Here is a 111034-nt window from a genome sequence, read left to right as displayed (position 1 = left end):
GCACATGGCCCGCGACACCCGCCGCGACGGAGAGATACGGCAGGTGGAGCTGGATCTGCCCCGGCGCGGCACCGGCCGCGGCGAGGCGCTCGCCGTCTCCGCCCGAGTCGCCCCCCTCGGCTCCCGCCTCGTCCTGCTGCTGGTCGAGGACCTCACCGAGGCCCGCCGCATAGAAGCGGTGCGACGCGACTTCGTGGCGAACGTCAGCCATGAGCTGAAGACCCCCGTGGGTGCGCTCTCCCTGCTCTCCGAGGCCGTCATGGACGCCGCGGACGACCCCGCGGCGGTCACCCGCTTCGCCGGCCGGATGCAGATCGAGGCGACCCGCCTCACCAACCTCGTACAGGAGCTCATCGACCTGTCCCGGGTGCAGAACGACGACCCGCTGCAGGACGCGGAGCCGGTACGGGTGGACGAGCTGGTCGCCGAGGCGATCGACCGCTCCCGCCACGCCGCCTCCACCAAGCAGATCACCATGGCCGCCGGGGGAGCCGCGGATCTGTATCTCTGGGGCAACCGGGGGCAGCTCGCCGCCGCGCTGGGCAATCTCGTCGAGAACGCCGTCAACTACTCCCCGGCCCGCACGCGCGTCGGCATCGCCGCTCGCCGCGTCGCCGCGCCCGGGGGAGACCTCATCGAGATCGCGGTCACCGACCAGGGCATCGGCATCTCCGAGAAGGACCGGGAGCGGATCTTCGAGCGGTTCTACCGCGTCGACCCCGCCCGCTCCCGCGCCACCGGAGGCACCGGCCTGGGACTGGCCATCGTCAAGCACGTGGCCGCCTCGCACGGCGGGGAGGTCACGGTGTGGAGCTCCGAGGGACAGGGCTCCACCTTCACCCTGCGGCTTCCCGAAGCCGGGGCCGTACGGGACCGTCCCGCCGGCGGGACGGGCGGACGCGGGCACTCCCGCACCGGCGACGATCACCGGACCGCCGGCGCCGCCATGGCCGCCGGCTTCGCCGGCGCCGCCACGACCACCACCGATCCGAACACTGAGATTCCTGCCCCGGAGGTCCTTCCGTGACCCGAGTGCTCGTCGTCGAGGATGAGGAATCCTTCAGCGACGCCCTTTCCTACATGCTCCGCAAGGAGGGCTTCGAGGTCGCGGTGGCGACCACGGGGCCCGAGGGACTCGACGAGTTCGAGCGCAATGGCGCCGACCTCGTCCTCCTCGACCTGATGCTGCCCGGGCTGCCCGGCACGGAGGTGTGCCGCCAGCTGCGCGGCCGCTCGAACGTCCCCGTCATCATGGTGACCGCCAAGGACAGCGAGATCGACAAGGTCGTCGGGCTGGAGATAGGAGCCGACGACTATGTCACCAAGCCCTTCTCCTCGCGGGAGCTGGTCGCCCGCATCCGGGCGGTGCTGCGCCGCCGCGGCGAGCCGGAGGAGGTCGCCCCGGCGGCCCTGGAGGCCGGCCCCGTCCGCATGGATGTGGACCGCCATGTCGTCACGGTCGCGGGCGGCAAGGTCGACCTCCCGCTGAAGGAGTTCGACCTGCTGGAGATGCTGCTCCGCAACGCGGGCCGGGTGCTGACCCGGATGCAGCTGATCGACCGTGTCTGGGGCGCGGACTACGTGGGCGACACCAAGACGCTCGACGTCCACGTCAAGCGGCTGCGCGCCAAGATCGAGCCGGATCCGGGCGCGCCGCGCTATCTGGTGACGGTGCGCGGCCTGGGCTACAAGTTCGAGCCGTAGGCCGGTCGACCGCCTCTGTGCGTGGGCGAGGGGCCGTCCGCCGGTGGTCCGGCAGGCGGCCCCTCGTCCGTACGCGCAGGCCTGACGTACGTCCGGCTCAGTGGCCCGCGTCCTGGGACGCCGAGGAGGCGTCCGACGGCGTCGCCTCGCCGCCCGCCGCGCCTGCGGGAGTGCCGGTCGGCGTGTTCGTCGGCGTCCCGGTCGGGCTGCCGGTCGGCGACTGCTCGGGTGACTCCTCCGGCGACTCTTCCGGCGACTCCTCCGGGGCCGACGGCAGCGAGCTGGGGCCGAACTTCTTGTAGTAGTTCTCGGCCGGGACGACGAACGCCCGCAGCGTCACATCGCCGGTCTCGCTGAAGCGGAAGACGACGTCCAGCACATCGCCGTCACTGGCGGCCTTCAGGCCCTCGTCGATGACCGCGGAGGCGTTGCCCTCGCCCCCGAGGACGATGGAGCCGCCCGCCGGGACGGTCAGCGGACCCGAGCCGCCCGCCGGGCTCAGCTCGGCCTCGACGCCGGGCCCCGGCACAGTGATCGACTCGAGGGTCTCGTCCTCCCGGCCGTCGTTGAAGATCGTCGCCGAGACGACGGCCGGACCCTCCGCGCCCTCGGTCGGCTGGGTGATCACCACCCCGTTCTGGATCTTCAGGTTGTCCACCGCGGTCGCGGCGTTGTCGGGCCTGATGCCGAGGGTCTGCGCGTCTTTCCCCGCCCCGCATGCGGCAAGCGAGGCGATCGAGAACACGAGGGCAGTGGCGGCGAGGGCGCCGCGTCGAAGGCTGCTGCTCACGGCGGCGGCATCTCCTTGGCGTACGGACTGGCTACGGTTCGGGTAAATCGGCTGAAAACAACTAAGGGTGCGTCAGCCCGGCTTAGGTTACCGAGCCTGCCTCCCCGCCCGGCACCCGACCCGCCTCTACGTCGGCGGGGGCGGACCCGCGGGGCGCCGGCCGCCCTGTCCGGGGCCTTCGGGTTCTGTGTGCACCGCTCCGGAGGCGGTCGGCGATCACGCGGTCAGGCAGTTCGTTCACATAACCGCGGTGATCTTGAAGTGATCAATTCTCCGGACCGTCATATATTCCTCGCCGAATATCCGCCGGCAAACTCCCCTCCGCCGTCGTTGATCAATTCCGGCGTCGGGGCGGAGGGGGTCCGGACGGGTGGCCGAGGGCCGAACGGAGTACGGGAAGTTCACCGCGTAGAACCCGGCAAATCGGGACGTTCGGCCTCTCCGGAGGGCGCTGTGGCCGCTGTAACCGGTGCGTTTCCGTGCGCTCGCACAGCCGCTCCCACCTGCGAATACCCCCCTCCGGAAGCCCTCCGCAGCACGTTCCTGTCGCTGTTGTCAAGCCCCGAGATATGCCCTGACCTGCGAAAACGCCATTCAGAAGAAGCCGTTCTCGTGTTACTCTGGATAGCCACGGAAGGGGTACCTGTCACATGACGTTCAAGGTTGGCGACACCGTGGTCTATCCCCATCACGGGGCCGCGCTGATCGAGGCCATCGAAACTCGTCAGATCAAAGGCGTGGACAAGACCTACTTGGTGCTCAAGGTCGCCCAGGGCGACTTGACGGTTCGCGTGCCAGCGGACAATGCGGAGTTCGTCGGCGTACGCGATGTGGTCGGTCAGGACGGACTGGACCGGGTCTTCGAGGTGCTGCGCGCGCCGTACGCGGAAGAGCCCACGAACTGGTCCCGCCGCTACAAGGCAAATCTCGAGAAGCTCGCCTCCGGCGACGTCATCAAGGTCGCCGAAGTGGTGCGCGATCTCTGGCGTCGTGAGCGCGAGCGCGGGCTCTCCGCAGGTGAGAAGCGGATGCTCGCCAAGGCGCGACAGATTCTCGTCAGCGAGCTCGCCCTCGCGGAGAACACCAACGAAGACAAGGCCGAGGCTCTCCTCGACGAGGTACTCGCATCCTGACCACGCCGCTGACGCACCTGATGCACGCTGCACCGGACGTGTGAATGAAACTGCCGCGGTGCCCGCTGACGCTCTGCCCGACCACCGTGCCCGGCCCGGCATTCCGTGCCTGACATCGTGTGGCGGCAGTCCCCGTCGCCGGGCGCTGCGGCATGTTCGGCGGCATATGCGCCACTGCGTCGCCGCTGCGGCGTGCTCCCGCGCCCCTACACGCCCGTCGTGCTCCACCCCACTGGACCCCACTGGTGTGCCGGGCCCGGGCGGCTGGCGGAGACCAGTGGTCACGGAAGGGTCCGGTCACGGCGTCAGCGCCCGGCACTCCCCGGGTCCCTCGACCCGAGGCGTCCCCAGTGGCCATACCCATATCGGCCAAGGAAACAAACCTGCCGGAGTGCAACCGATGCCTGACGAGTCTGACGAATCGCGCCCTCGGCGCACCGCCGCGGTCATCCCCGCGGCAGGTCGCGGCGTACGCCTCGGCCCCGGCGCGCCGAAGGCCCTGCGCACCCTCAACGGCACCCCGATGCTGATCCACGCCGTGCGCGCCATGGCGGCCTCCCGGGCCGTCTCGCTCGTCGTCGTGGTCGCTCCGCCCGAGGGCGCGGGCGAGGTGAAGAACCTCCTCGACGCCCACGCCCTCCCCGAGCGCACGGACTATCTGGTCGTGCCGGGCGGCGACACCCGCCAGGAGTCGGTGCGGGCCGGTCTCGGCGCCCTTCCCGAAGGCATCGGCATCGTCCTCGTCCATGACGCCGCCCGCCCGCTGGTGCCCGTCGACACCGTCGACGCGGTCGTCGAGGCGGTGCGGGGCGGGGCCCCGGCCGTCGTCCCGGCGCTGCCCCTGGCCGACACCGTCAAGGAGGTCGAGCCCGGCGCCAAGGGTGAGCCGGAGCCGGTTCTGGCCACCCCGGAGCGCTCCCGGCTCCGCGCCGTGCAGACGCCGCAGGGGTTCGATCGAGCCACTCTCGTACGCGCGCACGAGGCCGTCGAGGTGAGCGGCGAGGGCGCCACCGACGACGCCGGCATGGTCGAGCGGCTCGGCGCACCGGTCGTGGTCGTGCCCGGCCATGAGGAGGCTTTCAAGGTGACCCGTCCCCTCGACCTCGTACTCGCCGAAGCGGTGCTCGCACGCAGGAGGGCCACCGATGGCTTCTGACGCTCCCCTGACGACTCCTGCCACCCCCACACCTGCGCCCGCGCCCCTGCCCATGCCGCTGCCCCGCATCGGCGTCGGCACCGATGTGCACGCCTTCGAGCAGGGCCGCGAACTGTGGTGCGCGGGCCTGCTGTGGGAGGACTCCGACGGCTACGGCCTCGCCGGGCACTCCGACGGCGACGTCGCCGCCCACGCCGCCTGCGACGCGCTGTTCTCCGCCGCCGGCGTCGGCGACCTGGGCGCCCACTTCGGCACCGGACGCCCCGAGTGGTCCGGCGCGTCGGGCGTCACCCTCCTGGCGGAGGCGGCGCGGATCGTGCGCGCCGAGGGCTTCAGGATCGGCAATGTCGCCATCCAGGTGATCGGCGTACGCCCGAAGATCGGCAAGCGCCGCGACGAGGCGCAGAAGGCCCTCTCGGCGGCGGCGGGCGCGCCCGTGTCCGTCTCGGGCACCACGACGGACGGGCTCGGCCTCACCGGGCGCGGCGAGGGCCTGGCGGCGATCGCGACGGCCCTGCTCGTACGGGCCGACGCGCCCGCGTAGCCGGGGTCCCGCCCGCAGCTCAAAAGCGACACTCTGCGACACCGAGTGAAATAACCCCCTGAAGGGGAGCGTTGGGCGAGGATCTGACTACCAGCCGTCGTACGAAAGGCCGCCATGTCTGCCCAGCTCTCCGACCAGGTCAAGGCGCTGCTCGACACCCCCGTCTTCGTCAACATCGCCACCATCCAGCCCGACGGCAGCCCCCAGGTATCCCCGGTGTGGGTGAAGCGGGACGGCGACGACGTGCTGTTCTCCACCACCGTCGGCCGCCGCAAGGAGAAGAACCTGCGCCGCGACCCGCGGGTGACGGTGCTGCTCCAGCCCTTCGATTCCCCTTACACATACGCCGAGATCCGCGGCACGGCCACGCTCACCACCGAGGGCGGGCCGGAGCTGATCGACGAGCTGTCTCTCAAGTACGCGGGGAAGAAGTACGGGGAGTTCAACCCGGACTCCGTCCACGACGCCCAGCGCGTCGTCGTCCGCATCACCCCGCGCAAGGTCGTCGGCAGTCTCTGAGCCGGTCTCCGCCGGGTCGGGGCGGGAGCGGGTCGGGGCGGGAGCGGGCGGCGCAGGGCACTCGTCCGCGCCCACTACCCTTGATGCGTGACCATTCGCCTGTACGACACCAGCGCCCGGCAGATCCGCGACTTCACCCCGCTCGTGCCGGGCTGTGTCTCGATCTACCTGTGCGGCGCCACCGTGCAGGCCGCCCCGCACATCGGCCACATCCGCTCCGGTCTGAACTTCGACATCATGCGCCGCTGGTTCGCCTACCGCGGCTACGACGTGACGTTCATCCGCAATGTGACCGACATCGACGACAAGATCATCGCCAAGTCCGCCGACCAGGGCCGTCCCTGGTGGGCGATCGGATACGACAACGAGCGCGCGTTCAACGACGGCTACGAGGCGCTGGGCTGCCTGCCGCCCAGTTACGAGCCCCGCGCGACCGGCCACATCACCGAGATGGTCGAGATGATGCGCGGGCTCATCGAGCGCGGCCACGCGTACGAGGCCCACGGCAACGTCTACTTCGACGTCCGCTCCTTCCCGGGCTACCTCCAGCTCTCCAACCAGGAGCTGGAGAACCTCCAGCAGCCGTCCGGGGCCGGCGAGACCGGCAAGCGTGACCCGCGCGACTTCGCCATGTGGAAGGCCGCCAAACCCGGCGAGCCGAGCTGGGAGACCCCCTGGGGCCGCGGCCGCCCCGGCTGGCACCTGGAGTGCTCGGCGATGGCCCACAAGTACCTGGGCTCCGCCTTCGACATCCACGGCGGCGGCCTCGACCTCGTCTTCCCGCACCACGAGAACGAGATCGCGCAGGCCAAGGCGTACGGCGACGACTTCGCCTCGTACTGGGTGCACAACGCCTGGGTGACGATGAGCGGCGAGAAGATGTCCAAGTCGCTGGGCAACTCGGTGCTCGTCTCCGAGATGACCAAGCGCTGGCGGCCCATCGTGCTGCGCTACTACCTGGGCACCCCGCACTACCGGTCGATGATCGAGTACAGCGAGGAGGCGCTGCGCGAGGCGGAGTCCGCGTTCGCGCGGATCGAGGGCTTCATCCAGCGCGTGATCGAGAAGGCGGGGAAGGCCGGACCGGTCGAGCCGGCCGCCGAGGTGCCGGCCGCCTTCGCCGAGGCGATGGACGACGACCTGGGCGTCCCGCAGGCGCTCGCCGTCATCCACACCACCGTCCGCCAGGGCAACAGCGCACTGGCCGCCGACGACAAGGAATCCGCGGTCGCCCGGCTGGCGGAGCTGCGCGCGATGCTCGGCGTCCTCGGGCTCGACCCGCTCGGGACGCATTGGGCGGGCGAGGCGGAGCGCGGCGAAGATCTCCACGGCGTCGTCGACACCCTCGTACGGATGGTGCTCCAGCAGCGGGAGGCCGCCCGTCTCCGCAAGGACTGGGCGACGGCCGATGCGATCCGCGACCAGCTGAACCAGTCCGGACTGGTCATCGAGGACAGCCCGGAGGGCCCGCGCTGGACGCTGGGCCCACGCTGAGGCGGCGCTGACCTGCGAGAGTGTGCCGCCCGTGGATTTGGGCGGCACACTTTCACTGACGTCCGCGCAAGCGGGGTCCCGCACCGCGGGTCTTCACGACTCTTCACGAGCTTCGAGGAACAAGGAATCAGGTAGGTCATGGCCGGGAACAGCCAGCGCAGGAACCGCCGCACGTCCAACAAGAAGGGCGCGCAGGTCGGCAGCGGTGGCAAGCGACGCCGCAGCCTCGAGGGCAAGGGGCCGACGCCGCCCGCGTCCATGCGCAAGGGGCACGTGAAGAACCGCGTCGCCAACGCCAAGGCCAAGCACGCCGCCCGCAAGCCCGTCGCCCGGCGCGGCGGCAAGGGCGCTGCCGAGATGGTCGTCGGCCGCAACCCCGTCTTCGAGGCGCTGCGCGACGGCGTGCCCGCCTCCACGCTCTACGTCCAGCAGTTCATCGACAACGACGAGCGGGTGCGCGAGGCGCTGCAGCTCGCCACCGGGCGCGGCAACGTCAACATCATGGAAGCCCCGCGGCCCGAGCTGGACCGGATGACGAACGGGCTCAACCACCAGGGCCTGGTCCTCCAGGTGCCGCCGTACGAGTACGCGCATCCCGAGGACCTGGCCGCGGCCGCCTACGACGACGGCGACGACCCGCTGATCGTGGCGCTCGACGGGGTCACCGACCCGCGGAACCTGGGCGCGGTCGTCCGCTCCGTCTCCGCCTTCGGCGGCCACGGCGTGGTCGTCCCCGAGCGCCGGGCCGCGGGCATGACGGCCGGCGCCTGGAAGACCTCGGCGGGCACGGCCGCCCGTACGCCGGTCGCACGCGCCACCAATCTCACCCGAGCCCTGGAGTCCTACAAGAAGGCGGGCCTGACGGTCGTCGGTCTGGCGGCGGACGGGGAGAGCGAGATCGGGGAGCTCGACTCGCTGGGCGGCCCGGTCGTGATCGTCGTCGGCAGTGAGGGCAAGGGCCTGTCCCGCCTGGTCGGCGAGACCTGCGACTTCCGCGTCCGCATCCCGATGCCGGGTGGCGCGGAGTCCCTGAACGCCGGGGTCGCGGCAGGAGTGGTGCTGTACGAGGCGGCCCGCCGCCGGATGGCCTGACGGCCGCGGGGCGGGCCGGCCGCCGGATGGCCCTACGGTCGTCATGAGGCGGCCGGCCGCCGGATGGCCCTATGGCCCGGTCCCGTGCCCTGACACCCCGGGGCGTCCCGGGGTGCCACGGGCCTGTGGGGCATCGGGGCGCGTCAGGAGCGCGATGCGCATCTGGAGTGCGATGCGCATCGGAAGTGAGATGCACATCAGGAGTGCGATCCGCATCAGGAGCGCGGCCCGCATCAGGAGTGCGGCCCGCATCAGGAGTGCGATCCGGCCAATCCGTTGCACTTTGGCCAATATGGGGTCCTTGACGGGCCTCCGACAGATCCGCCCCGTCACGGCAGTGTCCTAAACACAAGTCACTCGGTTAGATGAGTGTGGACACCAGAACGCCCCGGCCCGGGTTCGATGATCAGCCTGCGCTGAGCATGCTCAAGGTCGACGCCGACCCCGCGCAGGTCATCGTGAACCACGCCAGCTTCCGAGTGCAGCTCGCGCAGAGCCCGCGCCCCGCACGCGCGCTGGCGGACACCGCACGCATCCCCGCCGTCGGCGGTACGGGCACGGCGGTGCGGCGGCGGGCTCCTGTCGTATGGAGCGGCAAGTCCGCGCCTGGAGACACCGGTGCGACCGGGCTGCTGCAGGCCGTGCGCGCCGGGGGCGGAGGGGCGACCGCCGGGGCCGACCCGTACGACACGGGTGCCACACAGGTCATTCCGCGCCTCGACCTGCTGGAGGACACCGCGCCGACCCCGGCCGTGCCGGCCGGCCGGCCGCTGCTGCCGCCGATGCGAAAGGCNAGGACACCGCGCCGACCCCGGCCGTGCCGGCCGGCCGGCCGCTGCTGCCGCCGATGCGAAAGGCGGTCGGCGCCTACGACGCGTACGACACGCGCCAGCAGGAGCGGTACTCGGGCGGCGGCCTCGACGACGCCGCCGTCGGCCCCCCCGCCGACGGCCCGGCTGGCGGCGGCCCCGACGGCGGCGAGGACGCCGACAGCGCCGAGAACGACGCCCGCGCCCAGCGGCACGCCTACTACCCCGGGCGGCGGATGAACCTGGGCGTGGTGCTGCTGCCGCTGCGCGTGTTCCTCGGCTTCATCTCCATCTACGCGGGCATGGGCAAGCTCTGCGACCCCGTCTACTTCGACGGCGGTGAGCGTGGCTCCATGGTCAAGTGGCTCAACTCGCTGCACCCCTGGTCCGCCGCGGAACCGCTGCGCGACTTCGCGCTGGCGCACCCGGTGGGGGCGGGCCTGACCATCGCCTTCCTCCAGGTGATCGTCGGCGTGCTGACGGTGCTGGGGCTCTGGCAGCGGGTGGCGGCGGTCTTCGGCGCACTGCTGTCCGCCGCACTGATCCTCACCGTGAGCTGGAAGAACGTCCCCGTCTACGACGCGCCGGACATCATCTACCTCGCCGCCTGGTCACCGCTGATCATCGCCGGTGCGCCGGTCTACTCGATCGACGGCAGGCTCGCCGGCGAGGCCTGGCGCACGCTCGGTCCGCGGGCGGAGCTGTGGCAGCTGCGCCGTCGCGTGCTGCGCCGCGGCGGCCTGATCACCGCGATCGTGATCGGCCTGACGCTGCTGATCGGCTCGATGCTCGGCGCGGCGGTCCGCTCCTCGGACATGGTGACCGTGCCGGGGCCGCACCAGGACCCGAGCAACCACCTGCCCGGCTCCCCGCTGCCGCAGGAGCCCAGCGGTTCGGCCAGCTCCGAGGGCAGGACCGGCGGACGGCAGGAGTCGCCGACGCCGTCCGCGAGCCGCTCGGGCAGCCCCACGCCGGAGGCGTCCACCCCGGCGGCCACCAGCGGCACGGGCATGGTCAGGGAGACCGGCAGGGCGAGCACCGGGGCCGGGACGCCCAGCCAGACGCAGGGCAGCATGGGCCAGCAGCCGCCGGCGCAGTCGGAGCCCGTCCAGCCGCCGACCACCAGCGCGGGGCCGACGTCGAGCGGCAGCACCGGAAGCGGCAGCGGAGGTTCCGGCAGCGGCGGAACCAGCAGCGGTGGAAGCGGCGGAAGCGACGGAGGCTCGGACGGCAGCACGGGCGGTTCCAGCAGCGGAGGCTCCAGCGGGGGCAGCGGCCGGGTGATCGGCGGACTGCTCGGCTGAGTCCCGTACGGGTACGGGTGGGGCGGGCACCCGGTTCGGGTGCCCGCCCCACTGGTGTGGCCCCCCGCGCTCAGCGGCTTTCGGTGAGCTCCTTGGCGGCCTCGGTGAGGTCCTTGGCGGTGTCGATGGCCCGCCAGTAGGCCCCCTGGGGCAGCGGGAATCCGGCGAGGCTGCGCTCCCGGGCGAGCCGGGGGAAAGTGGTCCGCTCATGGTCGCCGCGGTCCGGCAGCAGCTTGGTGAAAGCCGGGGAGAAGACGTACACGCCCGCGTTGATGAGATACGGCGACGGCGGGGCCTCGATGAAGTCCGTGATGTGCCCGAAGGCGTCGGTCTCCACGGCGCCCCAGGGGATGCGGGGCCGCGCGAGGGCGAGGGTGGCGGTGGCGTCGCGTTCGGCGTGGAAGTCGGCCATGTCGCGGAGCGAGAAGCGGGTCCAGATGTCGCCGTTGGTGGCGTACCAGGGCTGGTCCGGCTCCGGAAGACGGGCGGCGGCGTACTTGAGGCCGCCGCCGCGGCCGAGCGGCTCCGGCTCGACGACGGTGGTGACGCGGAGGGGGAGGTCGGCGCTCGCCAGCCAGTCCTGGAGGACCTCGGCGAGATGGCCGCAGGAGACGACGGCGTCGGTCACGCCCTCGGCGGCCAGCCAGGCAAGCTGATGGCCGATGATCGGGGTCCCGGTCCCCGGGATCTCGACCATCGGCTTGGGGCGGTCGTCGGTGTACGGGCGCAGCCGGGAGCCCTGGCCGCCCGCCAGAACCACGGCCTGCGTCGGATGCGTAGACGTCTGCATGCCGTGAACGATATGCGGATGTGACCGGCGGGCGTCCCGCCGGTCCGGGCGTCAGGGCTGCCTACGGCTCAGCTCTGGGCCTGCTGTGCGACTCCGGAGGCGTAGGAGGTGTCGCAGACGGGGCGTGCGAAGGACTGGGCACGGGCGGGCCCGTACAGACTGACCGCTGCACGGCCGAGGGCACGGGCGATCTCCATGCAGTGCTCTGCGAGCGACGGACGCTGGTCGACGGCCTGCTGCAGGCTGGTGAGGACCGCGCCTGGGTCCTTCTGCCTGCCCTGGAGCTCGGTGAGGAGCCTCTCGCGCAGGACGTCCTGTGCCGCGCGCGGCTTGGCGCGCACGGAGACGTCCGTCGACGAGGCGAGCATCTGGGTCTGCGAACTGGTCCCGGCCCACGGCACGCTGGTGACCGCGAGGGTTCCGGAGAGCACCAGGACTACGGGTAGTACGAGGGCGAGGGTACGGCCGATACGGCGGGCTGTGTGGGTCACGGAGCGAGCGTAGCGGCCGGTAGTGATTTGGCGACATTTAGTCACACGGTTGAGGGAAGGTTTGCCGGCGAATTTCGTCCGGTGGGTTGACGGCCGGGGGTGAAATGCCCGACCTGTACAGGTATTTATCGACATAAGCGAAACGACCCCGCACTGAAGTGCGGGGCCGCTCAGCGGAACACAGCCGTCCGGCGTTCTCTAGCCGTAGCCGTAGCCGTAGCCGTAGCCGTAGCCGTCCGGCGTTCCGTAGCCGTCAGTCGGCGAGGCGCTCGCCGGTCGACGTCGAGAAGACATGGAGCTCGCCCGGGCGCGGCACGACGTGCAGCTCGCTGCCCTTCTCCGGGACGGAGCGGCCGCCGACGCGGACGACGAGGTCCTTGTGCCCGCCCGCGACCTCGGCGGAACCGTACACAAAGCCGTCGGCGCCGAGCTCCTCGACGACGTTGACGGAGACGGGAAGGCCGGCCGGGGCGTCGGCGGCGCCCTTGGCCAGCGAGGCGGCGGTGTCGCCGTTCAGCTCGACCACGTCGAGGTGCTCGGGCCGGACGCCGACCGTGACGGTGGTGTCGCCCTTGTCCGCGGCCTGGCTGAGGGCCTCGCGGGAGACGGGCAGCACGCTGTTGCCGAACCTCACGCCGCCGTCGGTGATGGGCACCTCGATCAGGTTCATGGCGGGGGAGCCGATGAAGCCGGCGACGAAGAGGTTCGCGGGGCGGTCGTACATATGGCGCGGCGAGTCGACCTGCTGCAGCAGCCCGTCCTTCAGGACGGCGACGCGGTCGCCCATCGTCATGGCCTCGACCTGGTCGTGGGTCACATACACGGTGGTGATGCCGAGCCGCCGCTGCAGGCTCGCGATCTGCGTACGCGTGGACACCCGGAGCTTGGCGTCCAGGTTCGACAGCGGCTCGTCCATCAGGAACACCTGCGGCTCCCGCACGATGGCCCGACCCATCGCGACTCGCTGCCGCTGACCGCCGGAGAGCGCCTTCGGCTTGCGGTCGAGGTACTCCGTGAGATCGAGGATCTTCGCGGCCTCCTCGACCTTCTTGCGGATCTCGCTCTTGTTGACCCCCGCGATCTTGAGCGCGAAGCCCATGTTGTCGGCGACGGTCATGTGCGGGTACAGCGCGTAGTTCTGGAACACCATGGCGATGTCCCGGTCCTTGGGAGGCAGATGCGTGACATCCCGCTCCCCGATGCGGATCGCTCCGCCGTTGACGTCCTCGAGCCCCGCGAGCATCCGCAGCGAGGTGGACTTCCCGCAGCCGGACGGGCCGACGAGGACGAGGAACTCGCCATCTTCGATCTCGATTTCCAGCTGGTCTACGGCGGGCTTCTCGGCGCCCGGGTAGACCCGGGTCGCCTTGTCGAACGTGACAGTGGCCATGGTGATGGTCCCTTCACCGGCAGGAACGTGCCGGACGATCCGAGTAAAGGAAGCTGATGGGTCTAGTCCACCAGAGTGAACTCCAGGTGACGCTACCTGGCCGGGTCCGTCCTGTCAGCATTTTCCGGCATCGGAATTTCCGACCGGGCCGGTCCGGCGGTTGGATACACTCTTACGGCTGCCTCCTTAGCTCAGCTGGCCAGAGCACCGCTCTTGTAAAGCGGGGGTCGTCGGTTCGAACCCGACAGGGGGCTCTGCCTGACCAGCCATCTGGTCGACGAAGACCCAGGTCAGCCGAGTGGCTGCCTGGGTCTTTCGTCGTTCGGAGCGGTCTGCCTACATCACGCATATGTTCTGGCTACGCTCCGGAGTCACGTTTCCTGAAGATCCCCTAAACGATCACACTGTTTGCGCAGGTCACGGCCCGCCCGGACGCGGAGGTGGGGGCCGGCGCGCCACGGCCGGATGGGGAGTGCCCCGGGCGCCTGTCCGCCATTCGCTACGTTCGGTGCCGACTTCAGCGCGATGGGTGACCGGCGGGTTACTGTGGCGGCCGGTGTTGTTGTGATCACGGGCTGCCTCGTCCGCTTGCGGCACGCTGGGCGCCCCTCCACGATCGGACAGGTCCCTCCATGCGCCACGCTTCCCCTCGTCCTCGCCGCCTCGTCAGGGCTGCTGCAGCGGCGTGCGTGCTGTCGGCGCCGCTCGCCCCGGCCGCCACCGCGGTAACACCCGCCGACGGCAGCGACCCCCACCGGTCCGGCGAAGTCATCACCGTGACCACCGCCAGGGTCGGTGACACCGGCAACCCGTCGGTGGGTGTGGTCCCCTTCGCGGACGCCGTCTATCCGAACTGCGCCGAGGCTCCCGAGACATCGAGCGGCTGTCTGACGGTCGGCAGGGTCGACTACCCGTACGAGATCGGCAAGCTCGAGATCACCGTTGCGCAGTGGGTGGCGTTTCTGAACACCGTCGACCCCGGCGGACGCGACCGCTTCGACCTCTACGAGGAGAGCGAAAGCGGCTCTGCCTGGCCCAAGTACGGCCAGGTCGACTACTCGGAGGACGCCCGCAGGGGCCGTCACTATTCGGTGGCCTACCCGGAGTGGGCGGACAAGCCGTACGGCTTCGCGGACTTCCTCGACGCGGCCCGGTTCGTCAACTCGCTCGTCAACGGCCGCGTCCTCGCCAAGGAGACGCGCACCGAGGGCGCCTTCACCTATGTCACCTACAAGGTCCGCCTCTCGCCGCGGACCGAGCGCGGGATGTACGACCTCGACCGCCCGGACACGACGCGGACCGAGGACCGCGGCTTCGTCGTACCGAGCCAGAACGAGTGGATCAAGGCGGCCTACTACGACCCGAGCGGCGGCGGTACGTACTCGTACTGGAAGTACCCCACCAACGCCGGGGTCTTCGGCGACGGCGACGCGACCGCTCCCAGCCCCACCGTGCTCAACCCCACCACCGGGGACGTCACCAACGCTTCGACACAGCCGCTCGCCTCGTACCACGCCTCCGGACAGCCGGCGCCCACCTGGTGCCCCTCGCAGGTGCCGCCCGAAGTCTGCTCCTCCGTCAATCCGATCGGACTGGACCCCGTCACCTACGCGGACCTCTACCAGGGCAGCCTCGAGACGACCGGACAGGCCCGCACCACCTCGCCGTGGGGCACCCTCGACCAAGGCGGCAACGCGGTCGAATGGACCGACACGATCACCCCGCCCCCGACCGGCCAGGACTTCGGCCGGGTCTGGCGCCGGCTCCACGGCGGGGTGTCCAACGCACCGGCCTTCCAGATGTGGCCCTCCGCGGTCGGACTTCAGCCCCAGGACAACCTCTTCTACCGCCACACCTATCCATGGCTGGGAATCCGGATCGGAGTGATCGGGGAACTCGAGCCGGAGGAGCACTGAAGCGAGCGGTCTTCGACCACCGGGCGCCATCAGCGGATGGCGGCCAGGCTCGCGTAGACGACGACATTGCCCAGGTAGCCGCTCTTCTTGCTGTAGCCGCCGCCGCACGTGATGATCCGCAGCTGGGGCGCGGCGGTACTGCCGTAGACCTTCCGGCTCGGGAAGGTCTTCTTCGGGTACACCTCGACGGCATCGACCTTGAACACCGCGGTGCGCCGGTCCTGACGCGCCACTTCGACGAGACTCCCTTTGCCGAGGGCTCCGAGCGAGTAGAAGACTGCGCGGCCGGAAGGGGTGTCGACGTGCCCCGCCACGACGGCCGTACCCGCCTCTCCGGGCGCAGGCCCCTTGGCGTACCAGCCGGCGAATCCGGCCTTCTCGACAGGTGGGACCTGGAGTGTGCCCGCCGCGTCCAGAGCCAGCTTCATGACCGGCGCGTCGACGCCGATGGCGGGGATGCGCAGTCGGACCGGTTCGGAGCGGGACCGGTCCCCGTTCCGGTCGCTTGTGCGCAGCGACGGCGGGTGGGGGGCGGGCTTCCCGGGCGCGTCCGGGCGTGCGGCGGTGGATGCGGGGTGCGCGGTCTGCGCGGCGGGCGGTGTGTGCGCCTGGTTGGCCGACGGCTGGGGGGCCGTTTCACCGCGCAGCCCATGTACCAGCAGGTAGATGCCGACGCACATGGCGACGACGAGAGTTCTGGTCGACAGGACAGGGGCGGAAGGCGTGCGTCCCATGAGGTCACGGTCCCGGCTTCGGACTGGGGGCATACGGAGGCGGTGCGGGCGCCGGCCTATGTCGCGAGCCGGAGCCGGACTCGGCGCAGGCCCGCGCCCGTAGGATCAGCCGGCGGCGTCTGAGCGCCGGCGCCGCAGGACGATCCCGCCGGCCGCCGCGCCGACGATCAGCGCCGAACCGGCGGCGATCTCGGTGCCGCTCATCGCGCCGGCGCCGCCGAAGCCGCCGCGCACCGCCCCGTCCGGCTGACGGGCGACTTCGAACTCGGTCACGACACGGGTCGATGGCGGGCACTTGACCGTGATGCTGTAGACGCCTTCCTCGGTGTCCTGGGGAACGGTGAACTCACCTGACAGCTCACCCTTGGTACCGCCCTCGAGCAGGTTGATCTGGCCTCCGGCCTCTGCTTGTCCCTTGGCGTAGGCGACGTCCGACTCACAGGCCGACGTGCTGACCGCGACGGTGGAGCCCGGGTACGCCACGCCGGGGCTGACATGGACTTCGGACTCGTCGGCGGCCGCCGACGCGGCCGGGAAACCAAGAGCGAGCATGGTCAGTGCCCCTACGGCACGTACGCGTGCGGTACGCATGTCACCAGCCTCCGACAAGCGCGGGGCAGGACTTGTTGTCCCGGCGAGGGCGCCGCGCTCCCGGTCACAAGACAACCAGCTGCCGGGATCTGACCGACGTTCCGGAACGAACCCATGCCATCATGTCGTATATATATTTATACAGGTCATACCGGTTGTGATACGCCTAATGACGGAATGTCGGAGACACGTGGCGAACGGGTGGCGGCCTGAGCCGGACAGGTGGCCCGCGGGGGCGGCGGAAATGCCCGGCGTCCGCCGGGTCCTCCCGGTCGGCTCACGACAATCGGCAGCCGTGCATGGCACCGGTGCGCGGCGGTGGCCGCAACCACGTCGAGGGAAGATCGAACGTGGAAAGCGGGGGTCGTCGGTTCGAACCCGGCAGGGGCTCAGGGCACCTGGCAGATCAGGCGCCGGAGGGGGCTACCGTTCAGCCGGACGGGAGGCCTCGGTCATGGTCAGTCGGCCACGCCCAGGTCCTCGCGCATGATCCGGCGCATGGCGGTGAGTGCGGGCTCCGCGGCCTTCAGATCGATGAGCGCCCGGTCCGCGGTCTCTCCCTCTCTGGAAAGGCCGCGATCAATGCGCTTGGCGGCGGCGTCAGTCGAGGCCAGGACGACGTTCACCTCGCGAGACGCCCGGAGCACCACTTCGGGGACGATCATCTGAGCCTCGGCGTACCGATCCCGGTAGTCCCGCCGTGCCTGTTCGACCTGGGCTCGGTCGTCGTCGGTGTAGACCCCGTCGCGCAGGCGATGAAGAGCGTCCTTCAACATGGTGTGGAAGTGACGGGAGGCGCGATTCATCGCCGTGTAGGCGGTACGCCGTTCCTCGAAGAGCCGTCTCCTCTCCTCGGCGCGGCTCTCCTCTGCCCGCTGGCGCTTGGTCGCCCACGTCGTGACCACCGGCGCCAGCAGAGTGCCCAGCACTCCGACGATGGCAGCGACCATGGCAGCTGTCGTGGCACCCATGCACGCGACACTATCGGCCGGCTGCCGGCCGACTGCTGTCGCATCCATCGGTCCTCGGCGCTTCGTCGCCCCGGGTGTCAGTGGCGCTGCCTGATGTTCCCGGTCGCGGCGGGATCGGTCAGATGCCGAACGGCGCGGCGTAGTGGACGGTTCCGCTGGGCAGCGGGGCGTCCGCTTCGAGGGTGAGGGCCATCAGGGCCTCGTCCGGGACGTCGACGGTCAGGGTGATCCCGTCGGCGGAGGCGGGGGTGAAGCCGAAGCGGGGGTAGTAGGCCGGGTGGCCCAGCACGACGACGTAGCGCTCGCCCATGTCCTTGGCCGCGGTGAGGGCGGCGCGGATGGCCGCGGAGCCCGCGCCGGTGTTCTGCCGTTCGGGGCGGACGGCGCACGGGGCCAGGCACAGGGCGGGGGTGTCGTCGATGTGGCAGCGGGTCAGCAGGGCGTGGCCGACGAGGTGCCCGGTCTCGTCGGCGGCGACGAGTGACAGGCCGTCGATCCATGCGTCCGGGTCGGCGCGCAGGGCGTCGACGAGGTCGGCCTCCTCGGCGGTGGGGAAGGCGGCGAGGTTGATCTCGCGGACTGCGGGGATGTCGGCGCGGGTCTCGGCGCGAGTGATCCAGGTGGTGCGCATGATGGATGAACGTACCCGTACGGTGTGCGTGCCGGGGGCGTGCCGGGGGCGCGGCGGGGCATGCCGCCGTACCGGTCAGGACCGGTCAGGTCAGGAGAGCGTCCCGATCACCTTGCGGACCTGGGCGGCGACACTCTCCGGCAGCGGTGCGTAGTGGATCCCGGGGAGGATCTTCTGGCCCTCCTCGCTCGCGGTGTAGGCGAGGAAGGACTTGAGCGCGGGGAGCATCTTCTTGTCGTTGCCCTTGTCGCACACGACCTCGTAGGTGACGAGGACGATCGGGTAGGCGCCGGGGGCCGAGGTCCCGTAGTCGAACTTCAGGGACAGATCCTTGTCCTCGCCGACGACCCTGGCCGATGCGATGCCCGCCGACGCGGTCTCCGGGGACGCCTCGACGGGTTCCGCGGCCCCCGTGTCGATCCGCACGGTGTCGATGTGCCGCTTGGAGGCGAAGGACAGCTCGAAGTAGCCGATGGCGCCGCCGGTGGACATCACCTCGGAGGCGACGCCGACCGACCCGTCCGCGGAGTCGCCGCCCCTGCCGTGCCAGCTCTTCTCGGCCGGGTACGGCCACTGGTCCGGCGCCGCGCCGGCGAGGTAGGCGTTGAGATTCTGTGTGGTGCCGGAGCTGTCCGAGCGGTGCACCGGCCGGATGGCCAGGTCGGGCAGGGCGGCGCGGGGGTTGAGCCGGCGGATGGCCGGGTCGTTCCACCGCGTGATGCGGGAGTCGAAGATCCGGGCGAGGGTCGGGGCGTCCAGTACGAGATCGTGCACGTCAGGGAGGTGGTAGCCGATGGCTATCGGCCCGCCCACCATGGGCAGGTCGATGGCGTGGCCCCCGGGGCACACGTCCCGTGAGGACGCTACGTCGTCGGTGTCGAGCGCCCCGTCGGTGCCGCCGAACGCCGTGATGCCCTGCAGGAACTGGGCGACTCCCGCGCCCGAGCCGATCGGGTTGTAGGCGATGCGCACGCCGGGGCAGGCCCGCTCGTACTCCTCGATCCATCGCTTCATCGCGTTCGACTGGGCGGTGGACCCGGAACCGGGCACTTTGCCCTGCCGCGCGCAGTCGATCCGGGCGGCCGGCGGTTCCGCGGGCCCGTCGTCGCGAGCCGCCGCCCTGTCGGAACCGCCGTCCCCCTTCGTCAAGACGAGCACTCCGCCCGCCACGGCCGCTACGGCGATGGCCGCCGCGCCGGCGGGGAGGAGGAAGCGTCGGTCCTTGCGCCTCCGGTGCCGCATCCCTTGGCCCCCTTTGAACACTCGCCGGGCGTCTTGAACACTCGCCGGGCGTCAGGGCATAAATGCTTGCCCATGCGTGGCCGGAGTTGGCGGCGGGAGTGCGAACGTTTCCCGACGGATGGCCGTCGTGCAGCTGAGGAGAGGGTGGAGCGGAGGCCAAGGCCTGTCCGGCCGGTCACCGCGCTTTTCTCACGCCCTTCGAGTGCCGGAGCAGTGTGCGCGGGCGTGATGGCAGGATGACGGCATGGTGACGAATCCGCCGTGGACGGGGCTTCACGACGACCTGCTGGCGGCGAAGGCGTTGGTGTACGACCCGAGCGGTTTCGCCTGCTCGCTGCCGCTGCCCGAACCGGAAAGCGCCGAGTACGCGGCTTGCGCGTTCACACTCGACGGCCGCTCGGTTCGGTTCCGCGCGGCCAAGACCACCCCGACGAAGGCGGGCCAGTTCGTCACCGTGTGGCAGCGGTCCGAGGAGGGGCCGATCCGGCCTTTCGACGCCGACGACGGGGTGGACCTCTTCGTCATCAGCAGCCGCGACGACGGCGGCTTTGGGCAGTTCGTGTTCCCGCGCGAGGTGTTGTGCGAGCGCGGCATCGTCTCCCGCAACGCCTCCGGCGGGAAGCGCGGATTCCGCGTCTATCCGCCGTGGGCGACCACGACCAGCCGGCAGGCCCGCAGCACCCGGGCATGGCAGCTGGAGTACTTCTTCAGCCTCGGCCAGGACGGGCCTGCCGACCTGACGCGTGCCCACATCCTGTACCGCCCGTAGGCGCCCGCTGCGCCGCTGCGCCGCTGCGCAGCGGCGTCGGGCACGGAGTGGACGGGGCGGACTCAGCGTGTCCCGAGCAGCTGCACCATGGCGGCCAGCACTGCCGGCTCGACCCGGTAGTAGACCCAGGTGCCGCGCCTCTCGGAGGTCAGGAGGCCGGCCTCCTTGAGCTTCTTCAGGTGGTGGGAGACCGTCGGCTGTGAGACGCCGACGTCGGAGATGTCGCATACGCATGCCTCGCCGCCGTCGTGCGAGGCCACGGCGGAGAACAGCCGCAGCCGCACCGGGTCGCCCAGCGCCTTGAACATCCGCGCGGCCGTCTCGGCCTCCTCGGGGTTCATGGGGCGTTCGGTCAGCGGCGGGCAGCAGGGGGCTGCGGTCTCGGGGGCCTCCGGTGTGATCAGGGGCAGCGCCTGGGTGCTCGACATGCATCTATGTTGACACATATCGATTCGATGAGCGTCTATCTTGACGCTTGTCGAATCAGGTGCCATGCTGGCGACACCTTGAGATATCGATAGATATCGAATCAGTATCCAGCGGGAACCGAGGAGCAGCCCCACATGGACAAGCAGAATCCGCCCGTCGTGGTCATCGGCGCCGGCCCTGTCGGCCTGGCCGCCGCCGCCCATCTGATCGACCGCGGCATCGAACCCCTGGTGCTGGAGGCCGGGTCGGCCGCCGGAGCGGCAGTGCGCGAGTGGTCGCATGTACGCCTGTTCTCCGCCTGGGGCGAGGTCATCGATCCCGTGGCCGAGAAGCTCCTGGCCCCCACCGGCTGGGTCAGGCCCGACGCCGCGGCGTACCCGTCCGGCGGCGACTGGGCCGAGCGGTACCTCCAGCCGCTGGCCGACCTCCTCGGCGGCAGGGTCCGCTATGGCGCGGTCGTCACCGGCGTCTCCCGTGCCGGGCGCGACCGCGTCGTGGACGCCGACCGTGAGAACCAGCCCTTCGTCGTCCATGTCGCCCATGCCGACGGCCGCGAGGAGCGTCTGTTCGCCCGCGCCGTGATCGACGCCTCGGGCACCTGGACCATCCCCGGCCCCGCCGGCGCCGGCGGCCTGCCCGCCCTCGGGGAGAAGGGGGCCGCCGACCGCATCGCCTACCGCGTCCCCGATCTGAGGGATCCCGCCGTACGGGCCCGGTACGCCGGCAAGCGCACCGCCGTGATCGGCTCCGGGGCCTCCGCCTTCACCGCCCTGGCTTCCCTCGCCGCCCTGGCCGGCGAAGACGGCAACGGCGACGGCCACGGCCACGGCCACGGCCACGGCCACGGCCACGGCCACGGCGACGGCGACGGCGACGGCAATGGCCACGGCGACGGCGACGGCGACGGCAATGGCCGCGGCGACGGCACCCGGGCCGTGTGGATTCTGCGCCGCGGCATCTCCGGCTCCACCTTCGGCGGCGGCGAAGCCGACCAGCTTCCCGCGCGCGGCGCCCTCGGCCTGGCCGCGAAGGCCGCCGTCGACGAGGGGTACGCGGACGCGGTCACCGGCTTCCGCACCGAGGCGGTCGAGCGCAGCGGCGACGGCCGGCTGATCCTCGTCGGCGAAGACGGCCGCCGACTCGACCCGGTGGACGAGGTGATCGTGCTGACCGGCTTCCGCCCGGACCTGTCGTTCCTGTCCGAGATGCGCCTCGGGCTCGACGAGCGCCTCCAGGCCCCCGTCGCCCTCGCCCCGCTCATCGACCCCAACCAGCACTCCTGCGGCACGGTCTACCCCCACGGCCACCGCGAGCTCGCCCACCCCGAACCGGGCGTCTACCTCGTCGGCATGAAGTCCTACGGCCGCGCCCCGACCTTCCTCGCCATGACCGGCTATGAGCAGGTCCGCTCCGTCGCCGCCGCCATCGCCGGCGACCTCGAGGCAGCCGACCGCGTCGAACTCACCCTGCCCGAGACCGGGGTGTGCGGCGGCGCAGGCCTGTTCGACGCACCCGAAGCCGACCAGTCCTCCGGCGGCGGAGGCTGCTGCTCCGCCCCGGCGGCCGGTCCCGCCGCCCTTCAGATCGGCGTCGGCGCCCCGGCCTCCTCGGGCGGCTGCTGACCCGCCGGGACGGCGGAGGGTGATGCCGCTCCAGGCGATTCGGGAGGCGACTGCGGGAGGCGCTCCGGGAGAGGGCTAGGACGGCTTGCGCCGCGCGGGCCGGGTCGACCGCGGTTCTGCGGCGCGCAGGTCCGCCAGCAGCTCGGCCTGGCCCGCGAGCACGCCGGACAGGATGCTGCGGGCCACCCTCAGCAGCTCCGCCACCTGGGGGCTGGTCAGCGAGTAGTAGACGTTCGAGCCCTCCTTGCGGGTGACCACGAGGTTGGCTCGCCGGAGCACGGCCAGCTGCTGGGACAGATGGGCGGGCTCGACGCCCACCTCGGGCAGCATCTCGGCGACCGCGTGCTCACGTTCGCTCAGCAGTTCCAGCACCCGGATGCGGACCGGATGACCCAGTGTCTTGAAGAACTCCGCCTTGAGCTGGTACAGCGGCGCGCTCACCGGGACCGCCTCTCAGCCCGCCCGTGCCCCGAACGCCGTGGAGTCCGTCCAGGCCAGTGCTCCATGCACCGCGTCCGCCCAGGAATCATCGCCATGGGGCCATCCTCGCTCCCGCGCGCCCGGCTGACGGCACTGCCCCCGCTCCCGCGTTACGCCTTCTTCAGGAACTGGGTCTTGAGGACCAGGCCCTTGACCTTCTTGGTGTTGCATTCGACCTCGTCAGGGCGGCCGGTGAGGCGGATGTTCTTCACCAGAGTGCCGCGCTTGAGGGTTTCGGAGGTGCCCTTGACCTTCAGGTCCTTGATCAGGGTCACGGAGTCGCCGTCCTGCAGCGCGTTGCCGTTGCTGTCCTTGGTGATCACGTCGTTCAACTGCTTTCTCCTTTGCGGTGGTGCGCCGGGGTCGGCGCGGGGTCGGTCGGCGCGGGCGACGGGCGTTCCGCCGCTCCTGCCACAGGGCGGACGGCGGGCGCCTCCCGCCTCGGACATATGAGCCGCCCCGTGCGCGCGTCTTGCAGCGGCCACTGGGCTTCGGCCCCGGTGACCTCGACGAGGCGGTCGGGAGCAGGAGCGGTGCTCATCGGGCTGCTTCCTCGCCGACGGCGGACGGCTTGTGAGCGGGTGGCTTCCGGGGGGAGGGGACGGGCAGCACCCCGGCGCCCTTCAGATAGGCGCGGGCTCCTTCGATGGCCGCCGGCGTGTCGGTGAACTCACGGCCCTCCCGCCGCAGCAGATCGAGAGTGCCGGTGGAGTCGAGCACCTGGCGCTGCCCTTCCCGGATGCCGGACGTCATCACGACGATGCCGCGCCGGTTGAGCTTCTCCACGGCGTCCTTGAGCACCAGGGCGCCGGTGGCGTCGATCGTCGACACCCGGGACATCCGCAGGATCACCACGCGTACGTCGGCGACTTCGGACAGCTCCAGCAGGAAGCGGTGGGCCGCGGCGAAGAACATCGGCCCGTCGATGCGGTACGCGACGATGTGCTCGGCCAGCAGCCGCCGCTCCTCCTCGCTGTGCTCGCCGGGCAGTTCCGGCAGGAAGTCCACCTGGTCCAGGCGGGCCTGCCCGGCCGCGGCGCGCAGTGCCAGGGCTCCGGCTGTCAGCAAGCCCAGGATCACCGCGTAGACCAGGTCCAGCGCGAGGGTCGCGACGGCCGTCAGGACGAGGACCAGTGCGTCCGAGCGGGTGGCCTTGGCCATGGCCCTGAGCGAGCCGACCTCCACCATGCGGACAGCCGTCGCCAGCAGCACGCCGGCCAACGCGGCCAGCGGGATTCTGGAGACCAGGGGCGCGGCGGCGAAGACGATCAGCGCCAGTACGGCCGCGTGCGTCAGCGCGGCGAGTCGTGAGCCGGCGCCCGTGCGGACGTTGACCGCGGTCCGCGCGATCGCGGCCGTCGCGGGGACGCCGCCGAACAGGGGCGCGGCCAGATTGGCCACGCCCTGTCCGAACAGCTCCCGGTCCGGGTCGTGCTGCTGGCCCACGGTCATCCCGTCCGCCACAGTGGCGGACAGCAGCGACTCCAGGGCCGCGAGGGCGGCCACCGCCACTGCCGGGGCGAGCAGCGAGGACAGAGCGCCCGGGTCGAGGAACGCCAGGGAGGGCGCGGGCAGCCCGGACGGGAGGTCCCCGATGGGGGCCGCCGCGTCCAGGTGGAAGAGCTGCGCCGCGGCGGTGGCGGCGATCACCGCAAGGATCGAGAACGGCACCGTGGGCCGCCAACGCGCCCCCAGCAGCATGACCGCGGCGACGCCCGCGGCCAGGGCGAGGGCGGTCCAGTTCGGCGTCCCCGCGAAATCCGTCAGGGCGTGCCAGGCGACGAGGAGGACGCGCTCCCCCTCCGGCGCGGGCACCCCGAGAGCGTTGGGGACCTGCTGCAGGCCGATCACACAGGCGATGCCGAGGGTGAAGCCCTCCACCACCGGCGCGGGCACGTACCGCATGTACTTGCCCGCCCGCAGCAGCGCGAGCGCCATCAGCAGCACGCCGGCGATCAGCCCCACGGTGAGCACACCGCCGGGGCCGTACTGGGCGACGATCGGGACCAGGACGACCGTCATCGCCCCGGTCGGCCCGGAGACCTGCAGGTTCGAGCCCCCGAAGATCGCCGCCAAGGCGCCCGCCACGACCGCGGTGGCCAGGCCGGCCTCGGCGCCGAGGCCGGAGGAGACGCCGAAGCCCAGTGCGAGCGGCAGCGCGACGACCGCCACGGTGAGACCGGCAAGGAGATCCCGCCGGGGACTGCGGGCCATGGCCTGGAGGTCGGCGCGGACGGGCAGCAGGGAGCGCACCGGCCTCCACGCCCGGCTGATTGCGGAACTCATGGTGCGGCGACCTCGGACTCCCGCAGCTCGGCAAGGAGCTCATGCCGTCCCGCCAGCATCTCGGTCAGGATCCGCCGCGCCGCCCGCATCAGGTCGGCCACGTCCCCGCCGGCCAGTGCGTAGACCACCGTGGACCCCTCGCGCGTGGAACGCACGATCCCGGAGCGGCGCAACACCGCCAGCTGCTGCGACAGGCTGGACGGCTCCACCTCGATCGCCCCGAGCAGCTCGCGCACCGGCCGCGGCCCGTCCTGGAGCAGCTCCAGCACGCGGATGCGCACGGGGTGCCCCAGCATCCGGAAGAACTCGGCCTTGGCCTGGTACAGCGGAACCGACACGAACTCCTGACCCTCCACCCGCGCGCTGACGTCGTGCCCGCGGCTACCTGCGGGCACGACGAACCCAGCATGTAAGCAATTGCAGAATTTTGCAATTCATAGAGTCTATCGATCGGAAACCGACCCCGGGAGTAGCCCCCGCATGCCTGCGAGGTCGAGGCCTATTCGGTGACCTCCGGGCGGTCGGCGTGGTTCCTGATCTCGACGTTGCACTCCGTGACCTTGGAGCAGTCCCCGAGGGCGGCGGCTTCGGCGCGCTGACGGACGAGGGCCGCGCGGCCGCCGCACTCATGCCGACGGGGGCGGCGCTGGTTCCTGAGGCGCACCAGCACAGCGGGCCAGAACCAGATCAGGGCCGCGAGCGCGGTGTTGCCCGGAGCATGCCGGTGCATCAAGGCGACGAAGACGCATCCGAGGGCGACGTAGGCGGCGGAGACCGCAAGCGTGCGCCTGCTCATAGCAGACGCCACAGGTTTGCCGCGAGCCCCCACGTGCCTGCGAGGGCGAGCCATGCCCCCAGCAGCCGCTGGAAGTCATAGGAGGCGGAGTGGCCGGTGTCGGTCAGCGGCGGCCCGACAGCCGGTCGGCTGTCCGCGCCAGGGGGTGGGTCGTCGCGGTGTGGGTCGTGGACTCCCGGTGATCCGCGTTGCGGTAGGCCGCGTACAGGGTGTGGACGCCCAGCCAGCGCAGCGGCTCCGGCTCCCATTTGCGGACCTTGTGGTTGACCCAGGGGAGGGCCGTGAGGTCCGTGGGGCCGGACTGGCCGGAGTCCTGCTGGATCAGGTCGCGCAGGGTGCGGGCCGCGAGGTTGGCGGTGGCGACGCCGGAGCCGACGTAGCCGCCGGCCCAGCCGAGGCCGGTGGAGCGGTCCAGGGTGGCCGTGGCGCACCAGTCGCGGGGGACGCCGAGGACGCCCGACCAGGCGTGGTCGATGCGGACGCCCGCCGTGGTGGGGAAGAAGCGGACCAGGATGTCCCGCAGGGCGTCGACCGTGGTGGGCTGGGTGCGGCCGTCGTTGTCGGTGCGCGAGCCGAAGCGGTACGGGACGCCCCGGCCGCCGAGGGCGATGCGGTCGTCGGCGGTGCGCTGGGCGTACATATAGGCGTGGGCCATGTCGCCGAGGGTCTCGCGGCCGTCCCAGCCGATGGCGTCCCAGACGGTGCGGGGGAGCGGCTCCGTGACGATCATCGAGGAGTTCATGGGGAGCCAGGTCCGCTTCTGGCCCTTGAGGTTGGCGGTGAAGCCCTCGGTGCAGCGCAGGACGTACGGGGCGCGGACCGTGCCGTACGGGGTGACGGCGTGCTTGGGGCGGATCTCGGTGACCGGGGTCGACTCGTGGATGGTGACCCCGAGGGCTTCGACGGCCGCTGCGAGGCCCTTGACGAGCTTCACCGGGTGCAGCCGGGCCCCGTGCGGGGTCCAGCTGGAGGCGACCGCGCCGGTGACGCGGACGCGTTCGGCGGTCTCGCGTGCGCCGAGCAGCAGACGGTCCTTCTCGCCGAAGGCGATCTCCACGGAGTGGAAGGTCTTGAGGCGTTCCAGCTGGGCGGGGGTGTACGCGACCTCCAGCACCCCGCCCCGGTGGATGTCGGCGTCGATGCCCTCGGCCGCGCAGACGTCGGTCACCTCGCTCACGGTGCTGTTCATGGCCTGCTGGAGGCGGACGGCGGCCTCGTGGCCGTGCAGCCGGGCGTAGCGGTCGCGGCCCGCGATGCCGTTGTAGAGCCAGCCGCCGTTGCGGCCGGAGGCCCCGTATCCGCAGAAGGCCGCTTCGAGGACGGTGATGTTGAGGAAGGGCACGGCCTTCTTGAGGTAGTACGCCGTCCACAGGCCGGTGTATCCGCCGCCGACGATGCAGATGTCCGCGGAGGCGTCGCCGGGCAGCGGCTCCCGCGGGGCGGGGATGCCCTCCTGCGCGTACCAGAACGATATGCCGCCGTTGACGGTGCCGCCGTTTGTGCTGCTCATGTCGCCTCTGCCCCGGGGAAGTGGACGGGAGTGAATCCGTGTGGCGGGAGGGTACTCCGTCCATGGCATTCCCGAGTGATCGAGACTGGGCGCCTCACGGAGGCCCTGTGCCGGCGGCGGCTGGAATGCCGCGGACGGTGAGGACGGGCCGGGCGAGGTCCGGTTGTCCACCGTGCGGAATCGGCTGGCGCGGCAGTCCCCCGGCCGTGCAGGCTGCACCCATGATTCGTACCGCCGTTCCTGCCGACGTCCCCGAGATCCACCGAATGGTCTGCGAGCTTGCCGAGTATGAGCGGGCCCTGCACGAGGTCCGCGCGGGTGAGGAGCAACTGCGCGAGGCGCTCTTCGGCGAGCGGCCCGCCGCCTTCGCGCATATCGCGGAGGACGGCTCCGGGCGGACCGTGGGCTTCGCGCTGTGGTTTCTGAACTTCTCCACCTGGCGCGGTGTGCACGGGATCTACCTGGAGGACCTCTACGTCCGCCCGGAGGCGCGCGGCGGCGGACACGGCAAGGCCCTGCTGGCCGAGCTGGCGCGCATCTGCGTCGAGCGCGGCTATGAGCGCCTGGAATGGTCGGTGCTGAACTGGAACGCCCCCTCGATCGCCTTCTACGAGGCGTTGGGCGCGCGTCCGCAGGACGAGTGGACCGTGTACCGGCTGACCGACGAGGCGCTCAAGCGGCTGGGGGCGTAGCCCTGGGCCGCTAGGGGATGCTGGGGGCGTAGCCCTGGGCGGCTAGGGGATGAGGACGACCTTGCCCGTCGTGCGGCGGGATTCGAGGTCCCGGTGGGCCCTGGCCGCCTGGGCGAGCGGGTAGCGCTGGACTGCGGGACGCAGCCGTCCGGACGCCGCCTCGGCGAGGGCGCGTTCCTCCAGGACCCGGATGTCTCCGCCGGCCTTGGCGAGCATGGCGGGGCCCAGGACGCTCTCGGAGACGATGCCGCGGGCGGCGAGTTCCTCGTCGGTGAAGGTCAGCGGGGCGCCGTCGGTCAGGCCCTGGCTGCTCCAGCCGAAGACGAGGTGTCGGCCCCCCTTGCCGAGCAGGTCGACGGCGGCGCGGGCGGTGTCCCCGCCGACGGAGTCGAAGACGACCGTGGCGCGGCGGCCGTCCAGCCGTTCGCGGAGGTGGGCGCGGACGTGCCGCTGCCAGTCGGGGCGGGTGTAGTCGACGGCGAGGTCCGCGCCGTTCGCGGTGGTGCGGGCCGTCTTGGCAGGGCCGCCCGCGAGGCCGATGACGGCGGCCCCGGCGTTCTTCGCGTACTGCACGAGCAGGGTGCCGATGCCGCCTGCCGCGGCCGGGACGACGGCGATCGCGTCCGGGCCGAGGTCGGCGAACTGCAGGATGCCCATGGTCGTACGGCCGGTGCCGATCATGGCGACCGCCTCGGCCTCGTCCAGGCCGTGAGGCCCTTCGGGGATCTCATGGAGGCGGGAGGCGTCGACGACGGCGAGTTCCGCGTAGCCCCCGGGGGCCATGCCCAGATGGGCGACGACCCGCTTGCCGAGCCATGCCGGATCCGTGCCCTCGCCGAGGGCGTCGACCGTGCCCGCGACCTCCCGGCCCGGAATGGTCGGCAGCTCGGGCGGGGCGGGGAAGGGGCCAGGCGCGCCCTCGCGCAGTGAGGCGTCCAGGAGGTGGACGCCCGCGGCGGCGACTTCGATGCGCACCTGGCCGGGTGCGGGGGCGGGGTCCTCGGTCCGTTCGTGGACGAGGTTCTCGGCCGGACCGAAGGCGTGGAGGCGGATGGCGTGCATGGCGGCTGGCTCCCTTGTGCGGTGAGTGCTGCGGGGATTGGTGCGGGCTACGGGGGTTGCAGCGGGCTACGGGAACCAGCCTTTGACTTCAAGCGAGGTTGAGGTCAAGCCCGTTGTCAGTGGCAGGCGTCACCATGGGGACATGGCTGGCAGCACAGAACGCAGGGTGGCGGCGGCACGGATGCCGGAGGTGCGGCTTCCGCCGCTGGAGACGTTTGACGACGGGGGGAGTCTCGAGGCGGACGGCGACTACGACGGGCTGGAGTTCCGGGGCCTCGATCTGACCGGGCAGCGTGCTGCCGGGACACGCTTTATCGACTGTGCCCTCCGCGACTGCACGGTGGACGAGGCGGAGCTGACGAACGCGCGCTTCATCGACTCGGTTCTCGAGGACGTTCGGGGCGTGGGCGCGGATCTCGGCGGTGTGTCGCTGCGCGATGTGGAGGTGCGCGGCGCACGGCTGGGCGGTGCGCAGCTGCATGGCGCGGTGCTGGAGCGGGTGCTGTTCAGAGGCGGGAAGATCGACTATCCGAATCTGCGGGCGGCACGGCTGAAGGACGTCGTCTTCGAGGGGTGTGTGCTGGTGGAGCCGGACTTCGGGGGCGCGGTGCTGGAGCGGGTCGAGTTCCGCGACTGCGCGCTGCGGCAGGTCGACTTCGGCGGCGCGCGGATGACGGACGTGGATCTGAGGGCGGTCGCGGAGCTGGACATCGCCAGAGGGGTGGACCGGCTGGCGGGGGCGGTGATCAGCCCCGCTCAGCTGGTGGAGCTCGCGGGGGCGTTCGCGGCGCAGATCGGGGTGCGGGTGCAGAGCCCCTAGCGAGTGGAGCCCCCCCTAGCCGGCGGAGAGCCCTTGGCGGGCGGAGGCGGGCCGACGGGCTAAACGCGGGGGAAGCGGGCCTGCAGGTCCCAGATCGCCGGGTTGTCGGCGAGGCCCTCGTGCATGTCGCAGAGGTCCGCGATCAGGTCGTGGAGGAAGTCGCGGGCCTCGCGGCGCAGTTCGGCATGGCTGAAGGTCAGGGGCGGCTCACCGCCCGGCAGCCACTCCGCTTCCACGTCCACCCAGCCGAAGCGGCGCTCGAAGAGCATTCGGTCCGCGGTCTCGGTGAAGTCCAGCTCGGCGTACTGGGGGCGGGAGGCGCGGCTGCCGAGGGGGTCGCGGTCGAGCTGCTCGACGATGTCGCACAGCGCCCAGGCGAAGTCGAGCACCGGCACCCATCCCCAGGCTGTGGACACCTCGCGGTCCGCCTTGGCGTCCGCGAGATAGACGTCGCCGCAGAAGAGGTCATGGCGCAGGGCGTGGACGTCCGCGAGGCGGTAGTCGGTCTGCGGGGGGTCGGGGAAGCGGCGGGAGAGGGAGTAGCCGATGTCGAGCACGGGCCGATGGTGTCACGCCGGACCTGCGCCGTCGTGCGGGGACCTGCATAGGATCATCGCGTGAGACTGCGCCGCGCCGCCCGGCTTGCCCCCGCCCTGGCCCTGCTGCTCCTGACCGTGAGCTGCACGGGGAGTCTGGGGGTTCAGGGGACGCCGGGGGCCGCCGGAGTGCGCGACCCGTACTTCCCCAGGCTCGGCAACGGCGGATACGACGTCCGGCACTACAGGCTTGCCCTCGACTACGACCCCGACTCCGGCCGGCTGAGCGGCGTCGCGGAGATCACGGCCCGCGCCACCCAGGACCTGAGCGCCTTCAATCTGGACTTCCACGGGATGACGGTCGAGAGCGCGCGCGTCGACGGCGACCGCGCGCGCGTCAACCGGGCCGGCGACGAGCTGACCCTGCGACCCCGCGACGACATCGAGGAGGGCGCTCAGTTCCATGCCGTCGTGCGCTACTCGGGAGTGCCGCGCACGATCACCGATCCGGACGGCTCCGAGGAGGGCTGGCTGCGGACGTCCGGGGGCGGGGCGCTGGCCGTGGGGGAGCCGAGCGGTTCGATGGCGTGGTTCCCCGGCAACCACCATCCGTCGGACAAGGCGACCTATGACATCGAGGTCACCGTGCCGGAGGGGCTGACAGCCGTCTCCAACGGCGATCACTTCAACCGGTCCACGCGCGACGGCCGCACCACCTTCTTCTGGCAGGCGGCGCAGCCCATGGCGAGCTATCTCGCCACCGTCGCCATCGGCCGCTACGAGACCCTCGACGCACGCACGGCGGGCGCGCTGCCGGTGCACACGGCCGTGGCCGCGGCCCTGGCGGACGACCCGGAGACGAAGGAGCTGCTGGCGCGCGTTCCGGAGCTCACCCAGTGGGGGACGGACACCTTCGGGCCGTATCCCTTCCTCTCCTCCGGGGCGATCGTCGTGGCCTCCGACGACGTCGGCTATGCGCTGGAGACCCAGACCCGACCGGTCTTCCCGCAGGAGCAGTTCGACGTCCACACGGTGGTGCACGAGCTGGCCCACCAGTGGTTCGGCAACTCCGTCTCGCCGAAGTCCTGGCAGGACATATGGCTCAACGAGGGCTTCGCCACCTACGCCGAGTGGCTGTGGCGGGAGGAGCAGGAGGGCGTGCCCCTGGAGGAGAGCTTCCAGGCCGCCTTCCAGGCCGACGCCAACTGGGCTTTTCCGCCCGCCGAACCGCCGTCCGCGGAGGACGTCTCAGGGGATCCGGTGTACGGGCGCGGGGCGATGGTCCTGTACCAGGTCCGCGAAGCCGTCGGGGCGGAGGTCTTCGACGGGATCGTGCGGGGCTGGGCGGAGACGTACCGCCACGGCAACGCGTCCACCGCGGACTTCACCCGGTACGCCGAGGAGGAGTCGGGCGAGGATCTGAGCCAGGTGTGGGACGTCTGGCTGTACGGGGACGAGAAGCCGTCCGAGCTGCCGTGACGAAACCGCCCGGGCCCTTTTCGGGGCCCGGGCGGCCGGGCAGCCGGTATGTCCAGTCGCTTTCGGCGTTCGGACGTTCAGGCCTTTCAGATGCCTGAGGTGCCTCAGACGTCTCAGACGCCTCAGATGTTCACGCCGAAGTCGCGGGCGATGCCCTCCAGGCCGGAGGCGTAACCCTGTCCGACGGCACGGAACTTCCACTCGGCGCCGTGGCGGTACAGCTCGCCGAAGACCATGGCCGTCTCGGTGGCGGCATCCTCGCTCAGGTCGTAGCGGGCGATCTCGCTGCCGCCGGCCTGGTTGACGATGCGGATGTAGGCGTTGCGCACCTGTCCGAAGTTCTGCGAGCGGTTGACCGCGTCGTAGATGGAGACCGGGAAGACGATCTTGTCGACGTCGGCGGGCAGCGCGGCGAGATTGACGTTGATCTGCTCGTCGTCGCCGCCGCCCTCGCCGGTGCGGTTGTCGCCGGTGTGGACGATGCTCTGGTCCGGTGTGGACTTGTTGTTGAAGAAGACGAAGTGGGCGTCGGAGGCCACGGTGCCGCCCGGGTTGACGCCGATGGCGGAGGCGTCGAGGTCGAAGTCGGTGCCGGTGGTGGTGCGGACGTCCCAGCCAAGGCCGACGGTCACGGCGGTGAGGCCCGGCGCCTCCTTGGTGAGCGAGACGTTGCCGCCCTTGGACAGGCTTACTGCCATTGGGATGTCCCCTTCGTGAGTGGTGTGCGGGATGCCTCGGCGTTGCCGAAGCACCGTCGAAGCTACCGTCACCCGTCATAACGCGAGCAGGGACCGCCGGGTTCCACGCGGAGCGCATACCCATCCTGGCGGGTAAAGGAGATGACGGGAGCGGTGTGCGGGGGCGACCATGGAGCCATGTCCGGGCCCTATCTCATCCGTGGCTCGGTCTCCCTTCCGGAGGCCGAGCTGAACTGGCGTTTCTCACGGTCGTCGGGGCCGGGCGGCCAGCATGTCAACACCAGTGACTCGCAGGTGGAGCTGCGTTTTGACCTGGCGAGGACCGAGGCGCTGCCTGAGGTGTGGAAGCAGCGCGCCCTGGCCCGGCTGGCCGAGCGGCGGCGGCTCGTCGGGGACGGGGTGGTCGTGGTGCGCGCCTCGGAGCACCGCTCGCAGTGGCGCAACCGCGAGGCGGCGGCCGTGCGGATGGCCGCGCTGCTGGCGGAGGTGACGGGGCCGCCGCCGAAGGCGCGGCGGGCGACGAAGATCCCCCGGGGGATCAACGAGCGGCGGCTGCGGGAGAAGAAGCGGCGGGCAGAGACGAAGCGGGGCCGCAGCGGCCACGACTGGTAGCCCTGTGGGGGCGCAGTACCCCCACGCCCCCCGGGCGGGGTCTGCCCCGCCCGCCCCCTTGCGCCGCGGGCACTCGCCCGCCCGGCGCGCCGCCCACGCGGGGCGTTTCCCACCCGCCCGCCCCTGAGTTGTGGGGTGCTTTGTGCCGGGCGGCCTCGGTGCGCGGGTTTCGTCGTGCGGGCTTCCGGGGTCGCGCGGGTTCCGCTGGTCGGGACACGCCCCGGGGCGCGGGCGGCCGTGCGGGTTCACCGGTCCTGCGGGTTCCGCTGGTCGGGACACGCCCCGAGGCGCGGGCCGCCGTGCGGGTTCACCGGTCCTGCGGGTTCCCTGCGCGGGGCTGTGCCTTCCCCGGGGTTGCGGGCTTTCGCCGCGCGGGCGACGCAGGGGCTGGCTCCGGGAGTGGGGTGCGGAGTACCCCCACGCCAAAGGGCGGGCGGGTGGGAAAGGACTCGACCGGGCCTCAGGACAGATGGCGGTAGCGGCCGCGGAAGTACGTCAGCGGGGCGTCGCCCGCCGCCGGCAGGGTGGTGGACAGGACGCGGGCGATCACCAGGGTGTGGTCCCCGGCGACCACGCGTCGTTCCGTGCGGCATTCGAGCGCGGCGAGCGCGCCGCCGATGAGAGGGGCGTCCGTGAGCGCGCCCCGCGTGAACGCGAGTTCCTGGAAGAGGAGCCGGTCGCTGATGCGGCCCTTCATCGCGAAGCGGCCCGCGATATGCCGCTGGCCCTCGGCGAGCACGGAGACCGCCCACAGCGGCTGCTCGGTCAGCAGGTCGTCCATGCGGGAGCCGTTGCGCAGGCTCACCATGACCAGCGGCGGGTCCAGGGAGACCGACATGAAGGCGGTCGCGGTCATGCCCACGTCCTCCCCGCGCGGGCCGTCCTCGCTCAGCGGAGGCTCTTGGGCCGTGACCAGCACCACGCCCGCGGCGAGCCGTGACATGGCCGCGCGGAACTGCTCTTCGCTCACCCCCTCAGCATGCGGGACGGCGGCGGATTCGGCGGAGGTTGCGATCGTCTGCGGCACACCGGAACGCTAACTCCGCCGTTGACCGCCCGCATCGGGCCAGGGGACCAGGAGGGTCCTAGGACCGCTGTCCCGGATTTGCGTTCCATTTGCGTTCCATAAGGTTGCGGCGGAGCAAGGGCCCTGCGGGCACACCTTAGTCATCTTGTGTGACTTGACTCACAGAGGGCACTATTTGTTGACCCTGTGTACCGAGTGAGCAGCGCGCTGTGATTCAGTGGCCGGGTTACCGCAACAAGAACGCCGATGAGAACCCTGGAGTTGCTGTCGAGGTCTCGGGGAGAGCGAACGATGGAGACCGAGTCGGAGCCCTATGTCCGCCTTGCGACCCTGCGGCAGCTGCACCAGGTCGTCACGGATCTCAACACGGCCCGGAGCCTGGCCGACACACTGCAGGCCGTCGCCGACGGAATCGTCGCCGGACTCGGTTACGAACTCGCCTGTGTCAACCTCGTGCGCCCGGACGGCGATCTCGTCGTCGCCGCCTTCGCCGGCAGCGCCGCTGCCGAGGCCCTGATCACCGGCCGCGTCGGCTCCCGGCCCTCCTGGGAGCGCCGGCTGTCCATGGGGGAGGCATGGGGGGACCTGCGGTTCATACCGCACACCGAGGGCTGGGTGCTGATGGACGACGACGTCCCCCAGTGGCACACCGACGGCCCCGAGCCCCGCTTCGACGACGAGTGGCACCCGCAGGACCGGCTCTACGCCCCGATGTACACCTCCGGCGGCACCCGCGAGCTCCTCGGCGTCATCTCCGTCGACCGTCCCCGGAACGGCCGCCGCCCCGGCCCCTGGGGCCAGGAGGCGCTCCAGATGTACGCCTCCCAGTCCGCGATTGCGATCAGCAACGCCCGGCTGCGTGCAAACATGCAGCGCGCGCTGGTCCGCCTGGAGCGCGAGCAGCAGGCGCTGCGCGCCAGCGAGGAGTCCTTCCGGCAGGCGTTCGAGTACGCGCCCAGCGGCATGGCGATCGCCGAGATGGGGGGCGACCAGCACGGCCGGCTGCTGCGGACCAACGACGCACTGTGCCGGCTGCTGGGCCGACCCGCCTCCGCGATGCGCCGCTACTCCTTCGCCGACCTGGTCCACCCCGAGGACGTCGGCACCCTGCTGCGCACCTCCGCCGAGGGCGGCCGCGCCGAGATACGCCTCTGCCGGCGTGACGGCAGCTATGTCTGGGTCTCGCTGCGGAACTCCGTCGTCGCCGACACCGCCGACGGCCCCCGCTTCCTGCTGACCCACGTCGAGGACATCGAGGAGCGCAAGCGGCACGAGCTCCAGCTCGCCCACCGCGCCTCGCACGACTCCCTCACCGGTCTGCCCAACAGCGCCGAGCTGCGCGCCCGCCTCAGCGCCCGGCTGTGTGAACGGCCGCCTGCCGCGCGCGCCCGGCCGGGTGAGTCCGGCCACCCTGACGCCTACGGCGACGCGTACGAGGCGCACGACGCCTACGACACGCCGTACTACGAGAGCTACGAGAACTACGAGAACTACGAGCGATACGAGGGCGACCACGGCGACCCCCGGCACTTCCGCAGCGACGGATTCGCGGTCGCCTCCTCCGGCGCGTACGACCACCATGTCCACGCCGTCGCCCCCGACGCCGAGGTCGACGACGGCGCCAAGGGGCTCGCGGTCCTCTTCTGCGATCTCGACGGTTTCAAGTCGATCAACGACCGCTTCGGCCACCAGACCGGGGACGCCGTCCTGGTCGAGGTCGCCCGGCGGCTCACCACCGGCGTACGGGAAGGGGACACGGTCGCCCGGCTCGGCGGTGACGAATTCGTCGTCCTCGCCGACGGCCTGGGGGCGGCCGACGCCGCAGACCTGGCCGTACGCCTCCGGAACGCGATCATCCTGCCCATCAGGGTGGGCGGCCGCGGCGTGCGCGTCGGCGCGAGCTTCGGCATCGGCTGGGCGGAGTGCGGAATGACCGTGGACGAGATTCTGACCTCGGCGGACCAGCGGATGTACGTGGAGAAGCGGTCACGCGCCAAGGTCCACCGCAGGGCGGGATGAGTCCGAGGGGACAAAGCCGCGTGCTGCGTCAAACCTGGCCCCTTGCGTTACTCCGAACCGGGTAGGCTCGCCCGCGTCGGCATTGTGCCGACGACAGGGTAAGGAGTGACTAGGGATGACGGCCGCGAAGAACGGCGCGAGCACGCCCGAGGACGACGACCCGTTCGGCTACCTGTACGCGGACGGGCAGGCATCGGGCGCCAACCCGCCCCGTCAGGGCGGCGGATACGGCTACCCGGGTCCCGCCGCGCAGCAGCCGGGGGTCCCCAGAACCTCGTACAACCAGGTGCGCACGGTCGGCGAGCGCCGTGCGTACGGCCCGCAGCAGCAGCCTCCCTACGGCCAGCAGCCCCCTTACGGCCAGCAGGTCCCGCAGGGGCAGCAGGCCTCCTACGGCCAGCAGGCCCAGCACGGGCAGCAGCCGACCGCTCAGTACGCCGCCCCGGAGACCTACGGGGGCGGTGCGGGCGTCCGGCGCCAGCCTCCGGCCGGCACGCCGGGGCAGGGCGGCGGTCGCGGCGGCCCGAACACCAAGGGGCTGCTGATCGGCGCGATCGCCGTCGTCGCGGTGGTCGTCGTCGGCATCACCGCGGCGCTGATGACCAAGGGCGGCGAGGAGGACGACAAGGCCGGCGGCACCTCCCGGAACCCCGCGGGCGAGACGCCCGCCGCCGAGTCCGTCGAGCCCAGCGCGGACGGCGAGCCCTCGCCTTCAGCGCCCCCGACCGAGCTGCCCAAGCAGGACGCGGCGACCCTGACCCTGGGGCCGCCCGCGGCGCTCGCCACGGACGTCAAGGGGGCCAAGGGCGCGGACGGCGCGTATGTGGTGTTCAACGGCGTCGGCGGCTCCGCGAGCTGGTCGGTGGAGGTGCCGGAGGCCGGCGAGTACACGCTGTTCATCACCTACGGCGTCCCCGGCAAGGACGCCAAGACCTCGCTGACGATCAACGACGGCGACCCCCGTTCGATCAATATGTCGAACTTCGCCAAGGCCAAGAAGGGCGACTGGGAGAAGGGCTGGACCCGCACGTACTCCTACGTCAACCTCGACAAGGGCAAGAACGACCTCAGGATCTCCTGCGAGCAGGGCGATCAGTGCGAGGCGTATCTCGACCAGGTGTGGCTGAAGGCCGGTCAGGCCGGCTGACCGCCGCTCGGCTGCCGCTCAGCCGAGCAGACCCAGGAACTCCGCCACCGTCCCGGCCATCGCCTCGCGAGCCGGGACGAGGTATTTCCGGGGGTCGACCACGCCGGGGTTCGCGTCCAGGAAGGCGCGCACCTCACCCGTGAAGGCCGCGTTCAGCGCCGTGCCGACATTGATCTTGACCATGCCCGCGGAGAGCGCGGCGCGCAGTTCGCCGTCCGGCACGCCGCTCGACCCGTGCAGCACCAGCGGCACCGGCACCGCGTCGCGCAGCCTGCCGATCAGCTCGTGGTCCAGTGCGGCGGTGCGCTCCGTCATGGCGTGTGCGGAGCCGACGGCGACGGCGAGTGCGTCGACGCCGGTGCCGGCGACATACGCGGCGGCCTCCGCCGGGTCCGTCCGCGCCCCGGGGGCGTGTGCTTCGAGCGGGGCCCCGCCGTCCTTGCCGCCGACCTCCCCGAGCTCCGCCTCGACCCAGATGCCCTGCCGGTGTCCCCAGCGGACGGCTTCCGCGGTGGCCTTGACGTTCTCGTCGTAACTCAGTTTCGAGGCGTCGAACATGACCGAGCTGAAGCCCTCGTCATGCGCGGCGTGCAGCAGGGCGGGCGAGACGACATGGTCGAGGTGGAGGGCGAGCGGCGCGGAGGAGGCGCGGGCCACGGCCGCCGCCGCGGCGGCGATCGGACCGAGCCGTCCGCCGTGGAACCGCACCGCGTTCTCCGACACCTGAAGGATGGCGGGGGCGGCCGCCTGCTCGGCCCCGGCCGCGATCGCCTCGGCGTGCTCCAGGGTGATGACGTTGAACGCGGCGACGCCCCGGCCCTCTGCCGCGGCTGCCGAGACGAGCTCACCGGTGGTGACGAGTGTCATGCCGCTCCCTGCCTTCTGCGCCTGTTACGAGGGTGTGGGGGACTCCGTGACGGTGATGCGGGACAGCAGGGACTCATACGCCTCGCGGTCGAAGTCGCCTGCCGTGGGGGTGAGGACGGTGGCCGCCGACAGGGCGGCGGCGCGGACGAGCCGACCGGGCCAGTCGAGGCCGTCGACGAGCCCGGAGAGCAGACCCGCGACCGCGGAGTCGCCCGCGCCGGTGGGGTTGCCCCGCACCGGCGCCGGGGGCTTCGCCTGCCACACCCCGTCAGATGTGAGGGCGAGCAGACCCTTCGGGCCCAGCGAGGTGACCACGGCGTGAGCGCCGCGGCGGCGGGCGTCGCGGGTGGCGCGCAGCGGTTCGCGGGCGCCGGTGAGCTGGGCGAGTTCCTCGGCGTTGGGCTTGATCAGGTCGGGGCGGGCGGCGATGCCGCGGCGCAGCGGTTCGCCGCTGGTGTCCAGCAGTACGGGGACGTCTGCGGAGCGGGCGCGCCGCACCAGTTCCGCGTAGGCCCCGACATGGATGCCGGGCGGCAGGCTGCCGCACAGCGCCACGGCCTCGGCGTCGCGCAGCAGCGCGCCGTACGCGTCGAGGAAGGCCGTCCACTCCTGCGGGGTGACGGCCGGGCCCGGCTCGTTGAGCTGGGTGGTGTCCCCGGTCGTGCCGTCGACGACGGCGATCGTGCGGCGGGAGGGCCCGGCGATGGGGAGCAGCGCGTCATACGGGGCCGGCGTCTGCTGTGCGGGGGAGGCGAGCAGTTCGCGCACCAGCGCGCCGGTGGGGCCGCCTGCGAAGCCGGTGACGACGGTCTCGCGGCCCAGCGCGGCGAGCACCCGTGCGACGTTGAGCCCTTTGCCGCCGGGCCGTTCGCGGACCTCGGTCACCCGATGGGCGGCATGCGGGGTCAGTGCCGGGACGTGATAGGTGAGATCGAGGGCGGTGTTGAGCGTGACCGTCAGGATCACTTCTCTTCACCCCCGCGGACGTCCGTGCTGCCGTGCTGCCGTGCTGTGCGCTGTTGTGCCTGCGCGCTGATGTACGGGCCCTGATCATGCCAAACGGAAGGCGGTTGGCCCAGACCCCTGGATCAACCGCCTTGCCATAAGTTGCTCGGAAATCACCCTACTTGGGGCTCAATCACCCATTCGCCCTTGCGCATCACGCCCTTGAGAGTGAATGAGTCGTCCAGAACCACCAGGTCGGCGTCCTTGCCGGGCTCCAGAGAGCCTACGGTGTCGTATATCCCGAGCAGCCGTGCAGGGTTGGCGGAAATGGCCTGGACGACATCCTCCACCGGCAGCCGGTCGACGGTGACGGCCCGTCGGAAGGCGGTGTCCAGGGTGAGCGTGGAACCCGCGATGGAGCCGCCCTCGACCAGCCGCGCCACACCCTGACTGACCTCGACCTCCAGCGGGCCGAGCTGGTAGCGGCCGTCGCCAAAACCCGCCGCGTCCATCGCGTCGGTGATGAACGCGACGCGCCGCGCGCCCGCGCGGTGGAACGCCAGCTCCAGTGCGGCAGGGTGCAGATGCGTGCCGTCGTTGATCAGCTCGACGGTGACCCGCTCGTCCTCCAGCAGCGCGGCGATCGGGCCGGGGGCGCGGTGGCCGAGCGGGGGCATGGCGTTGAACAGATGGGTGGCGACCGTCGCGCCCGCCTCGATGGCCTCGACGGTCTGCTCGTATGTCGCGTCGGTGTGGCCGACGGCGGCGATCACGCCGTGCTCGGCGAGCAGACGCACGGAGTCGATGCCGCCGGGCAGCTCGGTGGCGAGGGTGACCATCCTGGCGGCCCCGCGGGAGGCGTCGAGCAGTTTGCGCACCTCGGCGGGGTCCGGGTCGCGCAGCAGCGCCTCGCTGTGCGCGCCCTTGCGGCAGGGCGAGATGAACGGGCCCTCGAAGTGGATGCCCGCGAGGTCGCCCTGTTCGACGAGTTCCGCGAGGAAGCCGGCGCGGTGGGCGAGGAAGCCCAGATCGCCGGTGACGGTGGAGGCCACCAGGGTGGTGGTGCCGTGCTCGCGGTGGGTCGCCACGCCCCGCAGCACGTCCTCGGCGGCGCCGGAGGTGAAGGAGGCCCCGCCGCCGCCGTGGTTGTGGATGTCGACGAAGCCGGGGACGATCCAGTGCCCGGACAGATCCAGCGCCGGGGCGTCGGGGTGCGCGGCGCCGGCGATGCGGCCGCGCTCGACGATGACCCGCCCCTTGTCGACGACGCCGGTGGGCAGCACCACGCGGGCGCCGGTGAGGATCGTCGTGCGGCCGTCGTGCGTGCGGCCGTTCTGCCGTGCGCGGTCCTCGGCGGGGGCGGGGTCCGCGGCGGACCCGGCAGTTCCGGCGGACCCGGCAGCCGTACGGTCCCCGGCTGATCCGGCGGCCCCGGTGGTTCCGGCAGCCGTACGGTCCCCGGCTGATCCGGCGGCCCCGGTCTGCGCCTGGTCTCCGGTGTGGGCGCGGGTGGCGCTTGCGGCCATCAGGCTGTTACCTCCGTGGCGAGTAGATCCCAGGCGAGCAGCCCCGCGCCCAGGCATCCGGCGGTGTCCCCGAGGGCTGCCGGGACGATGGAGGGCAGCTTCTGGAAGGTGACGCGGCGTTCGACCGCGGCCCGCAGGGGTGTGAACAAGGTTTCTCCCGCCTCGGCGAGACCGCCACCGATGATCAGCGTGCGGGGGTCCAGCAGGGTGAGCGCCGTGACCAGCCCGTCGGCGAGCGCGTCGACGGCGTTCCGCCAGACGCGTACGGCGGCCGGGTCGCCGGACTCGACGGCCTTGGCGCAGTCGGCCGCGTCGGCGTCCGGGTCGCCCGAGGCGTCCGCCCAGGCGCGGGTGACGGCTGAGGCGGAGGCGAGGGTCTCCAGGCAGCCGCGCTGGCCGCAGCCGCAGGCGGGGCCGCCGGGGCGGACGACGATATGCCCGATCTCTCCCGCACAGCCGTGGGCTCCGGCCTCGATGGCTCCGGCGATGCCGATGGCTCCGGCGATCCCGGTGCCCAGCGGCACGAACAGGAAGCGGTCCGCGCCCTTGCCCGCGCCGACGCGGCCTTCGGCGAGGCCGCCGGTGCGCACGTCGTGCCCGAGGGCGACGGGTACCCGGCCGAGCCGCTCGGCGAGCAGGGCGCGCAGCGGGACGTCGCGCCAGCCGAGGTTCGCGGCGTAGACCGCGATGCCCCGGCCGGCGTCGACGATGCCGGGGACGGCGACCCCGGCGGCGTCGGCGGGACGGCCCAGGCGCTCGGTCCCGTACGCGCGGAGGTCGGCGGCGAAGTCGAGGATCGAGGTGACGACGGCGTCCGGGCCGCGCTCCCGGCCGGTGGCGCGCCGCGCTTCGTGCAGCAGCGTGCCGTCGGCCGCGACGAGGGCGGCCTTCATCCCGGTGCCGCCCACATCGAGGGCGATGACGTGTCTCACGGGGACAGTCTGACGCCCCGCGGGGGAAAGGTCTAGTCCACTATGGAGGGATTGTTGCGCCTGCTTACAAACGGGAGCCCGCCCTGAGAGCGCTCAGGACGGGCTCCTCACAGCCCCTTCGGGGGCTCCCGGGCTTCAGGAGAGAATCACGCTCCGAGTGAGATTGCGGGGCCGGTCGGGGTCAAAACCCCGGGACTCCGCCAGGGCCACGGCCAGGCGCTGGGCGCGGATGAGATCCGCGAGCGGGTCCGCCGCCCCATGGGCGACCAGGGTGCCGCCGACGCGGGTGACATCGGCCGCCAGCCCCTCGGGCACGGGGCCGAACACCCAGGTCACCCGCCCCGGCCCGGTGATCGAGATCGGCCCGTGGCGGTACTCCATCGCCGGATACGCCTCCGTCCACGCGCCCGCCGCCTCACGCATCTTCAGGCCCGCCTCCAGCGCCAGGCCATAGGTCCAGCCGCGGCCCAGGAACGTCCACTGCTCGGCGGTTGCGGCCGCCTCCGGAAGCGGCTCGGTGAGCGCCAGCTCGGCGTCCACCGCCGCCTCGGCCACCGGCTTCACACCCGGCACGGGGCCGAGACCGGCGCGCAGGAACGCCAGCGCCGTGGTGGCGAACCGGGTCTGGACGACGGACTCCTCGTCCGCCCAGTCCAGTACGGCGACGGCGTCCGCCGCCTCCATGACCGGCGTCTTCGGGTCCGCGGTCAGGGCCAGCACGGGCACGGCGCCCTTGAGGGCGGCAAGCAGGTCGAGGACCTCCGTCGTCGTACCCGACCGGGTGATCGCGATCACCCGGTCGTACGAGCGGCCCCGCGGGAACTCCGAGGAGGCGAAGGCGTCCGTCTCGCCCTGCCCCGCGGCCTCCCGCAGCGCGGCGTAGGCGAGCGCCATGAACCACGACGTCCCGCACCCGGTGACGGCGACCCGCTCACCCGGCTGCGGAAGCCCCTCGAAGACGGCGGCGGCCTCGGCCGCCCTGCGCCAGCAGGCGGGCTGGGCGGCTATCTCTGCTGCGGTGCGGGACATGCGCGGAAACTCCTCGCGGTGTGCGTACGGGTGGGTGCGTACCGGCAGTTGCTTAGCAGTCGGCCCGGCCTGTGGGCAACGGCGTACTCGGCCGCCTGCTCCCCGCCCCCTTCCGCCGAAGCGGGGGGTGGTGTAGACCTCCTACCCGCACATGGGAGAAAATCGCAGCTGATTTCGAGTGAACAGAGGGTGGGGAGAGCTGTGCAGCGGCGCTTCTTGGGTTTGACCGCGGCGGCCGCCGCACTGACCATGACGGCAGTCCTCGCGGGCTGCGGCGGTTCCGGCGGGTCTGGCGACGTCACGCTGAAGCTGGTCGCCGCCGACTACGACGTGGCGGGGGGCGAGAACAGCAAGAAGTACTGGGCCGACCTGACGGCCGCCTTCGAGAAGCAGCACCCGGGCATCGAGGTCGACGTCCAGATCGAGTCCTGGAGCGACGTCGACCGCAAGGTCGCCGAGATGGTCAAGGCGGGCAAGGCGCCGGATGTCGCGCAGATCGGCGCGTACGCCGACTACGCCGCCGCCGGCAAGCTCTACAGCGCCGACCAGCTGCTCTCCATCCCCGTCCAGTCCAACTTCCTGGGGCCGCTGGCCGACGCGGGCGAGATGAAACTCGTGCAGTACGGGCTGCCGTTCGTCGCCTCCACCCGGCTTCTCTTCTACAACAAGGAGCTGTTCGCCGAGGCCGGAGTCGACGGCGCGGACCTCAAGACCTGGGCCGACCTGAAGAGCGCGGCGGAGAAGCTGAAGGACAAGACGGACGCCAAGTACCCCTTCGCACTGCCGCTCGGTCCCGAGGAGGCCCAGGCCGAGACGATGATGTGGTTGCTGAGCGGCGGCGACGGCTATGTCGACCCGGTCGGCAAGTACTCCATAGACAGCCAGGAGAACATCGACACCTTCCAGTGGCTGAAGGACAACCTTGTCGACGAGAAGCTGACCGGTCCGGTCGCCCCCGGCGAACTCAACCGCAAGGACGCCTTCACCGCCTTCACCCGCGGAGAGGTCGGCATGCTCAACGGCCACCCCTCCCTGATGCAGGCGGCCGGGAAGGCGGGCGTGGAGTTCGGCATGGTGGCGCTGCCAGGCAAGGAGGGCAAGCCGAAGTCGTCGATGGGCGTCGCCGACTGGATCATGGGCTTCAAGCAGAACGGTCACCGCAAGGAGGTCGGCGCGTTCCTCGACTTCGTCTTCAGCGACGAGAACGTGCTGAGGTTCGCAGGGGACAACGATCTGCTGCCGGTCACCGTCTCCGCCTCCGAGGCGATGGAGCAGAACGCCGCGCACAAGGAGCTGCAGCCGTTTCTGAAGGAGCTGCCGTCCTCGGTGCTGCCGCCCGTCGGCAAGACGTCATGGGCGAAGGTCAGCGAGAGCATCAAGACGACCATCGGCAAGGCCGTGCAGCCGGGCGGCAACCCCGCGTCCGTCCTGGGGCGGATAGGGCGGGAGGCGGAGGTCGCGGAGCAGGCGGAGTAGCCGGTCGGCCGGGCGGGCGGGCGTCGAGCGGCGGATAGGCTGGCCCGTATGACCGCCGATGCCGAGGACGACGTCCCCGTGGGCGCTGCCGCGGACGTCCCCGAGAGGGCAACCGTGAACGGTCCCGAGGGCTTCACCTCGGGCGTCCCCGTGGGGGCAGTCTGGGACGGCCTGGGGCAAGCCGCCGCGGGCGTCCCTGAGGGCTTCACCTCGGATGGTTCCGCGGGGGTTGTCGCGGACGGTCCCGAGGGCGCCGCCTCGGGCGTCCCCAAGGGGGCCGCCGTGGCTGCCGCCGGGGACGGCCCCGAGGACGCTGCCGTGAACGGTCCCGAGGGTGCCGCCTCGGGCGTCCCCAAGGACGCCGCCGCGGACGTCCCCATAGGGGCAACCGGGGACGGCTTGGCGGAAGCCGCCGGGAACGGCCCCGAGGGTGCTGTCGCGGACGTCCCCGCGGGCCTCTCGGGGGCCGTCCCCGAAGCCGCGCACGAGGCGGCCTCCCGGGCCGCCCCCGCAGACGCCGGCGGCCTCTCGGAACGGGACCGCGCCGTGCTCGCCATGGAGCGCCGCTCCTGGTCCGGGCCCGGCGCGAAGGAGCGGGCCGTCCGGGAGCGGCTCGGCCTCTCGCCCGTCCGCTACTACCAGCTCCTCAACGCCCTCCTGGACGACGAGCGGGCGCTTGCCTGCGACCCGGTCACGGTCAACCGGCTGCGCAGACTCAGGGATTCCCGCCGCGGTCAGCGCTGAGGCGGCGCGTCGCCGCCGATGTCGCCGCTAGGGTCGGAGTCATGGAGAGCTCCCCGCACGCCTACACGGGTCCGCTGCCGACGCCGTCCACGCAGGCCGGGCGTGAGGGCCTGACCGCGATCCTCGCCCGGCCCGCGCGGACCGCGGTCGCCCTCGACTTCGACGGCACCCTCGCCGAGATCGTGCCGGACCCCGAACAGGCCCGCGCCCACCCCCGGGCCGTCCCCGCCCTCGCCGTGCTCGCCCCCAAGGTCGCCTCCGTCGCCGTGATCACCGGCCGGCCGGCGGAGGTCGCCGTCCGCTACGGCGGCTTCGCGGGTGTGAGGGGCCTGGACCACCTGGTCGTCCTCGGCCATTACGGCGCGGAGCGCTGGGACGCCGTCAGCGGCGAGGTCCACGCCCCTGCCCCGCACCCCGGAGTCACCGCCGCACGCGGTGAACTCCCCGGCTACCTCGACCAGATCGACGCCCCGCCGGGCATCTGGATCGAGGAGAAGGGGCACGCCGTCGCAGTCCACACCCGTCGCGCCGACGACCCGCAGGCCGCCTTCGCCGCCCTGCGGGACCCCCTCGCCCTGCTCGCCGCCCGCCACGGCCTCGTCCTCGAACCGGGCCGCATGGTCCTGGAGCTGCGCCCGCCCGGCACGGACAAGGGCAAGGCGCTGGCCGACCATGTCCGCGGAACGGGGGCGGAGGCGGTGCTGTACGCGGGCGACGACCTCGGAGATCTGCCCGCCTTCGCCGCGGTCGACGCCCTTCGCGAGGAGGGAGTCCCGGGCCTTTTGGTCTGCAGCGCCAGCGCCGAGGCGCCCGAACTTGCCGCCCGCGCGGACCTGGTGCTGCGGGGGCCGTCGGCGGTGGTCGAGTTCCTGGCGTCGTTGGCGGAGCAGCTCTGACGTTTCCCCGATCCCGCCCCTTCCCGAAACCCGGGGCAAGCCCCCGGACCCCTCCGGGGGAGGGGCTGCGGGGCTGCCGCCCCGCGCCCCACGGGGGCGGCGGCTTCGCGCCGCCCGATCCCGGCGCGGCCTTCGACGGTGGCCTCGAACTCTCCTGGCTACCTTCCCCGGACTCCATCCGGGGGGTACCCCAGAGGCACCCCCAACGGGGTGGATTGTCCAGCCCGTCGGGGGTGTGAGGAACCAGCCTCTTGGGCCCCTTCGAGGCGGCCGGGGGTGGTTGGGGGCGTGGGGGCTGGAAGTCCAGCCCCTCGGGTGTTTGGGGCGTGGGGGGGCGGTATGTTCCGGCCTCGTCGGTGTTTGGGGCGTGGGGCCGGAGATGCAGTCTCTCGGGTGTTTGGGGCGTGGGGGGCGGTACGTTCCGGCCTTGTCGGTGTTTGGGGCGTGGGGCCGGAGATGCAGTTCCTCGGGTGTTTGGGGCGTGGGGGGCGGTGCGTTCCCGTCTCGTCGGTGTTTGGGGCGTGGGGCCGGAAATGCAGCCCCTCCGGCGTTTGAGGAGCGGGGGTCCGGGGGCGGAGCCCCCGCACGGGGTCCGGGGCGGAGCCCCCGGTTCGGGTCAGCCCGCCCGCAGGGCCTCCAGCTGCGCCAGGAACCACTTCCGCGGCCCCATCGCCGTCGCCCCCGCCGCCAGCCGCTTCGTGCGTTCCGCGCGCTCGCCCGCCGGCATGGTCAGGGCGCGGTGCAGCGCGTCCGCCGTCGCGGTCACGTCGTAGGGGTTCACCGGCAGGGCGTCCTCGTGCAACTCCTCGTAGGCCCCGGCCTCCCGCGACAGCACCAGCGCGCAGCCGTCGTCCGAGACGACGGGGATCTCCTTGGCGACGAGGTTCATGCCGTCCCTGACGGGGTTCACCAGGGCCACGTCGGCCATGCGGTACGCCGCCAGGGAGCGGGCGAAGTCGTCCTTCACATGGAGGACGACCGGCGTCCAGTCCGGCGTCCCGAATACCGCGTTGATCTCGTCGGCCAGCCGCTGGACCTCCGCCGTGTAGTCCCGGTAGACGGCGAGGTCCTGCCGCGAGGGGTACGCGAAGGCGAGGTGGACGACGTGGCCGCGCCACTCGGGGTGCTCCTCCAGGAGGGTGCGGTACGCCAGCAGGCCCCGCACGATGTTCTTGGACAGCTCCGTCCGGTCCACTCGGACGATCGCCTTGCGGCCGGGGCCGACCTGTTCCCGCAGGACGGCCATGCGGTCGGCGACATCCGGCTCATGGGCGCGGCGGCGCAGAAAGTCGGCGTCCGCGCCCAGCCCGTACACCGAGATGTCCGTCTCGCGCCGCAGACCGCCTTCCGTGTGGCCCGCGCCCGCCCCGTGTTCGAGCAGGCTCCGCCCCTCCCCGCCGGGCGGGAAGACCGCCCGCACATCGTCGGCCACGCCTTCCGCGCACTTCATGAACGTCGACGCCCACCGCCAGGTGAGGAATCCCAGCCGGTCCGCCCCCAGCATCCCGCGGACCAGCTGTTCCGCGATGTCGTCCGGCAGCATCCGGAAGTATTCGGGCGGCGCCCACGGCGTGTGCGAGAAGTGCCCGATCCGCAGATCCGGCCGGAGCTCCCGCAGCATCCCGGGAGTCAGCGCCAGGTGGTAGTCCTGCACCAGCACCGCTGCGCCCTCGGCCGCCTGCGCCGCGAGCGCTTCGGCGAAGGCGCGGTTGTAGGACTCGTAGGCGCCCCACTGACGCCGGAACTCCGCGTCGAAGACCGGTTCGAGCGGTGTCTGGTAGAGCATGTGGTGGAGGAACCAGAGCACCGAGTTGGCGATGCCGTTGTAGGCGTCGAAGTGGACATGGGCGTCGATGTCCAGCATCCGGACGCCCGGCTCCGACACTGTGCGCCGCACCGCCTCCCTGTCGCCGTCGCTCAGCGCCGCGCACACCCACAGCGGCTGTATCTCGGGCCCGATCGCCGAGAGGCCCGAGACCAGGCCGCCGCCGCCCCGGTGTGCGTCGAGCGAGCCGTCCTCGCGCACCGCGTAGGACACCGGGCCGCGGTTGGACGCGACCAGTACTTCAAACGCGCGTTCGGTAGCAATGGCTGCCATGTGCCGGTACCTAGCCCCTTGCACATTCCCTCAAACGTGCGTACGGCCCTCTGGCGCGTCCGCGCCCCTCAGCGGTGATCCCGGCCGCGTGCCGCCGCGACCGCCACCACCCCGGCCGCGGTCAGACTCAGTGCGACGCCGCCCAGCAGCCACAGCCGCTCGGCGGCGCCCCCGGCGTCGGCCAGCCGGCCGCGTCCGGCCGCGGCCGCCGCCCCGGCGTCCATGCAGACGAGGGCGGCGGGGGCGGCGAGAGCCAGCGCGACCGTCGTCAGTCGCTTCCACCACTTATGCACTCCCATAAGTAGGAAATGTAGACAAAAAGAACAGCTGATTCCGGCTCATGCCGCGTGGCGCGCCGCGTACTCGCCGATCTCGCGCATCGGCGGCCGCTCCTCGGTGTCCACCGCATACGTCCGCGGGGTGAACCCCGACTCGCCCCGCTCGAACTGCGTCAGCGACGGCCGCACCAGATGGCCGCGCGACAGCCTCAGCTGGGCCGTGCGGTAGATCGCCGCGGCCATCCGGCCCAGCGCCTGCCCGTCCTGGTGCCGGTGCTTGCGCTCGCCCACGTCCACCTGCGCCAGCGCATCCAGGCCCACCGTGTGCAGCGCATCGACGAGCAGCCCCAGCTCCACCCCGTACCCCACCGGGAACGGCAGCCGCTCCAGCAGTGAGCGGCGCGCCGCGTACTCCCCGCCCAGCGGCTGGACGAACCCCGCCAGCTGCGGCCAGTGCAGATTCAGCAGCGGACGGGCCACCAGCTCGGTCACCCGGCCGCCCTGGCCCCGCGTCTCACCCAGCGGACGGTCGTACATCGCCTTGACGAACTGCACGTCCGGGTCCGTCAGCAGCGGTCCGACGATCCCGGAGACGAAGTCGGCGGAGAAGTCCCTGAGGTCCGCGTCGACGAAGCAGACGATGTCGCCGGAGGTCGCCAGCAGCGAGCGCCACAGCACCTCCCCCTTGCCCGGCAGCGCCGGTATTCGCGGCAGGATCGCGTCCCGGTGCACCACGCGCGCGCCGGCCGCCGCGGCCGTCTCGGCGGTGCGGTCGGTCGAGCCCGAGTCGACGACCAGCAGCTCGTCGACGAGCGGCGCGGCCTCCATCAGCTCGCGGCGGATCACCGAGACGATCCCGCCGACCGTCTCCTCCTCGTTCAGGGCAGGGAGGACGACGCTCACCGTCGGCGCGGGTTTGGCCGCACGCTTTGCGGAGAGCAGCAGGTCAAGCGGACGGTCGGCGGCCGACCAGGACCGGCGGGCCAGCCAGCGCTCCACCTCTTCGAGCACGGACGCGTCTCCCTTGAATCTCGCTCGTGTGATCCATCTCGCGGTTCGGACGGCTGTCTCAACCGTCCGGGCCGTCGGTTACAGTCTTGAACAACGCGCATGACCGTCGCATGTCGGGGTCACCGCGCCGACAACCACATACCGCTCATCCAGAGGGGCAGAGGGATACGGCCCGTTGAAGCCCCGGCAACCCTCCCGCCGACCGCGAGGTCACGGTGGGGACGGTGCCAATTCCGTCTCCCGGCGAACAAGCGCCGTGAGGAAGATGAGGAGAAAGGGCCTCGCCTAATGGCTGTGCAGACGGTTGACAACACCACGAACACCCCCGCCGGCACGTCAGTGAACCTCGGCCCCGCCGCGGCGCTCTCCTGTCGTGAGTGCGGAGAGAAGTCCCCCCTCGGCCCGGTCTTCGCCTGCGCGAGCTGTTTCGGCCCGCTCGAAGTCGCGTACGACCTGCCCGAAGGCGGCCCCGAGGAACTGCGCCGGCGCATCGAGTCCGGCCCGAACAGCATCTGGCGCTATGCCCCGCTGCTGCCCGTCCCCGCCGACGTGGCCGGCAAGCCCAATCTGAACCCCGGTTTCACCGAGCTGGTCAAGGCCGACAACCTCGCCCGTGAGCTGGGCGTCACCGGCGGTCTGTACGTCAAGGACGACTCCGGCAACCCGACCCACTCCTTCAAGGACCGCGTGGTCGCCATCGCCGTCGAGGCAGCGCGCGCCTTCGGCTTCACCACCCTGTCCTGCTCCTCCACCGGCAACCTCGCGGGCGCCGTCGGCGCCGCCGCCGCCCGCGCCGGCTTCCGCTCCTGCGTCTTCATCCCGCACGACCTGGAGCAGGGCAAGGTCGTCATGGCCGCGGTCTACGGCGGCGACCTCGTCGGCATCGAGGGCACCTACGACGACGTCAACCGCTTCTGCTCGGAGCTCATCGGCGACCCGATCGGGGAGGGCTGGGGCTTCGTCAACGTCAACCTCCGCCCGTACTACGCCGAGGGCTCCAAGACGCTCGCCTACGAGATCTGCGAGCAGCTCGGCTGGCGGCTGCCCGACCAGATCGTGATCCCGATCGCCTCCGGCTCCCAGCTCACGAAAATCGACAAGGGGCTGCAGGAGCTGATCAAGCTCGGTCTCGTCGAGGACAAGCCGTACAAGATCTTCGGTGCGCAGGCGGAGGGCTGCTCCCCGGTGGCGGCGGCCTTCAAGGCCGGGCATGACGTCGTACGGCCCCAGAAGCCGGACACCATCGCCAAGTCGCTGGCCATCGGCAACCCGGCCGACGGCCCCTATGTCCTGGACATCGCCCGGCGCACGGGCGGCGCGGTGGAGGACGTCACCGACGAGCAGATCGTGGATGCGATCAAACTGCTGGCCCGTACGGAGGGCATCTTCACCGAGACCGCGGGCGGCACGACCCTCGGCGTGGCGAAGAAGCTGATCGAGGCGGGCGTCATCGACCCGGCGCTGACGACGGTCGTCGTCAACACGGGCGACGGCCTCAAGACCCTGGACGCGGTCGCCCCGACGACCGGCCCGACCGCGACGATCCGCCCGAGCCTGGACGCGTTCCGCGCCGCCGGCCTGGCTGCCGACTGAAGACTTCCCCCCTTTACCCCGAGGAAGGCACGCACCCCATGAGCGTCAACGTCCGCATCCCCACCATCCTCCGTACATACACCGGCGGCCAGGCCGAGGTCACGGCCGAGGGCGCCACCCTGGCCGACGTCATCGCGGACCTGGAGAAGACCCACAAGGGGATCGCCGCCCGCGTCCTGGACGACCAGGGGCAGCTGCGCCGCTTCGTCAACGTCTACGTCAACGACGACGACGTGCGTTTCGAACAGGGTCTTCAGACGGCGACGCCGGACGGCGCGGGAGTGTCGATCATCCCGGCGGTCGCAGGCGGCTGCTGATTCATTGACGAATTGCCCCCTCCGCAAGAAGCGGAGGGGGCAATTCTGCATGGTTGAGCGCGATAGAGTCGGGGTAGCCCGCTCCACCGCTTGTGCCGGTCGCATATGAGATTGCGCCCGGGCGCGACAAGAAACAGCCAAAGTGTTCGATCGAATTGTCCTGGTAAGAGCGCTTTGTCGGGCCCGACTTGCCCCGTAATTCACGTAATTCGCATGAGTTTTCCGTTCGGGTGTGCTCAGATTTCTCGTCCGATTGACCTGTTGCAGACGGCAGTTGGACAGATACATTCAGCCGCGGTCGACGCGTTCCGGCGCACGTCCCTCCTGTCGGGGACGAGGTCTGACCCGGGCCCGCGAAGTGCGGTCCCGTGCAAGGGCCAGTAATAGGGGAGTTAGGCATGGCTCAGGGCACCGTCAAGTGGTTCAACGCGGAGAAGGGGTACGGCTTCATCGCGGTCGACGGTGGTGCGGATGTTTTCGTCCACTACAGCGCGATCCAGATGGATGGGTACCGCACCCTTGAAGAGGGTCAGCGGGTCGAATTCGAGATCTCGCAGGGCCAGAAGGGGCCGCAGGCGGACATGGTCAAGGTAACCGCCTGAATCCAGGCGCGATCGACCGCTCACGCACGCACTGACTGACGTACGAGGGGCCCGCATCCGAGGAGGGACGCGGGCCCCTCGTATGCGTCCGGGCGTCGGCTGCCCGCGCGTGCCCGGCTGCCCGCGCGCCCCGGGCGGGGAGGCGCCCCAGGGTCGCCGCCGCCGGCCGACACCCCTTGCCGAGGCTTTCTCAAAGCCGCTTGCACTCTCTCGGGTCGAGTGCTAATCATTGGGCGTTAGCACTCTGCGAGTGAGAGTGCTACAGGGACCGGGTCGGTGAGGCCGCAGGCCGGGTGGGGCAAGGAACCACCCGGAGTGCAGGCCGTCCGTCGCGGGCGCCAGCGCGGTCCTGGAGCTTGCCACCCCGATGTCCGGGAGGACCACTTCACATGGCCAAGATCATCGCGTTCGACGAGGAGGCACGGCGCGGTCTCGAGCGCGGGATGAACCAGCTCGCCGACGCCGTCAAGGTCACCCTTGGCCCCAAGGGCCGCAACGTCGTCCTCGAGAAGAAGTGGGGCGCCCCCACGATCACCAACGACGGCGTCTCCATTGCCAAGGAGATCGAGCTCGAGGACCCGTACGAGAAGATCGGCGCCGAGCTGGTCAAGGAAGTCGCCAAGAAGACGGACGACGTCGCAGGCGACGGCACGACCACCGCGACCGTCCTCGCCCAGGCGCTGGTCCGCGAGGGTCTGCGCAACGTCGCCGCCGGCGCCAACCCGATGGCTCTGAAGCGCGGCATCGAGAAGGCCGTCGAGGCCGTCTCCGGCGCGCTGCTCGACCAGGCCAAGGAGGTCGAGACCAAGGAGCAGATCGCCTCCACCGCCTCCATCTCCGCCGCCGACACCCAGATCGGCGAGCTGATCGCCGAGGCCATGGACAAGGTCGGCAAGGAAGGCGTCATCACCGTCGAGGAGTCCCAGACCTTCGGTCTGGAGCTGGAGCTCACCGAGGGCATGCGCTTCGACAAGGGCTACATCTCGGCGTACTTCGCCACCGACATGGAGCGTATGGAGGCCTCCCTCGAGGACCCGTACATCCTGATCGTCAACTCCAAGGTCAGCAATGTGAAGGACCTCCTTCCGCTGCTGGAGAAGGTCATGCAGTCCGGCAAGCCGCTGCTGATCATCGCCGAGGACGTCGAGGGCGAGGCCCTGTCCACGCTGGTCGTCAACAAGATCCGTGGCACTTTCAAGTCCGTTGCCGTCAAGGCCCCGGGCTTCGGCGACCGCCGCAAGGCCATGCTGAACGACATCGCCATCCTCACGGGCGGCACGGTCGTCTCCGAGGAGGTCGGCCTCAAGCTCGAGAACGCCGGCCTGGACCTGCTGGGCCGCGCCCGCAAGGTCGTCATCACCAAGGACGAGACCACCATCGTCGACGGCGCCGGTGACAGCGAGCAGGTCGCGGGCCGCGTCAACCAGATCCGCGCCGAGATCGAGCAGTCGGACTCCGACTACGACCGCGAGAAGCTCCAGGAGCGTCTCGCCAAGCTGGCCGGCGGCGTGGCCGTCATCAAGGCCGGCGCCGCGACCGAGGTGGAGCTCAAGGAGCGCAAGCACCGCATCGAGGACGCCGTGCGCAACGCCAAGGCGGCCGTCGAGGAGGGCATCGTCGCCGGCGGCGGCGTGGCCCTGCTGCAGGCCTCCCAGGTCTTCGAGAAGCTCGAGCTCGACGGTGACGAGGCGACCGGCGCCGCCGCTGTGAAGCTGGCCCTGGAGGCCCCGCTGAAGCAGATCTCCGTCAACGCCGGCCTCGAGGGCGGCGTGATCGTGGAGAAGGTGCGGAACCTGACCCCGGGTCACGGCCTGAACGCCGCGACCGGCGAGTACGTCGACATGATCGCCGAGGGCATCATCGACCCGGCGAAGGTGACCCGCTCTGCCCTGCAGAACGCCGCCTCCATCGCCGCGCTGTTCCTCACCACCGAGGCCGTCATCGCCGACAAGCCGGAGAAGGCCGCTGCGCCGGCCGGCGGCGGCATGCCGGGCGGTGACATGGACTTCTGAGCCGACCGCGCCTGACGGCGTACGGCTCGGACGCGAGTCCGGAAGCTGACCGAGGGCGGCACTCCTCCTGCCGGAGGGGTGCCGCCCTCGGCGCGTGTCCTGGACCCTCCCCCGTGTGCGGGCGCCGCGGCAGGCGTTGTATACGGGCGCTTCGCACCGCGATCCGGTGCATACCAAGACCCACGTGGCATGCTGCGCGCCCATTGGACGTAGGTCTTTCGACCTTCGTTGCTGTGAGATTGCGCACCACTTTCCTCTGTTTTGAAGGTCAAGAGGCGCGGGTAGCCTGCTGTGAGCCTCTTGTAGGCCTGCCGTTAACTCCCCCGCATCCGGGCCTGCACGAGGACGCAGTACGCAATGGACACGCTTGACTCCGTGATCGTCGACGTCAACGACGTCTTCTGGACCTACCTTCTGATCCCGCTCGTCGTGGGCGCGGGACTGTACTTCACCCTGCGCTCCAAGGGCGTGCAGATCCGGCTGCTGCCGGAGATGTTCCGGGTGCTGAAGGACAGGCCGGTCCAGGGAGCCGACGGCAAGAAGGCCGTCTCCTCCTTCGGCGCGTTCACCATCTCCGCCGCCGCCCGCGTCGGCACCGGAAACATCGCGGGCGTCGCCACGGCCATCACGCTCGGCGGACCGGGCGCGGTGTTCTGGATGTGGATGATGGCGATCGTCGGCGCTGCGTCCGCGTTCGTCGAGTCCACACTCGCCCAGCTCTACAAGGTCCGCGACCCGAAGCACGGCACCTACCGGGGCGGTCCCGCGTACTACATGCAGCGGGCGCTCAAGGCACGCTGGCTGGGACTGCTCTTCGCCGTCACCATCACCGTGACCTTCGGTTTCGTCTTCAACGCAGTCCAGTCGAACACGATCGCCTCGGTGGCCTCCGGCTCGTTCAGCGGCATCGGAGACAGCGACTGGTTCGCGCCTGCCGTGGGCATCGCGCTCTCCGTGCTGCTGGCACTTGCCGTCTTCGGCGGCGTACGGCGCATCAGCACGATCACACAGGTGCTGGTGCCGCTCATGGCGGTGCTCTATCTGGTGCTCGGTCTGATCGTCGTGGTGCTGAACATCAGCGAGTTGCCGCGTGTCATCGTCGAGATCCGCGAAGACGCCTTCGGAGTCCGCGAGGTCGCGGGCGGCGCCGTCGGCGTGGCCATCCAGCAGGGCATCCGCCGCGGCATGTTCTCGAACGAGGCCGGTCTCGGCTCCGCGCCCAACGCGGGCGCCACCGCCGAGGTCACCCACCCGGTCAAGCAGGGTCTGGTCCAGTCGCTGGGCGTCTTCTTCGACACGCTGCTGATCTGCACCATGACCGCGTTCATCATCCTGACGACGAACCCCACCCTCGGCGGCATGCGGCAGGGCGCGGACCTCACCCAGGATGCGCTCACCGCCAGCCTCGGAGGCTGGGCCGGCCATGTGCTGACGCTCATCGTCTTCATGCTCGCCTTCAGCTCGATGATCGGCAACTACTACTACGGCGAGTCCAACATCGAGTTCATGACTGCCAAGAAGTGGGTGCTGCCGGGCTACCGCGCCTTGGTGCTCTTGGTGGTCTTCCTCGGGGCTCTCGGCTCGGTCAGCGTCGTCTGGAACCTCGCCGACGTCTTCATGGGCTTCATGGCGCTCGTCAACCTGCTGGCCATCCTGCCGCTGTCCGCGATCGCCTTCCGGTTGATGAACGACTACGTCAGCCAGCGCCGCCAGGGCCTGGACCCCGTCTTCACCCGCGACCGGATGCCCGACCTGCACGGCGTGGAGTGCTGGGAGACGCCGCGCACGGCCGAGCAGCCGGTCAGGGTCACCGGCTGATCCAGCGGGCGGCTACGGCAGCCGCTCGATGATCCAGGAGCCCAGCTCCTCGGTCATCAGCGTGTGCTCCTCGTTCTGCGAGGCGAGCCTGAACTCGTCGAGCTCGCTCTCGCCCGGGTCCAGCGCTTCGATGTCCACATACAGATCCTCCGTGCGGTCCAGATCCCGTACGGCGACGGCGCTGACCGCCGGCACGAAGCAGTGCGCGCGGATCCGGGCGTCGGAGCGGAACCCGAAGAACGCGGGGAGCTTGTTCAGCTCGTCGGCCAGAATCCCGAAGCCGTCCAGCATCCCGCCGGGCGCGCCGTCGATCTCGGGCAGCCCGCAGGTCCGCACCTCCGGCTTCTCCATGCTCACCACGCGCAGCTGGGCGGCCGGCGGGCAGTGGCCGGCCTGCTGTGCGTACAGCCGGGTGCCGACCACCGACAGGCCCCGGCCCTGGAACGCCACGGCGCCCGGCTCCACCGGCTCGCCCCGGCCGGACGACACGCCGTTGGCCACGCCGATCAGCCGGGGGATGCTCGGCCACTCCCCGATCTCCCGCATCTCCGCGAGGAACGCCTTGCGGTCGTCGGCCTGGCCCGGCGGGGCGTCCCACTCGTCGATATGCCGCCACAGCAGTTCACGCGAGGCCGGGCTGTTGATCTGGTCGGAGAACCGGCGGTCCAGCCGCCTGGTGTAGTGCGCGAAGGCCTGGAGGGAGAGGGGAATCCACGCCCCGCGGTGGGGACTGTCATACGACCAGTAGAGAGCCGTCTGATGATCGATGCGCAGGCTCTCCAGCTTGGCCAGCGCATGCCGGGCGATCAGCCCGCCCATGCTGAACCCGCCTACCGCGAGCTGGGCGCCGCCGCTGCGCTCCTCGACGGCCTGAAGAATCGCGGCCTGCGCGGTGCGTGAGTTGTCCAGAATCGACGCGCTGCGTTCATGGAACCCGACGATCACCACATCGCGCCCGCGGCGGCGCAGCTCGCCCAGGAAGGGATACGCCCCGAACTCCAGCACCTCCCAGGCGAACTCCAGGTCACTCGGCCCGACGTGAAACCCGTCGGCCATGATTACGGGCCTGGTCAGCCGGTCGTGCCCTGCGCCGTAGTACACCCAGGCGGTTCCCCCCGGCAGATCCCACATATCGTCGGGCGGCAACGGGATCTGACTCGTCGCCTCCTTGGGCCCGGGCGCGAGCACGATGGGCGGCGCGTCCTGCAGGGCCTTGGCGATCTGTTGCTCGGTGGGCTCGGTGGGCTCGATTGGTCGGGTTGGTCCGGTCGATCGGGTCGGTCGTCCGGTGGATTGGCTCGGCTCGGTTCGTGTCGCTGTTCCTGTCCGTCCTGTCCGTCCTGGCCGTTCTGTCATGACGTCCCCTCCAGAGTCGATGACAACAAGAGCCATCATCGTCACTCAAGGTAGTCACTCAAACGGAGTGGCGAGAACTTGCAAACGGGTCGAAAGGTATTGTCGCGAGCTCCTCGGGGGCGTAGGCCTTGGGCCTGTCGGCGTTGGCTGTTGATGCTGAGGGGGCGAGGGGTCTGCGTGGTGCTCACGGGACGCGGCGGGGAGTCCCGACGTGAGCGGCGCCGCGACCGGGTCGCGGGCGCGGGGCTCAGTCGCCGACTGTCCCGGCTTCGATGCGCCGGCCGCGCGTCGCATCCACCACGATGGGAACGCCGTTCGGGATCTCCCCTGCGAGACGGTCGAGCAGACCCTGCACCGGTGGGAGGTCCCCGGGGGTGCGGACATGGATGTACAGCGTCTGCGACACCGCGTCGACGCTGGTGACGGAGGCGTCCGGCTCGTTCGCGAGCCACTGTTGCGCCGCGACCTTTGCGCGGCCGGTCCAGGCGTTGATCAGCAGGGTGAACGCGGTGTTGGCGGTCAGCGGCACGAAGACCACGGCGAACAGCATGGACATGGCGATATACGCCCTGCGGGCGGGCCTCCCGGCGGTCTTGTCGGCCTCGGCGCCGTAGCCGAGGGTGGCGAAGACCACCATGCCGCCGAAGACCAGGGCGAAGAAATTCGACACGAACAGCACCAGTGCGCCCAGCGCCAGCCACCACGCCAGATGTCCCAGGCACACCCCGGCCACCACCAGGGGAGGGACGAGGGAGATGGCGATCGCGACCCCGGGCAGCACGGCGGCCACGTCGCGCCGGGCCAGTGCCACCGCGCCGGCGAAACCCGTCGCCAGGGCGGCGATCAGGTCCATCAGCCCCGGTGACGTCCGCGAGGCGATCTGATTGTTCGACAGCAGGTCGTAGTCGCTGGGGAGTCCTTGGGAGAACAGCATTCCGGCCGCGATCACCAGCAGACAGGCGAGGAGCACGATTCTGGCCGCTCCGGTTCTGCGGCGCTGCACCGAACCCAGGGCGATGCCCATGATCGGCGTCGACAGCGGGGCGATGATCATCGCCCCGATCACGGTGGCCGTCGAGTCGGTGAGCACCCCGCCGGACGCGATGACCGAGGAAAGGGTCAGCATCGTCCAGAAGGCCGAGCGCTTCGCCCTGGTGTCCCCGGCCGACAGGTCCAGGTCCTGTGCCAGTTCGTCCAGGGAGCGGCGCTGGGAGGTGGGCAGAACGCGGGCGCGGACTCCTCTGAGCATTCCCTCCGAGTACCACGGCCACCGGGGTTCCGGTGTGCCGGACACGGCGAACGCCTCCGAACAGCCCGTGTCGGCGATGCGGCGGGCGAACCGCAAGGAGCCGGCCGCTGAAAGTGCTGCTGGATCGGCGTGCCGGGGCGGGCGGCGGAGCTCGGGCTCAGGGCGTGGCGAGCGCTGCGCCGGCGAGGCGGAGGGTGGCGGCGCGGAGGCGGGTCTCGCCCAGTTCGGGGAGGAGCGCGGCGACATGCTCGGCCGCGAGGGCGGCGAGCAGGGTGTGTGCGGCGGCGTCGGGGTCGGGGGTCTGAGCCAGCAGGATCGCCAGATGGCGGTGCCAGAAGCGGTACGCGCCGATCCGGTAGCGGGCGCCGGGGCTCGCGGTCTCGGACATCCGGACCAGCGGCAGATGCTCCATCAGGTAGTCGACATAGGCGTCGAGGAACGCGGTCAGCCGGTCGTGGGCCGCGGCTCCCGGGCCCAGCGGGGGCGGCCCGTGCAGGACCGACTCCTGGAGCGCCTGCTCGCGGGAGTCCAGCAGGGCGACGGCGAGCCCCGACTTGTCGCCGAAGCGGCGGAACAGCGTGCCCTTGCCGACGCCCGCGGCCGCCGCGATCTGGTCCATGGACACCGCCTCGACGCCGTGTTCGGCGAAGAGCCGCGCGGCGGCTTCGAGTACGGCGGCCCGGTTGCGGGCCGCGTCGGCGCGTTCCTTCGGGGGCGGGGTGCGCAGCAGTTCCAGGGGCGTTGCGGAATCGGACTGCGGTCCGTTACTGTTCTGAGCCACAAGAGGACTATAGTCCGGATTCCTTGGAGGCAGTGACATGACCGCACTGATAACCCGAAACGAGCTGGCCGCGGCGGTAAAGGCGGGCGCCGTGACCGTCGTCGACGCCCTGGGCGGCGAGTACTACGCGAAGCAGCACCTGCCGGGCGCCGTGCCGATCGTTCCGGGCGACGTCGACGGGCAGGCGGCGGCGCTGCTGCCCGACCGGGACGCCCTGATCGTCACGTACTGCTCCAACCCCGCCTGCCCCAACAGCGGCCAGGTCGCCGACCGGCTCACGGCGCTCGGCTACACCGACGTCCGCAAGTACCGGGAGGGCATCCAGGACTGGGTGGAGGCGGGCCTGCCGACCGAGAGCGCCTGATCTGACGGCTCCGGGCCTCGCAACGAGGCCCGGAGCCCCCACAGTCGACCCTTCCGGTCCGAGACGCCCATTACCTCCTTCGTGAGGACCGCCCTTTCGCGGGCGTGGCGCAGTTCCTGCCGCGCGGGGCGCGGACGCGGCTCGGGCGCGGACTCGGCGACGACCCGGACGACGGGGCGAGCCGTGAGAGGGCCGGTCGAGAAGGCCTGTGCGCTCGTCACACGAACGTGGGGCGCTGGCCTGGCGGCCTTCCGCCGCCGATTCTGGACGGGGCGGTCACCCGTCCGCGGCCCGCAGCGCAGCTCGCAGGTGCCCCCCGCACCGCGTCAGCAGCTCGTCCGCCGTCGCCGCGTCCACCGCCGCGAGAATCGTGAGGATCGCCTGCTTCACCTCGCCGTCGGCAGCCGAGAGCGCCGCCTCGATCTCGTCGTCCGACGCGCCTGTGGCCAGCGCGACGATACGGTGCGACCGCGCGCGCAGTTTCTCGTTGGAGGCGCGCACATCGACCATGAGGTTTCCGTAGGTCTTGCCGAGGCGGATCATGGTGATCGTCGACACCATGTTGAGCACCAGCTTCTGCGCCGTGCCGGCCTTCAGCCGGGTGGAGCCGGTGAGCAGTTCGGGGCCCACCACCACCTCGATGGCGTGATCTGCGGCCGCGCCCAGCGCGCTGTTCGCATTGCACGACAGACCGACGGTCAGCGCCCCGCGCCCACGGGCGTGTTCGACCGCGCCGACGGCGTACGGAGTGCGGCCGGAGGCGGAGACGCCGACCACCGTGTCGTCTGCGGCCAGTGCGAGGGCGTCCAGGTCGCCGGCCGCCAGGTCCTTGCTGTCCTCCGCGCCCTCCACCGCCGTGACCAGCGCCTCGCGGCCGCCCGCGACCAGCCCGACGACCTGGCCGGGGCCGGTGTTGAACGTCGGAGGGCACTCGCTGGCGTCCAGCACCCCGAGCCGTCCCGGCGTGCCCGCGCCCGCGTAGACCAGCCTGCCCCCGCGGGCCATCCGCTCCGCGATGGCGTCGATCGCCGCGGCGATGCGCGGCAGTTCTCCGGCGACGGCGGACGGCACGGACCGGTCCTCGCCGTTCATGAGCCGCGCGATGTCGAGGGTGGGGAGCCGGTCGATCTCCGCCAGCTCGGGCCGGAACTCCTCGGTGGCGAGCATGGCCAGCTCGGCGCGGAGTTCTCCGTGGGCGGGCGTGGGGGTCATGGTGTGCGGCTTTCTGGCGGTGCGGACGGGGGTGGCGGACGGGGGACGCTCGCCGGACGGGACGGGAGGCTGCCGGACGAGGACGCTTGGCGGACGGGGCGGGAGGCTGCCGGACGAGGACGCTCGCCGGACGGGGCGGGAGGCTGCCGGACGGGGCGGGACGCCGCCGAACCGGGCCCGGCGGCGCGTCAGCGCGGTTCGGCGCGGTCGCGCGGGACGGCGGCCGTACGCGGGCTGTGCCGGTGGGCCAGGGCCTCGTACGACGCCGCCAGCGCGGGCGCCGCCGACTCGTACGTACGCTGCGCCACCCCGATGAACAGACAGTCGACGACGAGCAACTGGCCGGTGCGCGACGACATCGCGGCGGGACGCAGTTCGGTCTCGCGCGCGGTGGACGTGGTCAGCACCTGGTCGGCGTACTGCGCCACCGGACTGTCCGGACGCCCCGTGATCGCGATCGTCGTCGCGCCCCGCTCGAACGCCACGCGCAGCGGCTCGATCACATCGCCCGTCGAACCGGAGTGGGTGATGGCCACGGCGACGTCCCCGGAGCGCAGCTGCACCGCGCCCGTGACGGCGAGGTGCGGATCCGCATGCGCATGCGCGACCAGCCCGATGCGCAGCAGCTTCTGCGCCAGGTCCGCGCCGACGAGCGCCGAGGCGCCGACGCCGTAGATGTCGATGCGGCGCGCGGTCGCGGCGGCGGTGACGGCCGCGCTCAGCTGCCCGGTGTCGAGCCCGGCCGCCGTGTCCGCGAGGGTCTGCTGCTCGTCGTACGCCAGCTTGGCGACCACGTCGGCGATCGGGTCGTCCACGCGGATGTCGGCGGTGACCGAGGGGGCGACGCCCGACTGCATGTGGGCGGCGAGCCCGGCGAGGGCGAGGCGCAGGTCGCGGTAGCCCGGATAGCCCAGGAGGCGGGCGGTGCGAACCACGGTGGCCTCGCTGGTGCCGGTCAGCTCGGCGAGGCCGGTGACCGTGAGCGCCGCGCAGCCGGCCGGGTCGTCCGCCACGGCCTCGGCGACGCGCTGCATGGAGCGGGTCATGGAGGGGGCGAGGGTGCGGATCTTGGCCGCGAGGGCCGCGGGGGCGGGGGGCGTGTCCAGCCGGACGGGCGGCGGCCCGCCCGCGGCGCCGTGTTCCGCGGAGGCCGTGAAAATTTCCTTCACGTCATGGGTCACTCCTGAAAGATATTTTCGGCGCTCTGCGCCGTCAACCCTCCCGTCAGCCTCCCGCCACCCTGCGGTCGGCGTTCCCGGAGGGGCTCGGCCACAATGGCGGCATGGACGACGCGAGCACCCCGCCACCCCTGGAGCAGGCACTCCACTCCGCCCGCGCCCTGGTCCTGGCCGACCTGGCCGCGCGCGACGTGGCCGACTCGGCCGTCGTCTCACTGGTCGAGGACGCGGTCACCCATCGCCGCTGGTGGGTGGAGCAGTGGCCGGAGGGCACCCCGTATGTCGCCGGTCTCGTCGCCCAGGACGTCCAGGACGCGCTGTTGGAGCGGTACGGCCGGTGGCCGCTGTGCCCCGTGTGCGACGCGGGCGACCCCCACGCCCTGGACGTGGAGCCGGAGCTGGGGCCCGATCCGCACTGGGTGTGCGGGCAGGCCGGGGTCGTCGTGGCGCCGGTGGGCGGCCTGGGATGACGGTCTACATCGATCCGCCGACCTGGCCGGGCCACGGCCGGATGTGGTCGCACCTGATCAGCGATGTTTCCTTCGAGGAACTGCACTCCTTCGCCGCTTCCATCGGCTGCCCGCCCAGGGCTTTCCACCGCGACCACTACGACCTGCCCGTGGACCGCTACCCGGACGCGGTCACGGCCGGGGCGGTGGAGGTGTCCAGCCGCGATGTGGTGAGGCTGCTGACGAAGGCGGGGCTGCGGAGGCGGAAGGGGCGCGGCGGAATGATGTGACCGGGGGGCGAAGAGCACCTCGTACGTGGGCGCCAGCGCACCCACGCCTGGCCGACGCCCGAGGGCGAAGACGGAGAGGCCCAGCACATGGACGGCGGGGGGTGTGCGCCGGCGATGCGGGCCTGCGGGCTGCTGCTGGTACCGGTCGATGGTGGGGTCAGGCATGACAGCCAGGAGCACACCCGACTTTTCGATCATTCCCCCGCGGTGGATTTCGCGAGCTCCGCCAACTCGGCGGTGAGATTGGTGCGGGCGTGCGGCTCCCACCGGCTCCTGCCGTACGGCGTGCGGAACAGCTGCGGCAGGTCGAGCAGTTGCCGTAGCACGGCGGCGCGGCCGGCGCGGAACACATCGTCCGGGACAAACCCGTACTCCTCGCGTACGGCGGAGGAGTAGGCGGCGTACTCCTCCGGGCCGGAGGCGAGCACCGCGAGGTCGGCGTCGCACAGCACCGCGCCGTTGGCGTCGCCCTCCGCGGCGGCATGGGTGACCGTCAGCCGCACCAGCCGGGCCACCTCGGCGGTTGCCTCGGGGCTCACTCCGGCCTCCGGCAGGGCCCGTTCGGCCAGCCTGGCGGAGCGCTCCTCGTTCTCGGAACGCTCGGGGTGGTAGACGGCGTCGTGGAACCACGCGGCCAGTCGCACCAGTTGGGGGTCCTGGGCGTACGGGGCGAGGGTGTCCACCCGGTCCAGGACGGCGACGAGATGCTCGGTGGTGTGGTACCTGCGCTGCGGCTCGCCCCAGCGGTCCAGCAGATTGTCCGCGTACGGCGTCGGATCGGGCTCCGCCGCCCCACCGCGCGCGGCGACGAGCGCCCGCGCCCAGCGGCGCCGGAGGTCCCGGGGGGTGGTGGCGGTCATGGGGTGACTCTAGCGAGTGCTGCGCGGGCGCTGCCCGGGCAGGCGATACGAGCCGTGGCGGCAGACGGGCCTTGGGCCTGTAGTAGGGACGTCGGACCCCGATGTGCGGGATGCGTATTGCCTGCCGCTGCCGCTGCCGCTGCCGCTGCCGCCGAGGTCGAGGAAGACATGACGGCAGTCGACCGCAGCAGCGCGCCCGCCCCGAGGTCTCCGGGGCGGGCGCGTTCTTCGGCGAACGGGGAGATGACGGCCGTCGTGGGGACGCGGGCCTCAGCTTCGCGCGCCGGAGGCTGGGGAGAAGCCGCGCAGGCGGAGGGAGTTGGCGACCACGAAGACCGAGGAGAACGCCATCGCCGCCCCCGCGATCATCGGGGTGAGGAGGCCCGCCGCGGCGAGCGGCAGGGCGGCGACGTTGTACGCGAAGGCCCAGAAGAGGTTGCCCTTGATGGTGGCCAGGGTCCGGCGGGAGAGGCGGATGGCGTCGGCTGCCGCGCGGAGGTCGCCGCGGACGAGGGTGAGGTCGCCCGCCTCCATCGCAGCGTCCGTGCCCGTGCCCATGGCGAGCCCCAGGTCCGCGGTCGCCAGCGCCGCCGCGTCGTTGACGCCGTCGCCCGCCATCGCGACCGTACGGCCCTCGCTCTGCAACCGCCGGACGACGGCGGCCTTGTCCTCGGGCAGCACCTCGGCGATGACGTCCTCCGCGTCGATGCCGACCGCCGCCGCGACGGTCTCGGCGACCGCCTTGTTGTCGCCGGTCAGCAGGATCGGCCGGAGCCCCAGCGCGCGCAGCCGGGCGACCGCGTCCGCGCTGCTGTCCTTCACGGAGTCCGCCACCTCCAGCACGGCGCGCGCCTCGCCGTCCCAGGCCACGCAGATCGCCGTGCTGCCGGCGGCCTCCGCGGCGGAGGCGGCCCGCACGAGCTCCTCCGGAAGCCGGATGGCCCAGTCGGCGAGCAGGCTTTCACGGCCGGCGAGGACGGCATGGCCGTCGACGACGCCCTGGACGCCGCGGCCGGGGACGTTGGCGAAGTCCTCCACCGCAGGCAACCCGCCCGTGCGCCGCATCGCCGCCGCCGCGATCGCGCGGGCGACGGGGTGCTCTGAGGCGTGCTCCAGAGCCCCCGCCAGTCGCAGGGTCTCCATCTCGTCCACGCCGTCGGCCGGGTGGACGGCGAGCAGAGCCATCGTGCCGGTGGTGACGGTGCCGGTCTTGTCGAGGACGATCGTGTCGGCCCTGCGGGTGTTCTCCAGGACCTCCGGGCCCTTGATCAGAATGCCGAGCTGCGCGCCGCGGCCCGTGCCGACCATCAGGGCGGTGGGCGTGGCCAGCCCCAGGGCGCACGGGCAGGCGATGATCAGCACGGCCACGGCAGCGGTGAACGCGGCCGCGGCGTCGCCGGTCGCCAGCAGCCAGCCGGTGAGCGTCGCGAGCGAGAGCAGCAGCACGGCCGGGACGAACACGGCGGAGATCCGGTCGGCGAGGCGCTGGGCAGCGGCCTTGCCGTTCTGGGCGTCCTCGACGAGCTTCGCCATCCGGGCGAGCTGGGTGTCCGCCCCGACGCGGGTGGCGCGGACGACGAGTCGGCCCCCGGCGTTGAGGGTCGCTCCGGTGACGGGGTCTCCGGCGACGACCTCCACGGGGACGGACTCGCCGGTGAGCATCGAGGCGTCGACCGCCGACGCCCCCTCGACGACCGTTCCGTCGGTGGCGATCTTCTCGCCGGGGCGTACCAGGAAGAGGTCGCCGACGCGCACATCGGCGGCGGGAACGGTCTGTTCCCGGCCGTCGTCGCGCAGCACCGTGACCTCCTTGGCCCCGAGTTCCATCAGCGCCCGCAGCGCCGCGCCGGCCTTCCGCTTGGAGCGTGCCTCGGCATAGCGCCCGGCGAGCACGAACGCGGTGACTCCGGCGGCGGCCTCCAGATAGATGTGCCCGCCGGTGACCAGGCTCCATACGGACCATGCGTAGGCGGCCGAGGTGCCGAGCGAGATCAGCGTGTCCATCGTCGCGGCGCGATGGCGGAGGTTGGTCCAGGCGGCGCGGTGGAAGGGCGCGCCCGCGTAGCCGACGACCGGTGTGGCGAGGACGAGTGAGACCGGCTGCCAGTACGGGAACTGGAGGGCGGGGACCATCGACAGCGCGATCACGGGGACGGAGAGCACGACGGCGAGGACCAGCCGACGGCGCAGATCGGTGAGCCCGTCGTCCCCCTCTCGGCCGTCGTGGTCGCCGTCCGCAGCCGCCCCCGTCGGCGGCTGCGCCGTGTACCCCGTCGCCTCGACCGCTGCGATCAGGTCGTTCACGGAGACGTCCGCGCCGCTGTGGAAGTGCACCTGCGCCTTCTCGGTGGCGTAGTTGACCGTCGCTTCCACGCCGTCGATGCGGTTCAGCTTCCTCTCTATGCGGGCGGCGCAGGAGGCGCAGGTCATGCCGCCGATGGTGAATTCGGTCCGAGGCATGGTCCCTCCCGATGTGTGTACCCCTAGGGGGTATGGCTCTCTGTCTTCAGGTATACCCCCCAGTGGTATATGGCGCAAGTCGCGATCCATGCGGTCGTCCGCCGTGTCGGCTGCTGCCGGACCTCGGGCGCATTAGGGTGGTGCATTGGACTAGACCTGTTTGGTCTTCTGGAGGAATGGGGTGCCATGAGCAACCGTGCGGTCCTGGAGGTGATCGCTCTCGACGCGGAGGACGCGGTCGCCGCGCAGGCGGGAGGGGCGGACCGGCTTGAGCTGGTCACCGATATGGCGGCGGACGGACTGACGCCGTCCCGGGAGACGTTCTCGCGCATCCGCGCGGCCGTCGACATCCCGCTGCGCGTGATGCTCCGGCTGCACGACGGTTTCGCCGCGGGCGGCCCGCAGGGGCTTCAGGCACTGGTCCGGGCCGCCGAGGAGCTCCGCGGGGAGGGTGCGGAGGAGTTCGTCCTCGGCTTCCTTGAGGAGGACGGCCAGCCGGACCTGACCGCGGTGGAGCGCTTGACCGCGGCGGTCGAGGGCTGCCGGTGGACCTTCCACCGAGCGATCGACCACGCGGCGGACCGGGACGCCCTGCGCAAACGGCTCGCCGACACCCCGTGGCTCGACACCTATCTGACCGCGGGCGCGCCGGAAGGCGTCGACGCGGGGCTGCCCACGCTGCTCGCGGAGGCCGCGCGGCGGGGCGAGCCCGGATACGAGCCGCAGATCCTCGTGGGCGGCGGCCTCCGGCTGGAGCATGTGCCCGCGCTTCGCGCCGCGGGCGTCGACGCCTTCCACATCGGCGGCGCGGCGCGGCCGGACGGCTGGTCGTCGGGTGTCGCCCCGGCGGCGGTCGCGGACTGGCGTCGGGCGCTGGACGGCTAGCGAACGCAGGCAGGCCGGACTTTGGCCGGGAGCCCGGCGCCGAGCGTGTCCGGGTTCCCGGCAAAGAGATGTCGGCGCCACGGCGCTGGTCCAGGAGCCCGGCCTGAGCCACCGCTTCCGCTTCGGGTCGGCCGTCGAGGGCGCCGACCACCCGGACCCGTTCCCCGCGCAGAACGGCTGGGCGACGGAGTCTAGACGTCGTACGTCAGGTCGAACGCAGGGGAGGCCGGCACTGCTTGACACGTGAGGACGTACCCCCTGGCCACGTCACGCTCATCGAGCGCCATCTGCCGTCGGTGGTGTACGTCTCCGCTGTGCAGGCGCGCTCGGCAGGCTCCACAGACCCCCGATTCGCAACTGAACGGCGGCTGCAGGCCGGCTTGCCGGGCGGCCTGGAGAAAGGTCTGCCGTGCCGACACGGCCAGAGTGGTGCGGTGCCCATCGAGGGTCACAGAGCCTGTGGAATCCACGCCGGCCGCATCAATCGCATGGGGCGTCGCGTAGCCGTAGCTCTCGCTGTGGATTCGGGAGCCCGGGACGTCGAGCATGCCGAGCGCACGGGAGAGGTCATCGTTCATGGAAGCCGGTCCGCAGATCCAGTAGTGCACATCTTGCGCGACAGGAGGCGTTTCAGAGAAAAGCGACTTCAGTGCGCCGAGATCTATTCGTCCTTTTCTCCATGAGACCGCTCCGTCAAGAAAGCGCGGAGACGAGAGAATGTGGCGCACGGTGCAGCGGTTGGCGTGTCGGCGGTGCAGTCTCTGTGCTTCTTCGTAGAAGAGGATCCGCTGTCTGTCAGTGTTGCCAAGGATCAGGTGCGCATACGAGAAAGGTTCATCGCGCAGCACCGTCCGCGCCATGGCGTAGAGCGGGGTTATACCGCTGCCGGCCCCGAAGAAGTAGTGCGTGCGCCGGCCCTGCGGTGCAGGCCGCAGTACGAATTCGCCGTAGGGCCTGGTCACATCGACGCGGTCACCCGTTTGAAGGCGGTCAACGAGATGGTTCGACACCATGCCATTCCGAACGCGTTTGACAGTCACCCTCAACGACTCGCCCGGAGGGTTTGTGATCGAATAACTCCGTCGGTATTCTCGCCCCTTCAGGCGGATAGAAATCGTCACATGCTGCCCGGCCTTCCAGGTGAACTCCGCGCCGAGGGCCGGTGGAATGTCGAACTCAATTGATTTGGCTTCGCCGCCGATCTCAGGACGGGCATCGGCGACTGTCAACCTGTGCAAAGTCAGCGACATTGATGGGGTTCTCCCGCCGTGTAATGGGTCGCGTCGTGGACCGACTCTCGCGTTCTCCGTCGACGGCCCCGCAGATGGCAGCGCTTGTGCGGCGCATGGCATCTGTTTGACTACTTGAGGAAGCTAAGAACCACGCGTTGATGGTTGACCACGGGGCTTTCCCCCTGAGCCGCTGGGCCGACCTCGAAAAAGGGGCTGGTCATCGACTTCTGTTGCTGCTCACACACATAGTTGTCTTCGGCGACGAAGTTGCCGCTGGCCAGCGGATCGTCGCGACCTTCTGCTTCTTTTCTGCCTACTTTTGCCTTCTGGCCTTCGGATCGGCCTCGAGTTGACGGCCATTCGCTCCAGAGTGAGTTCCAGGTCGATTTCGACACACGCTTGGTGCGACTCTCGACGCGGGTGAGATCAGGGGCGAGCGGCGTGATGATGTAGGTCGACCATTCGGAATCACTTGTCGCGAATCCGATTCCCGGGAACAGCATGGGAACCCAGACACCGTGATCGCCGGAGCCACCTCGCCCGCCATTGTCGTGGCGGTCTCCATCCATGGCGACCAAAGGTTCCCAGAACGCATAGTGCGAACCATGCCATCCGTATTCCGCCTTCGCGTGGTCATACATGTCAAGCGTTGCCGAGTGCAGATGTGAAAGATGGTAGACATCCACGTAGTTCTCAACGATGATTTTCCAGTTGGCCTTCACCTCCATTGATGTCCGCTGAGCGGGGATCTCGGTCAGCTCCGCGGGCTGCACTGGTCCCAGGTGTGGATCCACGGCGCCGAACCATTCCGCCAGAGACGGAGACCGCCCCGGAGGGTCCGGATGGACGAACAGCATTCCTCGCCAAATGTCGACGGATGCCGCCTTCAACCCCAGCTGTGACTTGTCGATGCCGGACGGATACTCTCGCTCGGCGTTCGGAACTGCGATGAGGCAGCCCTCGAGGTCGTATGTCCAGTCGTGGTAGGGGCATGTGACGGCCCGCTGCGCCTTTCCGGTAGCACGGAGAAGCTGGGTGCCTCGGTGGCGGCAGATGTTGTGAAAAGCGCGCAAGCGGTGATCGCGGCCCATCACGATGAGGATGTTGTTCGCGCCGGCTTGGACGGAAACATACTGCCCCGGCTCCGATATATCCTCCGCAAACCCTGCGTAACGCCATAGACGAGAGAAGATGCGGTCCTGTTCGCGGTGGTACCACTCCCATGACGTGTACGCATCGACCGGCAATTCGTGATACATCCGGCTCATTGTGGGGACCTTTCGCTTTTGATCGCCTAAATCGCCCCGGGAGGGCACTGTGCGGCAGCTTCCCTGATTTGCCTGGAAATGATGTGCGGGGGGGGGGCGTTTCTTCACAGGCTCGCGGTCATACGTAATTGCCAAGGGCGGGGAACGCGTCAGCGCCGACCATCAAGACGCCAAAAGCTGCGAACAGAATGACGATCAGCCAGAAGAGGAAAGCGTCTTCGTGGCGGTTTACTTCTGCGACGAGAAAAGCTCTGCCTGTCCGCAAGGACGGTGCTATCCACCATATGAAGAGCAAGCCCCAGAGAAATTGGTAGCCGAGCCAGGTCGTCACGGCGAGCGCTGCGAACGCCGCGTAGTTGACGGCCCGTGATCCGACCGGCAGCCGCCGGCCTGTGCCGCCGGAGGCGTCCGGTGAGCTGGGATACGCCATGCGTCCATCTCCTGTCGACGGTAAACAGCGCGCTGGGTGCTGCGCGCTGAGCCGCACGGTATCCACGCACAGAGTTGATTGTCAATGTTGACAATCAACCGGGGTGTGGAGCCTTCGCGGCTGCCGGTCTTGGTGGGCTGGCCTGTGCCGAGTGAGCGTCGTGGACGGCTTTCTCAGCCCCGGCGTCCCGGCCTGCGACCGGTCCGGGGGCCGTAGCCGGGAGCTCCCCGCAATCCGCCGACCGTTTAACTCGTCGTCGGCGCCGCTGCCGCGCGTCGGCGCCGTCGGCGGACGGCTGCCCGGCAGTCACGGTCACAGTCGCTGCGGGGACGGGAGTCGCCCGGCGCGAGGGTGCCGTCGGGCGTGCCGCGGTCATCGTGGCAGCCCCTTAGAATGCGGTTATGCCGCGACCGAGCATGCGAGCGCAGCGCTCCCAGGAGATTCTTGCAGCGTACGTCAGATGCGTTGCGCGATTTGGCCTGGAAGGCGCCACCCAAGAGCGCATCGCCGACGAGGCGGGAGTCAAGCGCCCCCTTTTGCGGCATTACCTGGGAAACCGTGAGCAGATGATCGAGTCGCTGACTCGCTACGTAGCAGATCGTTTCACGCAAGAAACACGAGAGCTCGAGATCGCACTCGGTGCAACGGGTGCACCAGCGGATCTGATCGACAAGCTTTTCCTGTCCGCACGGGCGAGTGACGCCGATCTTTTCCTCGCATATCAGGCGCTGGTGTCCGCGGCGGACTCCCATCCGGGCATGCGCGAGCCGCTCGTGGAGTGCTTCGAGCAGTTCCTCCGTGCTGTCGAGCGCATTCTCCGCCGGCACCGCCCTCATGCCTCAGCCTCAAGAATCCGCGCTGCTTCCCATGGAATCGCCGCAGCGTATATGGCTGTCGACGGGTTCGCGCCGCTGAATCCACCCGGGCAATGGCGGGAGGATCTGAAGGCGGCGGCCGTCATGCTCATATCGATCGTCGATGAAGATCAGCCCGCTATCGAGGCCCCCTGAGGCAGCTGCGCCCCGGGACTGTCACCGAGCAGCAGCGCTCACGGACACGCCTGCGCGGGCACCGGCCCCTGGGCGACGACGCCCCTCGGGCGCCCTCCGGGCCGCGGCCTCACACCAGCCCGGCGAGCCGTCAGCCGAAGCGCTGTCCACGGCGCGGGCACCGGTCGAACGCGGCGTCGCACGGCTGAGGTCCCTCCCTTGCCGATCGGCAGGCTACGGGGTGGTCGACTTGCACAATTGGGGCGGCAGCGCCGCGGAGTGCAGCACCGTCAGCCCCGACACCGCGCGGGTCAGCGCCACATACAGACGGCGCAGCCCGGTGCGTTCATCCGGTTCGGCCGCGACGATGGCAGCCGGGTCGTCAAGGACCACATGGTCGTACTCCAGGCCCTTTGCCAGCGACGCGGGCACCAGGGTCAGCCGGCAGTCGGGCGTGGTCTCGTCGCCGGGAGCGAGATGCACCAGGCCCGCGCCGGCGAGGGCCTCGGCCAGCGCCGGTACGCGGGCGTCCGCGGCGATCAGGCCGATGGAGCCCTGGTGGCGCAGCGACTCGGTGCACGCGGCGACCACGTCCGCGTCGCCGTCCGCCGGGCGGACGTCCAGGGAGCCGGGCGACTCGCGCACCGAGCGGACCTCGGCCAGGCCCGGCGACATGTGGGGCAGCAGCCGCGAGGCGTAGGCGATCACCTCGCGCGGCACGCGGAAGCCCGCCGTCAGCTCCTCGACTGCCGCCTCCGGCTTGCCGAGATGTGCCAGCGCCTCCGCCCAACTGCGCGTCGCCCAGGGGGTGGTGCCCTGCGCCAGGTCGCCCAGGACCGTCGCGGAGCCCGTGGTGCAGCGGCGGCCCACCGCCCGGTACTGCATCGGGGACAGGTCCTGTGCCTCGTCCAGGACCACATGGCCCAGCGACGGCGTACGCGACACCAGATCCGCGGCCTCGTCGACCAGCACCGCGTCGGCGGCCGACCACCGTGCCGACCGCACGCTCCGCGGCGGCTTCGCCCACAGGATCGCCGCCTGCTCCTCGGGATCCAGCACGCCGTCCGCGTGCACGGCGAGGAAGGCGGGGTCCGACAGCAGCCGCAGCACCAGCTTCGCCGGATCGACCGGCGGCCACACCTCCTTGACCGCCGCCTTCACCGCCGCGTTGCGCGCCACCGCGTCCTGCACCCGGTCGTCCGGGGCTTCGCCCGCCTGCTCCATGCGCACCAGCACCGCGTGGGCGATGCGCTGCGGCAGTGCGTCGCGGGCGGCCCCGTACCGGATGTCGCGGTCCAGCAACTCGGTCACGATCTGCTGGAGTTCATATGCCGGAACGCGCCACCGCCGGGACCCGCGCACCACCACCACCGGCTCCGCCGGGACGGTGACATAAGACCGGACCGCCCGCCGCAGCACCTCCGCCATCCGCGCATCGCCCTTGACCACGCCCGCCGGCGCGGTGTCCGTCCCGCGCACCTCCACATGCGTCCCGACCAGTTCGTCGACGGTCGCCTGCCGGACCTCAAGCTCGCCCAGGGCGGGCAGGACCTGCTCGATGTAGTGGAGGAAGGAGCGGTTCGGGCCGATCACCAGCGTGCCGGTGCGGGCCAGCCGCTCCCGGTGCGCATACAGCAGATACGCCACCCGGTGCAGTCCCACAGCCGTCTTCCCGGTGCCGGGGCCGCCCTGCACGCACACCGTGCCCGCGAGACCCGACCGTACGATCTCGTCCTGCTCGGGCTGGATCGTCGCCACGATGTCCCGCATGGGGCCGACACGCGGCCGCTCGATCTCCGCCTGGAGCAGCCGACTCGTGCGCTCCTGCTCGTCCGGGTCGGTCAGATGCTCGTCCTCGTACGCGGTGAGGTCGCCGCCCGTGTAGCCGAACCGCCGCCGCAGCCCGATGTGCATCGGGTCCTTCCGCGACGCACGGTAGAACGGCCGGGAGACCGGCGCACGCCAGTCGACCACCATCGGATCGCCGTCCGCGTCGTGCACATGACGGCGTCCGACGTAGAAGCGCTGGCCCTCCTGCGCCGTCTCCAGATAGTCGAGACGGCCGAAGAACAGGGGGGTGTGCCTCAGATCCGCGAGCGCCGCGACGCGTGCCTCGATCTGCTTCTGAAGCACCGCCGCGTTGACCCAGTTCGCGGTGACGTCTCGGATGTCCATCGCCTCGACGTCCTCGCGCATGGTGCGCAACGCGGTGCGTGATGCGGCAAGATGGGCGCGCTCAAGGGCCAGGGAGTCTGTTGTGGGCGTGGCGGACACGGCGACGGCCTTTCGGGGGGAGGTACGGGACGTACGGTCACATCGAAAAGCCGCCGGTTTCCGTCCGGACGGCGGCGCTCCCCGGGGCCGAAGCGGGCGGCCGTGGGCGCGGGCAAGAGCGGCGATTCTAGTCAGCGGGCGACACACGGGCGACTGGTTTTCCCCGACCCGAGGACGCCCGACGCCCCGTCCCGGCTGCCCCGGCCGCCGGCATGACCCTGAGGGCCGGGGCCTCCTCCCCGTAGGGGATGCCGTATGCCTGGAGTTGTACGCCCCGCCCGCCGCGGTTCAGTCCGCAGAGCGATGTGGCCGCGGCGGCCGGAAACCATCATGGAGACATGAACGAAACCACCGCAGCCGCCCCCGCTGCCCCCGCCGCCCACCGTCCGATGGACAGCGCCCTGCGCGCCGTGAAGGTCTTCGCCGCCGCCGTGTTCAGCGTCGCCGTCCTCGGCGAGTACGCCGAGGAAGCGGGCGTACGGAGGCGCTGACCCCCCGTCAGCCGGCCAGCAGGTCGTCCGCGTCCGCGATCCGGTACGCGTACCCCTGCTCCGCCAGGAACCGCTGCCGGTGAGCCGCGAAGTCCTGGTCGATCGTGTCCCTGGCCACCACCGAGTAGAAGTGCGCCATGTGGCCGTCCGCCTTGGGGCGCAGCACCCGGCCCAGCCGCTGGGCCTCCTCCTGGCGCGAGCCGAACGTGCCCGACACCTGGATGGCGACCGTCGCCTCCGGCAGGTCGATCGAGAAGTTCGCCACCTTCGACACCACCAGCACCGAGATCTCGCCCTCCCGGAACGCGTCGAACAGCTTCTCCCGCTGCGCGTTCGACGTCTCGCCCTTGATCACCGGCGCGTCGAGGTGCTCGCCCAGCTCGTCCAGCTGGTCGATGTACTGGCCGATCACCAGCGTCTGCTCGCCCCGGTGCCGCTCCACCAGCGCCTGAGTCACCTTCCGCTTGGTGTCGGTGGTGGCACAGAAGCGGTACTTCTCCTCAGGTTCGGCCGTCGCATACGCCAGCCGCTCCGAGTCGGTCAGATTCACCCGGACCTCGACGCAGTTCGCCGGGGCGATATAGCCCTGCGCCTCGATCTCCTTCCACGGGGCGTCGAACCGCTTCGGCCCGATCAGCGAGAAGACGTCCGACTCCCGGCCGTCCTCCCGGACCAGCGTCGCCGTCAGACCGAGCCGCCGCCGCGCCTGCAGATCGGCGGTGAACTTGAAGACCGGCGCGGGCAGCAGATGCACCTCGTCGTAGACGATCAGGCCCCAGTCGCGGGAGTCGAACAGCTCCAGATGGGGGTAGATCCCCTTCCGCTTGGTGGTGAGCACCTGGTACGTGGCGATGGTGACCGGGCGGATCTCCTTCTTCGTACCGCTGTACTCGCCGATCTCGTCCTCCGAGAGCGACGTCCGCCGCACCAGCTCGTGCTTCCACTGGCGGGCCGAGACGGTGTTGGTGACCAGGATCAGCGTCGTCGCCTTGGCCTGCGCCATCGCCCCCGCGCCGACGAGCGTCTTGCCCGCGCCGCAGGGCAGCACCACGACCCCGGAGCCGCCGTGCCAGAAGCCCTCGACGGCCTGCTTCTGGTACGGGCGCAGCGCCCAGCCCGCCTCCTCCAGCTCGATGCGGTGCGCCTCGCCGTCCACATACCCGGCGTGGTCCTCGGCCGGCCAGCCCAGCTTCAGCAGAGTCTGCTTGATCTGGCCGCGCTCCGAGGGGTGCACCACGACCGTGTCCGGATCGATCCGGGCCCCGACCAGCGGCTGGATCTTCTTCGACCGGAGGACCTCCTCCAGCACCGGCCGGTCGGTCGTGTTCAGCACCAGCCCGTGCGCCGGGTGCTTGACCAGCGTCAGCCGCCCGTAGCGGGCCATCGTCTCGGCGACGTCCACCAGCAGGGCGTGCGGCACGGGGTAGCGCGAGAACTCCACGAGCGCGTCGACGACCTGCTCGGCGTCGTGCCCCGCGGCCCGGGCGTTCCACAGGCCGAGCGGCGTCACCCGGTAGGTGTGGATGTGCTCCGGCGCGCGCTCCAGCTCCGCGAAGGGCGCGATGGCGCGACGGCAGGCGTCGGCCTGCTCGTGGTCGACTTCGAGGAGGAGCGTTTTGTCGCTCTGGACGATCAGCGGACCATTCAACGTGGCACCCTTCCGGTACGGCCCCGGGACGCGGCCAAATGTCCAGTGTGCCGTATGGGTGCCGGAACGGAGCCGGGGATGAGTATCCGCACGGTGCCAGGCCCCGGGCGTCGCATGATCCGCTGACGGCATGCCTTCTGCGCACCCCGCTGCCCCTGCCCCCGCGCCGACCTCGCGCACCACCGCGTGGTGGCTGCCGCCCCTCCTCGGCACCCTGGCGGCGGCCGCTCTGGCGTGGCTCTGCTCTGATCCCCTCCGCGGACCGGGGACGCCCGGTTTCTGGCTGCTCGGCTATCTGGTCCCCGTCGCCCTTCTTGCCGGGGCCTGGCTCAGCCCCCGAGGTCCTGCCCACCACGCCCGTCGCGTCCTTCTCGGGGCCCTGGCCTGCCTGTGGACGGCGGTGTACGTCCCGCTCCTCTACGTTGTGGTCACTGTGGTCCTCGTCGCCATGCTCCTCACGGGCCACGTCCGGTCATGATGACTCTTCGGCGAGCTCCGCGACGCCCGTGATGCGGTGCAGTGCGAAGGTGCGGACCTCGTCCGCGGTGTGGTCGTACGCGGTGACGAAGCCGCCCTCCACCCGGACCGGCGCAACCACGCGCTGGCTGGCCGCGCCGTCGGCGTTGACGTAGCCGATCCACACGGCGGAGCCGGTCAGCGCCGCCGCCTGCACGGTGGCCAGCGTCTCGGCCGAGGTGGTGCGCGGCAGCTCGCCGGTGCGGAGGGGCCGCTGCGGCTCGGGGGCCGGTTTGCGTACGACGGTGGCCGCCAGGTCGCCCGCCCTGATCGCCCGTACGGCCGAGGTGAGCAGGGCGTCGTCCGGGAGGGGAGGGCCGTCCGGGACGGGTGCGGGAGGGGTGCGGGGCGGAGTGCGGCGGGCATGGGCGCGGGTGATCAGCACATCGCCCTCCGCGGACTCGGCGGCCGGGGCGTAGCCCATGGAGCGGAGCGCTTCGAGCAGCGCCGCCGGGTCCGCCTGGGCGGCCAGCACCGTGGGGGCGAGGCGGCGCAGCCGCAGCCCCGCCGAGCGCCGGTCGGCGAGGATCTCGCCGAGCAGCGCGTCGTCGTCGCAGCGTACGTAGGCTCCGGCCGCGCCGATGCGCAGATGGCCGTGGCGGCGGGCCACATCGTCGATGAGGTAGCTGAGCGGCTGCGGCACGGGGGTGCGGGAGTGCGCGGCGAGGAAGGCATGCAGGTCGGACGCGGATTTTCCGGCGTCCAGGGCACGCCGTACGGAGCCGGGGGTGAAGCGGTAGACCGTCGCCCCGCCCTTCGACTCCACGTCCGCGAGGACGGAGAGGGTCTCGGCGAGCGGCCGCTGCAGGGGGCCGGGCGCGACGGCGGTGAGGTCCGCCTGGAGGAGGACATGGTCGAGGGGCTGGGGGAGGAGCGGGGCGAGGGCGTCCGCGGCGAGTGCGAGGAGCGTGCCGGGGTCCGCGGGGACGGGCGCCGGGTGCGCGGGGGCGTCCCCGCGCCCGGTGAGGGCCCGGCCGGAGCCTTCCGCCGAAGCCGAGCCGGGGGCGGCCGCCGGTTCGGCCCCGCCGGGGGCGGCTGCCGGGTCTGCGGCGTCGGCGTCGGCCGCTGGACCAGCCGCTGGGTCAGCCGCGCCGAAGCCGGCCGCCGGTTCGGCCCCGCCGGGGGCGGCCGCCGGGTCTGCGGCGTCGGCGTCGGGGTCGGGTGCTGCTGCGCCTCCCGGCGCATATGTGTCAGCCGGGGCGCCGGTGCCCGTGCCGTCCTTGCCCGTTCCGGGAGGAGTTGCAGGGCCGGCGACCGGTGCGGCTCCCGCCCCGGTCTCGTCCGCTGCCGTCCCGGTGGGGGCGGCGCGACGGAAGCCGGACGGTCCGGCAGTGTCGGCGCGGGCCTCCGGGGCGTCCGGAACGCCGCCGTGGGCCGGTGGGAGGCCCGGCCCCAGCAGTACGCGCGCATGGGTCGCGAGTGCGCCGCGGCCGGTGAAGCCCAGCAGTTCGGCCTCCTTCAGGGTCCAGGAGGCGAGGAGGGAGCGGAGGTCGGGGGCTTGCGGGGTGGGCGCAGGTCCCTGCGGGTGCGTCGGGCGCTGGGCGTCCGGCTGCCGGGGGGTCGTCGGGCTCTGCGGGCCGCCGCCACGCAGGGGGCGCTCCCAGCGCAGCCGGGCGAGCACGGTGTCCGGGTCGGGGGCCGTGCCCGCGGGGAGCCCGGCGAGGAGTTCCAGGACCCGGCGGCGCACCTCGGGTGCGGCGGAGCGGTCGAGGTCGGGGCCGAGAGCGGACAGGGTGCGGCCCTTGGCGTCCTGCGTGCCGACGAGCCCCGGCGTGCGGGTGGCGGCGAGCCATGTGGCGGCCAGCCGCGCCCAGCGGTCCGCCGCGGGCAGTTCGAGCCACTCGTCGTACGCGGGGGTCGGCGCATAGCGCTCGTCCGCTTCCCCGTCGGATGCCAGCAGCCCCGCACCATACGCCAGTTCGAGCCAGAAGGCGGCCAGCGGCTCGGGGGCGTCGAGCGCCACGGCCGTGCGCTTGAGGTCCCGTACGGACAGGCCGCCGGCGCGCAGCACGGCGGGACCGCCCTCGTGCCACTCCTTCAGCAGTTCCTCGACCGTGGACAGCGCCGTGAACGCCTGCCCCGCCGCCGTGCCGTCCACAACCTGTGGACGGTGTTCCGCCCCGGCCTCGACCGCCGGCGGCGCCGGCTCCGGCACGCGGTGGGCGCGCCCCGCCCGCAGATGCAGGGCAGCCTCGCGCGGCAGCACCACCGTGCGCGGCGAGGCGGGCAGCAGCAGCCCCCGGTCCCGCAGCCAGCGCACCGGCGGTGCGGGGTCCGCGGTCACCTCGCCGTACGGCGGCCCCCACACCAGCCGGTCGAGTACGGCGAGCGCCTCGGGCGGGGCCGCGTCCAGCAGTAGGCTCATTCGAGTGCGGTCGGTGAACAGCTCCGTCAACGCGGCCACCGCGGAGACCGGGTCATGGGTGGCGGGCAGTCCCGCCGCCGCGAGGATCTCCTGGAGGCGGCCCGGCGACATCCCCGACGTCGCCTCGGCGACCGTCGGGCCCAGGCCGGTGGGGGACGGCCGGGCGGGGGACGGCGCGAGCAGTTCGCGCGCCGTGCGCACCAGCCGCAGCCGGTCGTCGCCGCCCCATGTCAGGGCCTGCCGGCGCAGCACGGCCACCGCGTCCGGCAGGGCGGCCGCGACCGAGGGGTCGCCGTCGTCTCCGCCGAGGAGCGCGAGCAGCGTGTCGTACGGGGCGGGGTCGGGGGCCACGGCCAGCGCCTCGGCGGTCTGCAGCGTGAACCGGTCGAGGCGTTCCAGGGCGCGTACGACCGAGGCCCGGGTCGCGGCCCGCGTGGCGAGCTGGGTCAGATCGGTGGGCACCGGGGTCAGCAGGTCGGGGCGGGCGCGCAACAGCGCGGCGAGGCCCTCGTCGCCGCCGGCCCGCAAGGCTTCGGCGAGGGTGCGCGGGCTGCCCGTGCCGGAGCGGCCGGCCGGCTCCGTGCCGTTCGGGCCGCTCGCCTCGGAGCGGTCGCGGGTGTGCGGACTGCTTGCGTCGGGCATGGTCCCCATCCGCCCCACGGTAGCCGCTGGAACGCTACCTTCGAGCCTGTGGGGATCGAGAGCGACAAGCTCGTCTACGACTATCTGAGCCGTGTCGGCGATCTGGCGCAGCAGCATCAGCTGCCGTCGGGCGACCGGATGCGGCTGGTGGCGTCGTTGCGGGAGGAGATCGACCGGCGTCGGTCGGGGGTCGGCGGGAACAGCCCGGCGGCGGTGCGGCGCATCCTGGGCCGGATCGGCACACCGGACGAGGTCGTCGCGTCGGCGGCCACGGGGTCGCCGTCCAGGGGAACCAGGGGGACACCGGCCGCGGGATCGACGTCGTCGGGGGCGTCGGCTTCGGCCGCGGGCCCGGCGCCGCCGCACGAGCCCGGATCCGGTCCGGTGACCGACGGCCTCGCGCCGCCCTGGGCGGCGCTTCCGGAGCAGCGCGCCCGCCGTCGTGTCCCCAGGCCCCGCAAGTCGTCGGCGCCTCCGCCCGCGGCGCCTCCGGCGGCCGCGTCTCCGCCGCATCTCGCGGGCATGGACGAGCTGGGCCCTTCCGGGTCCGAGCCGGACTGGTGGCGGATCGAACCGGGGCCGTTCGGGCCGGGGGACGCGGTGAGCGGCTTCGTCGGCGGGGTGGAGGAGCCGGAGCTGCTCAGGCCCCCGCCGTCGAGGGGTGAAGAGGGCACGGCGGAGGAGACGGCCGGGAAGGCCGCGGCGGCCGAGGGAGCGGAGGAAGCCGCGGATGCCGATGCCGCTCCGGCGCGCCGCCGACTGCTGTCCGGGCTCCGGCTGAGCAGTCCGCTGCTGCTGCTCGCCGCCGCGCTGCTGGCAGTCGGCGCGGTGTCCGGCTCCTGGTTGGCCCTAGGTCTGGGCTGGCTGTTCGCCTACGGCTCCCGGACCCTCACCCGTACGCAGGCGAAATGGGCCGTCCTCGGACTGCCCGGCGCCGTCGCGGCGGGCGCGGTCGTCTGGCTCTGGGGCAGGCTGGACGGCCGCTGGGGCGAGCCGATTCCCGAGGACGGGATGCGCGAGGCGCTGACCGACGCCTGGCCGTGGGTGGTGCGGGGCGCGGCGGTCGCCTCCGCGCTGTTCCTGGTGTGGCGCGCGCGGAGACGGTGAGCCGGTCGGGGACGGTGGGTCGGCCGGAGGCCGGCCGGTCGGTGGCGGTCGGTCACTGGCGGAGAGTCGGTCGGTGGCGGCGGGCCGGTCGGGGACGGTGGGTCGGCCGGAGGCGGGCCGGTCGGGGACGGTCGGCCGGAGGCGGCGGCCGTCGCGGGAAGGCCGGAAAGAGGGCAGGTCAGGCCGGGGGCCTCAGGTCGGCAAGGTAGGTGTCCAGCCAGTCGAAGACCCGCTGTTCGAACACCGCGCGCCCCGTCGGCTCGCAGTGCAGATGCGCCCCTTCGTCCTCGGTGAAGCGGATCAGCTCCTTGGGCCCCGGCAGGGCGTCGTACAGCCGCCGTGAGCCGCCGGGCCAGAAGCGCTCGCCCTCGGGGTCCGTGATCAGCAGCGGTGTGGTGATCTGCTGGACCACGGGCGTCACGTCGTACTTCGCGATCTCCGTGAGCAGGTCGAAGGGTGACTCGACGCCGTACGGCTTGGAGCGCCACCGCCATATGGCGGCCGTCGCGGGGTCCGCGTGGACGGCTTCGCGGACGACGCGGTCGAAGGTCTCGCGGTCGCCCGACTCCCACAGCCCGCGCAGCTCCGGGCCGAGTTTGGGCCACCAGCTCTCGGAGACGTCGACGACGCCGGGGTCGGCGACGGCGGCCGCGATCCGGTGCTCGAAGGCGAGCGCGCGAGGAACCCAGTAGCCCGCCTGGCTGATCCCCGCCAGCGCGATGCGCTCGCGGTCGACGTCCGCGCGGCCGCGGAGGAAGTCCACGACCGGAGTGATGACGTTCTCCCAGTCGGGACGGAACGTGACCCCGTGCTGGAACAGCATGGACTGCTGGCCGGGCCCGTCGAACAGCAGGGCACGGCACCCCCGGGCCACCGCCGGCGCGCCGAGGAGCGTCCAGGCGGCGTTGACCGGGCCGTCGCTTCCGTTGACGACGATCAGCGTCGGCAGGGGCCCGCCGCGGCCGGGCGGGCTCATCAGGTACCCCGGAAGCGCCATGTCCTCATAGGGGATCGCGACCCGTTCCGCAGGCGGGTCGCATGTCTCCGCGAAGCGGTCGAAGCAGGCGCGGTGCTCCGCGAACACCTCGCGCAGCCGCGCCTCCGGGTCGGCGCACGCGTCGACCGACACCAGGGCCGTGCCGAAGTAGGCGGCCGCGCGCAGATACGCGTCCCGGGCGCTCACGGCGTGCCCGCCGGCCGCGCTCTTCCCGGCCTGTTCACGGGCGGTGCGGGCAAGCTCCGTCCACGTCGAGAACCAGGTCTCCGCGTCGCCGTCCGTCGTGGCGGACGCGGCGGCCAGCACCTCGCCCACGTCCGCGCCCTGCCGCCAGGCCGCCCCCAGGGCGAGCAGGATCTCGTAGTCGAACTGGTCGTTGCCGTTGAACCGGTACGTCATGGCGACTCCAGGCACGCCGCGCGCCGTGAGAACGACCCCCCGTTCAGGACCCAGCCCACGCTTTCATCGTAGGAGCGGCCCAGCACAGGTGCACACCGGTCGCGCGCCGCCGCACACCGGTCGCGCGCCGGCCGGCGGTCCGTGGACCGGCGAGGCCTGCCGGGTGGCCGCGGACGGTCGGCAGCGGGCGGCAACGGGCGGCAACGGTTGGCGGCGGTCGGCAACGGGCGGACAGGGCCGCCGGCGCCGCCGGGCAGAATGACCCCCATGGCTGCGCACCTCTCAGACACCCGCTCGAACGGCGCGCCGGCAGTCGACCCGGACGACACCCCGGCAGCCGGCCGGTACGGCACCCCGGCAGTCGACCCGGACGCTGCCCCGGCGGCGGCTCGGTACGCCGCCCCGGCGGCCGGCCCGAACGGGGGCCCGGTCGTCGGCTTCGACCTCGATATGACGCTCATCGACTCCCGCCCCGGCATCCATGCCTGCTACCGCGCGCTGTCCGCCGAGACGGGGGTCGCCATCGACGCGGATCTGGCCGTCACCCGGCTCGGCCCGCCGCTCGAGCAGGAGCTGGCCCACTGGTTCCCGGCCGGGCGGATCCAGGAAGCAGCCGACCGCTACCGCGAGCTCTACCCCGAGTACGCCATCGAGCCCGCCCTCGCCCTGCCCGGCGCGCGCGAGGCAGTCGCCGCCGTCCGGGAGCTCGGCGGACGGGCCGTCGTCGTCACCGCCAAGCATGAGCCGAACGCCAAGCTCCACCTCGACCACCTCGGCATACGTCCGGACGCGTTGGTCGGATGGCTGTGGGCCGAGGCCAAGGCGGAGGCGCTGCGCGAACACGGCGCGAGCGTGTACGTCGGCGACCACACCGGTGATGTGCGCGGCGCCCGCGCCGCCGACGCGTGCTCCGTGGCCGTCCCCACCGGCCCCTGCGGCGAGGAGGAGCTGCGCACGGCAGGGGCGGACGTCATTCTGGCCGATCTCACCCGTTTTCCGGCGTGGCTGCGCCGGTATGCCTCAGGCGACGGCCACGATCGTCACCGGGCAGATCTGGCCTGATTCCGCTGGGCCGCGATCGACCGCAGCACACCCGCTCCCGCGATCGCGAAACCCACGCCCATCAGCATGCACACGGCATACGCGAATGACGGAAACGGCTCCGTGCCAAGGAACAGCGGGGCCAGCGTGATCAGAGTGGCGACGGCGCCGACGATGAAAACGATCCCGCCGACGCGCACAAGGCCGTCGCCGGGGCCCGGAGGAGTAGCAGTCATCCGGCCAGGGTAGTTCCCTGCGCGGAGGAACCGATCGGCGACGTCTTGTCACCGGCCCCGGGACCATTAGCCTTGGTGCTGGCGGGTCGGGCGACCCGCTGTAGTGCTATCCAGAGCCGTTTTTTCCGGCGCAACCCATCGAGTACGAGGACGAGGACAGACGTGCCTACCGGCAAGGTCAAGTGGTTCAACAGCGAGAAGGGCTTCGGCTTTCTCTCCCGCGACGACGGCGGCGACGTCTTCGTCCACTCGTCGGTGCTCCCCGCCGGAGTCGATGCGCTCAAGCCGGGACAGCGGGTGGAATTCGGTGTCGTAGCAGGTCAGCGCGGTGATCAGGCGCTGTCGGTGACGGTTTTGGACCCGACTCCCTCGGTGGCCGCTGCGCAGCGGCGCAAGCCGGACGAACTGGCGTCGATCGTGCAGGATCTGACGACCCTGCTGGAGAACGTCACCCCGATGCTGGAGCGCGGCCGCTACCCGGACAAGGCGCACGGAAAGAAGATCGCGGGCCTGCTGCGGGCGGTGGCGGACCAGCTCGACGTGTGACGGACCGGATGAAAGTCCGGGTGAACGCCCGGATGAGAGTCCGGATGAGAGTCCGGACGGGCGTTCATCCGGACGCTTCAGGGAACGCCAGCGCATCGCGGCCGAGGGGCGGCACCAGCCCCTCGGCCGCGGCACGTGTCAGCAGGCCCCGCACCGCCGCGTACCCGTCAGGCCCCAGGTCGGCCGTGAACTCGTTGACGTAGAGACCGATGTGCTGGTCGGCCACCTTGGGGTCCATCTCCTGGGCGTGCTGGAGTACGTACGGGCGCGAGGCCGCCGGGTCGTCCCAGGCCATGCGGACCGACGCACGGGCGGAGTCCGCCAGCAGCCGCAGCGTCTGCGCGCCCAGCGAACGCCTGGCGATGATCGCGCCCAGCGGGATCGGCAGCCCGGTGGCCGACTCCCAGTGCTCGCCCATGTCAGCCAGGCAGTGCAGCCCGTAGTCCTGATAGGTGAAGCGGGCCTCGTGGATGACCAGCCCTGCGTCGACCTTGCCGTCGCGCACGGCGGGCATGATCTCGTGGAACGGCAGGACGACGATCCGGCCGACCCCGCCCGGCACCCGCTCGGCAGCCCATAGCCGGAACAGCAGATAGGCCGTCGAACGCTCGCCCGGCACCGCGATCGTCTTCCCCGTGAGCTCCGTCCCCGGCTCGCGGGTGAGCACCAGCGGCCCGCAGCCGCGGCCCAGCGCTCCGCCGCACGGCAGCAGCGCGTACTCGTCCAGGACCCACGGCAGCACCGCGTACGACACCTTCAGCACGTCGAACTCGCCGCGCTCCGCCATGCCGTTGGTGAGGTCGATGTCCGCGAACGTCACATCGAGCTTGGGCGCGCCTGGGACGCGGCCGTGCGCCCAGGCGTCAAAGACGAACGTGTCGTTCGGGCACGGGGAGTAGGCGATCTTGATGGCCTTAGGCATGGGGGGTCGGGTTCGCCTCCTCGGTGAGGGCGGGGACCAGCAGCCGGAACCCGCGTTGCAGTGCGGCGAGCGCGTCGCCGATGCGCCAGGCGGCCCGGTCGCGGGGGCCGACGGCGTTGGAGACCGCGCGGATCTCGAGAACGGGGAGCGGTGCGGGTGCGGGCAGGCCGGGTGCCCGACCGCCGGGTTCGGGTCGATCGGGCGCCCGACCGCCGGGTGCCGGACGGCCGAGTGCCCGCCGCCCGGCGACGGCGGCCGCCTCCGCCACGCCGAAGCCCTCCATGGCCTCGGCCGCGGCGCGCGGATGACGCCGCCTCAGCTGCTCCGCGCGGACGGCCGTCCCGGTGACCGTGGAGACCGTGAGCACGGGCGCGTGGACGGCGTCCAGCGCCTTGGCGACCCGCGCGGAGAGCGCGGGCGGGGGACGGTGCACACTGCGGCCAAAACCGAGCTCCTCGACGGGGAGCCAGCCTTCGGCGCTCTCGGGGGCCTCGGCCCCCAGGTCGGCGGCGACGATCTCGTCGGCGACGACGAGGCTGCCGAGGGGGGCGCGCGGCGCGAAGCCGCCGCCGATGCCGGCGGCGACCACCAGTTCGTACGGGGCCGAGTCCGCGGTCTCCGCGCGGGTGAGGGCGGCTGCGGCAGCCGCTGCCGCCGCGGCGGGGCCGACGCCGCCGACGAGAACGTCGACGCGTACACCCGCGTCGCCGGCCCTCGCGTCGGCGAGACCCGCGGCGACGGAGTCCGCCTCCGCGGCCACCGCGGTCACCGCCAGGACACGCATCCGCGCGTCAGTCGAGGTCCAGCTTGAACGTCCAGATGGACAGCGGCTGGTCCTTCTCGTTGAACTGGATGATCCCGATCGTCTTGGTCTTCGCCGGGGCGCCCGTGCCGCCGGTGCTGAACACATCGGCGTTCGGGAAGCTGCGGTAGGTCTGGTCAGAGGCCTCGGTGATCGGGTTGCCGTCGAGGGTCACGACCCACTTCTTGCCGTCCTCGACGACCTCGGGCTCCACGCCGAGCCGCAGTGTCGCGCCGCGCTCGTACCCCAGCGTCTTGGCCGACTCGATGTCTGCCAGGCATTCCTCGATCTCGTCGGTGGGGATCGCCTTGCCGTCGCCCTTGCAGGTCGCCTCGGACGAGACCGAGCTGGAGCCGACCGTCATGGTCGCGAGCGGCGTCGGCTTGTCGCAGGCGGACAGGGTGAGGAGCCCGGCGGAGACGGCGCCGAGAGCGGCAGCGGCCCGGCGGCGCTTGCCCGAGAAGAACGCAACGGTCATGGGGCGAAGGCTATCGGGCGAGCAGTGATCCGCGACGCGGGGGTCCGGCGCGGCGCGGCCGTGCCCACTCGCCCGCCCGATCACGGGCCTCTTCGCCCCGCGAGCGGGTTCCTGTCCCACCAGGCGGTTGCCGGTTCGGGGCCCGCGGCCCCTGGGCTCTCCCGGGTCAGGCCACCCGCGTGGGGCGGTGGTGCGATGGGGTGTGGCGGGCCGCCGAGAGGAGGCCGCGGACCGCCGCCACCGCTCCCACGCCGACGATCGCCGCCGCGACCGTCATCCCCACCGTCCCGTTCAGCGGCAGCGCGATCCCGATCGCACCGCCCACCACCCACGACATCTGCAGCAGCGTCTCCGAACGCGCGAACGCCGACGTCCGCACCGACTCCGGCACGTCCCGCTGGATCGTCGCGTCCAGGGACAGCTTCGACAGCGCCTGTGAGAGCCCGGCCACCCCGGCGAGCACCGCCACCATCCCCGTGCCGAAGAACGCCGCCGCCAGGATCGTCGTCGTCAGGGTCAGCAGCAGCACGGAGGCGATGATCAACTCTGGGGCGCGGGCGCGGAGCCATGCCCCGACCGCCGTGCCCAGCGCATTGCCGACGCCCGCGGCGACCGCGACCATGCCGAGGGAGACCGCCGCGGACTGGCCGGGCAGCGGGTGCACCCGCAGCAGAAAGGCCAGGAAGAAGATCAGGAAGCCGGACAGCGCGCGGTGCGCGGCGTTCGCCTGGAGGCCGTGCAGCACGGACGGGCCGACCGTGCGAAGGCTCGGCTTCGTCTCACCGTGCGTCAGCATGTGCGCCTTGCGCTCCCCCTTCGCCGAGTCGACCTTGTGCGGCAGGGTGAACGCCAGGAAGGTCCCCACGACGAAGAGCGTGAACGCCCCGTACAGCGGCCACTCCGGCCCGATCTGCTGCAGCCCGATCGCCACGGGGGCACTGGCGCCCGTGGCCAGCAGCCCGGCCAGGGTCACCCTTGAGTTGGCCTTCACCAGGGAGAACTTCGGCGGCAGCAGCCGCGGCACGACGGCGCTGCGCACCACCCCGTACGCCTTCGACGACACGAGCACGCCGAGCGCCGCCGGATACAGCTCGATGTCGCCGGTCTCCACCGCGCCGGAGAGCATCAGCGCCAGCAGCGCGCGGGCGAGCATCGCGCCCGCCATCGCCGCGCGGCGGCCGTGCGGGATGTGGTCGAGGAGCGGGCCGATGACGGGGGCGAGGAGCGCGAACGGCGCCAGTGTGATGGCCAGGTACAGCGCGACGCGCCCGCGCGCCTCGTCCGTGGGGACCGAGAAGAACACCGTGGATGCGAGAGCCACGGTGATCATGACGTCCCCCGCGCCGTTGACGGCGTGCAGCTCGATCAGCTTGCCCAGCCCGGACTCGCCCGCGCCGTGCGCGTGCGTGGCGCGGCGGATTCCGCGGGCCGTGCCGGTGATCGGCAGATGCAGGGCGCGGCCGACCGCCCGGGCCGCTCTGCCCAGCGGCCCCGGCCCGGCTGCGTTGGACGACCTCGCGGCTGCCACCCCGTCATAGTGCCCCAAGCCCTGCCTGCGCGAACCGCGATGGGGGCTCGCGGCGCGGGATGTTCTTGCGTTGTCGGCCTTCGGGGAGGACGGAAGGTGGGCGGGCGGCGGCGAAAGGGGTAGCGTGCGTAGCGCGCCACCGGCGGTTGTGCTCGGCCGCGCGCCGCTTCGGCATCCCGCAGAATGGATGACGATAGGTGTGCCCGAGACAGGTTGGTCTGGGCGCAGACGTCGATGCGGCCCGCTGGTCCGCTCCGCCTGCCGCCCAAGCCTCCCGGGCCCTCGCGAACTCGCGAATCGGTCGGCGCACCCGTGAGACGGCGTAGGAGAGAAGCGAGACCTGTGAGTGCTGCGACGACGCGAAGCCGTACCCCCGACCGTCTGTGCGCCGAGGCGGTGGACCTCGCCCGGGCGGCAGCAGAGGAGGCCGCCGCGCCAGGGGTGGTCGGCGAGCATGTGGCCCTCGTGTCGGAGGGGGACCGGGTCGTCACGCACTTCTTCGAGTGCATGGAGCTCGGGTACCGGGGCTGGCGCTGGGCGGTGACGGTGGCGCGGGCATCCCGCGCGAAGGTCGTCACGGTGGACGAGACCGTGCTGCTGCCCGGCCCGGACTCCCTGCTCGCGCCCGAGTGGGTGCCGTGGAGCGAGCGGCTGCGGCCCGGCGACCTGGGGCCGGGCGATCTGCTGCCGACGCAGGCGGACGATCTGCGGCTGGAGCCCGGGTACACGGGTGAGGACGAGCCGCCGCCGAACTCGGCCGTCGCCCCCTCCCACGACCTGGAGGAACGCGTCGAGGAGGAGGACGCCGAGCTGACCGGCCGGGCCCCGGTCCAGTCGGACACCGGCGACGACGGCCGTGGCGCGATCTCCGCGGTCGCGGAGGAGCTGGGCATGCGGCGCGCCCGGGTGCTGTCCCGGTACGGGCTCCACATCGCGGCCGACCGCTGGGACGAGTCCTACGGCGCCAAGACCCCCATGGCGCAGGCGGCGCCCGCGCAGTGTGTGACCTGCGGTTTCCTGGTGCCGATCGCGGGCTCGCTGCGACAGGCGTTCGGGGTCTGCGCGAACGAGTTCTCGCCCGCCGACGGGCGGGTCGTGTCGCTGGCGTACGGGTGCGGCGGCCACTCCGAGGCGGCCGTGATGCCGAAGCCGCCGGTGCCGCCGCCGCCGGTGCACGACACCGTGGCCACGGACGAGTTCCCCCTCCGCCCGGCCCCGGACAGCGGCTCGGTGACGGCGGAGGCGGACACCGCGGCGGAGGACCTGGGCCACTCCTGAGGCGGGCTCCTCAACCCGGCCCGTACGGCGCTTGAGGGCGAAACCCAGCTCCGCCGGAGGCGCCTTCGCGGATCGCCGAGGAGATGGCCGCGGGCAGGCCCACGCCGTCGACCCGCGCGCCGACGGCGTGGACCTGCCCGGTGCTCGCCCGTCCGGACTGTCCCGAGGACGACACCGCGGATTCGCGGTGTGCGGATCCGCACTCGCTCGATCCGGTGCCCATGGCCGGCCCCGGCCGTGACGCGGCGCTCAACACGCGGCGCGAGCCCCGCCTCGACGCCAGGTGCGGGGCCGCGGCCTCGGTGCTCACCGCCAAAGCAGCGCGATGGCCCCCAGTGCGACGAACACCGCCGCGTACACGCCGAGCACCGTGCGCAGCACCCGGCTGGGATCCACGGTCGCCGTGGCCGTAGCCGTGGCCGACGCGGTCGCCGCCGCGGGGGCCTGGACCAGCACCGCGCCCGTACCCGAACCCGTACCGGCGGACTCCCCGTACGCGCCGCCGGCCTCATCGCGCGGGCCGGGCGCGCTCTGGGCGAGCTGGGCCGCCAGTACCACGCGGGCGACGGCCGCCCCGGAGGCCAGCGCGGCGCTGACGTTCTGGACCGCGACCAGTTGGACCGCCGGATAGCCGAGGACCTGAGCCGTCGCGCCCTGACTGGCCGCGAACATCGCGTTGGCCCCGGTGTTGGAGCCGGCCAGGAAGCCGCCTGCCGCGCCGATCCACGGTGCGAGAACGAGATACGCGGGGCCCAGACCGGCCGCCGCCTCCGCGATGGCGCGGCTCATCCCGGACGCGGTCAGCAGAGTGCCGAGCGCCAGGAAGACGACGGTCGTCACGGTCACCAGCCACCACCGGCCCAGCGTCTCCCGCACGGCGGCGCCCAGCACGGAGTCCCGCGCGCCGAGCAGCCGCGGGGTCAGCGCCACGGTCAGCAGCAGCCAGCCGGCGGGGCCCGCCAGGACCGCCCACCAGCCCTCCTCCACACTCGCCGCGGCCAGCGCCGCCCGCCCGGCGAGGAGCCCGGCGACCAGGAAGCCGTACGGGGCGAGAGTGCGGGCGATCGGCTCCGCCGCCTGCCGGGGGCCGTCCTGGGCCCGAGAGGCCAGCAGCAGCACCGCGATCACCGCAAGGCCGCCCAGCACACCGGCGAGCGGCACGCCGACGAAGGCGTTGACGGCCCATACGACGGTCCACAGCGTGCCCACGGCCAGCAGCCAGTCGGCCGCCAGGGACAGCGCGCCCCGCACCCCGTATGCCACGGCCAGCGCCGCCGCCGCGCAGATGGCGAAGACCGGCGCGGACAGCAGCGCCGAGTAGACGCCCAGTTCCTGGAAGCCGACCCCGCCGAGTTGGGCGGCCACCAGACTGCCCGGGGCCAGCGACCCCCACGGCACGGTGACCAGGCCCAGCAGACCCACGACGGCCGCCTTCGCCGGGGGCAGTCCGAGCTGCCGCAGCAGGGGGATGGCGACGATGACGCCGATGCCGAAGCCGGTGAGCGACTCGGCGAACGGCGTCACACCGAGCAGCACCAGCAGCACGGCGCGCCCCGGCGTCCTGCACGCCCCGCCGATCCAGTCGCCCAGCCGCCGCTGCGCACCCGTCCGGCTCATCAGCTCGCTCAGCAGGATGCCGCCGAAGAGGATCGCGGCCAGTTCCACGGCCGTGGGCAGCATATGCAGCCCTGAGCCGGCGAGTTCGCCGAGCGGCGTGCGGAAGGCCAGCGCGGTGAGCACGGCCGCCGTGACGAGCGCGGCGAGGGCCGCGTACAGGGCCTTCACCCGCGCGGCGAGCAGGCCGAGGGTGACCAGGATGGGAAGTGTGGCGAGTGCCGCGTTCACCGGGCTGCCTCCGCTTCGGCCAGGGGCCGTTCGTCGTGCTGGGCTGTCGGGCTCATGGAGGGTATGGCGGCGGCCCGCGACGCGGTGCGGGCGGCCGCGTCGAGCATCGCGGTGACACAGCAGTGCGCGTCGAGGAGGGCGCGGTTCACCCCGCCCGGGGACGGCACATAGTGGTTGTAGAAGGTCGCGCCCTCGCACAGCGGGCCGAGGACCCACACGCGTTCGTCGGCCGTGCCGTCGGCGGCGACCGGGTGCTGGCCCGGGGTGATGTCGACGCCCCGGCTGCTGGGCGCCTCCGGACGGTGCCGGCGGATGCGCCCGGCGGCGAGCATGCCCGCCAGCAGGGCGCTGCCGGTGCGCTCCACGTCCGGCTGGCCGGAGGTCGCGAGCGCCAGCCAGTCGGCGGTCTCGCCGTACGGCTCCGCCAGCGCCGTGGACGTGATGCGCCAGACGCCTGCCTCCTCGTCCCAGGCGGTGCGCGGCCCCGGCCCGAAGGGCACGGCGACGACGCCGGCGTCCAGCAGCGCGAGCAGCTCCTCGTGGCGCTCGCGCTGCGGACCGGTCACCGACCGGTTGAGCACGGAGGTGAAGCGGCCGTAGAACTCCTCGTGGGACTTCTCGTCGAGTCCGCCGAAGTCGACCGCGTAGCGCATCACTTCACGCTGGTCGCGCAGCACTTCCAGGGCGGACTTCAGCGGGGAGCCGGACAGCCCGAGGCGCGCCTCGATCAGGTCGTCGACGAGCCGCTCCCGGTACCAGTCCCGGTAGACGCCGCTGTCGGCCGTCTCCGCGATGTCGGGGAACAGCGCGGCGTACGGGTCGAACACGCCGAAGCGGTCGGCGTGTTGTGCGTCCAGTTCGTCCAGCTCCCGGCCGAGGGAGCCGTCGGCGACCGCGGCGCGCAGCCGGCCGGTGGTCCGGCGTCCCGCCTCGGGGCCGCCCGCCAGCAGGGCGCAGCGGCGGTGGTAGGCGACACGCATCTCGGCGCAGAGCAGCGGCAGGACGTCCCCGTACAGGCTGAGCTGCCCGCTCGGCGCGGCGGAGCGCAGCCGGTCCACACCCGCCTGGTGGAAGACCAGCGGCTCGAACGCGCCTCCGGGACGGTGCAGCCGAGGCCGGGCGCGGAAGGGCAGCCCGGTCCTGGAGAACAGCAGGATGCGGGGTTCGTCGCCGCTGGGCACATAGCGGCGCACTCCGCCGTCGGCGGTGTAGCGGCCGCCGCGGCCGACGGTGAGCGAGGCGAGGGCGTCCATGCCGGACAGACCGGTGCCGGCGAGCGCGATGGTCTGCCCCGGCGCGACGTCGGCGAACTTCCGGGCGGGCGGGTAGATGTCGGCGATCCGCCGATGCCCGCGGTGGGGCCTCCGGCCGGGTGGGGTGTGCCCGGTGTGGGCGGCTTTCCGGGTGTCCGGAACGGTCGCGGTGGCGGCCTGGGGTGCCGTGTCCTGGGGCGTGGCATGCGGGGTGTGCCCGGTGTGGGCGGCTTTCCGGGTGTCCGGACCGGTTGCGGCGGTGGCCTGGGGTGCCGTGTCCTGGGGCGTGGCATGCGGGGTGTGCCCGGTGTGGGCGTCTGCCTGCGCGGCCGCGGCCGGTGAGGCGGCGCCCGCGAGCGCGGCCGCCTCGTGGTGCGGCCCGCCGGGCCGGACGGCCCCTTGCGACGACTCCGTGTCCGGGGTGTGTCCGGTGGTGAGGAAGACGAACGGGCGGCGCAGCACCGTGCCGTCGTCCAGAGTGACGGCGCGGGCGCCGCCGGGGGCGTCCGCGAGGGCGACGGCGGTGGCCCGGTGGAGGCGGACGTCCAGGTGCGCGGGGGCGCGGCGCAGAGTCCGGCGCAGGTACCAGGTGAGGTACTCGCCGAGGATGCGGCGCGGCAGATAGTCGTCGGGGCGGATCTCGCGCCCGACCGGGCCGAGGGTGCGGCCGTCGTCGGCGAGCCGCAGTCCGCGGGCGCGGACCCACTCGTAGAGGTTCGGCCCGCGGTCGCCGACCGTGTCGCCGACGGTGGTCTCCTCGGGAAACGGCGAGACCTGGCAGGCCACGGTGTTGAGGAGCAGATGGTCGGGCTGTTCGGGGTCGTGCAGGCCCGTGCCGTCGGCGCGCGGGTCGACGAGGTCGAGGGCGAAGGGGCGCTGCCGCCAGTGGGGGCGGGAGGTCAGGGTGACGATGCGTTCGAGGACGCCGAGACCCCGTGAGCCCAGCCCGACGACGACCGCGCCGAGCGGCGGCGACGCGGAGGTGGAGGAGGGCGCGGCGGAGGAAGAGGAAGCGGCGGAGGAAGAGGAAGCGGCGGAGGAAGAGGAAGCGGCGGAGGAAGCGGCGGACATACGTCACCACCGCCTGGTTTCGCCGAAGAAGTCGTCGACCTCCACCGCTTCGCCCGACTCGCGGGCGTGGCGCAGCACATGCGCGCCGACCGCGAGGTCGAGCACGCCGAGACCGAACGGCGAGAAGACCACCGGGCGTGCGGGGTCGGCCTTGAGCTCGCCGCGCATCACCTCGGCGAGGGTGCCGGCGATGAAGTCCCGGTGCCCGTACTTCTGCTCGGCCAGATGCGGGGAGGTGTTCGCCGTCATGCAGTGGTCGATGTCGTCGAGGATGTTCTGCGCGTCCTTGACGATCTCGGGGGCGATGTCCCGCAGGGATATGTTGAGCACCGTCTGCCCCGCGGTGAAGGTCCGCGGGTCCAGGATGTACGGTTCGCCGGCGGTGGTCGCCAGGACGATCAGGTCCGATCCGTCCAGAGCGGCGCGCAGCCCGGTCTCGAAGCGGGCGGCGTGGCCCAGTTCGCCGTCGATGTACCTGGTGAAGGCGGCCCCGTACTCCTCGCTGCGGTCGTGGACGACGACCTCGCCGAAGGACCACTCCTGCGCGGTGAAGAACTCCAGGATGTTACGGGCGATCACTCCGGCGCCGACGACGGCGAGACGGCGGGCGGTGCGGCCGCCGGTCAGCTCCTCGGCCGCCAGCACGGCGGAGGCGGCGGTGCGGGCCGCGCTGATCTGGGAGGCCTCCAGGCAGGCGAAGGGGTAGCCGGTGGCGTAGTCGTTGAGCAGCAGCGCGGCCGAAGCGCGCGGGACGCCGCTCTCGATGTTCGCGGGGAAGCTGCTGATCCATTTGACGCCGGCGACGTCGTGCTTGCCGCCGAGATAGGCGGGCAGGGCGATGATGCGGCTGTCCGGCTTGTCGGGGAAGCGCAGGAAGTAGCTGTTGGGGTTCACCGAGTCGCCGGCGTGGTGGGTCAGATACGTCTCACGGACCTCCTCGACGATCTGCTGCCGGGTGCGGCCGATGATGTCGCGGGCGGCTGTGCCGCCGACGACGCTGAACTCGAACATCAGGTGCCTTTCGGGGAGTTCGCAGAAGAGGTGTGAGGGGTGGCGGCGGACGGCGTCGCGCCCGCCAGCACGGGCGGCTCGCCCCGGCCGGGGGCCCGGTCCCCCGCGGCGGCCGGGACCCTGTCGTGGTGGCCGTCCCGGTGGCTGCCCGGTTGGCTGCCCCGGTCATGGCCGGGACCCCGGCCGCCGTCGAGCGCCGGACCGTCTGCCTCAGGGCCTTCGCCGAACCCGTCGGTCCCGCCGAACCCGTCCGACCCGTCGAACCTGTTGAACCCGTCGGACCCGTTGGACCCGTTGGACCCGTCGAGGTCGCCGAACCGCTCGAAGACCCACAGGTCGTCGTAGACCGTGTTGAGATAGCGGTCCCCGAGGTCGGGGGAGATCGCCACGACCCGTGCGCCGGCCGGGATCTCCTCGCGCTGCCGCTCGACGGCCGCCAGGACCGTGCCGGTCGATCCGCCGACGGCGAGCCCGCGCTCGGCGGTGATCCGGCGGCACATCCGCACCGCGTCGGCCTCCGGGACCTGGACGAACGCGTCCACCAGCCCCCGGTCGAAGATCTCCGGCCGGCGGCTGGCGCCCAGACCCGGTATGTGCCGCTTGCCGGGCGGGGTGCCGAAGGTCACCGACCCCACGGAGTCGACGGCCACGATCCGGGTCCCCGGCGAGTGCTTGCGGAAGTACCGGGCGCAGCCCATGAGCGTGCCGGTGGTGCCGGCGCCGACGAAGAGGCAGTCGACCCCGTTCACCTGCCGGGCGATGGCGGCGGCCGTACGCTCGTAGTGGGCGCGCGGATTGGCCGGGTTGGCGTACTGGTTGGGCCAGACCAGCGCGGGATCGTCGCGCAGCCGCCGCTGGATGTAGTCGATGCGGGTCTGCAGATAGCCGCCGTTGGCGTCGCGCTCGCGCACGATCACTGCCTGCGCGCCGTACGCCTCCATCAGCGCGATGCTCTGCCGCGGGGTGTTGGGGTCGACGACGCAGGTGAAACGGTAGCCGCGGGCCGCGCACACCGAGCTGAGCGCGATGCCGAGATTGCCCGAGGAGGACTCGATGACCGATCCTCCCGGGCGGAGCAGCCCGCGCCTTTCCGCGTCGTCCAGCAGGCCGACCGCGGCCTTCAGTTTGATCGAGCCCGCCGGGTTGAGGCCCTCGACCTTCAGGAGCAGTTCGACGCCGGGGATGAACCCGTCGAGGTCCAGGAAGATGTCGTCCAGGACGACGTCATGGGCGTACCGGTAGATCACGGGGTGTCTCCTCCGTGCTGTCGATGTGCGTGTCCATGCGGGACCCCCGGGGGTGCTCGGCGGCCGCACCCGACCGATGCCGCATGGGAGGCCCGCCTGGTGCGGGGGCGGCAGTCACCACCGGTAGGTCGGGCGCGCGGGGTGCGCCCGATGCGTGCGGCGATCACCGCCCCCTGGCCCCGTCGCGTCGCCTCAGGCGGCGGAGCGCTTGTCGAGGACGAGGTCGTGCCCGACGACGAACGCGGCCTCGTCCGAGCAGAGCCAGACGACGGTCTCGGCCACCTCCTCGGTGCTCGCGCCGCGCCCCAGCGGCGTCACGGGGGAGGGGCTGGGGTCGATGGCGGCGGGGTTCGGCTCATGCGCCGGGCCGGGGCTGATGGCGTTGATGCGGATGCCCTTGGGGGCGTACTCGTTGGCGGCCGTGCGGGTCAGCGTGGACAGCGCGGCCTTGGACGCCGCGTACGCGCCCATGCCGGTCAGCTTGCCGGTGGTGGCCATGTTGCAGGCGGTGTTGACGATCACTCCGCTGCCGTTGCGCTCCATATGGGCCAGCTCGTGTTTCATCGCCATCCACACCCCGGTGAGGTTCGCCGCCAGCGTCTCGGCCCAGACCGTCTCGCAGATGTCGGCGACGTTCCGGTTCGGCCCGGTGACGGTGGCGTTGTTGAAGGCGATGTCGATCGCGCCAAAGCGCTCCTCGGCCGCCCGGACCATGGCGCGGGCCGCCGCCGAGCCGCCGTCGGTCAGGTCCACGACGACATGGTCCGCCTCGCCGCCCGCGTCGCGGATCAGCTTCACGGTGCCGCCGAGGTCCTCGGACTCGGGGCCGGCGAGCATGACGGTGGCGCCCTCCTGGGCGAAAGCCAGCGCGGTGGCCCGGCAGATGCCGTCGCCGGCTCCGGCGACGAGGGCGACCTTGCCGGCGAACCGCTGCTTCGGCGGCCGTATCGATCGTGCCGACATAGAACTACCTCTTCTTCTCTGAAGTGCTGCCAAGTTCCATGGAGATGCGGGTGATGTAGGTGAAGCGAGGGATGCGAGGGATGCAAGGGGTGTGAGAGGTGCGAGGGATGCAAGGGGTGTGAGGGATGTGGGGGGTGCGAGGATGCGGGGGGCGCGTCATGCCTCGGAGATGCGGCCGGCGGCGGCGACCAGCTTGTCGAGCAGCTCGTCCGCCCAGTCCGTGTCGTACGCGTGCAGCCGCGGCAGCCCGCCCTCGTTCGGGTCGCCCGTCCACTCGAAGCGAGCGCCCGGGTTGTGCGCGGCATAGCCGTCGGCGGTGAAGAAGTGCGGGCTGCCCTGGACGTCCGGGCCCTGCGCCGTACGCCACTGCTCGTACACCTCGGCCCGCCCGGCCCCGCGGGCCAGCGCCTTCGAAAGCGCCCCGGCGTCGACGTGCGTGCACTCCTCGGCGATGTCCAGGATCACCGAGTGGACGCTGATGCACCGGCTCTCGGCGTAGAAGGCGCGGCGCAGCGCACGGTCCAGCTCACCGCTCGCCGCCAGCCCGCCGACCGCCGGGTCCTTGGCGGCCTGCACGGCCTCCAGCGCGGGCAGGGTGGTGACGGGGTACTCCGACTCCTTTCCCTGCCACAGCCGCCAGCCCAGCTCCGGGCGGCAGGCGGCGATCACGATCACTTCGGGGTCGACGATGAACTTCGGGGTGGGCTGCCGGTTGAACAGCTCCAGCGGGAAGGCGTGGTGGTCGAGCAGCAGCGTCTGCCCGCGCCGCTCGGCCGCGGTGTGCAGAGTGTGCAGGGCGAGGCTGGCCCAGGGGCAGCCGATGTCCGACCAGACGGTGAGCACATCAACGTTGTCATTGCCGGAAGGGCCCGTCATCTCGGTATCTCCTCAGGAAGGCTGGTGGAAAGGGGCGCGCGCCCGGCCGCCCGAAGCAGGGCGGCCGGGCGTTCGCAGGGCGTGTGCCGTCTGCGGTTCGCCTGCGGCCCGACTCGGCGGTTCGCCTGCCGTCCGGATCGGCTACAGCTCGACCCGGACGCCGTAGAAGGTGACCCAGGCGTTGAACTCGATCAGCCGCTCCAGCACGGCGCGGGCGCTCCAGGGGCCGCCGACGTTGTACGAGCCCTCCGGCACGTCCAGCAGCCGGCGGACCTCCTCCTCCGACACGATCTGCAGCACCGGGGCGCCCTCGGTGAGCAGCGCCTCCACCCGCTCCCGCAGCGCCAGTTCGTACTTCCGGTCCTGCGTCGAGGGGTACGGGTTCTTCTTGCGGTCCAGCACCGAGTCCGGCAGCACGCCCCGCATGGCGGCGCGCAGCAGGCTCTTCTCCCGGCCGTCGAAGGTCTTCATCGCCCACGGCGTGTTGTAGACGTACTCGACGAGACGGTGGTCGGTGAACGGCACCCGCACCTCGAGGCTGACGGCCATGCTGATGCGGTCCTTGCGGTCCAGCAGGAAGTTCTCCCAGCGGGTGAGGTTGAGATACGTGACCTCACGCATCCGCGCCTCCAGACCGCTCTCGTCGGCCAGCCGGGGCACCTCCTCCAGCGCCTGCGCGTAGCGCTCCTTGACGTACTCGTCGAGCCCCAGCCGGTCCCACAGCCCGACGGTGCGCAGCGCGCCGATGCCGCCGGCCTTCTCGAAGGGGTGGTGCCACGGGAAGGAGCCGTTCTCCACGGCCTCCTTGTCGTGGAACCAGGTGTAGCCGCCGAACAGCTCGTCCGCGGCCTCGCCGGACAGCGCGACCGTCATCCGCTCCTTCAGCGCCCGGCACAGGATGAGCAGCGAGTACTCCATGTCGCCCGTGGACACCGGCAGGTCCTGGGCGCGCAGCACGGTCTCACGGACCTCGTCGTCGAGGATGTCGGCGTTGTCCAGCTCGACGATGATGTGCTCGGCGCCGACGTGCTTCGCCACCTCGACGGCGAACGGGGTGTCGGGGTCCTCCCACTGGACGTTGGACTCAAAGCGCTCCTCGTGGCCCTTGAAGTCCACGGAGAACGCCCGGATGGGCTGCTCCACGCCCTGCTTGGCGAGCGCCTTCGCTGCCAGCGCCGTCACCGCGCTGGAGTCCAGGCCGCCGGAGAGCAGGGTGCCGACGGTGACGTCCGCGACGAGCTGCCGCTCGACGATGTCCTCCAGCAGCTCGCGGACGTGGGCGACGGTCGCGTCCAGGTCGTCGGTGTGCGGACGGGCCGTAAGCTCCCAGTACCTGCGGCTGCTGATCAGCCCCTCGCGGCCGAAGCGCATCACGGTCGCGGGCAGCACCTCGTGCATGCCGCGGAACACCGCGTGCCCCGGGGTCTTCACAATGCTGAAGACCTCCCGCAGGCCGTCGGCGTCGACGACGGCCTCGGCGTCCTCGTGGGCCAGGATGCCCTTCGGCTCGGAGGCGAACAGCAGGCCGCCGTCCGCGGTCGGGTAGTAGTAGAGCGGCTTGACGCCCATCCGGTCGCGGACCAGCAGCAGTTCCTCGGTGCGCGGGTCCCAGATGGCGAAGGCGTAGATGCCGTTGAGGCGCTCCGCGAAGTGCTCCCCCCACTCGACGTAGGCGCGCAGCACGACCTCGGTGTCGGACGTCGTGCGGAACTGGTGGCCGAGGCCCTCGAGCTCCTCGCGCAGCTCGCGGAAGTTGTAGACCTCGCCCGTGTAGGTGATGACCGGCAGCGAGTCGTCCTCGGCGGCCGCCATCGGCTGCTTACCGCCCTCGAGGTCGATGATCGCGAGCCGACGGTGCCCGAGGATCGCGTGGGGCGAGGTCCACAGCCCCCAGGCGTCCGGGCCCCGGCATTCCATGGTGTGGGTCATGGCCTCAGCCATGTCCTCGTACGCGGTCAGATCGCGCTGGTGGCTAACCCATCCGGCAAGGCCGCACATGTGTCACCGGTTCCTCTCGATAGGGCCGTGGGGCATGGGACGACGTTCGAAGTCCAAGTAGGCCGGCCGCGCTGGCCGGGTCGATCTCGGCCGGTTCGTGGCAACTTTCCGGCCACCGCGACAGAGGGGTCCACGCCGTTCCCCGCACTTCGTCAAGTGGCCCGTACTTCCTGAAGTCGCCGGGTGTGAGCAGTACCTGACGAACTCCCCGCTTGAGGGGGCCTACCGCAACGCGTGGGCGATGGGTGCGTGCCCGGCGGGTGTCGTGCCCGACATCCGCGCGTGTCAGATCGCCCCGTATTGCGGGCCCGAGCAGCGCGTATGCCGCGCGTCAGACGCCGAGCCCCACACGAAGGTGCGCCGTCCGACGGCTGGCGGGGCGTACTCGCTCCACACCAGACCGTAGGCGTGGGTACCGTTCTGAAGGATGAGCCCGAACGGATGGAGCCGTGATGCCCTGCCGATCGCCTGAGCACCGCCGTCCCGCCACCACGTGGGGGAGGCACTGATGTTGGAAGAAGCCGAGGAGATCGGCCGCCGCGCTCGCCGGGCTCGACTCCGGCTCGGGATGCCGCAGGCCGACCTCGCCGCAGCCCTGGGCAAGACTCAGGGCTGGGTGTCGAAGATGGAGCGCGGCCTCATCGAGATCGACCGCGTGGGTTTGCTCAACCTGCTCGCCGCCGAGCTGCACGTTCACCCCAACGATCTGATCGGGCGCCCGTACACCAGCAGCCCGAGCGAGAATCAGTGGCAGGTCGCCGCCGCGTCGATCCTGCGCGAGCTGCGCCGCTACGACCTCACGCCCGTATTCGACGGCACCCCACGCCCCTCCGGCGAGCTGTGGCGGGAGCTGACCCGGCTGCACCGCTTGCGCGACATGGCGTCCAATGTCGCGATCCTGCGCGTCCTGCCCGACCTGTTGCGCGAGGCCCGCGCCCTGGCAGAGGTCGCCAACGGCCACGAGCGTGAGGAGGCATACGCGGTTTACGCGGTCGCCTGCAAGTTCGCGCACACTGCCGCGCACGCGCTCGGACACCCCGAGCTGATCGCGATGGCGGCCGAGCGAGCCGCATGGTCCGCCCGACTGTCAGGCGACCCCGTCATGCCCGCGCTCGCCGACTGGATGCGCGTGTGGGACATGTGGACCACGGCAGATTGGGCCGATTCCCAGACCCTGTCGGACAAGGCGCTCGCCGGCATTCAGGACGACTACGACCGCGGTGAGCCGCTCGCCCTGCGCATGTGGGGCTCGCTGCAACTCCGTGCCGCGGTCGCCGCAGCGCGCGGCAATCGGACCTCGGAAGCCGAGGACCGCATCGGCCACGCGCGCGACGCCGCCGCGCGCATGAACAACTACCAGGGCCCGCCGGTCTACGACCGCCACTCGGTGACGTTCTCCTCCGGCAACGTGCAGATCCACGCGATCAGCGTTGCTCTGGAAGCGGGCGACCAGACCAAGGCCCTGGCCATAAACCGGCGTACAAGTCCCGAAGTAGTCGCCAGCCTGCCCAACTCGCGCCAGGGACACCACCACATGGACCTCGCCCGGGCATGGCTGTGGGACGGAAGCCGCGACCTCGCCCTTGCCGAACTGGAGACCGCCGAGCGGATCGCCCCCCAACTCGTACGCAATCACCCCATCGCCCGGTCAACGCTGCGCAGCATCGTCTACGCCGAGCGCGCCGCGACGCGCGAGAAGCTGCGGCGCATGTCCGACCGCTTCCACCTGGACGGATAAGGGTCGTATTCCTCCGATTCATATTGAGCCCCTGACGCGCTTCTAGCTTCAAGGGCATGACAGGACGAGCGACTCCTCATCTCCCGTCCCAAAGTGCCGAGTTAGGCACAGCAGCCCCGTTCTATCCGCGGCTCGGTGACCTCGCCCGTGACACCGCCCGCAATGGGCGGATCGGGGTCGTGGTCGCCCTGCCCCGCACAGGGACGACGACTTACCACCTGCGCCCGCCCGGCGGTGGCGACGAGTGGTCCGCCCCCGCCGACGGCACAACGCTGCGACCGGTCCCGGCGCAGGTCACGCACATCACTCCCGCTAAGCGGGATGTGTTCTACGACCACCGTGCGCAGCAGGGTGCCATGCCCGTTGTCGTGCACTACGAGGACGGCGGTACAAGTGAGGCGGTCCTCGTCATCACGCCCGACCAACTGGAGCTCTACGCCTGCCAGGTCGCATGGATCATCAAACTCCGCGAGGAAGCCCGAGAGTGCGAAGCGTGAGCGCCCGCCATGCCAGGCCGCGCGCCACGACAAGTGACCCTCTCGGTCTCTTCCTGAGCTGGCTGTGGGCCGCAGGCACGGTCGCCGGCTTCGTCAGTGTCGCCGCAGCCGTTGACAGCGAGCTCGGCGACCAGGACGCCATAGGCCCCACGCTCACCGTTCCCGACGCCGCAGGGTCTCCGGCGGCCTAGAACTCCCCGCCTGCCCGGATGACGGACAGCCCAGGCGGGCGGGGTGCACCACGCACGTTTCGACGCACCACCAAATCAAGGAGGCAAGGACCGTGACCGTCGTACACGAACGTCCCGCGACCGACGCGCGGACACTGCTCAGCGCTGACCTGCGGGAAACCCTCGCAGCCAACATGCGCGCCAAGTTCCCCGACATGACCCAGAACACGGCGCACCGGGGCATCGGGCAGATGCTCGCCTTCCTTGCCGTCGGCGCCCGCAGCGATGCGCCGTTCAGCCCGTCGCCCCTAGTCGATGACTTCTGGCACGCCTTCCTGCTCCACACCAAGGCATATCAGGAGTTCTGCACGCAGACGCTCGGGAAGTTCGTCCACCATCAGCCGGGCTTCCTCGACAAGGAGGAACACGGCGGCGGCAAGGCCTTGCGCGCCCGCACTGTCGACGCCATCGCCGCGGCAGGATTCATCGTCGACATGGAGTTCTGGCCCGAGCTGGACATCGCTGACTGCTCACAGTGCCACGCCAACTGCCACAACAGCCCCAAGCACGTCTGACACACCCTGCGGCCGGTCCCCGTCTTGTGCCACGCTGTGGCCGAGGCGGGGGTTGGCTTCCGTTCTGCACGAGGAGAGATCGCGGGTGGATCGCACCGCATGGCAGGAGCTCCCGCCCGCAGCCCGAGAGGCTGTCGAGAAGCACACCGGGCCCGTAGAGCACGCGGATACCGCGGGGAACGGGGTGATGTCCCGCCTTGCCTGCACCCTGCACACCGCCTCGGGACGCTTGTTCGTCAAGGGAACCCGGCTCGATGACGAGGCGGCATGGATGTACGACTACGAGGCTCGGGTCACTCGGTGCGCGCCGCGAGCTCCCCACGTGCTCTGGCAGGTCGAGGCGGGCGGGTGGCTGCTTATTGGCTACGAGTTCATCGACGGCCACCACCCCGACCTCGCCCCCGGCTCGCCCGACCTTGCCCCGCTGGTCGACACGCTCACCGCCATGTCGGCTGTCCCGTGGCCCGAGGCGGTCCGAAAGAAGCCGCTTCATGTGCGGTGGGCCGGTTTCTTCCCCGCCGACCGCACGCCCGACCTTGAAGGCGGGGCCCTGGTGCACTCGGACGTTTCGGCGTTGAACATGCTCGCTACCGCCGACGGCATCCGACTCTTGGACTGGGCACTCGCCTGCCCTGGGCCGAACTGGGCCGACACCGGGTTCACGGTGGTGCGGCTCGTCCATGCCGGGCACACCCCCGAGCAGGCTGAAGAGGTCGCCCGCGAAGTTCCGGCGTATCGAGCTGCTGCTCCAACTGCTGTCAGCACCTTCGCGCATGCCCTGCACGCTCTCTGGGAGAGCAGGGAAAGGGCCGACCCGCTACCGCACCGCGCCGCTTTGACGGCCGCCGCTCGGTCCTGGGCCGCGCATCGCGATCTCATCAGGTGACCGTCGATACTGCCTGAAATCAGGCAGGACGTCACGCAGGAGCAGAGTTGTTGAGACGGAAGGGTAACCGAAGGCCAGCACCAGGGGTAGGGGTCACCCCCGTGACTTCGTTCATCTGCGGGCGAGCCCGACGCCTCCCGGCGGGTCGTCCGGCACCAGCCGCCTGGCAGTTGACGAAGTGTTCCGGCCGCCCTTGCCCGGCGCCGCGCGCAGCCCGCACTGTTCCTGCGCGTACACCGAGAGGGAAGGACGTGCCATGCCCGCCGTCACCGTCGACGACCTGCTCCTGCTGAAGCGGGTGCGCCGCCCGGACCCCGCGCTGACCGCCGAGCGGCGGGTGCGGGGCGTCATCACCGCGGAGCCGGGCTTCGAGGGGGCCGGCTTCCCCATCCGCCGCGCCTTCCCCGGGCCGATCGCCCCCCGGCACACCGACCCGTTCCTGATGCTCGACCACGTCGGGGCCGTCGACTACGCCCCCGGCGACGCCAAGGGCGCGCCCTGGCATCCGCACCGCGGCTTCGAGACCGTCTCCTACGTCCTGGACGGCGCGGTTGCACACCAGGACTCCAACGGCGGCGGCGGGATCATCGAAGGCGGCGACACCCAGTGGATGACCGCGGGGTCCGGCATTCTGCACGACGAGATGCCCACCGAGGAGATGCTCGCCCGCGGCGGCGTCATGCACTCCTTCCAGCTGTGGGTCAACCTTCCGGCCGCCGACAAGTGGAACCCGCCCCGCTACCAGGACATCCGCGGCGACAAGCTGACCCTGCTCAGCTCCGCGGACGGCGGCGCGCTGATCCGGCTGATCGCGGGCGAACTCGACGGCCACCGGGGTCCGGGCGCGACGGCCACCCCCATCATCCTCGTCCACGCCACCCTCAGCCCCGGCGCCCGCCTCGAACTGCCCTGGCCCGCCGGCTTCAACGCCCTCGCCTACGCCTTCGGCGGCCAGGGCACGGCGGGCCCGGAGAACCGCGGGCTGCGGGAGGGCCAGCTCGCCCTGTTCGGCGAGGAGGGCGGCGCGCTCGGCGTGACCGCGGCCGCGCGGCAGGAAGGCCCGGCGGACGACTTCGACCTCCTGATCTTCGGTGGCCGGCCGATCCGCGAACCGATCGCCCGGTACGGGCCGTTCGTGATGAACACCCGCGACGAGATCGCCCAGGCGGTCGAGGACTACCGCTCCGGCCGCCTCGGCACGGTCCCGGCGGAGCATGCGGACGTGCCGGACGGCGGCGGCGCGCCGACGGCGGACTGACGGGGGACGCCATGACGACCGACACACCGGGGACCCGCCGCACTCATCGCCGCACTCACCGTCGTACGAGCCCCGGAACGCCCACCACCGGACCTGCCACCGCGCCCGCCACACCCGCCGCGTCCACCGCGCGTGCCACGCCCACCACACCCGCCGCGTCCGCCACGTCCACCGTGCGTGCCACGCCCGACACTCCTGAGACGCGCCCCCTGCGCCTCCGCACGGCCCTGTACGAGTGCGCACTCACGACCGGCACACTCTTCGCCGTGGTCACCGCGGCCCGCTGGACGGCTCTGCCCGACTCCCCGCTGTCGTCCGTGCTCTCCACCCCGGAGAGCCGACTGGCGGCGATGGCGCTGATGGTCGGCGCGATCGTCACCACGGTCCTCGGCCCGGCCATGCGCCGGGGCACCGCCGGCCACCTCAACCCGGCGGTCACCCTGGCCCTCTGGCTGCTGCGCGTCTTCCCCGGCCGCGCCGTCGCCCCCTTCGTCGCCGCCCAGCTGACCGGCTCCCTCGCCGGTGTGGCCCTGGCCCGACTGGTGTGGGGCGAGGGGGCCTCCCAGATCGGCTACGCAGCCCTCGCGCCGTCCCCTGACTGGCACACCGGCGCGGTGTTCCTCGCGGAGGCGGGCTGTATGACGGCCATCATGCTGATCGTCGCCATCGCCATCGCCCGCCCGCGACTGGCCGCCCGCCTCCCCCTCCTGATCGGCGCCTCGGTCGCCGCGGTCATCTACTTCTTCGGCCCCCTCTCGGGCGGCGGCGTCAACCCGGCCCGCCAGCTCGGCCCGGCCCTGCTGTCCGGCCGTACGGATCTGCTGTGGGTGTATCTGGCCGCGCCGGTCGTGGGCGCGGTGCTGGCGGCGGGCATCTCGGCGGCGCTGCGGCCGTCGGCGTCCGTACGCCAGGCCGAGCCGGCCGCCACGGCGGCGGCGCCTGAGGACGCGGCCCCGGTGAGCCGGTGAGGGCGACGAGTGTTCAAAGACTGCCGACCATCAGGATGGTGACGGACACGGTTGCGCCGTCGACCTGATAAGTGATCCGGTAGGGCCCGGTGCGTAACCGGTATGTGCTGGCGCTGACTTTGTTGCTGCCTGGCGGAAACGGTTCGAAGGCAAGGCGATCGACCGCCCTCCGCACGGTGCGCGCGCCGTCGGGGTCTTCGGCTTTGAGGTCCTTGAGTGTCCTGAGAGCGGACGTCTCCCAGATGACGGTGTGCTTCACCGGGCGAGCCCCAGCTCCTCCATGGCCTCTGCGTGGGTGTAGGTCTTCTTCGGCTGGGGCTTGGCCTTGACGTAGTGCGCCAGTGCGAGATCGGCGTAGTCCATGGCAGCGTCCTCTTCACCCGGCCGAGCGGAGGCGATCAGCGCCCGGGGCCACCAGAGGAACATCAGACCGTCGAAGTGCTCTCCGCCGGAGACCCGCGCGAGTGCGTTGTAGAACTCGGTCCGGCGCTCCTTGGTGAGGGCCCGTCCGACCCCGTCCGGGGTGAACGGGACATCAGGACCGGTGTAACCCGATTCGTCGCGGGCGGCGCTACACGCCTCTGCCCAGTGGTCGGTCGTGCTGCTGCTCATCAGGCGGCCTGCCTTCCTGCCTGCACTGGTCACTGATGTCACGGCCTGGACCGTGACAGTGATCCGCTCCCCTGGAACGAATCCGGCGAGGACTGACGCACAGTCGCGTGGAACGGAACGAGAAGGTGCCGAGGGCGACCGGGCCTGTCCCGTGTCGGTGAACGCAAATGGGGACAGAGACGCCAGATTACTACGCGGAATCCGGGCGCGCGGGTGCTCGATCGGAAAGGCTGCACATAGCCGCGACCACCGCACCTCGCGGCTTCGGACCCTGTATACGGAACCTTTTCCCAGGCGCTGATCGCGCTGCCGTACAACCGGAACACGAACCCGGCGACGGTGCACAACGCCCGTCATGTGATCCGCGCGGCGCTGGGGGAGAGCTGAAGCCCTCCCCCAGAGCCGGCCTTCAGAAAGGCCGGTCGCCGGCGATGGCGACGCGTTCGGCCACGCGTCGGTGCGAGCCGTAGTCGTTCACCGCGTAGTGCTGCGTGGCGCGGTTGTCCCAGAAGGCGACGTCCCCGGCCTGCCAGCGGAACCGCACCTGGTACTCCGGGACATGCGCCTGCTGGAAGAGGAAGCGCAGCAGCCGGTCGCTCTCCTCGCGCTCCATGCCCGTGATCCGGGTGGTGAAGGACGTGTTGACGAACAGCATCCGCCGCCCCGTCTCCGGGTGGGTGCGCACCACCGGGTGCTCCACGGGCGGGAAGACGTCCTGGAGCGGGGCGAGCCGCTCGGGACCGTAGAAGCGGGCGAACCCGGGTATGTAGTCATGGACGGCGCTCGCGCCGTCGACGCGGTCCTTCACCTCCTGCGGGAGGTTGTCGTACGCGGCGGCCATGTCCGCCCACATCGTGTCCCCGCCGAGCGGCGGCGTCTCGCGCAGCTGGAGCACCGCGCCGAGCGCCGGCCGCTCGCGGAAGGTGACATCGGCGTGCCAGACGTTCTCGAAGGTCGGCACGGACCCGCTGCCCTTGTCAAAGCGGACGACGTCGTCGGTGGAGCCGCTGGCGAGCAGCGGATTGGTCTCCAGCTCCCCCCAGTTGCGGGCGAAGGCCCGCTGCTGCGCGGAGGTGAGGTGCTGCCCGCGGAAGAAGAGCACCTTCCACTCCAGCAGCGCCCGGTTCAGCTCCTCGCGCAGCGCGTCCCCGAGCGGTCGCCCCAGGTCCACACCCCGCACTTCGGCCCCGATCGTGCATCCCTGCGGCACCACCTCGAACAGCTCGTACGGCCGCTCCTGCCACCCCTCGGGCAGCCGCCGCAGTGTGCGGGGCCCTTCGTACATCCCGTCCTCGGGTACGCGCGCGTGGCGCAGCGTCGTGGGCGGTCCGGCATTGATGACGGTCATGGGGTCTCTCCTCGTTCGCGTTGTCTGGCGTCGGACGACGGGCGGTGTGAGACGTGTGCCCTCAAGCGACGCAGTGAACGAAGGACTCCGGAGACGTGCTGCTCCGCCTGATCCGGTCATGGAATGGAGTGACCGGCACAACCCGACCCGCGGCGCCCATCGAGCACACGGCCCGACGGCGACCCGGCTAGCGACCCGAGCGCTCGCACCCGTCCCGATCCGGGACGCGCAGAGGCCCCGTCGTGGTGTCGTAGCGGCATTCGGTCATGGCGACGATTGTGTGAGCCGGGGATTGTCCTGTCAATCGGGCACTGCACTGGAGCGAGGCGAGCCGCTCGGAGCGGGCGAACCCGGGGATGTAGTGGCGAGGCGGCGCACGAGTGGCGCCGCGCCGCTGAGCACCCGCACGACCCCAGGCGGCCGCTGCGACCAAAGGCTGCATCCCGGACGGCTCGCCCGCCCTGGCGGAAGGACGGCCCAGTTGGAGCGTGTCCGCCCCGGACGGTACTTCGACATGTTCCGTCCTCAGAGTGGCTTGATCTGGATTGTTGTGAGCTGGTCAGCCGTGATCTGCTGTCGACGGCCCAAGAGGGCCCAGTTCGGGACGGAGTCGTGGGGTGTCGGAGGGGGCAGATTCTGGGGATCAAGCCCGTGTCATGGCGGAGCATCGTGTGCACGGCCGTGTCCATGATGTGCGTGACCGGATGCATGGGTGGCGGTCGGGGCGACGACGTGGCCCCTTCTGCATCCGTGTCTCCAACTGAGACCAGGGTCTCTACACCGGAACTGATCGCCCCTGACGTGCAGGACGGTGCGCGCGAAGTCGTCGCGCGCGGGCCCACGTCGGAGCGTACGTGGACCTCTGAGGAGTTCAGTGCGCCGCCTGGAGCGCTGTGGATCGGGCTGCGCTGCCAGGCCGCTGATCCGGACGCTGTGGTCACCACGGATGTCATGGGCGCATCGATCGGCAACCTGTGCCGGAAGAACAACCTCCACCAGATTGTCCTCGCAGAGGAACGCGCAGGGCGGTTGACGATAACGGCGGATTCCGGCGCGGTGTGGGTCGTCAGCATCCAGACCGGCCCTGACGAGGTTGCCAGGGACCACTGAGAGGGCGGTGTGAGAGTGTTTAGGTGATTTCTCGTCACCTGAATGTGTGGCAGGGCGGACCCCGCTCAGTCGGTGGCCATGGGCGTGATGGGCCGGTTGCCGGGGCCCAGGCGCATCCGGCGGAAATCGCGTCCCATGAAATCCCAGGGAAAGGCGCATCTTTGCAGTTCGCAGGGGTGGTATTCCCGCATTTCCCCAGCCACCCCGAACCTGGGGCGGACCGAGGTAAGTGTGGGTATGAGCACCATGCCCCGCCGGACCAGCGGGGCTGATCGCCAAGAAGGGAACATTGTGCACTCTCGCATCAAGGTCGGCATAGCCGTCGCTGCCGTCGTACTCGCCAGCGCCGTGACTGCTTCGCCCGCGAACGCCAGCGTATCCAGTGGCTACCTGGATGGCTCTGGAGCTGTGACCAACGACTGGGGCGATGAGGGCCTGCTGTCCACCACCAGCTACAACCACAGCAACCTCGCCGGGTGGTGGCAGCAGATCCTGTACTCGGACGGGTATCTCGAAGCCGGGAGCCAGGATTGCTGGTTCGGGCCGAAAACGGAGGCCGCTACCAAGGCATGGCAGCGCGACCACGGCCTGGTCGCCGACGGCATCGTCGGCCCCAACACCTGGGGCAAGGCAGACGACAAGCTGTACTGGAACAGCAGTCGCGGTTACATCCAGTACCGGGGCGACAAGTACACCCGTGGCCCGATCTACCGTGACTCCCAGGGCCGGTACTACGCCTACTATGAGGGCGCGGCGTACTACGTGTCCTACACCGTCGCTAACGTCCCCACCTGTAGCTGACACCCAACAGCAACCGCCTCCGGGCACCACCCCGCCGGGCCGGATACACTTCATGGTCTTCACCGAGAGCTTCACCGCCGAGGTGATGTGCTGCTTCCTGGAGCGGATCGCCGGCCACTTCGACCACAAGGTCCATCTCGTGGTCGACGGGCACTCCGCCCACCGCTCGCGGAAGGTCCGTGACTGGCTTGCCGCCCATCCCGACGATGCCGAGCTGCACTTCCGAACGGCTCGGGAGATTGACGACAGGCTGAAGTGCCTTGATCGATAGAGGTGCCGAGGGGCGAGTGGCACGTGCCCCTGACGCTGGGGGAGTTCATGAGTGATCTCGTCGATCTGTTGCTCCGTGTACTGAAGGGGCTGACGCGAGTTGCTTCTGCTGCCCTTGAGTACATCAATCTCCGCGATGGAGCACGTGCCTTCAGGCGAGATCTGAGGCGCATGCGCCGAGACGGGAAGCAGTAGTAACCGTGAGGGGCCGGGCCTCGGGAACCCGAGGCCCGGCCCTGCTGTGTCCACTGACGGCAGCCTGGCGTGTCGGCGGCGTCAGCTCGGCAGGGACGAGACCCCCACCCGCCTTACGTTCAGCTCCGCGCCCTGGCCCCACAGGCGGTTCTCCGGGCGGCTGTGGTCGTCGGCGAACCACTGGCGGTGCGGGGCGCCGCGGTCCGGGTCAAAGTAGAAGGCGTCGTGGTCGCTCAGGCGGACCAGGCCGCCGCCGGGGGCGCGGGAGCCGGGCTCCTCGGCGTCCAGGAGGGTGAAGGTGCCCAGTGCGCAGGCGAGTTGGCGGGGGGCGACGGTTTCCGGGGTGCCGCCGTGGTCGAGGATCAGGTGGGTGCGGTCGGCGGGGAGGCGGCCGATGCGGTCGACGCGGAGGACCTCGCGGCCGTCGACCGTCCAGGCGACCGTGCCGGCCGAGCGGTTGTAGGAGATGGCCAGGTCGTGGGTGTGCCACGGGCGGCGGTCGGCGACCGGGAGGGCGTAGGAGAAGGCCGCGTAGGTCGCGCCGGGGGAGTGCAGACGCTCGTAGAAGGCGTGGATGCGGCCGTTGGTGACGAAGAAGTCGAAGACCATGCCGGTCTCGAAGTCGATGAGGGACAGCCCGCCGGCGGCGAGGCGCAGATCGGTGTCAGGGTTGCGGGCGAGGAAGCCGAACGGGTGCTGTTCCGTGCCGTGGGTGCGGACGGACAGGGTGGTTGAGCAGGTGAGCACCTGGCCGGGGACGGCGTCGAAGCCCTGGAAGCCCGCCGAGGAGGTGTGGTCGGCGACCGCGTACCACTTGAGGTGGTCGTACGCGCCCGCGCCGCCGTCGCCCTCCTGGGCGGTCGTGGAGACGAAGGCGGGGGCGCCGGTGCGGGGGTTCACACCGGTCGGCACGACCCGCAGACCGGCGGCCGACGTCGTCGGGACGCCGTCGCCTCCGGGGAGCGAACCGGTCGGGGTGAGGGTCCACTTGGCGTCCGGCCCGCCCGTGGTGAAGCCCGAGCGGAAGTCGTCCCAGACGAGGTCGTAGGCGGGGGAGCCGGCGGCGTGTGACGCCGCGGCGGGGATCGTCGCGGCGGCGGCCGCCGCGCCCAGTGCCGCGGCTCCGCGCAGAAGCGTTCTGCGGTGCATCTCTCTCGTCTCGCTCTCTGGAGGTGGACGGACAGGAGGAAGGGGCCGGGGCCTATTACGCAGGCCCCGGCCCCTTCACGTCACGGCGACGGCTGCTCAGGCCGCCTCGAAACCCCGCTTCAGCGCGGACCCGATCTCCACGGCGCGGCGGGCCTGGAACTCGACCGACGCCAGGTTGTCCTCGGCCACGTTGCTCGGGTTGTTGCCGGAGACGCTGCTCGCGCCGTACGGGTTGCCGTTGGCCTCGGCGAACTGGACCGGGTCGGCGAAGCCGGGCGGCACGATGATCGCGCCCCAGTGGTAGAAGGTGTTGTTCAGGGCCAGCACGGTGGACTCCTGGCCGCCGTGCGTGGTGGACGTCGAGACGAACGACGACACCACCTTGTTGATCAGCTTGCCCTGGAACCAGAGGCCGCCGGTGGTGTCGATGAACTGCTTGAGCTGCGCGGCCGGCAGGCCGTAGCGGGTGGGCGTGCCAAAGAGCAGGACGTCCGCCCACTCCAGGTCGGCCAGGGTGGCCTCGGGGATGTCCTGGGTGGCGGCGGCGTGCGCGGCCCAGGGCTCGTTGGTGGCGACGACCGACGCGGGGGCCAGTTCGGCGACCTTGAGCAGACGCACCTCGTCGGCTCCGGCCTTCTCCGCCGAGGCGGCCGCGGCCTTGGCCATCTCGTAGACGTTTCCGGTGGAGGAGTAGTAGATGACGGCGACATTGGTCATGGCTGGCTGGCTCCCTCATCAGCGCGTGGAATGACCCTCACCTTGGGGGGTGCGGGGAACGGCGGGCAATCGGCGGCGGCGGACTATGTCAACTGCGGGGCGTACGAGGCCGGTTCAGGCGTACGAGGCCGGTTCAGGCCTACGAGGCCGGTTCAGTCGTGCGGAAGGTTGTCGAGGTAGGACCGGACGTTGCGGCGGGTCTCGGCCACGCTGTCGCCGCCGAACTTCTCCGCCACCGCGTCCGCGAGGACCAGCGCGACCATCGCCTCGGCCACGATCCCGGCCGCCGGCACAGCACACACATCGGACCGCTGATGATGCGCGGCAGCCGCCTCACCCGTGGCCACATCCACCGTCCTCAACGCCCGCGGCACCGTCGCGATCGGCTTCATCGCCGCCCGCACACGCAGCAGCTCGCCGGTCGTCAAACCCCCCTCCGTGCCGCCCGAACGACCCGAGGTCCGCTTGATGCCCTCCCCCGTCCGGACGATCTCGTCATGGGCCTTGGAACCGGGCACCCGCGCAAGACCGAAGCCATCGCCGACCTCCACACCCTTGATGGCCTGGATGCCCATCAAAGCCGCCGCAAGCCGGGCGTCCAGACGACGGTCCCAGTGCACATGCGACCCAAGCCCCACCGGCACCCCGTACGCCAGCACCTCCACCACACCGCCGAGCGTGTCACCGTCCTTGTGCGCCTGATCGATCTCCGCGACCATCGCCTTCGAGGCGTCCGCATCCAGACAGCGCACCGGATCCGCATCCAGCCTCTCC

General features: G+C 71.5%; 108 protein-coding genes, 1 tRNA gene, 2 pseudogenes and 1 riboswitch (1 of these 112 cut by a window edge). Of the genes and pseudogenes, 49 read left to right on the top strand and 62 right to left on the bottom strand.

The window, feature by feature from the left end; translation table 11 throughout:
* A protein-coding gene (locus tag QCN29_RS13150; RefSeq protein WP_279928043.1) for a sensor histidine kinase crosses the window boundary here: on the top strand, positions 1-1027 show its 3' portion. Its footprint begins 290 nt before the window's first position; 1027 of the gene's 1317 nt are visible here — the last part of the coding sequence; its start codon lies beyond the left edge, outside the window; it ends in the stop codon at positions 1025-1027.
* Positions 1024-1704, top strand: a complete 681-nt coding sequence (locus QCN29_RS13145) for a response regulator transcription factor (RefSeq protein ID WP_064067557.1) — start codon at positions 1024-1026, stop codon at positions 1702-1704. The genes QCN29_RS13150 and QCN29_RS13145 overlap by 4 nt, the downstream gene beginning before the upstream one ends.
* Before the next feature lie 97 nt (positions 1705-1801).
* Here QCN29_RS13145 and QCN29_RS13140 read toward each other — a convergent pair whose 3' ends face one another.
* On the bottom strand, positions 1802-2494 hold the full coding sequence (locus QCN29_RS13140) for a copper chaperone PCu(A)C (protein ID WP_279928042.1): 693 nt from the start codon (positions 2492-2494) through the stop codon (positions 1802-1804).
* Between the two features lie 650 nt (positions 2495-3144).
* On the opposite strand from QCN29_RS13140, the gene QCN29_RS13135 reads away from it, so the two are divergent.
* From QCN29_RS13135 to QCN29_RS13105, 7 genes and pseudogenes are all read left to right on the top strand, one after another.
* Complete coding sequence (locus QCN29_RS13135; protein WP_003953493.1) at positions 3145-3627, top strand: CarD family transcriptional regulator; 483 nt, start codon at positions 3145-3147, stop codon at positions 3625-3627.
* Between the two features lie 400 nt (positions 3628-4027).
* The gene (gene ispD / locus QCN29_RS13130; protein ID WP_279928041.1) at positions 4028-4783 is read left to right on the top strand and encodes a 2-C-methyl-D-erythritol 4-phosphate cytidylyltransferase; all 756 of its coding nucleotides are present in this window, start codon (positions 4028-4030) and stop codon (positions 4781-4783) included.
* A gap of 52 nt (positions 4784-4835) precedes the next feature.
* On the top strand, positions 4836-5327 hold the full coding sequence (ispF, locus tag QCN29_RS13125) for a 2-C-methyl-D-erythritol 2,4-cyclodiphosphate synthase (RefSeq protein WP_279928111.1): 492 nt from the start codon (positions 4836-4838) through the stop codon (positions 5325-5327).
* Between the two features lie 114 nt (positions 5328-5441).
* Positions 5442-5846: a PPOX class F420-dependent oxidoreductase gene (locus QCN29_RS13120; RefSeq protein ID WP_279928039.1), complete on the top strand. Its 405-nt coding sequence runs from the start codon at positions 5442-5444 to the stop codon at positions 5844-5846.
* An 87-nt stretch (positions 5847-5933) separates the two neighbouring features.
* Positions 5934-7340, top strand: coding sequence for a cysteine--tRNA ligase (gene cysS, locus QCN29_RS13115; protein ID WP_279928038.1), 1407 nt, complete (start codon positions 5934-5936; stop codon positions 7338-7340).
* Between the two features lie 138 nt (positions 7341-7478).
* Entirely contained in the window at positions 7479-8432 is a 954-nt protein-coding gene (rlmB, locus tag QCN29_RS13110; RefSeq protein ID WP_279928037.1) for a 23S rRNA (guanosine(2251)-2'-O)-methyltransferase RlmB, read from the top strand.
* Between the two features lie 422 nt (positions 8433-8854).
* A pseudogene (locus QCN29_RS13105) lies at positions 8855-10545 on the top strand (DoxX family protein).
* 70 nt (positions 10546-10615) lie between these two features.
* Here the strand turns inward: QCN29_RS13105 and QCN29_RS13100 are convergent.
* From QCN29_RS13100 to QCN29_RS13090, 3 genes are all read right to left on the bottom strand, one after another.
* On the bottom strand, positions 10616-11335 hold the full coding sequence (locus tag QCN29_RS13100) for a nucleotidyltransferase family protein (protein ID WP_240138250.1): 720 nt from the start codon (positions 11333-11335) through the stop codon (positions 10616-10618).
* Positions 11336-11403: 68 nt separating this feature from the next.
* Complete coding sequence (locus QCN29_RS13095) at positions 11404-11826, bottom strand: hypothetical protein (RefSeq protein WP_240138249.1); 423 nt, start codon at positions 11824-11826, stop codon at positions 11404-11406.
* A gap of 253 nt (positions 11827-12079) precedes the next feature.
* The gene (locus tag QCN29_RS13090) at positions 12080-13216 is read right to left on the bottom strand and encodes an ABC transporter ATP-binding protein (protein WP_279928036.1); all 1137 of its coding nucleotides are present in this window, start codon (positions 13214-13216) and stop codon (positions 12080-12082) included.
* Between the two features lie 180 nt (positions 13217-13396).
* Here QCN29_RS13090 and QCN29_RS13085 point away from each other — a divergent pair.
* Together QCN29_RS13085 and QCN29_RS13080 are read left to right on the top strand one after the other, a co-directional pair.
* Positions 13397-13470: transfer RNA gene (locus QCN29_RS13085), tRNA-Thr, on the top strand.
* A gap of 435 nt (positions 13471-13905) precedes the next feature.
* A complete protein-coding gene (locus QCN29_RS13080) occupies positions 13906-15132 on the top strand; it encodes a hypothetical protein (protein WP_279928035.1) in 1227 nt (408 codons plus the stop codon).
* Between the two features lie 29 nt (positions 15133-15161).
* On the opposite strand, the gene QCN29_RS13075 is transcribed toward QCN29_RS13080, so the two are convergent.
* From QCN29_RS13075 to pstS, 5 genes are all read right to left on the bottom strand, one after another.
* On the bottom strand, positions 15162-15866 hold the full coding sequence (locus tag QCN29_RS13075) for a class F sortase (protein WP_279928033.1): 705 nt from the start codon (positions 15864-15866) through the stop codon (positions 15162-15164).
* Positions 15867-15971: 105 nt separating this feature from the next.
* The gene (locus QCN29_RS13070) at positions 15972-16457 is read right to left on the bottom strand and encodes a hypothetical protein (protein WP_240138230.1); all 486 of its coding nucleotides are present in this window, start codon (positions 16455-16457) and stop codon (positions 15972-15974) included.
* Between the two features lie 458 nt (positions 16458-16915).
* Positions 16916-17428: a hypothetical protein gene (locus QCN29_RS13065; protein ID WP_279928031.1), complete on the bottom strand. Its 513-nt coding sequence runs from the start codon at positions 17426-17428 to the stop codon at positions 16916-16918.
* A gap of 118 nt (positions 17429-17546) precedes the next feature.
* Positions 17547-18059, bottom strand: coding sequence for a GNAT family N-acetyltransferase (locus tag QCN29_RS13060; protein WP_279928029.1), 513 nt, complete (start codon positions 18057-18059; stop codon positions 17547-17549).
* Between the two features lie 90 nt (positions 18060-18149).
* The gene (pstS, locus tag QCN29_RS13055) at positions 18150-19301 is read right to left on the bottom strand and encodes a phosphate ABC transporter substrate-binding protein PstS (protein ID WP_279928028.1); all 1152 of its coding nucleotides are present in this window, start codon (positions 19299-19301) and stop codon (positions 18150-18152) included.
* Between the two features lie 244 nt (positions 19302-19545).
* On the opposite strand from pstS, the gene QCN29_RS13050 reads away from it, so the two are divergent.
* The gene (locus QCN29_RS13050) at positions 19546-20070 is read left to right on the top strand and encodes a MepB family protein (protein WP_279928027.1); all 525 of its coding nucleotides are present in this window, start codon (positions 19546-19548) and stop codon (positions 20068-20070) included.
* 62 nt (positions 20071-20132) lie between these two features.
* On the opposite strand, the gene QCN29_RS13045 is transcribed toward QCN29_RS13050, so the two are convergent.
* Positions 20133-20498, bottom strand: a complete 366-nt coding sequence (locus QCN29_RS13045; RefSeq protein ID WP_279928026.1) for an ArsR/SmtB family transcription factor — start codon at positions 20496-20498, stop codon at positions 20133-20135.
* A gap of 135 nt (positions 20499-20633) precedes the next feature.
* Between QCN29_RS13045 and QCN29_RS13040 the strand changes: the two genes are divergently transcribed.
* Entirely contained in the window at positions 20634-22121 is a 1488-nt protein-coding gene (locus QCN29_RS13040; RefSeq protein ID WP_279928025.1) for an NAD(P)-binding domain-containing protein, read from the top strand.
* A gap of 75 nt (positions 22122-22196) precedes the next feature.
* On the opposite strand, the gene QCN29_RS13035 is transcribed toward QCN29_RS13040, so the two are convergent.
* From QCN29_RS13035 to QCN29_RS13010, 6 genes are all read right to left on the bottom strand, one after another.
* A complete protein-coding gene (locus tag QCN29_RS13035) occupies positions 22197-22562 on the bottom strand; it encodes an ArsR/SmtB family transcription factor (RefSeq protein ID WP_279928023.1) in 366 nt (121 codons plus the stop codon).
* A 149-nt stretch (positions 22563-22711) separates the two neighbouring features.
* On the bottom strand, positions 22712-22924 hold the full coding sequence (locus tag QCN29_RS13030; protein WP_279928110.1) for an alkylphosphonate utilization protein: 213 nt from the start codon (positions 22922-22924) through the stop codon (positions 22712-22714).
* A gap of 214 nt (positions 22925-23138) precedes the next feature.
* On the bottom strand, positions 23139-24887 hold the full coding sequence (locus tag QCN29_RS13025) for a SulP family inorganic anion transporter (protein WP_279928022.1): 1749 nt from the start codon (positions 24885-24887) through the stop codon (positions 23139-23141).
* Positions 24884-25225 carry an ArsR/SmtB family transcription factor gene (locus QCN29_RS13020; RefSeq protein ID WP_240138264.1) on the bottom strand — a complete coding sequence of 114 codons (342 nt, stop codon included), beginning with the start codon at positions 25223-25225 and terminating at the stop codon, positions 24884-24886. The genes QCN29_RS13025 and QCN29_RS13020 overlap by 4 nt, the downstream gene beginning before the upstream one ends.
* 161 nt (positions 25226-25386) lie before the next feature.
* A complete protein-coding gene (locus QCN29_RS13015) occupies positions 25387-25683 on the bottom strand; it encodes a hypothetical protein (protein ID WP_279928021.1) in 297 nt (98 codons plus the stop codon).
* Between the two features lie 103 nt (positions 25684-25786).
* On the bottom strand, positions 25787-27193 hold the full coding sequence (locus tag QCN29_RS13010; RefSeq protein ID WP_279928020.1) for an NAD(P)/FAD-dependent oxidoreductase: 1407 nt from the start codon (positions 27191-27193) through the stop codon (positions 25787-25789).
* A gap of 221 nt (positions 27194-27414) precedes the next feature.
* On the opposite strand from QCN29_RS13010, the gene QCN29_RS13005 reads away from it, so the two are divergent.
* Positions 27415-27885 carry a GNAT family N-acetyltransferase gene (locus QCN29_RS13005; protein ID WP_279928018.1) on the top strand — a complete coding sequence of 157 codons (471 nt, stop codon included), beginning with the start codon at positions 27415-27417 and terminating at the stop codon, positions 27883-27885.
* Between the two features lie 42 nt (positions 27886-27927).
* On the opposite strand, the gene QCN29_RS13000 is transcribed toward QCN29_RS13005, so the two are convergent.
* Positions 27928-28947 (bottom strand): zinc-binding dehydrogenase, encoded by a 1020-nt coding sequence (locus tag QCN29_RS13000; protein ID WP_279928017.1) that lies wholly within the window; start codon positions 28945-28947, stop codon positions 27928-27930.
* A 142-nt stretch (positions 28948-29089) separates the two neighbouring features.
* Here QCN29_RS13000 and QCN29_RS12995 point away from each other — a divergent pair, with 142 nt between their 5' ends.
* Positions 29090-29767: a pentapeptide repeat-containing protein gene (locus tag QCN29_RS12995; RefSeq protein ID WP_279928016.1), complete on the top strand. Its 678-nt coding sequence runs from the start codon at positions 29090-29092 to the stop codon at positions 29765-29767.
* A gap of 59 nt (positions 29768-29826) precedes the next feature.
* Here QCN29_RS12995 and QCN29_RS12990 read toward each other — a convergent pair whose 3' ends face one another.
* Positions 29827-30324 carry a hypothetical protein gene (locus QCN29_RS12990; protein WP_240138215.1) on the bottom strand — a complete coding sequence of 166 codons (498 nt, stop codon included), beginning with the start codon at positions 30322-30324 and terminating at the stop codon, positions 29827-29829.
* Between the two features lie 60 nt (positions 30325-30384).
* Between QCN29_RS12990 and QCN29_RS12985 the strand changes: the two genes are divergently transcribed.
* Positions 30385-31782, top strand: a complete 1398-nt coding sequence (locus QCN29_RS12985; RefSeq protein ID WP_279928015.1) for a M1 family metallopeptidase — start codon at positions 30385-30387, stop codon at positions 31780-31782.
* A 122-nt stretch (positions 31783-31904) separates the two neighbouring features.
* Here QCN29_RS12985 and QCN29_RS12980 read toward each other — a convergent pair whose 3' ends face one another.
* On the bottom strand, positions 31905-32480 hold the full coding sequence (locus QCN29_RS12980) for a TerD family protein (protein ID WP_240138213.1): 576 nt from the start codon (positions 32478-32480) through the stop codon (positions 31905-31907).
* 177 nt (positions 32481-32657) lie between these two features.
* On the opposite strand from QCN29_RS12980, the gene arfB reads away from it, so the two are divergent.
* Positions 32658-33092 carry an alternative ribosome rescue aminoacyl-tRNA hydrolase ArfB gene (arfB, locus tag QCN29_RS12975; protein ID WP_279928014.1) on the top strand — a complete coding sequence of 145 codons (435 nt, stop codon included), beginning with the start codon at positions 32658-32660 and terminating at the stop codon, positions 33090-33092.
* 460 nt (positions 33093-33552) lie between these two features.
* On the opposite strand, the gene QCN29_RS12970 is transcribed toward arfB, so the two are convergent.
* Positions 33553-34119 (bottom strand): flavin reductase family protein, encoded by a 567-nt coding sequence (locus QCN29_RS12970; protein ID WP_279928013.1) that lies wholly within the window; start codon positions 34117-34119, stop codon positions 33553-33555.
* Positions 34120-34410: 291 nt separating this feature from the next.
* On the opposite strand from QCN29_RS12970, the gene cdgB reads away from it, so the two are divergent.
* The gene (gene cdgB, locus QCN29_RS12965; RefSeq protein ID WP_279928012.1) at positions 34411-36138 is read left to right on the top strand and encodes a diguanylate cyclase CdgB; all 1728 of its coding nucleotides are present in this window, start codon (positions 34411-34413) and stop codon (positions 36136-36138) included.
* A gap of 115 nt (positions 36139-36253) precedes the next feature.
* A complete protein-coding gene (locus QCN29_RS12960; protein ID WP_279928011.1) occupies positions 36254-37285 on the top strand; it encodes a carbohydrate-binding protein in 1032 nt (343 codons plus the stop codon).
* A gap of 18 nt (positions 37286-37303) precedes the next feature.
* Here QCN29_RS12960 and QCN29_RS12955 read toward each other — a convergent pair whose 3' ends face one another.
* From QCN29_RS12955 to QCN29_RS12935, 5 genes are all read right to left on the bottom strand, one after another.
* Positions 37304-38152 carry a class II fructose-bisphosphate aldolase gene (locus QCN29_RS12955; protein WP_279928010.1) on the bottom strand — a complete coding sequence of 283 codons (849 nt, stop codon included), beginning with the start codon at positions 38150-38152 and terminating at the stop codon, positions 37304-37306.
* A gap of 24 nt (positions 38153-38176) precedes the next feature.
* Positions 38177-39118, bottom strand: coding sequence for a 1-phosphofructokinase family hexose kinase (locus tag QCN29_RS12950; protein ID WP_279928009.1), 942 nt, complete (start codon positions 39116-39118; stop codon positions 38177-38179).
* Positions 39119-39270: 152 nt separating this feature from the next.
* On the bottom strand, positions 39271-40623 hold the full coding sequence (nagA, locus tag QCN29_RS12945) for an N-acetylglucosamine-6-phosphate deacetylase (protein WP_279928008.1): 1353 nt from the start codon (positions 40621-40623) through the stop codon (positions 39271-39273).
* The gene (locus QCN29_RS12940; RefSeq protein ID WP_279928006.1) at positions 40623-41555 is read right to left on the bottom strand and encodes an ROK family protein; all 933 of its coding nucleotides are present in this window, start codon (positions 41553-41555) and stop codon (positions 40623-40625) included. The genes nagA and QCN29_RS12940 overlap by 1 nt, the downstream gene beginning before the upstream one ends.
* Positions 41556-41690: 135 nt before the next feature.
* A complete protein-coding gene (locus tag QCN29_RS12935) occupies positions 41691-42584 on the bottom strand; it encodes an SIS domain-containing protein (protein WP_279928005.1) in 894 nt (297 codons plus the stop codon).
* A 189-nt stretch (positions 42585-42773) separates the two neighbouring features.
* Here QCN29_RS12935 and QCN29_RS12930 point away from each other — a divergent pair, with 189 nt between their 5' ends.
* From QCN29_RS12930 to otsB, 3 genes are all read left to right on the top strand, one after another.
* Entirely contained in the window at positions 42774-44060 is a 1287-nt protein-coding gene (locus tag QCN29_RS12930) for an ABC transporter substrate-binding protein (RefSeq protein ID WP_279928004.1), read from the top strand.
* Positions 44061-44459: 399 nt separating this feature from the next.
* Positions 44460-44804, top strand: a complete 345-nt coding sequence (locus QCN29_RS12925; protein WP_398859186.1) for a DUF3263 domain-containing protein — start codon at positions 44460-44462, stop codon at positions 44802-44804.
* Positions 44805-44845: 41 nt separating this feature from the next.
* Positions 44846-45700, top strand: coding sequence for a trehalose-phosphatase (gene otsB / locus QCN29_RS12920; RefSeq protein ID WP_279928003.1), 855 nt, complete (start codon positions 44846-44848; stop codon positions 45698-45700).
* Between the two features lie 616 nt (positions 45701-46316).
* On the opposite strand, the gene QCN29_RS12915 is transcribed toward otsB, so the two are convergent.
* From QCN29_RS12915 to QCN29_RS12905, 3 genes are all read right to left on the bottom strand, one after another.
* Positions 46317-47798, bottom strand: coding sequence for an alpha,alpha-trehalose-phosphate synthase (UDP-forming) (locus QCN29_RS12915; RefSeq protein ID WP_279928001.1), 1482 nt, complete (start codon positions 47796-47798; stop codon positions 46317-46319).
* A 68-nt stretch (positions 47799-47866) separates the two neighbouring features.
* Positions 47867-48097 (bottom strand): hypothetical protein, encoded by a 231-nt coding sequence (locus tag QCN29_RS12910; RefSeq protein ID WP_279928000.1) that lies wholly within the window; start codon positions 48095-48097, stop codon positions 47867-47869.
* Positions 48098-48136: 39 nt separating this feature from the next.
* Positions 48137-49087, bottom strand: a complete 951-nt coding sequence (locus QCN29_RS12905) for a glucosyl-3-phosphoglycerate synthase (protein ID WP_279927999.1) — start codon at positions 49085-49087, stop codon at positions 48137-48139.
* A gap of 142 nt (positions 49088-49229) precedes the next feature.
* A riboswitch (SAM riboswitch) is annotated at positions 49230-49359 on the top strand.
* Positions 49360-49375: 16 nt separating this feature from the next.
* On the opposite strand from QCN29_RS12905, the gene thrC reads away from it, so the two are divergent.
* The 5 genes from thrC (at position 49376) to QCN29_RS12880 (ending at position 55429) form a co-directional block, all read left to right on the top strand.
* On the top strand, positions 49376-50680 hold the full coding sequence (gene thrC / locus QCN29_RS12900) for a threonine synthase (protein WP_279927998.1): 1305 nt from the start codon (positions 49376-49378) through the stop codon (positions 50678-50680).
* Positions 50681-50718: 38 nt separating this feature from the next.
* Positions 50719-50997 (top strand): MoaD/ThiS family protein, encoded by a 279-nt coding sequence (locus tag QCN29_RS12895; protein ID WP_279927997.1) that lies wholly within the window; start codon positions 50719-50721, stop codon positions 50995-50997.
* 398 nt (positions 50998-51395) lie between these two features.
* Complete coding sequence (locus tag QCN29_RS12890; RefSeq protein WP_004954158.1) at positions 51396-51599, top strand: cold-shock protein; 204 nt, start codon at positions 51396-51398, stop codon at positions 51597-51599.
* Between the two features lie 389 nt (positions 51600-51988).
* Positions 51989-53611, top strand: a complete 1623-nt coding sequence (gene groL / locus QCN29_RS12885; protein WP_240138196.1) for a chaperonin GroEL — start codon at positions 51989-51991, stop codon at positions 53609-53611.
* 357 nt (positions 53612-53968) lie between these two features.
* Positions 53969-55429 (top strand): alanine/glycine:cation symporter family protein, encoded by a 1461-nt coding sequence (locus QCN29_RS12880; protein WP_279927996.1) that lies wholly within the window; start codon positions 53969-53971, stop codon positions 55427-55429.
* A 12-nt stretch (positions 55430-55441) separates the two neighbouring features.
* Here the strand turns inward: QCN29_RS12880 and QCN29_RS12875 are convergent, their stop codons facing one another.
* The 3 genes from QCN29_RS12875 to QCN29_RS12865 all read right to left on the bottom strand — a co-directional run bounded on the left by QCN29_RS12875 (position 55442) and on the right by QCN29_RS12865 (position 58815).
* A complete protein-coding gene (locus QCN29_RS12875; protein ID WP_279927995.1) occupies positions 55442-56617 on the bottom strand; it encodes an esterase/lipase family protein in 1176 nt (391 codons plus the stop codon).
* 415 nt (positions 56618-57032) lie between these two features.
* Positions 57033-58079 carry a TIGR00341 family protein gene (locus tag QCN29_RS12870; RefSeq protein WP_279927994.1) on the bottom strand — a complete coding sequence of 349 codons (1047 nt, stop codon included), beginning with the start codon at positions 58077-58079 and terminating at the stop codon, positions 57033-57035.
* A 112-nt stretch (positions 58080-58191) separates the two neighbouring features.
* Positions 58192-58815, bottom strand: a complete 624-nt coding sequence (locus tag QCN29_RS12865) for a TetR/AcrR family transcriptional regulator (protein WP_279927992.1) — start codon at positions 58813-58815, stop codon at positions 58192-58194.
* A gap of 37 nt (positions 58816-58852) precedes the next feature.
* Between QCN29_RS12865 and QCN29_RS12860 the strand changes: the two genes are divergently transcribed.
* Entirely contained in the window at positions 58853-59179 is a 327-nt protein-coding gene (locus QCN29_RS12860) for a rhodanese-like domain-containing protein (protein WP_279927991.1), read from the top strand.
* A 276-nt stretch (positions 59180-59455) separates the two neighbouring features.
* On the opposite strand, the gene murQ is transcribed toward QCN29_RS12860, so the two are convergent.
* A complete protein-coding gene (gene murQ / locus QCN29_RS12855) occupies positions 59456-60391 on the bottom strand; it encodes an N-acetylmuramic acid 6-phosphate etherase (protein WP_279927990.1) in 936 nt (311 codons plus the stop codon).
* Positions 60392-60579: 188 nt separating this feature from the next.
* On the bottom strand, positions 60580-61572 hold the full coding sequence (locus QCN29_RS12850; RefSeq protein WP_398859184.1) for a MurR/RpiR family transcriptional regulator: 993 nt from the start codon (positions 61570-61572) through the stop codon (positions 60580-60582).
* Positions 61573-61673: 101 nt separating this feature from the next.
* Between QCN29_RS12850 and QCN29_RS12845 the strand changes: the two genes are divergently transcribed.
* On the top strand, positions 61674-62039 hold the full coding sequence (locus tag QCN29_RS12845) for a hypothetical protein (protein WP_279927989.1): 366 nt from the start codon (positions 61674-61676) through the stop codon (positions 62037-62039).
* Positions 62036-62308 carry a DUF4031 domain-containing protein gene (locus QCN29_RS12840; protein ID WP_279927988.1) on the top strand — a complete coding sequence of 91 codons (273 nt, stop codon included), beginning with the start codon at positions 62036-62038 and terminating at the stop codon, positions 62306-62308. Before QCN29_RS12845 ends, QCN29_RS12840 begins: the two co-directional genes overlap by 4 nt.
* A gap of 194 nt (positions 62309-62502) precedes the next feature.
* Here QCN29_RS12840 and QCN29_RS12835 read toward each other — a convergent pair whose 3' ends face one another.
* Together QCN29_RS12835 and QCN29_RS12830 are read right to left on the bottom strand one after the other, a co-directional pair.
* Positions 62503-63168, bottom strand: a complete 666-nt coding sequence (locus tag QCN29_RS12835) for an HD domain-containing protein (RefSeq protein ID WP_279927987.1) — start codon at positions 63166-63168, stop codon at positions 62503-62505.
* 270 nt (positions 63169-63438) lie between these two features.
* Positions 63439-65628, bottom strand: a complete 2190-nt coding sequence (locus QCN29_RS12830; protein ID WP_279927986.1) for a heavy metal translocating P-type ATPase — start codon at positions 65626-65628, stop codon at positions 63439-63441.
* Between the two features lie 186 nt (positions 65629-65814).
* Here QCN29_RS12830 and QCN29_RS12825 point away from each other — a divergent pair, with 186 nt between their 5' ends.
* On the top strand, positions 65815-66513 hold the full coding sequence (locus tag QCN29_RS12825) for a copper homeostasis protein CutC (protein WP_240138184.1): 699 nt from the start codon (positions 65815-65817) through the stop codon (positions 66511-66513).
* Between the two features lie 191 nt (positions 66514-66704).
* Here the strand turns inward: QCN29_RS12825 and QCN29_RS12820 are convergent, their stop codons facing one another.
* From QCN29_RS12820 to QCN29_RS12810, 3 genes are all read right to left on the bottom strand, one after another.
* Positions 66705-67763, bottom strand: a complete 1059-nt coding sequence (locus tag QCN29_RS12820; RefSeq protein ID WP_279927985.1) for a ferredoxin--NADP reductase — start codon at positions 67761-67763, stop codon at positions 66705-66707.
* 110 nt (positions 67764-67873) lie between these two features.
* Positions 67874-69004: an aromatic ring-hydroxylating oxygenase subunit alpha gene (locus QCN29_RS12815; protein ID WP_279927984.1), complete on the bottom strand. Its 1131-nt coding sequence runs from the start codon at positions 69002-69004 to the stop codon at positions 67874-67876.
* 127 nt (positions 69005-69131) lie between these two features.
* Positions 69132-69443 (bottom strand): hypothetical protein, encoded by a 312-nt coding sequence (locus tag QCN29_RS12810; RefSeq protein WP_279927983.1) that lies wholly within the window; start codon positions 69441-69443, stop codon positions 69132-69134.
* A 401-nt stretch (positions 69444-69844) separates the two neighbouring features.
* Between QCN29_RS12810 and QCN29_RS12805 the strand changes: the two genes are divergently transcribed.
* Positions 69845-70453, top strand: a complete 609-nt coding sequence (locus QCN29_RS12805; protein ID WP_279927981.1) for a TetR/AcrR family transcriptional regulator — start codon at positions 69845-69847, stop codon at positions 70451-70453.
* A gap of 213 nt (positions 70454-70666) precedes the next feature.
* On the opposite strand, the gene QCN29_RS12800 is transcribed toward QCN29_RS12805, so the two are convergent.
* The gene (locus tag QCN29_RS12800; protein ID WP_279928107.1) at positions 70667-72628 is read right to left on the bottom strand and encodes a HelD family protein; all 1962 of its coding nucleotides are present in this window, start codon (positions 72626-72628) and stop codon (positions 70667-70669) included.
* A gap of 416 nt (positions 72629-73044) precedes the next feature.
* Here QCN29_RS12800 and QCN29_RS12795 point away from each other — a divergent pair, with 416 nt between their 5' ends.
* Positions 73045-73197 (top strand): hypothetical protein, encoded by a 153-nt coding sequence (locus tag QCN29_RS12795; RefSeq protein ID WP_240138179.1) that lies wholly within the window; start codon positions 73045-73047, stop codon positions 73195-73197.
* Positions 73198-73204: 7 nt separating this feature from the next.
* Here QCN29_RS12795 and QCN29_RS12790 read toward each other — a convergent pair whose 3' ends face one another.
* Positions 73205-74845, bottom strand: coding sequence for a DNA repair helicase XPB (locus QCN29_RS12790; protein ID WP_279927980.1), 1641 nt, complete (start codon positions 74843-74845; stop codon positions 73205-73207).
* Between the two features lie 130 nt (positions 74846-74975).
* Between QCN29_RS12790 and QCN29_RS12785 the strand changes: the two genes are divergently transcribed.
* Positions 74976-75323 (top strand): hypothetical protein, encoded by a 348-nt coding sequence (locus QCN29_RS12785; RefSeq protein ID WP_279927979.1) that lies wholly within the window; start codon positions 74976-74978, stop codon positions 75321-75323.
* Here the strand turns inward: QCN29_RS12785 and QCN29_RS12780 are convergent.
* Entirely contained in the window at positions 75318-78377 is a 3060-nt protein-coding gene (locus QCN29_RS12780) for a helicase C-terminal domain-containing protein (protein WP_279927978.1), read from the bottom strand. The two genes, QCN29_RS12785 and QCN29_RS12780, sit on opposite strands and share 6 nt — an antisense overlap.
* A 39-nt stretch (positions 78378-78416) precedes the next feature.
* Here QCN29_RS12780 and QCN29_RS12775 point away from each other — a divergent pair, with 39 nt between their 5' ends.
* Positions 78417-79475, top strand: a complete 1059-nt coding sequence (locus QCN29_RS12775) for a hypothetical protein (RefSeq protein ID WP_279927977.1) — start codon at positions 78417-78419, stop codon at positions 79473-79475.
* 178 nt (positions 79476-79653) lie between these two features.
* Here the strand turns inward: QCN29_RS12775 and QCN29_RS12770 are convergent, their stop codons facing one another.
* Positions 79654-80871: an alpha/beta hydrolase family protein gene (locus tag QCN29_RS12770; RefSeq protein WP_279927975.1), complete on the bottom strand. Its 1218-nt coding sequence runs from the start codon at positions 80869-80871 to the stop codon at positions 79654-79656.
* Positions 80872-81138: 267 nt separating this feature from the next.
* On the opposite strand from QCN29_RS12770, the gene QCN29_RS12765 reads away from it, so the two are divergent.
* On the top strand, positions 81139-81933 hold the full coding sequence (locus QCN29_RS12765) for an HAD family hydrolase (protein WP_279927974.1): 795 nt from the start codon (positions 81139-81141) through the stop codon (positions 81931-81933).
* Here the strand turns inward: QCN29_RS12765 and QCN29_RS12760 are convergent.
* Entirely contained in the window at positions 81912-82148 is a 237-nt protein-coding gene (locus tag QCN29_RS12760) for a hypothetical protein (RefSeq protein WP_240139726.1), read from the bottom strand. The genes QCN29_RS12765 and QCN29_RS12760 overlap by 22 nt on opposite strands.
* A gap of 162 nt (positions 82149-82310) precedes the next feature.
* On the opposite strand from QCN29_RS12760, the gene QCN29_RS12755 reads away from it, so the two are divergent.
* Positions 82311-82694: a cold-shock protein gene (locus tag QCN29_RS12755; RefSeq protein ID WP_279927972.1), complete on the top strand. Its 384-nt coding sequence runs from the start codon at positions 82311-82313 to the stop codon at positions 82692-82694.
* A gap of 64 nt (positions 82695-82758) precedes the next feature.
* On the opposite strand, the gene QCN29_RS12750 is transcribed toward QCN29_RS12755, so the two are convergent.
* The 4 genes from QCN29_RS12750 to QCN29_RS12735 all read right to left on the bottom strand — a co-directional run bounded on the left by QCN29_RS12750 (position 82759) and on the right by QCN29_RS12735 (position 86424).
* The gene (locus QCN29_RS12750; RefSeq protein ID WP_279927971.1) at positions 82759-83616 is read right to left on the bottom strand and encodes a 1,4-dihydroxy-6-naphthoate synthase; all 858 of its coding nucleotides are present in this window, start codon (positions 83614-83616) and stop codon (positions 82759-82761) included.
* The gene (gene mqnB, locus QCN29_RS12745) at positions 83609-84400 is read right to left on the bottom strand and encodes a futalosine hydrolase (protein WP_279927970.1); all 792 of its coding nucleotides are present in this window, start codon (positions 84398-84400) and stop codon (positions 83609-83611) included. Before mqnB ends, QCN29_RS12750 begins: the two co-directional genes overlap by 8 nt.
* Positions 84401-84407: 7 nt before the next feature.
* Positions 84408-84896 (bottom strand): DUF2771 domain-containing protein, encoded by a 489-nt coding sequence (locus QCN29_RS12740; protein ID WP_279927969.1) that lies wholly within the window; start codon positions 84894-84896, stop codon positions 84408-84410.
* 166 nt (positions 84897-85062) lie between these two features.
* Entirely contained in the window at positions 85063-86424 is a 1362-nt protein-coding gene (locus tag QCN29_RS12735; RefSeq protein WP_240139730.1) for an MFS transporter, read from the bottom strand.
* A 342-nt stretch (positions 86425-86766) separates the two neighbouring features.
* Here QCN29_RS12735 and QCN29_RS12730 point away from each other — a divergent pair, with 342 nt between their 5' ends.
* Positions 86767-87702, top strand: coding sequence for a DUF3027 domain-containing protein (locus QCN29_RS12730; protein ID WP_279927968.1), 936 nt, complete (start codon positions 86767-86769; stop codon positions 87700-87702).
* A gap of 306 nt (positions 87703-88008) precedes the next feature.
* Here the strand turns inward: QCN29_RS12730 and QCN29_RS12725 are convergent, their stop codons facing one another.
* The 7 genes from QCN29_RS12725 to asnB form a co-directional block, all read right to left on the bottom strand.
* Entirely contained in the window at positions 88009-89547 is a 1539-nt protein-coding gene (locus QCN29_RS12725; protein WP_279927967.1) for an L-lactate permease, read from the bottom strand.
* Complete coding sequence (locus QCN29_RS12720) at positions 89544-91871, bottom strand: FAD/NAD(P)-binding protein (protein ID WP_279927966.1); 2328 nt, start codon at positions 91869-91871, stop codon at positions 89544-89546. The genes QCN29_RS12725 and QCN29_RS12720 overlap by 4 nt, the downstream gene beginning before the upstream one ends.
* A 3-nt stretch (positions 91872-91874) precedes the next feature.
* Positions 91875-92882 carry a 2,3-diaminopropionate biosynthesis protein SbnB gene (gene sbnB / locus QCN29_RS12715; protein ID WP_279927965.1) on the bottom strand — a complete coding sequence of 336 codons (1008 nt, stop codon included), beginning with the start codon at positions 92880-92882 and terminating at the stop codon, positions 91875-91877.
* Positions 92882-94129, bottom strand: a complete 1248-nt coding sequence (gene sbnA, locus QCN29_RS12710; protein ID WP_318036708.1) for a 2,3-diaminopropionate biosynthesis protein SbnA — start codon at positions 94127-94129, stop codon at positions 92882-92884. Before sbnA ends, sbnB begins: the two co-directional genes overlap by 1 nt.
* A 192-nt stretch (positions 94130-94321) precedes the next feature.
* Positions 94322-95092, bottom strand: coding sequence for an SDR family NAD(P)-dependent oxidoreductase (locus tag QCN29_RS12705; RefSeq protein ID WP_279927964.1), 771 nt, complete (start codon positions 95090-95092; stop codon positions 94322-94324).
* A 156-nt stretch (positions 95093-95248) separates the two neighbouring features.
* Positions 95249-95968 carry a DsbA family oxidoreductase gene (locus QCN29_RS12700; protein WP_240139736.1) on the bottom strand — a complete coding sequence of 240 codons (720 nt, stop codon included), beginning with the start codon at positions 95966-95968 and terminating at the stop codon, positions 95249-95251.
* A gap of 141 nt (positions 95969-96109) precedes the next feature.
* Positions 96110-97966: an asparagine synthase (glutamine-hydrolyzing) gene (gene asnB / locus QCN29_RS12695; protein ID WP_279927963.1), complete on the bottom strand. Its 1857-nt coding sequence runs from the start codon at positions 97964-97966 to the stop codon at positions 96110-96112.
* A gap of 508 nt (positions 97967-98474) precedes the next feature.
* Here asnB and QCN29_RS12690 point away from each other — a divergent pair.
* The 5 genes from QCN29_RS12690 (at position 98475) to QCN29_RS12670 (ending at position 101832) form a co-directional block, all read left to right on the top strand.
* Positions 98475-99704, top strand: a complete 1230-nt coding sequence (locus QCN29_RS12690; RefSeq protein ID WP_279927962.1) for a helix-turn-helix domain-containing protein — start codon at positions 98475-98477, stop codon at positions 99702-99704.
* A gap of 56 nt (positions 99705-99760) precedes the next feature.
* Positions 99761-100201 carry a hypothetical protein gene (locus tag QCN29_RS12685; RefSeq protein ID WP_279927960.1) on the top strand — a complete coding sequence of 147 codons (441 nt, stop codon included), beginning with the start codon at positions 99761-99763 and terminating at the stop codon, positions 100199-100201.
* Positions 100198-100392, top strand: a complete 195-nt coding sequence (locus QCN29_RS12680; RefSeq protein WP_240139740.1) for a hypothetical protein — start codon at positions 100198-100200, stop codon at positions 100390-100392. The genes QCN29_RS12685 and QCN29_RS12680 overlap by 4 nt, the downstream gene beginning before the upstream one ends.
* A gap of 92 nt (positions 100393-100484) precedes the next feature.
* A complete protein-coding gene (locus QCN29_RS12675) occupies positions 100485-100946 on the top strand; it encodes a glycine-rich domain-containing protein (protein ID WP_279927959.1) in 462 nt (153 codons plus the stop codon).
* Between the two features lie 85 nt (positions 100947-101031).
* Complete coding sequence (locus QCN29_RS12670; protein WP_279927958.1) at positions 101032-101832, top strand: hypothetical protein; 801 nt, start codon at positions 101032-101034, stop codon at positions 101830-101832.
* 111 nt (positions 101833-101943) lie between these two features.
* Here the strand turns inward: QCN29_RS12670 and QCN29_RS12665 are convergent, their stop codons facing one another.
* The gene (locus QCN29_RS12665; protein ID WP_279927957.1) at positions 101944-102090 is read right to left on the bottom strand and encodes a hypothetical protein; all 147 of its coding nucleotides are present in this window, start codon (positions 102088-102090) and stop codon (positions 101944-101946) included.
* Between QCN29_RS12665 and QCN29_RS12660 the strand changes: the two genes are divergently transcribed.
* Positions 102089-103090, top strand: a complete 1002-nt coding sequence (locus tag QCN29_RS12660) for a pirin family protein (RefSeq protein WP_279927956.1) — start codon at positions 102089-102091, stop codon at positions 103088-103090. The genes QCN29_RS12665 and QCN29_RS12660 overlap by 2 nt on opposite strands.
* Positions 103091-103145: 55 nt before the next feature.
* On the opposite strand, the gene QCN29_RS12655 is transcribed toward QCN29_RS12660, so the two are convergent.
* Positions 103146-103274, bottom strand: coding sequence for a hypothetical protein (locus QCN29_RS12655; RefSeq protein WP_279927955.1), 129 nt, complete (start codon positions 103272-103274; stop codon positions 103146-103148).
* Here QCN29_RS12655 and QCN29_RS12650 point away from each other — a divergent pair.
* Complete coding sequence (locus QCN29_RS12650) at positions 103264-104058, top strand: MIP/aquaporin family protein (protein WP_279927954.1); 795 nt, start codon at positions 103264-103266, stop codon at positions 104056-104058. The two genes, QCN29_RS12655 and QCN29_RS12650, sit on opposite strands and share 11 nt — an antisense overlap.
* Before the next feature lie 13 nt (positions 104059-104071).
* Here QCN29_RS12650 and QCN29_RS12645 read toward each other — a convergent pair whose 3' ends face one another.
* Both QCN29_RS12645 and QCN29_RS12640 read right to left on the bottom strand, forming a co-directional pair.
* Positions 104072-104317 (bottom strand): type II toxin-antitoxin system RelE family toxin, encoded by a 246-nt coding sequence (locus tag QCN29_RS12645; protein WP_279927953.1) that lies wholly within the window; start codon positions 104315-104317, stop codon positions 104072-104074.
* Entirely contained in the window at positions 104314-104670 is a 357-nt protein-coding gene (locus tag QCN29_RS12640) for a hypothetical protein (protein ID WP_279927952.1), read from the bottom strand. The genes QCN29_RS12645 and QCN29_RS12640 overlap by 4 nt, the downstream gene beginning before the upstream one ends.
* Positions 104671-104952: 282 nt before the next feature.
* Here QCN29_RS12640 and QCN29_RS37335 point away from each other — a divergent pair.
* Positions 104953-105057, top strand: a pseudogene (locus tag QCN29_RS37335) (phosphotransferase); the annotation flags it as partial.
* A 22-nt stretch (positions 105058-105079) separates the two neighbouring features.
* Here QCN29_RS37335 and QCN29_RS12630 read toward each other — a convergent pair.
* Entirely contained in the window at positions 105080-106018 is a 939-nt protein-coding gene (locus tag QCN29_RS12630; protein WP_279927951.1) for a TauD/TfdA dioxygenase family protein, read from the bottom strand.
* Positions 106019-106819: 801 nt separating this feature from the next.
* Here QCN29_RS12630 and QCN29_RS12625 point away from each other — a divergent pair.
* From QCN29_RS12625 to QCN29_RS37330, 3 genes are all read left to right on the top strand, one after another.
* Positions 106820-107128 carry a hypothetical protein gene (locus tag QCN29_RS12625; protein WP_279927950.1) on the top strand — a complete coding sequence of 103 codons (309 nt, stop codon included), beginning with the start codon at positions 106820-106822 and terminating at the stop codon, positions 107126-107128.
* A gap of 408 nt (positions 107129-107536) precedes the next feature.
* On the top strand, positions 107537-107929 hold the full coding sequence (locus QCN29_RS12620) for a peptidoglycan-binding domain-containing protein (protein WP_279927949.1): 393 nt from the start codon (positions 107537-107539) through the stop codon (positions 107927-107929).
* Complete coding sequence (locus QCN29_RS37330; RefSeq protein WP_450169261.1) at positions 107871-108200, top strand: transposase; 330 nt, start codon at positions 107871-107873, stop codon at positions 108198-108200. The genes QCN29_RS12620 and QCN29_RS37330 overlap by 59 nt, the downstream gene beginning before the upstream one ends.
* A gap of 275 nt (positions 108201-108475) precedes the next feature.
* On the opposite strand, the gene QCN29_RS12610 is transcribed toward QCN29_RS37330, so the two are convergent.
* From QCN29_RS12610 to aroC, 3 genes are all read right to left on the bottom strand, one after another.
* Positions 108476-109543 (bottom strand): DUF6081 family protein, encoded by a 1068-nt coding sequence (locus QCN29_RS12610; protein WP_279927948.1) that lies wholly within the window; start codon positions 109541-109543, stop codon positions 108476-108478.
* Positions 109544-109639: 96 nt separating this feature from the next.
* Entirely contained in the window at positions 109640-110260 is a 621-nt protein-coding gene (wrbA, locus tag QCN29_RS12605; protein WP_279927947.1) for an NAD(P)H:quinone oxidoreductase, read from the bottom strand.
* Between the two features lie 152 nt (positions 110261-110412).
* Positions 110413-111034, bottom strand: a 622-nt coding sequence (gene aroC / locus QCN29_RS12600) for a chorismate synthase (RefSeq protein WP_279927946.1), incomplete at its 5' end; no start/stop codon positions are given.

It is taken from the genome of Streptomyces chengmaiensis (assembly GCF_029846775.1).
Taxonomy (GTDB): domain Bacteria; phylum Actinomycetota; class Actinomycetes; order Streptomycetales; family Streptomycetaceae; genus Streptomyces; species Streptomyces chengmaiensis.
This window is presented reverse-complemented; position numbering and strand designations above follow the sequence as displayed.

Bases quoted from the DNA above. Each gene is read 5' to 3' on its own strand.
- QCN29_RS12825 (WP_240138184.1), top strand. From the start codon at position 65,815: ATGAGCAACCGTGCGGTCCTGGAGGTGATCGCTCTCGACGCGGAGGAC.
- mqnB (WP_279927970.1), bottom strand. From the start codon at position 84,400: ATGCGTGTCCTGGCGGTGACCGCGGTGGCCGCGGAGGCGGACTCCGTC.
- wrbA (WP_279927947.1), bottom strand. From the start codon at position 110,260: ATGACCAATGTCGCCGTCATCTACTACTCCTCCACCGGAAACGTCTAC.
- QCN29_RS13065 (WP_279928031.1), bottom strand. From the start codon at position 17,428: ATGGGTGCCACGACAGCTGCCATGGTCGCTGCCATCGTCGGAGTGCTG.
- QCN29_RS12980 (WP_240138213.1), bottom strand. From the start codon at position 32,480: ATGGCAGTAAGCCTGTCCAAGGGCGGCAACGTCTCGCTCACCAAGGAG.
- QCN29_RS12685 (WP_279927960.1), top strand. From the start codon at position 99,761: ATGACAGGACGAGCGACTCCTCATCTCCCGTCCCAAAGTGCCGAGTTA.
- QCN29_RS13090 (WP_279928036.1), bottom strand. From the start codon at position 13,216: ATGGCCACTGTCACGTTCGACAAGGCGACCCGGGTCTACCCGGGCGCC.
- QCN29_RS12610 (WP_279927948.1), bottom strand. From the start codon at position 109,543: ATGCACCGCAGAACGCTTCTGCGCGGAGCCGCGGCACTGGGCGCGGCG.
- QCN29_RS12810 (WP_279927983.1), bottom strand. From the start codon at position 69,443: ATGGCGTATCCCAGCTCACCGGACGCCTCCGGCGGCACAGGCCGGCGG.
- QCN29_RS13120 (WP_279928039.1), top strand. From the start codon at position 5,442: ATGTCTGCCCAGCTCTCCGACCAGGTCAAGGCGCTGCTCGACACCCCC.
- QCN29_RS12740 (WP_279927969.1), bottom strand. From the start codon at position 84,896: ATGACCGTTGCGTTCTTCTCGGGCAAGCGCCGCCGGGCCGCTGCCGCT.
- QCN29_RS12955 (WP_279928010.1), bottom strand. From the start codon at position 38,152: ATGACACTCGTCACCACCGGTGAGCTCGTCTCGGCAGCCGCGGCAGAG.
- QCN29_RS12690 (WP_279927962.1), top strand. From the start codon at position 98,475: ATGTTGGAAGAAGCCGAGGAGATCGGCCGCCGCGCTCGCCGGGCTCGA.
- sbnB (WP_279927965.1), bottom strand. From the start codon at position 92,882: ATGTTCGAGTTCAGCGTCGTCGGCGGCACAGCCGCCCGCGACATCATC.
- QCN29_RS13005 (WP_279928018.1), top strand. From the start codon at position 27,415: ATGATTCGTACCGCCGTTCCTGCCGACGTCCCCGAGATCCACCGAATG.
- QCN29_RS12960 (WP_279928011.1), top strand. From the start codon at position 36,254: ATGACGGCCGCGAAGAACGGCGCGAGCACGCCCGAGGACGACGACCCG.
- QCN29_RS12860 (WP_279927991.1), top strand. From the start codon at position 58,853: ATGACCGCACTGATAACCCGAAACGAGCTGGCCGCGGCGGTAAAGGCG.
- QCN29_RS12700 (WP_240139736.1), bottom strand. From the start codon at position 95,968: ATGACGGGCCCTTCCGGCAATGACAACGTTGATGTGCTCACCGTCTGG.
- QCN29_RS12720 (WP_279927966.1), bottom strand. From the start codon at position 91,871: ATGTCCGCCGCTTCCTCCGCCGCTTCCTCTTCCTCCGCCGCTTCCTCT.
- QCN29_RS12765 (WP_279927974.1), top strand. From the start codon at position 81,139: ATGGCTGCGCACCTCTCAGACACCCGCTCGAACGGCGCGCCGGCAGTC.
- QCN29_RS12835 (WP_279927987.1), bottom strand. From the start codon at position 63,168: ATGACCGCCACCACCCCCCGGGACCTCCGGCGCCGCTGGGCGCGGGCG.
- QCN29_RS12935 (WP_279928005.1), bottom strand. From the start codon at position 42,584: ATGTCCCGCACCGCAGCAGAGATAGCCGCCCAGCCCGCCTGCTGGCGC.
- rlmB (WP_279928037.1), top strand. From the start codon at position 7,479: ATGGCCGGGAACAGCCAGCGCAGGAACCGCCGCACGTCCAACAAGAAG.
- QCN29_RS13075 (WP_279928033.1), bottom strand. From the start codon at position 15,866: ATGGGACGCACGCCTTCCGCCCCTGTCCTGTCGACCAGAACTCTCGTC.
- QCN29_RS12705 (WP_279927964.1), bottom strand. From the start codon at position 95,092: ATGTCGGCACGATCGATACGGCCGCCGAAGCAGCGGTTCGCCGGCAAG.
- QCN29_RS12795 (WP_240138179.1), top strand. From the start codon at position 73,045: ATGAACGAAACCACCGCAGCCGCCCCCGCTGCCCCCGCCGCCCACCGT.
- QCN29_RS12815 (WP_279927984.1), bottom strand. From the start codon at position 69,004: ATGTATCACGAATTGCCGGTCGATGCGTACACGTCATGGGAGTGGTAC.
- QCN29_RS13070 (WP_240138230.1), bottom strand. From the start codon at position 16,457: ATGCGTACCGCACGCGTACGTGCCGTAGGGGCACTGACCATGCTCGCT.
- QCN29_RS12895 (WP_279927997.1), top strand. From the start codon at position 50,719: ATGAGCGTCAACGTCCGCATCCCCACCATCCTCCGTACATACACCGGC.
- QCN29_RS12880 (WP_279927996.1), top strand. From the start codon at position 53,969: ATGGACACGCTTGACTCCGTGATCGTCGACGTCAACGACGTCTTCTGG.
- QCN29_RS12800 (WP_279928107.1), bottom strand. From the start codon at position 72,628: ATGCGCGAGGACGTCGAGGCGATGGACATCCGAGACGTCACCGCGAAC.
- QCN29_RS12630 (WP_279927951.1), bottom strand. From the start codon at position 106,018: ATGACCGTCATCAATGCCGGACCGCCCACGACGCTGCGCCACGCGCGC.
- QCN29_RS13025 (WP_279928022.1), bottom strand. From the start codon at position 24,887: ATGAGTTCCGCAATCAGCCGGGCGTGGAGGCCGGTGCGCTCCCTGCTG.
- arfB (WP_279928014.1), top strand. From the start codon at position 32,658: ATGTCCGGGCCCTATCTCATCCGTGGCTCGGTCTCCCTTCCGGAGGCC.
- ispF (WP_279928111.1), top strand. From the start codon at position 4,836: ATGCCGCTGCCCCGCATCGGCGTCGGCACCGATGTGCACGCCTTCGAG.
- QCN29_RS13135 (WP_003953493.1), top strand. From the start codon at position 3,145: ATGACGTTCAAGGTTGGCGACACCGTGGTCTATCCCCATCACGGGGCC.
- QCN29_RS12845 (WP_279927989.1), top strand. From the start codon at position 61,674: ATGGACGACGCGAGCACCCCGCCACCCCTGGAGCAGGCACTCCACTCC.
- QCN29_RS12805 (WP_279927981.1), top strand. From the start codon at position 69,845: ATGCCGCGACCGAGCATGCGAGCGCAGCGCTCCCAGGAGATTCTTGCA.
- murQ (WP_279927990.1), bottom strand. From the start codon at position 60,391: ATGACCCCCACGCCCGCCCACGGAGAACTCCGCGCCGAGCTGGCCATG.
- groL (WP_240138196.1), top strand. From the start codon at position 51,989: ATGGCCAAGATCATCGCGTTCGACGAGGAGGCACGGCGCGGTCTCGAG.
- QCN29_RS12660 (WP_279927956.1), top strand. From the start codon at position 102,089: ATGCCCGCCGTCACCGTCGACGACCTGCTCCTGCTGAAGCGGGTGCGC.
- asnB (WP_279927963.1), bottom strand. From the start codon at position 97,966: ATGTGCGGCCTTGCCGGATGGGTTAGCCACCAGCGCGATCTGACCGCG.
- QCN29_RS13010 (WP_279928020.1), bottom strand. From the start codon at position 27,193: ATGAGCAGCACAAACGGCGGCACCGTCAACGGCGGCATATCGTTCTGG.
- QCN29_RS12750 (WP_279927971.1), bottom strand. From the start codon at position 83,616: ATGCCTAAGGCCATCAAGATCGCCTACTCCCCGTGCCCGAACGACACG.
- QCN29_RS37330 (WP_450169261.1), top strand. From the start codon at position 107,871: ATGAGGGCGCGGCGTACTACGTGTCCTACACCGTCGCTAACGTCCCCA.
- otsB (WP_279928003.1), top strand. From the start codon at position 44,846: ATGGAGAGCTCCCCGCACGCCTACACGGGTCCGCTGCCGACGCCGTCC.
- QCN29_RS12665 (WP_279927957.1), bottom strand. From the start codon at position 102,090: ATGGCACGTCCTTCCCTCTCGGTGTACGCGCAGGAACAGTGCGGGCTG.
- QCN29_RS13060 (WP_279928029.1), bottom strand. From the start codon at position 18,059: ATGCGCACCACCTGGATCACTCGCGCCGAGACCCGCGCCGACATCCCC.
- cdgB (WP_279928012.1), top strand. From the start codon at position 34,411: ATGGAGACCGAGTCGGAGCCCTATGTCCGCCTTGCGACCCTGCGGCAG.
- QCN29_RS12640 (WP_279927952.1), bottom strand. From the start codon at position 104,670: ATGAGCAGCAGCACGACCGACCACTGGGCAGAGGCGTGTAGCGCCGCC.
- QCN29_RS12910 (WP_279928000.1), bottom strand. From the start codon at position 48,097: ATGGGAGTGCATAAGTGGTGGAAGCGACTGACGACGGTCGCGCTGGCT.
- QCN29_RS13000 (WP_279928017.1), bottom strand. From the start codon at position 28,947: ATGCACGCCATCCGCCTCCACGCCTTCGGTCCGGCCGAGAACCTCGTC.
- pstS (WP_279928028.1), bottom strand. From the start codon at position 19,301: ATGCGGCACCGGAGGCGCAAGGACCGACGCTTCCTCCTCCCCGCCGGC.
- thrC (WP_279927998.1), top strand. From the start codon at position 49,376: ATGGCTGTGCAGACGGTTGACAACACCACGAACACCCCCGCCGGCACG.
- QCN29_RS12785 (WP_279927979.1), top strand. From the start codon at position 74,976: ATGCCTTCTGCGCACCCCGCTGCCCCTGCCCCCGCGCCGACCTCGCGC.
- QCN29_RS12770 (WP_279927975.1), bottom strand. From the start codon at position 80,871: ATGACGTACCGGTTCAACGGCAACGACCAGTTCGACTACGAGATCCTG.
- QCN29_RS13100 (WP_240138250.1), bottom strand. From the start codon at position 11,335: ATGCAGACGTCTACGCATCCGACGCAGGCCGTGGTTCTGGCGGGCGGC.
- QCN29_RS13015 (WP_279928021.1), bottom strand. From the start codon at position 25,683: ATGAGCAGGCGCACGCTTGCGGTCTCCGCCGCCTACGTCGCCCTCGGA.
- QCN29_RS13050 (WP_279928027.1), top strand. From the start codon at position 19,546: ATGGTGACGAATCCGCCGTGGACGGGGCTTCACGACGACCTGCTGGCG.
- QCN29_RS13045 (WP_279928026.1), bottom strand. From the start codon at position 20,498: ATGTCGAGCACCCAGGCGCTGCCCCTGATCACACCGGAGGCCCCCGAG.
- QCN29_RS13040 (WP_279928025.1), top strand. From the start codon at position 20,634: ATGGACAAGCAGAATCCGCCCGTCGTGGTCATCGGCGCCGGCCCTGTC.
- QCN29_RS12830 (WP_279927986.1), bottom strand. From the start codon at position 65,628: ATGCCTCGGACCGAATTCACCATCGGCGGCATGACCTGCGCCTCCTGC.
- QCN29_RS12820 (WP_279927985.1), bottom strand. From the start codon at position 67,763: ATGTCGCTGACTTTGCACAGGTTGACAGTCGCCGATGCCCGTCCTGAG.
- QCN29_RS12840 (WP_279927988.1), top strand. From the start codon at position 62,036: ATGACGGTCTACATCGATCCGCCGACCTGGCCGGGCCACGGCCGGATG.
- nagA (WP_279928008.1), bottom strand. From the start codon at position 40,623: ATGGCCGCAAGCGCCACCCGCGCCCACACCGGAGACCAGGCGCAGACC.
- QCN29_RS12760 (WP_240139726.1), bottom strand. From the start codon at position 82,148: ATGACTGCTACTCCTCCGGGCCCCGGCGACGGCCTTGTGCGCGTCGGC.
- QCN29_RS12995 (WP_279928016.1), top strand. From the start codon at position 29,090: ATGGCTGGCAGCACAGAACGCAGGGTGGCGGCGGCACGGATGCCGGAG.
- QCN29_RS12890 (WP_004954158.1), top strand. From the start codon at position 51,396: ATGGCTCAGGGCACCGTCAAGTGGTTCAACGCGGAGAAGGGGTACGGC.
- QCN29_RS12915 (WP_279928001.1), bottom strand. From the start codon at position 47,798: ATGGCAGCCATTGCTACCGAACGCGCGTTTGAAGTACTGGTCGCGTCC.
- QCN29_RS12780 (WP_279927978.1), bottom strand. From the start codon at position 78,377: ATGGGGACCATGCCCGACGCAAGCAGTCCGCACACCCGCGACCGCTCC.
- ispD (WP_279928041.1), top strand. From the start codon at position 4,028: ATGCCTGACGAGTCTGACGAATCGCGCCCTCGGCGCACCGCCGCGGTC.